This window comes from Microvirga sp. 17 mud 1-3, from assembly GCF_003151255.1.
In the GTDB taxonomy this organism is placed as follows: Bacteria; Pseudomonadota; Alphaproteobacteria; order Rhizobiales; family Beijerinckiaceae; genus Microvirga.
Genome location: NZ_CP029481.1, coordinates 1193087 through 1306251 on the forward strand (window position 1 = coordinate 1193087; position 113165 = coordinate 1306251).

Here is a 113165-nt window from a genome sequence, read left to right on the forward strand (position 1 = left end):
AGAACCAGTTCGAGACGAACCAGCTCCGTCAGAGCATCGATCGGCAGAGGACCTTCAGCAATCCGACCCCGCCTGCCGGGATCAGAACCTGCCCGCCGGGCTCCGTGGGGTGCTGAGCGCAGGGTAGCGCTGAGGCCGGCCTAAGGGTGGAAACAGCCGTCGGCGGCAGGTCAGTGGCAGGTGCCGGAGGCCAGCATCGGCTCGCGCAGGAAGGTGTCGGAGCGGCCGGGAATTCCCATGATACGGCCCAGGGCCTGGGGCCGGGCGAGGCGGGAATGGGTCGCCTTCATGATCGCCAGATTGGCCAGAATGTCGTCCGGGAAGGGCGTAACCTTGCGGGTTTCCATGTCCACGTGGAGGCTCAGGCCCTCGGATGTCGCCGACAGCCATCCCTCCGTCGCGTGGCGGAGTTCCATGTAGAAATGAAGGCGCTTCTCGTCGAAATCGATAAGCTGGAGCGTGACCCGGGCCGTGTCCTTGGCCCGCAATTCGCGGCGGTAGAGGGTATGGGTCTCGGCGGCGAAGAACGAGGCGTTGCGCTCCTCGACGTAATCCTGCCCCAGGCCGACGAGGCTGAAAGCCTCCTCCACGGCCCGGTCGAACAGGACGTGGAAGTAAGCCATGTTCATGTGCCCGTTATAATCGATCCATGCCGGCTGGACCCGCATGGTCGAGGACACGAACGGAGCGAAGAAGAATACCGGCGCGCGCTCGTCCATGATCAGTCCGCTCCTCCGATCCCGAACATGCCCATATTCCCTCCTCGTTTCGTAACGCTAACACATTTCCCACGACGATCCAGTGGCTTGCGACGTATTTCTCACGCGGAGTGTCGCCTTTGCGACGGTTCTGATAGTCATGGGACGAGTCAGCATCGCAATCGGACCTGAAGCATCGATGAACGCGCCCCACCCGTTCCTCCGTACGAAACCGGACCAAGCCGCCCTTGTTCCTCTGCTCGCCGAACTCACGGGCCGCCTCGGCGACCGGGTCGTTACCTCCGAGGCCGTGCGGCAGCAGCATGGCCATTCGCTGACCTGGGCTCCGAACCAGCCGCCGGACGCGGTGGTTTATCCGCAAACGACCGAGGAAGTCTCCGAGATCGTCAGGCTCTGCCTCCGATACAATGTCCCGCTCATTCCCTTCGGGGCGGGTACGTCCCTCGAGGGGCACATCAACGCGCCCTATGGGGGCGTGTGCATCGATATGAGCCTCATGAAGCGCATCATTGCGGTCCATGAAGAGGATCTCGACTGCGTGGTCGAGGCGGGCGTCACCCGCAAGGAGCTGAACGAGCACCTGCGGGACAAGGGGCTGTTCTTCCCCATCGATCCGGGTGCCGACGCCTCCATCGGCGGCATGGTGGCGACACGGGCCTCCGGCACCAACGCAGTCCGCTACGGCACCATGAAGGACGCAGTCCTGTCTCTCACGGTGGTCATGCCGGACGGCGAGGTGGTCCGGACCGCGAGCCGGGCCAAGAAGAGCTCTGCCGGCTACGACCTGACGCGCTTCTTCGTCGGTTCGGAGGGCACCCTCGGAATCGTTACCGAGATCACCCTGAAGCTGCATGGTATCCCCGAGGCGATTTCCGCCGGGATCTGCCCATTTCCCGATGTGAAGTCCGCGTGCGATGCGGTCATCATGACGATCCAATCGGGCATCCCGATCGCCCGCATCGAACTTCTCGACGAGCTTCAGGTGAGGGCTGTCAACGCCTATTCCAAGCTCACCCTGCCCGAGAGCCCGCTGCTTCTCCTCGAATTTCACGGCTCTACGGCCGGCGTGCAGGAGCAGGCGGAGCGTTTCGGCGACATCGCGACCGAGTTCGGCGGCGGCCCGTTCGAATGGGCCACGAAGCCTGAGGAGCGCTCGCGCCTGTGGCAGGCCCGGCATGATTCCTATTGGGCGGCGCGGGGCCTGCGGCCGGGAGCGCAGTCGGTCGCGACCGATGTGTGCGTGCCGATCTCGCGCCTGGCGGAGTGCGTGGACGAGACCAAGCGCGACATCGCCGAGAGCGGGCTTATCGCCCCCATCGTCGGCCATGTGGGAGACGGCAATTTCCACGTCCAGCCGCTCGTCAACATGGACGACCCGGCTGAGATAGAGGCCTGCGAGGCTTTCGTGGACCGGCTCGTGCGGCGGGCGCTCGCCATGGAGGGCACCTGCACGGGCGAGCACGGGGTCGGCCAGAAGAAGATCAAATACCTCCAGATCGAGCACGGACCCGCGGCGCTTGCTCTCATGCGTGCCTTGAAACAGGCGGTCGACCCGCACAACATATTGAATCCGGGAAAGATTGTTGCGTTTTGACAGTGGATGGAAACCGCGATCCGCTCCCGCTGTTTGGGCCCTTGAGGTAAAGATCCTGCGACGAAACGGAGAAAAGGCCGCCTCTTGCGCGACATCCTGACGATTATCGCATCGATCGTGATTCTCATTCTGGCGGTGGCCGTTGCCGCCCCTCCGTTCGTGGATTGGGAGGCGCACCGGGACTCCATCGATCACCTGATCTCGCGCGCCTCGGGAACTGAAGCTCATACGGAGGGCCGCATCGGCGTGCGCCTCCTGCCGTCGCCGCGCCTGCGCTTCGACCGCCTGCGGCTCGGCGGCAAGACGCCGGATTCTCCGTCCCTGACGGCGGATTTCGTCTGGGCCGAGATCGCGCTGACGCCGCTGCTGCGTGGCGAGATCCGCTTCACCGAGACCCGGATCGGCCGCGCCGACATCCGCGTCCCGGTGGCGCCGGACGGGAGTTGGCGCCTGCCGCAGGACCTGACCGCCGGCAGCGCCCGCAGTCGGGAATGGGCCATCGACAGCCTGAAGGTCGCCCAACTCCTGGTGACGACGCAGACGCCCACCACCGGCCGCACGGACCAGGCCTATGCGGAGAACGTTTCCATCGAGGGGCAGAAGCTCGTCGGGCCCTGGAGGGTCGAGGGCACCACGGCGGGAGTGCCGTTCCGGCTCGTGACGGGAGAGCTGACATCTGACAAGACCGTCCAGGTCCGGCTGTCCGGCGGTGGCGATATCTATCCGCGCTTCGACCTCGACGCGAAGCTCGCCCTGGAGGGGGAGGCGCCCGGAGAGGCGAGCCCGTCCCTTGCCGGCAAGGCCAAGATCCTCTTCGGTCCGCCGGCCCAGGTGGCGGCAGCGGGCATTCCGATCCCGATCGCCATCGAGACGGATTTCAAGGCCGGCGCCGGGCAGGTGGTTCTCGACCCCGTGAGCCTCGAAGCCGGGGAGGGGGGCGCCAGCCTGCGCATGGCAGGTCAGGGAAAGGTGCAGCTCAACGATCCCCGGATCTCCCTGAAGCTCGAAGGTCGCCGGCTCGACGCGGACAGCTTCATCCTGTCCTCCAACGGGCAGGACTTCAAAAGCCGCCTCGCGACATGGTCCATCCCGCATATCTCCATCCCGCTCGACCTCGACCTGAAGATCGACAGCATCGGCCTCGCGCAGGAGGAGCTCTCCAACGCGGTCATGCGCCTGTCCGTCGACCGGGGCCGCGCCAAGGTTGAGCGGATCGACTTCCAGGCGCCGGGCGACACCCGCGTCGCCATGGAAGGAACGGTCGGGCTCACCATCGAGGGCGGGGCGGACGGGAAGGTGGCGCTCGCGTCGAACCAGTCGGACCGGTTCGCCCGCTATCTCGACCGTCTGGGCCTTCGCTCGCCCTTCCTCAAGGCCCTCGACGGGCGGCCTCTCGAGATGTCCTCCGACGTCGCGTATTCCAACCCGGTCCTGTCCTTCAACAGGATGCGGGTGAAGACCGGCGACGCCGTCCTGACCGGCAACCTGCGCTACACGGCTCCGGAGGGAGACGGGCGCGGCAAGCTGGAAGCGCAGGTCGGAATCCAGAATCTCAACCTCGATCAATTGCCCCGCGTGTCGAGCGTGTTCGAGGCGACGCAGAACCTCGATGTCGGCTTCATCCTGGAAGCGCGCAACGTTCGTGCGGGCAACAGTCCCGAGGCCGGCCGGATCACGGCGCGCATCCTGTCCGACGGGCCCGCGCTCCTGGTCGAGTCCCTCGAAATTGCAGATCTCGCGAGCGCCAATGCCCGCGTCAGCGGACGCATCGCGCCGGACGGCTCGGGGCGCATTGCCGGAAAGGTTACGGCGCAGCGCGCAGCGCCGCTGGTGGACCTTCTCGGCAGCGTCTGGATCGGCGGCATTTCCAAGCTCGTGCCGTATTTCCTCCGGGAGGGCGACCTCAACCTCGACATCGTGACCGAGCGCGTAGCGCCGCCACCGAATTCGACGGAACTGCGCCTGCGCACCACCGCGAAGGGCACGGCAGCCGGCGGCACTTTCCTGGGGTCGGTGGATTCCCTCGACGGGCGCACCGAGAACCTGGACGTCACGCTCGTGACGGACAATACGGGACGATGGGTGAACCGCCCCGCCGCTCCGGCCCTGAAGCGGCCTTCGCAGGTGACCCTGCGCGGCACGCGGGTCGGCTCCGGGCAGTTCAACGTCACTGTGGCAGGCGACGTAGGCGGCGTGAGCATCACCACCAAACGCCCCTTCACCCTGAGCGCCGACGACGATGTGGTCGATAGCGGCGAGGCCGAGATTGCGGCCGGCGATATCGCGCCGTTCCTGCAACTGCTCGGCGACGGCTCAGGTGTCGCGTCTCCGGTGCCGACCCAGGCGCGGATCACCCTGGGGCGGGAGCGGGATGCCTCGCTCGTCACGGTCACCGGGCAGGTGGCCAACAGCAACGTTCAGGCGCGGCTCGCGGTGCGCTCCCGCTCAGACATCACCGGCGACGTCTCCCTCGACCGCCTGTCCCTGCCATGGCTCGTGACGACCATGGCCCTCAACACGCCTCCGAGCCCCGATGCCAACGCCCTCTGGTCGACCGCCCGCTTCGGCCAGAGCGCCCGCCTCGTCAGCGGCGGTCAGGTCGCCTTCAAGGTCGCCAGCCTGGACCTCGGGCGCGGCCTGCAGGCGACCCGTGCGGGCTTTACGGTCGAGGCGACGGCGGATGGTGTCTCGATCCGCAATCTCGACGCCATGCTCGGAACCGGAAAGCTCACCGGCTCCACCACGATCACCCGGCAGGGCGCCCTTGCGTCCGTGGTGGGCGATGGGACGATTGCGGATGTTCCGCTCTCGGCCCTCGCGGGAGCCACTCCCTTCGATGCGCGCGTCTCGGGCAGCCTGAAGTTCGGGACGGCGGCCGATACCATGGCCGGGCTGGTGTCCAATCTCGGCGGTGCCGGAGAGTGGCGGATCGTCAACCTGCGCATTCCGGACGTCGATCCTTCTGCCTTCGACCGGGCCCTCAAGCGCCTGCTCGCGGATGCGGACCCCTTGACCGAGGGCAGGGCCGAGATGGCGCTCGCGGCGGAACTGAGCCGCTCCGCACTCTCGGTCCCGGCCGTGACGACCTCCGCGGCCCTGGTCGCCGGGTCCCTGCGCCTGTCGCCCTTCGTGGTCCAGAACGCCGCTGCTTCCTGGCAGGGCGCCGTCACCTACGATCTCAAGTCCCTGGCCTTCGAAGCCCGTGGCACGCTGGCTGCCAGGACGGCGCCGCAGGGCTGGGTCGGCGCACCGCCCTCCATCGGGCTGACCTGGCGCGGCTCGCTGGCGGCGCCCGTGCGGGAAATCGACGCCGGACCGTTCCGCAACGGCCTTGCGGCCATCGTGCTGAAGCGCGAGCTGGAAAAGATCGAGGCGTTCGAGAAAGCGCAGGCTGAGCGGCAGCGCCAGATCCAGGCCCAGCAGGAGGCGGAGCGTCGGGCCAAAGCCGCGGCCGAGGAGGCTGCCCGCCAGGCGAAGGCCCGCGAGGAGGCGGATCGTGCCCGGATCGAGGCGGAGCGGATCCAGTCGCAGCAGCGGAGCGACCCGAACGCGGCCCTGCCGCCTCCGGACGATCAGGTGCCGTTCACCATGCCGCCCCTGACCCCGCCGCTGGAACTTGCCCCACCCCCGGCGATCAATTCCCGTCCGGGCGGCTGAGGCGCTCACGCAGGTCGTCGAGCACGAAGACCCGGATGGCCGAGGATAGGTTCTGCGCGCCGCGTTCCGCGTCGATCAGACCGATCAGGGCCTGGACCGAAGTCGAGCGGCGTGTCGCGATCTCGCGCAGGGCCTGCCAGAACGGCTCTTCCAGGGAAATGCTCGTGCGGTGTCCCGCAATGGAGACCGAGCGCTTGAGGATGCCGGCGCCCAGGGAAGCCATGTCAGGGCGTGTCCTCGTCGCGTTTGTGCCCGTCGAGGCGGCGCTCGGTGAGGGTCTTCTCCGCCTCGGTCTTGTCCCGTTCGGCCTTGGTGCGGCCGAACAGGACGCGATTTTCGGCGGCGCGGGCCTCCTTGTCGGCCCGCGCCTTGCGTTTGCGCGCCTGGCGCAGATTGACGATCTCGGCCATGGCGCGTCCGGTCCTTACTCGCCCGGCGACAACATGGTCTCGGGCCGCACCACGGCATCGAAATCGGCCTCGGAGACGCCCGCCTTCAGGGCTTCCTCCTTGAGAGTCGTGCCGTTCTTGTGCGCGGTCTTCGCGATCGCGGCCGCCTTGTCGTAGCCGATCTTCGGCGCAAGGGCCGTGACCAGCATCAGGGAGCGCTGCATCAGGTCCTTCAGGCGCTCGTGGTTCGGCTCGATGCCGACGACGCAGTTATCCGTGAAGCTGACGGCGCCGTCCGCCAGGAGGCGGATCGACTGCAGCACCGCGTAGGCGATCACGGGCTTGAACACGTTGAGCTCGAAATGGCCCTGGCTCGCCGCGAACGTCACGGTGGTCTGGTTGCCGGCTACCTGGGCGCAGAGCATCGTCAGGGCCTCGGCCTGGGTCGGATTGACCTTGCCGGGCATGATCGACGAGCCGGGCTCGTTCTCGGGCAGCGAGATCTCGCCGATGCCGGAGCGCGGGCCGGAGCCCATCAACCGGACGTCGTTGGCGATCTTGAACAGGCCCGCCGCGAGGCTCGACAGGGCGCCCTGGGTGAAGACGAGGGCGTCGTGCGAGGCCAGGGCCTCGAACTTGTTGGCCGCCGACGTGAAGGGCAGGGCGGTCAGCTCCATGACCTTCGCGGCGAAGCGGTCGGCGAATTCCGGATGGGCGTTGAGGCCGGTCCCGACGGCCGTGCCGCCCTGCGCGAGGGCGTAGATGCCCGGCAGGGTCGCCTCGATGCGCGCGATGCCGAGTTGCACCTGCATCGCATAGCCGGAGAACTCCTGGCCGAGGGTGACCGGGGTCGCGTCCTGCAGGTGGGTGCGGCCGATCTTCACGATGTCTTTGAAGGCCTTGGCCTTGTCGTCGAGGGCCTTGTGCAGGTGCTTGAGGGCCGGGAGAAGCCGGTCGTTGATCTCACGCGCAACCGCGATGTGCATGGCGGTCGGGAACGAATCGTTCGACGACTGGCCCATATTGACGTGGTCGTTCGGATGAACGGGCTTCTTCGAGCCGCGCTCGCCGCCGAGGCGCTCGATGGCGAGGTTCGAGAGAACCTCGTTCATGTTCATGTTGGACTGCGTGCCCGAGCCCGTCTGCCACACGACCAGCGGAAATTCGTCGTCGTACTTGCCCTGCACCACGTCGGCGGCGGCGCTCACGATGGCTTCGGCAAGGCGCGGGTCGAGCTTGCCGAGATCCTTGTTCACAAGGGCGGCGGCCTGCTTCACGATGGCCATCGCGTGAACGAGGGGGAGCGGCATGTGCTCACCGCCGATGCGGAAATTCTGAATCGAACGCTGCGTCTGGGCACCCCAGAGCTTGTCGGCGGGAACTTCGATGGGGCCGAAGGTATCGGTTTCGGTACGGGTTGAGGGCGACATCCTGACCTCTTTCGATGGGGGTTCGTGTTCTTATCTCAAGTTTTGCGGCCCGCAACAGCACACGGACCCTAAGGCATGTCAAATTCCATGAGCGAGACCGTCGAGACGCCGCTTTTCCGCCCGCCGGCGCCCCGGCCGCGGACCGAGCCCATGGGGCTGCTGGCCTTTCTGCTCGCGATCCGCCGGAATCCTCTCGCCACCTGGATGGACAAGCATTTCGAGGAGCCGGTGGTTTCCGGAGAGGGCGTCCTCGGGCGCATGACCGTGGTCAACGACCCGGCCGTGATCCGCCACGTTCTCGTCGACAACGCCGCCAATTACCGCAAGGACGACCTGCAGATCCGCATCCTGGCGCCCGGCCTCGGGCGCGGGTTGCTGACCGCCGAGGGGGAGGAGTGGCGCCTCCAGCGGCGGACCCTGGCGCCGCTCTTCAACCCGCGCACGGTCGCCGGGTTCTTCCCGGCCATGGTGGGGGCGGCGGACCGCCTCGTGCGGCGCTGGCAGCGCCGGCCGGACGGGCGGATCGTCGATGCCTCCCTGGAAATGACCCGCATCACCCTCGACGTGCTGGAGCGGACGATCTTCACCCAAGGGGTCGCCCGCGATCCGGATGCCCTGGCCCGGGCCATCACCCGCTATTTCGAAGGAATCGGCCGGGTGGACCCCATCGACATCTTCGGCTGGCCCGATTGGGTGCCCCGCATCGGGCGTCTCAGGGCGCGGCCGGCGGTCCGGTTCTTCGACGAGATGGTCGAGGAGCTGATCGGGGCCCGCAAGGCCCTGATCGCCCGGGGCGAACCCGCCCCCCGGGACATCCTGACCCTGCTCCTCGAAGCCGCCGACCCGGAAACGGGCCGGGGGCTGACCGACGAGGACGTGCGCGCCAACATCGTGACCTTCATCGGCGCCGGCCACGAGACCACGGCCAATGCCCTCTCCTGGTCCCTGTACCTGCTCTCGCAGGACCCGAAATCCCGGTTGCGGATCGAGGAGGAGGTGGACCGGGTGCTGGGCGAGGGCCCCTTCGAGGTCCGGCATCTCGAAAAACTCGTCTTCACCCGCGCGGTGATCGACGAGGCCCTGCGCCTCTATCCGCCCGCGCCCTTTCTCAGCCGTGCTGCCATGGCGGACGACCGGATCGGCGACCTGCACATCCCAGCCGGCTCGGTCGTCACGGTCGCGCCCTATGTCCTGCACCGGCACCGGACGCTCTGGCGCGATCCTGATGCCTTCGACCCCGAGCGCTTCCTGCCTGAGAACCGGGACAGGATCGACCGCTTCGCCTATCTGCCGTTCGGCGCAGGGCCGCGGGTCTGCATCGGGGCCAGCTTCGCGCTCCAGGAGGCGACCATTGTCCTCGCGAGCGTGGTGCGCGCCGTGCGGCTCGATCTGGCAAAGGGGCACGAAGTCCGGCCCCTGCATCGCATCACCTTGAGACCGGAGGGTGGCCTGCCCATGAGACTGACGCACCGAAAAAGCAAAAAGGCGGCCTGAGGCCGCCTTCGTAGCCAAAAGCGAGAGGTCAGTTCTTCTTGCGGAACGCGTCGAGGCTGACGACCTGGGCGGTGCCTTCGGGCTTCGCACCCTCGGCCTGAGCGGGCTCGCCCGCTTCCGCCTGAGGCGGTTCCTCAGCCGGGGCTGGGGGCTTCTTGGCCTTCGGCGCCTTCTCGGTGGTTCCGGCCTTGGGGCGCTTCAGCTCGACAGGCTGCGAATCGCCCGTGCGCTTCGGCGCGGGAGCCTCTTCCTCGATCTCGTCCTCCTCCTCGCCCTCAGTCGTGAACTTGAGGCCGAATTGCACGGAAGGATCGAAGAAGCCGGTCAGGGCTTCGAAGGGGATCAGCAGCCGCTCCGGCACACCCGAGAAGGACAGGCCGATCTCGAAGGTATGTTCGGTGACGTTGAGGTCCCAGAACTGGTGCTGGAGGACGATGGTCATCTCCTGCGGGTATTTCTCGCGCAGTCGGTTGGAGAGCCGTACGCCCGGAAAATCGGTGCGGAAGGAGATGTAGAAATGGTGCTCGCCGGGCAGCCCGTCTTTCCCGGCATCGATCAGGACCTTGCGCACCACGCTTTTCAGCGCGTCCTGCACAAGTAGATCGTAGCGGATCAGGTCTTTACCGGCCATGAGGGAGCCCTTGAGGAAGAGGAAGTGGAGGCTTCTGTTGCCAGGTGCCTCCGAACCCCGCCTAACGGTGCTACCCGTTAGGGCTTTGAATCGGCTTTAGAAGCTGCTTACGCAGCCACCGCAACCGGAGCATAGTTGTCGTTGGCAACTATTGAATCGGCCCGATAACGGCGGAACCATGCCGAGCGAAAGTCTACCCTTTACGCCCTCGTCGATCCTATTTCGCCCCCGCCGAAACCTAGGCTCAGCCTGGGTTTTGGTGGAGGCGCCGGGTACCGCCCCCGGGTCCGATGGGTTTATTTCGATAGCCGTTTATCGCCATAGCCGACCTCGCAGCCGGCACACCCAATATAAGAAAGCCGGGCGCATTTTGAAAGAGCGGGGGACAAGTTCCGTTGGGATGATTTGCGCTCTCGGAACCTCCCGGGCGGCTGGCCTATAAAGAGACGAGGAGCACTTCATGCAGGCGTATCACGATCTTCTCAGACGAATCCTGGACGAGGGCATTCGCAAGGACGACCGCACCGGCACCGGCACGCTGTCCGTCTTCGGGCACCAGATGCGTTTCGACCTCAGCCAGGGCTTCCCTCTGGTGACGACCAAGAAGCTGCACCTGCGCTCCATCGTTCACGAGCTGCTCTGGTTCCTGAAGGGCGACACCAATGTCCGCTACCTGCAGGAGAACGGTGTCACGATCTGGGACGAATGGGCGGACGAGAACGGCGATCTCGGCCCCGTCTACGGCAAGCAGTGGCGCTCCTGGGCGAAGCCTGACGGCGGCTCGGTCGACCAGATCCAATGGGTGCTGGACGAGATTCGGCGCAATCCCGATTCCCGCCGGCTCATCGTCTCGGCCTGGAACCCCGCCGAGCTCGACCAGATGGCGCTCGCGCCCTGCCATTGCTTGTTTCAGTTCTACGTGGCCGAGGGGCGGCTCTCCTGCCAGCTCTACCAGCGCTCCGCTGACGTGTTCCTGGGCGTGCCCTTCAACATCGCGTCCTACGCACTCCTGACCCACATGATGGCCCAGGCGACAGGCCTTCAGCCGGGAGATTTCGTCCATTCCTTCGGGGATGCGCATCTCTACATGAACCACCTGGAGCAGGCGCGCCTGCAATTGTCCCGGGAGCCTCGGCCCCTGCCGCACCTGCGCCTCAACCCGGCGGTGCGCTCCCTGTTCGACTTCACGTTCGACGACATCGCCATCGAGGATTACGATCCTCACCCGGCGATCAAGGCGCCCGTCGCGGTGTAGGCCATGGGCCGGCGCGAGATCATCGAGAGCGCCGTCCGGATCCTCGCGCCGCGCATCCCGCGGCACGAATTCGAGGCGGTGACCGATCACGCCCTCGGCAGCCGCGGCCTCCATACGGCGACGCCCGAAACTGCTGCCTGGCTGTCCCTCGTGGCCTATATCCGCCACCGCTTCACCGACTACGACGAGCTGCTCGAGGACGGCTACGACACGGACAGCGCCCGCTTCTTCGTTCTCGACCACATGAACGAGGTCCTGGAGGAGTGGGGCTCCCCACGCCGTATCAAGGCGGAGGACGAGAAGGCCGAAGACGGGACGGATTGAGGCTCGACAGGGCCGGCGGGCTTGGGCACAACCGTCCTATGACCATCACCGTGCCCTTCTCCCCCTCTCTCACCATCCGCAGGGCCGAGGCCCGCGATGCCTCCCTGGTCCTCTCGTTCATCCGTGAACTGGCCGAATATGAGCGCCTCGCCCATGAGGTCGACGCGACCGAGGCCGATATCGCGCAGGCCCTGTTCGGCCCGAATCCGCGCGTCTTCGCGGATATCGCCGAATGGGAGGGCGAGCCCGCCGGCTTCGCCCTGTGGTTCTATAATTTTTCGACCTTCCGCGGCCGGCATGGGATCTACCTGGAAGACCTCTTCGTGAGGCCAGCCTTCCGCTCCAAGGGCATCGGCAAGGTCCTGCTGAAGCACCTCGCCCGGATCTGCGTCGCCGAGAACCTGCCGCGCCTGGAATGGTGGGTTCTCGACTGGAACGAACCCGCCCTGCGCTTCTACCGCTCCATCGGAGCCGTCCCCATGGACGAATGGACCGTGCAGCGGGTGACCGGGGAGGCGCTGGAGCGGCTGGCGGAAGGGTCCTGATGGTCTGTTCGTTGAAACTCTATTCCCTTGCATGGAGCCTGTCAGGATTCTGCGGATCGGACAGGCGTCCTCCGATGGTCTCGAACCTTGCAACCGAGACCGTTTCGGGGGAGGAATGAGCCGCCTGGATCGAAACCCACTCTGCTCCCCGAAAGTCCCCATGACCCTGCCTCTCATCCTCGTGGTCGCCGTGGCCGATAACGGCGTTATCGGGCGCGACAACCGCCTTCTCTGGCGCCTGCGCACCGATCTGAAGCGCTTTCGGGAGCTGACCTGGGGCAAGCCGATGATCATGGGCCGCAAGACCTTCGAGTCCATCGGCAAGCCGCTGCCGGGACGTGCGACGATTGTCCTGACCCGGGAGCCGGGCTTTTCGGCAGAGGGCGTCCATGTGGCGCGTGGCTGGGACGAGGCTGTCGCCATGGGCCAGGAGATCGCCGTGCGCATGGGAGCCGATGCGGTTGCGGTCGCCGGCGGGGCCGAGATCTATGCGCTCGCCCTGCCGCATGTAGCGCGCATCCACCTGACGCAGGTCCATACGGCGCCGGAGGGCGACGCGATCTTCCCGGATTTCGACCGTTCTGCCTTCACGGAAACCCGGCGCAGCGAGCACCCGAAAGGGGCTGATGACGAGCACCCGTTTACCTTTATCGATTTCGAACGTCGATCACGATCCCGCCAAGGTTGACGAAAGCCGCCACAATCCCCAAGTCGCAGCCTTGACAGGCGGGAGAAAGACCACCCACAACCGCCTTGAGTTTCCATCGGCTCAAGCGGCCGGTCTTTTCAGAGTGAGGAAAGGCGACCATGCCTTGGAGTAACCAAAGCGGCGGCGGCCCCTGGGGCCAGCGCGGGGGATCGGGAGGCGGCAAGAGCCCCTGGGGCTCGGGCGGCTCATCCGGCAACGGAGCGCCTCCGGACCTGGAGGATATCCTGCGTCGTGGCCAGGATCGGCTGAAGGACATCATTCCGGGCGGCCCCATGGGCGGCAAGGGTCTGGTGGCCCTGCTGCTCGGCGCCATCGTCATCTGGCTGCTCACGGGCTTCTATACGGTCCGCCCGAACGAGGTCGGCATCAACATGCTCCTCGGCCGCTTCACCGGCACATCGGGCGAAGGCCTGCGCTATAACCTGCCTTATCCGCTCGGCCGGGTGATCAAGCCCAACGTCACCGAGCAGCAGCGCATCGAGGTGGGCTACCGCTCGACCCCGTCCGGCCAGGGACGCGCCCGGGACGTGCTCGAGGAGAGCCTGATGCTCACCGCCGACGAGAACATCGTCGACATCGATTTCGACGTGGTGTGGCAGGTCAATCCTGCCCGTCCGCAGGACTTCGTCTTCAACCTTCAGAATCCGGAAGGCACCATCAAGTCCGTGGGCGAGAGCGCCATGCGTGAGGTGATCGGTCGCCGCCAGATCCAGAACATCCTGACCACCGAGCAGGCCAGTGTCGCCCAGGAAGTGCGCCAGATCATGCAGACGACGCTCGACGCCTATGGGGCCGGCGTGCTCGTCAACGTGGTCCAGCTCCAGGCCGCCCAGCCTCCGGCCGAGGTCCGCCAGGCCTTCTTCGACGTGAACGCCGCCCAGCAGGATGCGGTGCGTGTCCAGAACGAGGCCGAGACCTTCGCCAGCCGCGTCGTCCCCGAAGCCCGAGGCGAGGCATCCCGGACCGTTCAGCAGGCCGAGGCCTATCGCGAGCAGGCCACGGCCGATGCCACCGGTCAGGCTGCGCGCTTCAGCCAGATCTACGCCGCCTATAAGCAGGCGCCCGCCATCAGCCGGGAGCGCATGTTCCTGGAGACCATGGAACGGGTGATGTCCGGGGTCGACAAGGTGATCATCGATCAGAACGGGCAGGGGGTCGTTCCCTATCTGCCGCTCACACAATTGCCGCGTCAGCCGGCCCCGCAGGGCCAGGGCGCAGCCTCGGGCCAGCAGGGAGCTACGCGATGAACAGTCCAGCCGTCCGGACGGGTCTCGTCATCCTTGTGGCGATCGTCGCCATCGCTCTCTACAGCTCGATCTTCATCGTTCAGCAGACCCAGTACGCCCTCGTGCTGCGCTTCGGCGCGGTGCAGTCGGCCCTGCGCGAGCCGGGACCCTATTTCAAGGTGCCGCTCATCGACACGGTCACATATTTCGACAAGCGCGTGCTGGACCTGGACCTTCCGGTCCAGACCCTTCTCTCCGCGGACCGGCAGAACCTGGAGGTCGACGCCTTCACGCGCTATCGGATCATCGATCCCCTGAAGTTCTATCAGGCGGTCGGCAGCATTCCGCTCGCCAACCAGCGGCTTCAGAGCTTCACCAACTCGGTGATGCGCAACGTGCTGGCCAGCGCCTCCCGCGACGCCATCGTCCGGACGGACCGCAGCAATCTCATGCAGCGCATTCAAGAAGACGTGAACCGTCAGGCCCAGAGCCTCGGCATCGAGATGATCGACGTGCGCCTGACCCGGGTGGACCTGCCGGCGGCCAACAGCCAGGCCGTCTACCAGCGCATGCGCACCGAGCGTGAGCGCGAGGCCGCGGACCTGCGCGCCAACGGCCAGCAGCTGGCGCAGACCATCCGCGCCAAGGCCGAACGCGAGGCGACGGTGATCCGCGCCGAGGCCAATCGTAAAGCTGAGGAATTGCGCGGACAGGGCGATGCGGATAGGAATCGGATTCTGGCCGAGGCATTCGGTCAGGACCCGGACTTCTTCGCCTTCTACAGGTCCCTGCAGGCATATGAAGCCGGACTCAAGTCAGGAGAGACGCGCCTCGTGCTGAGCCCGAATTCCGACTTCTTCCGTTACTTCAACGATCCGGCGGGCCGCCAGAGCGGAGCGCAGGCGCCCGCCCAGCCGGCCGCGCCGGCCGCGGCCCAATAAGGCGCCCATGCAGGATCTCGTCGCAGCCCTCGGCCTCGCTCTCGTGGTCGAGGGCATTTTATTTGCGGCGTTCCCGGACGGCATGCGCCGCGCCATGTACGAGGCGGCGCACAGCCCGAGCGACCGGATGCGCCTGGTCGGCATCCTTTCGGCCATCGGGGGCCTGGGGATCATCTGGCTCATCCGGCAGTTCGGATGAGGGCGTCAGCCCCGCTTCCGCCGCATTCGGCGCTTGAATGGCGATACAGAGGGACAATCTATATCCACGGCTCTCCAAGAGAGGAACTTCAATGATTCAAGCCATGAACGCGCTGGCACCGTCCGGGACGGGGCGGCTGTCCCGCCTGCTGGCGGCGTCCTGCTTCGCCGTCGCGCTTTCCGTTACGTCCGCGGTCCCGATGGCGGCACAGGCCCGTTCCGCACCGGAATCCTTCGCCGACCTTGCCGAAGAGGTCACGGGCGCCGTCGTCAACATTTCGGCCTCCACCACGGTCGAGGCCAAGAACCGCACCCTGCCGCAGCTGCCGCCGGGCACTCCCTTCGAGGATCTTTTCGAGGAGTTCTTCAACCGTCGCGGCCAGGGCAATGGGGACAGCCCCCTGCGCCAGCGCAAGTCCAACTCCCTGGGCTCCGGCTTCGTGATCGATCCTTCCGGAATCGTGGTGACCAACAACCACGTGATCGGCGATGCCAACGACATCAGCGTGATCTTCCCCGACGGAACGCGCCTCAAGGCCGAGATCGTCGGCAAGGACTCGAAGGTCGACCTCGCGGTCCTCAAAGTGAAGTCCGACAAGCCCCTCAAGGCGGTCAAGTTCGGAGATTCGGATAGCCTTCGGCCGGGCGACTGGGTGATGGCGATCGGCAATCCCTTCGGCCTCGGCGGGTCGGTCACGGCCGGCATCGTGTCGGCCCGCGGCCGCAACATCGATTCCGGCCCTTACGACAACTACATCCAGACCGATGCGGCCATCAACAAGGGCAATTCGGGCGGTCCGCTCTTCAACATGAACGGCGAGGTGGTCGGCATCAACACGGCCATCCTGTCGCCCACGGGCGGCTCCGTCGGCATCGGCTTCGCGGTTCCGGCCTCCACGGCCGCGCCGGTCATCGACCAGCTCCGGCAGTTTGGCGAGACCCGCCGCGGCTGGCTCGGGGTGCGCATCCAGAGCGTCGACGACGCCACCGCCGAGGCGCTGGGTCTCGGGGCCGCACGCGGCGCGCTCATCGCCGGCGTGGACGACAAGGGCCCGGCCAAGCCTGCCGGCCTCGACGTGGGTGACGTGATCGTCCGCTTCGACGGCAAGGACGTGAAGGATTCCCGCGATCTGCCGCGCATCGTCGCCTCCACGCCGGTCGGCAAGTCCGTCGATGTGGCGGTGATCCGCAAGGGCAAGGAGGAAAACAAGAAGGTGACCCTCGGCCGCCTGGAGGATGGGGAGAAGCAGGCCAACCTGCAGCAGCCCTCCACCGATACGCCGACCGCCACCAAGCAGGCGCTCGGGCTCGAAATGTCGGGCATCACGGATGATCTGCGCCGCCGCTACGGCCTCAAGGACGACCAGAAGGGCGTCGTGATCACCCGCGTCGACCCGAACTCGGCCGCCTCCGACAAGCGGATCCAGCCGGGCGAGGTGATCGTCGAGGTGGGCCAGGAGCCGGTTTCCACTCCGGCCGACGTGACGAAGCGGGTCGAGGCCATCAAGGGCCAGGGCCGCAAGTCCGTTCTGCTCCTCGTGGCCAACACACAGGGCGAGGTCCGCTTCGTGGCCCTGTCCATCGAGTAACGGAACGACCTTCTCGCAAACAAGAAAGGGCGGCCTCAGGCCGCCCTTTTTCGTGGGCTCTTTCCGATGAAGTTCGGGTGGTACAGGAAGCACCGCACAGCTCTCCTTCTCGACGGATCCCGAGTAACTAAGGGAAGTGCCTGCCTGCTCTCCTCCCCCTTGTGGGGATGAGCTGAAGGTGGGGGTGTGAGCGCCAGCCTGAATTCAATCCTGCGCCAACACCCCCACCCTAACCCTCCCCACAAGGGGGAGGGGATCACATGGTGCGTTGTCCCGGTTGAGCGAAATCTTGCCGCGCCTCTCCACGAGAGGAACGAGCGACACGGTCCTGTGCCCGTCGGTTCTACGCGCGAGGCATCAGTCCCGTTCTCAACCCGTACGCCCAGTCAGCCCGTCCATTCGCGTCCGCGCGGGCAGCGGCTTTCTCATGATCGTACGGGATGGCGATGAACTCCGCGTGGATCTGGCCATCCGGCTGCAGGTCGAGCATGACATAGCGGGCATGCGGCGTGCCGGATTCCGTCACGATGAGCGGTTCGGTCGATACCTCGACGGCCGGGCATCCGATGCTGCCCGGATTGAGGACGAGCGTGCCGTTCGGCAGACGCACCAGGTCCGGCCGGTGGCTGTGCCCGCAGAGGACCAACCGGGCCGTGACGTCGCCGAGACGGTCCGCAATGGCGGGCGTATGGCCGCGGACGAGGCGCCCGCCCTCGACGGCATCGATCAGGAAGGTATTGTCGTCCTGCGGCGTGCCGTGACAGGCGAGAATCTCCGGCGTGACCCAGGCCGTCGCCGGAAGGCTTCCCAGCCGCCCGATCTGATTCCCATTGAGAACGGCTTGTGCGAAGAGGTCCGACGGACCCATCTCATCCCCCGGAAGGGTCGCGAGCTGTCGTTCGTGGTTGCCGCGGATCGTGAGGGCGCCGTGCGCATCGAGGCGCTCCAGGGTCTCGCGAGGCCAGAGCGGACCGGACACGCAGTCGCCGAGGTCGACGACGTGGTCGGGCCTGCGCCGGTCGAGATCCGCCAGGACGGCGTCGAGCGCCAGGACGTTGCCGTGAATGTCGGACAGAACCGCAATCTTCATCGATGAGCCTCATGAAACGACGAATCCCCGGAGCGGGCCCGGGGATCCCATCGTCGCATGATGCCGGACGAAATGCGCTAAGGGATTGGGAGCGAGGTCGACCTCACTCCCAATCCCTTAGGTTTCTGCTTCCTTGAGCATCTTCCCACGCAAAACCGGTTCCCGCTTTTGCGTTCGATGCTCTAGGCGGCGAGTTCCGCCCGTACCTTGGCGCGGAACTCGTCGATGGAGACGAGCTTGCCGCCACGCTCCACGTTCCAGAAGGTCCAGCCGTTGCAAGCCGGAAGGCCCTGCACGAGGGCGCCGATCTTGTGGATCGAGCCGACGATGGCGCCGAGCGCCAGGGTGCCGTCCGCCCGCACGATCGCCTGGTAGCGGCGGCGCTCGTCCACCAGCGTCTCGCCGGCCTTCACATGGCCTCCCTCGATGAGGGACAGGAAAGGAACCCGTGCTTCCGTGCGCTTTTCGGGCGGGGCCGCAACCGCGACGTCGGACAGGGTCTCGGCCGCATCGATGCGTGCCTGCGCGGCCTTCGCGTAGACAGGGTCGCGCTCGAGCCCGATGAAACGGCGTCCGAGCTTCTTCGCGACGGCACCGGTCGTGCCCGTGCCGAAGAACGGGTCGAGCACCACGTCGCCGGGATTGGAAGAGGAAAGCAGCACGCGGGCGAGCAGCGCCTCCGGCTTCTGAGTGGGATGGACCTTGCGGCCGTCCTCATCCTTCAGACGCTCTTCGCCCGTGCAGAGCGGGATGAACCAGTCCGAGCGCATCTGGACGTCTTCGTTGCCGGCCTTCAGCGCATCGTAATGGAAGGTGTAGTTCTTCGCCCCCGCGCCCTTCGAGGCCCAGATCATGGTCTCGTGCGCGTTGGTGAAGCGACGGCCCTTGAAGTTCGGCATCGGGTTGGCCTTGCGCCAGACGATGTCGTTGAGGACCCAGAAATCCAGGTCCTGCAGCGCGGTGCCGACCCGGAAGATGTTGTGATAGGAGCCGATCACCCAGAGCGTCGCGTTCTTCTTCATGACGCGACGCACGCCGGCGAGCCAGGCGCGGGTGAAGGCATCGTAATCGGCAAAACTCGAGAACTTGTCCCAGTCGTCGTCGACGGCGTCGACGAGGCTGTGGTCGGGGCGCGTCAGCGCCTGCTCGAGCTGGAGATTGTAGGGCGGGTCCGCAAAGACCACGTCCACGCTCTCCGGCGGGAGCTTCTCCAGGTTGGCGATGCAGTCGCCAACGAGGATCTCGTCGATGGGAAGAGACGGCAGGACGGAGAGGGAGGCTTTGCGCCCCATCCGAGGCGCCGGCGCAGCCCGCCCGGTACGCGAGACATTAATCCGGGTGGCAGCGCCGGCGGCCCCGGTACGCGAGGTACCCATGGGTGATCACCGGTTACGCAACTGACAGTCCGGATCATGAGACGTTAGGGTAAAGACGAAGTTTCCAAACGCGAAAAAATACGTCCTATTTTAGGTCGGCAAATTCTGCCTATTCATTGAAATTGCTGAGGTTTTTAGGTTAATGGCCGTTAAGGCCGGCTACAGGTCGAGCAAACCCTGGCGCAGAGGCGCGAAACTCATGCGATGGAACGGGCAGGGACCCTCGCTCGTCAGCACGGAGAGGTGCTCCCGCGTGCTGTAGCCCGCATTCGTCGCGAATCCATAAGCCGGATAGCTGGCATGGAGACGAGCCATCAGCCGGTCGCGCACGACCTTGGCGACAATGGAAGCGGCCGCGATGGACGCAATGCTCGAATCACCTTTCACGACAGTCTCGACCGGGCAGGGAAGGCCCGGCGGGTCATTCCCGTCCACGAGGGCCATGTCGGGCGTGCAAGGCAATGCCGCGAGTGCCCGGCACATGGCGAGAAGCGAGGCCTGCCGGATATTGATGGTGTCGATCTCGGCATGGGAGACCGACGCGACCCCTACATGCGCCGAGGCAAGGATCGCCGGGAACAGGGCTTCGCGCTTCTGCGCCGTCAGCGCCTTCGAATCCGCCAGCCCGGCGGGCACGTTCTCCAGGTCGAGCACGACCGCGGCCGCGACCACAGGCCCTGCAAGCGGCCCGCGCCCGACCTCGTCGAGCCCGGCGATGCAGCGGAAGCCTGCCGCGCGGGCGGTCAGCTCCCGGTCGAGGCCGAGGCTTTGCTTCTGTGGAGTGCGAATCGCGGCGGTCATGGCGGGCATCAAAGCGGGAACGCCATGAATTTAACAGTCCATGGAATGTCGCGCCGGCTCCTCATGACTCTATCGGCACCGTGCTTCCGAATGCCAGGCTTTCCTCAAAACAGCGACAGCTGCGCCGATTCCTTCACGGGCGGGGTGAACAGGTCGGTGCGCAGCTTCCAGCTGCGCTGGTTGAGGCCGAGGCGTTCGGCGGCGGTTTCGAAGCGGCGGCCGATCATCCACGCATAGGGGCCGATGCCGGTCTGGCGCACGCCCCATTGGGAATCGTAATCCTTGCCGCCGCGCGCCTCCTGCAGCAGCGAGAAGACGTGGTTGAGCTTGTCCGGGTAGTGCTCCACGAGCCAGTCGCGCATGACGTCCTTCAGGTCGTGCGGCAGGCGCAGCAGCACGTAGCCCGCCTCCCGGGCGCCGGCGATGTGCGCCGCCTTCAGGATTTCCTCGATCTCGTGGTCGTTGATCGCCGGAATGATCGGCGCCACCAGAACGGTCACAGGAATGCCGGCCTCCGCCAGCTTGCGCACGGTGTCGAGCCGCTTGGCCGGCGAGGCGGCGCGGGGCTCCATGCGGCGGGCGAGGCGGGGATCGAAGGTCGTGATGGAAATCGCCACCTTGGCGAGCTGCCGGTCGGCCATGCGGGTCAGGATGTCGATGTCCCGTGTGACGAGGGCCGATTTGGTCACGATCCCGACCGGATGGTTCGTCCGGTCCAGCACCTCCAGGATGCCGCGCGTGATGCGGAAGCGCCGCTCGACCGGTTGGTAGGGATCGGTGTTCGAGCCGAGCGCGATCACACTTGGCGCATAGGAGGGCGCGCGCAGCTCCTTTTCCAGGAGTTCGGGTGCGCCGGGCTTGGCGAAGATCTTGGTCTCGAAATCGAGCCCCGAGGACAGCCCCTGGAAGCCGTGGGTGGGGCGCGCAAAGCAATAGGAACAGCCGTGCTCGCAGCCGCGATAGGGATTGATGGAGCGGTCGTAGCCGATGTCGGGCGAGTCGTTCCGCGTGATGATCGTGCGTGGCTTCTCGACGATCACCTCGGTGGGGAGGGGCGGGAGCTCCTCCTCCAGGTTCCAGCCGTCGTCGAAGGCCTCGCGCTTCGCGGGCTCGTAGCGTCCCGTCGGGTTCGACACGGAGCCGCGCCCGCGCCGCCGCTCGCCTTCGACCCGATAGGCGGGATCGTCCATCCGGCGCCGCGCGGCCTCGGCCGCCTCGATAGGCGAGCGCGCAACGGGCCGTGACAGGACGGGGTCGCGGGGAATTTCCCTGAAACGGATAGTCATGGCGGCCTCACGCGAATCCGGCATTGAGAGGGCCACAAGAATAAGAACAAAAAAGGAACAAAATCAAGTCGACTTAAGCGCGACCTGTTTCCCTCCCCTTGTGGGGAGGGCTAGGGTGGGGGTGTCGGCGCCACGATTTTAAAGTCCTGCGCTCACACCCCCACCTCCAGCTCCTCCCCACAAGGGGGAGGAGAGCAGGGATGTGCCTCCCGCGAAAACCCGAGATCCGAGGGGAAAAGGCCAGCACAGCACTTCCCAATCATCCCAGGCTCAGCTCAAGAATCCCGAACTGGCAAAGGGGCTGCTCGGCACGACGAGACGGAGGCGACGGCGCACTCGGAAAGCCCTATGCTCTTTCCATGATCACCGCTCTCATCCGCACCCGGCACGGGCCCGAGGCCCTTGCTGTCACGTTGAGCGCCCTCGTTCCCGCCGTGACCGCGGGGCTCGTGGGCGATGCCGTCGTTCTGGCCGAGGAACAGGACGAGGCGATTGCCCAGGTGGCGGAGGCCGCTGGAGCGGTCCTGGTCGTGGCGCAGCGCGATTCCTGGGCTGAGGGCGCGCGGGTGGCGCGGCGGGACTGGCTCCTGTGCCTCGATGCCGGGGATGTGCCGCAGGAGGGGTGGATCCGCGTGCTCGATCGCTTCCTCGGGGCTGGCCCGCCTTCCAGCGAATCAGGGCGCTTTCGGAGGCCTCAGGGTGTGGCGCATGCTCTCTTGAGGGCTCTCTCGGCGGTATTGCGGAGACGGACGGTGCAGGCCGGGGACCTCATCCATCGCAGCCTCCTGGCCGAGGGCGTGCGGTTTCCTGCGCCCGTCCGCCTGCCGGCGAGCGTGGAGCGCGATCCGGCTTTCGGCTGAGCCGGGCCTCAGCCCTGGAGCTTGCCCCGCTTCAGGTGCTCGTCGAGGCGAGGCATGATCTCGACGAAATTGCAGGGCCGGTAGCGGTAGTCGAGCTGCGTCGAGAGAATGCCGTCCCAGGCATCCTTGCAGGCGCCGGGCGAACCCGGCAGCACAAAAACGAAGGTCGTCCGGATGAGGCCCGCCGTAGCGCGGGACTGGATCGTGGAGGTGCCGATCTTATCGAAGCTGATGCGGTGGAAGATCGTCGAGAACCCGTCCATGCGCTTGTCGAAGAGCGGCTCGATCGCGTCCGGCGTCACGTCCCGGCCCGTAAAGCCAGTGCCACCCGTCGTAATGATCACGTCGATGGCCGGATCCTCGGCCCAACCTCGCACCTTCGCGCGGATCGCCTCCGCGTCGTCCGGAACGATGGCCCGGTCGCCGAGCCGGTGACCCGCCTTGGTCAGGCGTTCGGTCAGCGTGTTGCCCGACTTGTCGTCGTCAAGGGAGCGGGTGTCCGAGACGGTCAGGACCGCGATGGTGAGGGGAACGAAGGGGAGGGTCTCGTCGATGCCGGGCATGCGGATTCTCTCGCTGTGCCCCTTCGTCTACCGCTGTTGCGTGGCACGATCCAGCAAAACGCCGTCGTCTCCGTCATTCCGGGGCGAACCCCGGAATTGACGATGCCCTCTTTCTCGGATCGCTAGAGCATCGTGTGGACCCAGAGGGCCGCGTCAGCGAAAAGTGGACCCGGTTTTCCGCCCCGAACGATGCTCCAGCCCAGAGAAGAAGCATCGGACCCAAAAGTGGGTCCACTTTTGGGTCCGATGCTGTAGGGAAGTGCGTAGCCTTACAACTTGCTCGCCCGGAACGTGTCGCAAGCCTGGATCTGGCCGGTCTTGAGGCCGGTGGTCAGCCAGCGTACCCGCTGTTCGGAAGAGCCGTGGGTGAAGCTGTCGGGGACGACGCGGCCTTGCGACTGCTGCTGAAGGCGGTCATCGCCGATGGCCTGGGCGGCCGCGATCGCCTTTTCGATGTCGCCCTGCTCAAGGGAGTTCCAGCGCTCGTTGGAGTGGTGCGCCCAGACGCCCGCGAGGCAGTCGGCCATCAGCTCGACGCGGACCGAGAGCTGGTTGCGCTCCGTCGCCCCGACCTCCTGCTGCCGGGCCTGGACCCGGGGCAGGATGTCGAGCTGGTTCTCCACGTGGTGCCCGACCTCGTGGGCGATCACATACGCATAGGCGAAGTCGCCGCCGGCACGGAAGCGCTGCTGCATCTCCTGGAAGAAGGACAGGTCGAGATAGACCGTCTGATCGAGGGGGCAGTAGAAGGGGCCCATGGCCGATTGCGCGGCACCGCAGCCGGAGCGCGTGGCGCCCGAGAACAGCACCAGCTTGGGCTCCTTGTACTGGCGGTTGGCCTGCTGCGGCAGCACGGTTTTCCACACGTCTTCCGTGTTGCCCAGGATGGCGGCCGCGAAGCGGCCCATCTCGTCCTGCGGCGTGCCCTGCTTGCCCTGCTGCTGCTCGTAGCCGCCCTGGTTCGCGATCATCTCGGCGCCGCCGATGAGCAGGCGCGGATCGATGCCGAGCGCCCAGCCGATGATGCCGAGCACCACGATGGTGCCGATGCCGAGGCCGCCCGCACCGCCCGGAATGCCACGGCGGTCTTCCACGTTCGACGAGGTTCGAAATTCATCCCAGCGCATAGTCCACCTCAAGAGGCGTTGAGCGCCTCGTTCGAGCGATAAAGCTGGAGCGTAGTGACAGGTTCCCGTCGGAACGGGAAGGACCTGCCTATTCCGTTCCGTCGAGGGCTCGCCGCAGGGCCTGGAAATCCCGCCAGCCGAGCCGCTTCTGCAGGGGCTGGCGCAGCAGATAGGCCGGGTGCAGCGTCGGCAGCGCCCGGATCTCGCGCCCGTCCCCTGCCTTGTAGGTGAACCAACGCCCGCGGCTGCGCAAAATCCCGTCCTTCACGTCGAGGAGGTTCTGGGTGGCCGGGCCGCCGAGGCAAAGCAGGAAATCAGGTGCCGCGAGCTCGATCTGCCGCGCGATGAAGGGCTTGCAGATCGCCACTTCCTGCGGGGTTGGGGTGCGGTTGCCCGGCGGGCGCCAGGGCACGATATTCGCCACGTAGACGCTCGTGCGGTCGAGGCCGATGGTGGCGAGCATCCGGTCGAGGAGCTGGCCCGAGCGGCCCATGAAGGGCTTGCCGATGCGGTCCTCGTCCGCGCCGGGGGCCTCGCCCACCAGCATCACGCGGCCTTCCGGATTGCCGTCCGCGAAGGCGAGATTCTTGGCGCTGAATTTCAGGGCGCAGCCCTCGAATTCGGCGAGCAGCCCTTCCAGCTCCTCCAGGGACTTGGCATGGGCGGCCAGTTCGCGGGCCAGGTGGGCGGCATCATCCGGCGTTCCTGCCGCAGCCTTGGGCAAAGGGCGGGCGGGCGTTGCGGGCGGCGCAGCCGGGGATGCGGCTTGGCGCTGCGAAGGAGAGCGGGGCTCGGGCTGCCGGTCCGGCGCGGGAGCGGGCTCCGCGAAGCGATTGTGCGGGGTCTCGTCGAGGGCAAGGTCCACCCCCGCCTCGACATGGAAGTCGAGGAGTGCCTGCAGGGCCTCGCGATCGGGGGGCATGTCCGCCATGAGCTCTATGTAAGCGTCCCGCGAGGCGCGGACAACTCGCACCGCAGCACCGTGTCGCGGTTCTTCAGGCCATCAGGTCGAACAGGGTCGGCTCCTCGTCCCGGCGCGCACCCTCGATCTCCAGGAGCCGGCGCTTCGTGACGGCTCCGCCGGTGGCCGAGAAGCCGCCGAGCTTCCCGCCGGCTCCGACCACCCGATGGCAGGGAACGATGATCGCGAAGGGGTTGCGCCCGAGGGCTTGGCCGATGAGCCGGGGATTGTCGACCGAAAGTCGCGCCGCGATCTCTCCATAGGTCATGACCCGGCCGGGCAGGATGGTGCGGGCCACCTCGTAGACGCGCCGGTGAAGCTCCGGCACGCCCTCCATGTCGAGGGGAGCGCCCAACAGGTCGCGGGCCTCGCCTGCCAGAAGCGCGACCACGTCTGCGATGACATGGCGGATCGCTTCCGGTGGATCGGCCTCGGAAGCCTCGTGAAAGCGCCGGACAAGGCGGTCGCGGGTCTTCGCCGCATCGTCTTCCGGCAGCTGAAAAGCCGTGATTCCACGCTCGTTCCAGGCGATCCCGCAGGGGCCGACCGGCGTGTCGAAGATCGTGAGGAAGGTCTGGGCTGCCATGATCGTCGCTCCCGTTCCGGGCCGGGCGGCCCCCGAGGCCCGCATCGGCAACCGTCATCATGGGCGGATTCGAGGCGCCTTCAATCCATTTCCTGCCGTTTTCCGCGGTTCAGTTCTCGATCACCAGCGGCTCACCCGCGGCCAGATGTGCGGCCGAGAAAGACGGAGAGGCTTTCGGCGCCATTCCGATCCTTTTCGCGGGATTGAGAATGAATATGCGCAATCTTCTTCCAGCGCGGCCACAACGAGGGTAGGAGACCATGTGAACAAAGAGGCTTGAGAAACCCCGCTGTTAGTTCATATGTAAACTATCTGTCCGGGGTCGCGCGTATCAGGAGGAAGACCATGGCCGAGCTGCCCGCCCGTGAATCGATGGAGTTCGACGTCGTCGTCGTAGGGGCGGGCCCTGCGGGCCTGGCGGCTGCCATTCGCCTGAAGCAGGATGCTGCCGAGCGGGGCGCCGAGGTCTCCGTGGTCGTGGTCGAGAAGGGGTCCGAAGTGGGCGCCCACATTCTCTCAGGCGCCGTGATCGATCCCATCGGCCTCGATGCCCTCCTGCCGGAATGGCGCACCGATCCGGACCGTCCCCTCAAGACCGAGGTAACGGCCGACGAGTTCATGTATCTTGGCCACGCGGGCGGCGTGCGGCTGCCGAACGTGTTCATGCCCAAGCTCATGAACAACCACGGCAATTTCGTCGGGTCCCTCGGCAATGTCGCGCGCTATCTCGGCCGTAAGGCCGAGGAATTGGGCGTCGAGATCTATCCGGGCTTCCCGGCCTCCGAGGTTCTGGTGGAGGACGGCAAGGTGGTGGGCGTCGCCACCGGCGACATGGGCATCGGCCGTGACGGCCAGCCCAACGCCAATTTCACCCGCGGCATGGAGCTGCGGGCCAAGTACACGATCTTCGCCGAAGGCGCGCGCGGCTCCCTGACCAAGCAGATGGTGGACCGCTTCGGCCTCAATCAGGGCCGGGATCACCAGAAATACGGCCTCGGCATCAAGGAACTCTGGCAGGTTAGGCCGGAAAACTTCCAGCCGGGCCTCGTGCGGCACTCCATGGGCTGGCCCCTGCCCAACAATGCGGGCGGCGGCTCCTGGCTCTACCATTTCGACGACAACCTCGTGTCGGTCGGCTTCGTGGTGCACCTCAACTACAAGAACCCGACCCTCTCGCCCTTCGACGAGTTCCAGCGGTTCAAGACCCACCCGATGGTGCGGGATGTGTTCGAGGGCGCAAAGCGCATCGGCTACGGAGCGCGGGCCATCATGGAGGGCGGCTGGCAATCGGTGCCGCGCCTGTCCTTCCCGGGCGGCTGCCTGGTGGGCGATTCCGCCGGTTTCGTGAACGTGCCGCGCATCAAGGGCAGCCATAACGCTATCCTGTCGGGGATGCTCTGCGCCGATCATGTCTTCGATGCGCTCCAGGACGGGCGTGCCAACGACGAGGTTGCCTCCTATGAGGAGACCTGGCGCGCCTCGCCCATCGGCTATGACCTCAAGCGGGTGCGCAACGTGAAGCCGCTCTGGTCCCGCTACGGCACGGCCGCCGGCGTGGCGCTCGGCGGGCTCGACATGTGGCTCACCGAGATCTTCGGCTGGTCGCCCTTCGGCACTATGAAGCACGGCAAGCCCGACCATGAGAGCCTGCTGCCGCTCTCCCAGGTGAAGCCGATCGTCTATCCGAAGCCGGACGGGGTGCTGACCTTCGACCGGCTCTCCTCGGTGTTCCTGTCGAACACCAACCACGAGGAGGACCAGCCGCCCCACCTCCAGGTCAGGGACATGGGCCTGCAGAAAGCCTCGGAGCACGACGTCTATGGCGGCCCATCGCAGCGCTATTGCCCTGCCGGGGTCTACGAATGGGTCGAGGGGGAGGGCGGGGTCCGCTACCAGATCAACGCCCAGAACTGCGTCCACTGCAAGACCTGCGACATCAAGGACCCGAACCAGAACATCAACTGGGTCACGCCCGAAGGCGGCGGCGGGCCGAACTACGTCAATATGTAAGGCGCTGGCCGTTTTGCCGCGTGCTCACCGTCATTCCTGAGCGGCCTTCGGCCGGGCACGGAATGACGGACGAGCAGCCTGGGGACCATAAATCTCTTCTTCACGAGACCTTTACCAATGCGGGAGGCAATGTTCCCCTTGCGGCCACAGGAGGGAGACGCCATTCTCCGGCCTGATTTGACGCACATCTCTCCCGGGACCTTCTCCCGGGATGCGCGATGATTGGAGCAGCGCTGAGTGCCAACCCTTAACATGCTTTCGGCCCGCAGGGGCCTGTCCGCGCTTGTGTTTGCTGCTGCCGGCCTCCTGGCGGCGCCTGCCCTGGCAGTCAATACCGATCCGAGCGAGACCCTCGAGCCCGCCCAAAGCCTCGAGGGCAACTTCCTGGCCGCCTATGTGGCCGGCACCACCCACGATACGGCCGCGGCCACCACCTTCTTCCGGGAGGCGATCCTGGAGGATCCGCGCAACCAGGAGCTTCTGGAGCGCGCCTTCGTGGCCTTTCTGGCGAACGGCACCATGGGCGAGGCCTATGGCGCGGCTGAGCGCCTGGCCGCCAAGGACAGCTCGAATAGCCTCGCCCGCTTTGCGCTGGCCGTGCAGTCGCTCAAGGCCAAGAAATACGCCGATGCCCGCACCAAGCTCACGGTCCGCGGCCGGCCCGCTGACCTGACCGCGACCCTCCTCACGGCCTGGGCCTATGCGGGAGCCAAGAATGGCAAGCAGGCCCTTGCGACCGTGGACAAGCTCAAGAGCGAGCGCGCCTTCAACCAGTTCCGCGAATACCATGCGGCTCTCATCGCCGACGTGACGGGCAATCCGGCCGAGGCCGAGAAGCGCTTCAAGGCCGCCTATGAGGGCGAGCGCAACACCCTGCAGGTGGTGGACGCCTATGCGCGCTTCCTGGCGAAGCGGGGGCGCCGCGACGAGGCTTTCAACCTCTACAAGGCTTTCGACGACGTCGTTCCGCGCCATCCGGCCGTGCGGGCCGCCATGGCGACCCTGAAGGACGGCAAGCCCCTCGGCCCCCGGGTCACCACCGCTCAGGAGGGCGCCGCCGAGCTTCTCTATGGGCTGGGCGTCGTCGGCAACAGCCAGGGCGACGAGCTGACCGCGATCATCTACCTGCGCCTGGGCCTCGACCTCGATCCGAAACATTCCCTCGCGCTCGTGACACTCGGCGACATCTACGAGCGCCTGAAGCAGTACGACCAGGCGAATGCCGTCTTCGAGCGGGTGCCGAAGGACGCGCCCGTCCGCATCAGCGCCGACATCGCCATCGGCCAGAACTTCGAGCTTCTCGGCCGCAGCGCCGAGTCGGAGAGCTACCTCAAGGCACTGATGGAGAAGCATCCCGACGAAGTCGAGGTGCTCATGGCGCTCGGCAACGTGCAGCGCTCGCGCAAGCAGTTCGCGGAGGCCGCCGACGCCTACGACAAGGCCATCAAGCTCATCGGCACCCCGGAGCGCGGCCACTGGATCCTGTTCTTCTACCGCGGCACCTCCTATGAGCGCGCCAAGCAGTGGGACAAGGCCGAGGCCGACCTGAAGAGGGCGCTGGAGCTCGTTCCCGACACGTTGCCCCAGGGCAAGGCGCAGGTGCTCAATTACCTCGCCTATTCGTGGGTCGACCGGAACGAGAATATCGACGAGGCCTTCAAGATGCTCACCCGGGCGGTGGAGCTTGCCCCCCGCGACGGCATGATCATCGACTCGCTCGGCTGGGCCTATTACCGTATGGGCCGCTACGACGACGCGGTGCGCGAGCTGGAAAAAGCCGTGGAGCTGAAGGCCGGAGACCCGGTCATCAACGACCATCTGGGCGACGCCTATTGGAAGACCGGGCGCCAACTGGAAGCCCGGTTCCAGTGGAACCACGCCAAGGATTCCAATCCTGAGCATGAAGACCTGGTGAAGATCCTCCAGAAGATCGACAAGGGCCTCGACGAAGCCTCCGCCACGACACCGCCCCCGCGGCCGCCACGACCCCAGCCTCCGAGCCAGCAACGCCCGCCGCTGGGACCACCCCACCTGCCACACCGGGCGAAGGCGGCTAGCCCTCGCTTCACTCACCCCGAGCCCCGGGGTTCGCGAGAAGCGGCGCCCGGCCTCTTTCCATGGGCGCCGCTCTCGGGCATGGAGCGTTCATGCCTAACGTCCTCGCGACCCGCGCTCCCGCCAAGATCAACCTGACACTTCACGTCCTGGGACGCCGCGCCGACGGCTATCATGACCTGGAGAGTCTCGTTGCTTTCGCCGCGACGGGGGATGATCTCAGGCTCGCGCCCGGTGAGGAGCTCCGACTTACGGTTAGCGGCCCCACCGCAGCCCTTGCCGGAACCGGTGCCGATAACCTCGTCCTGAAGGCCGCACGGCTTCTGGCGGAGCGGATCGAGGGACTGCGGACCGGGTCATTCCACCTGACGAAGCGCCTGCCGGTCGCGGCTGGCATCGGCGGCGGATCGTCGGACGCGGCCGCGGCCCTGCGCCTCCTGGCGCGCCTGAACGGCCTCTCCCTGTCTCATCCGGCCCTGCGCGAGGCCGCACGGCTGACCGGCGCGGACGTGCCCGTCTGCCTGGAGCCGCGGGCCCGCATGATGCGCGGAGCCGGGGAGACGGTCGGCCCCGCTTTGCACCTGCCGCGCCTGTTCGCCGTGCTGGTCAATCCACGCGTGCCGGTCGAGACCCCTGCCGTATTCAGGGCTCTCGGCCTGACCCCCGATCAGCCGCTTCCCGGCGCGGCTCATCCGGATCTGGCTCAGGAGACAGGTCCATCCCTGCTCGCTGGCCTGACGGCGGCCCGCAACGATCTGGAGCCGCCGGCCTGTGGGCTCGAGCCCGTCATCCGCACGGCTCTGGAACAAGTCGCCGAAACGGAAGGTTGCCGCCTTGCCCGCATGTCCGGCTCAGGCGCCACGGTCTTCGGCCTCTACGACGACCGACCCACTGCCGAGGCGGCCGCCGCCGCGATCCTTAAGGAGCGACCGGATTGGTGGGTAGTAGCGACGAGCCTGCGGTGACAATTCTAAAGGAGCGTCGTTTCTGGATTGATCCTAGTCCCTGCTCGGTCTCGTCCTTATTCCTCCGCGACACTGCAAAAACACGGATGCCCGGCTTTACGCCGGGCATCATGAAGGTGTCAGTCCTGATCGAACGGAGGTTTGTGCTTCGCTGGGGGTAATCGCGAAAGATCAGATGATCAGGAAGTCCTTCTCGGTCATCGCAAGACCTTTCTTGAGAAGTGCGATCTGGACCGCTGCCCCGGAGCCATTTCCGTCCGCATCGTAGTAGAGCTTGCCGGTGCTCTTGTTATAGATGATCCGGTCATCCGCGTCGTGGGCCTCAGCGCCGATCCAGAAGGCTTTCTTGGTCAGTGACCCCTTCGAGCCCACAGCCTTGAAGACGCTTTTGGACAAGTGGATGGTGTCGTCCTTCACGGAGAAATCAGTGATGCGATCGACGTTCGTCTTGCTGGGCTTGGTGTCGAACACGAAGATGTCCTTGCCGGCACCTCCGGTCAGAACATCGGCTCCAATGCCGTCCTTGATCACATCCTTGCCTTGCCCGCCGAAAAGCCTGTCATTGCCTGCGCCGCCGACGAGGACATCGTTTCCGGCCCCGCCAGTGAGAAGATCATTGCCACCATTCCCGAAGAGGGTGTCATCGCCCGCGCCACCGGTAAGGGTGTCATTCCCCTCCGTGCCCTGGGATGTATCGTCTTCATCCTCTACTTGTATCGTAAAGGATCGGTCGAGGCTTAGGCCGTGCGAGTCCGTGACACGGACATGGACCGTATGGGAGGTCGCGGTCTCATAGTCGAGCTTGCCGCCGTCCTTCACCACCAGTTCGTCATCCATGATGGCGAAGCGCCCTCCGGCATCGTCGAGCAGGGTATAAGTCAGTACGTCACCATCCTGATCCTTGCCGATGAGCACACCGATGACCGTGCCGTCGTCACTGTTTTCCAACACGGCGTTGTCGGACAAGATCAGGTCAGTCGGCGCATGGTTGCTGGGCGGTACCGGGTTCTCGTCCACATCCTTCACGGAAATTGTGAAGGTCTTTGTGTCGGAGAAGCCTTGGCTGTCGGTCACGCGGACTTGCACCATGTGAGCGGAATTCGTCTCGTAGTCGAGGCGACTGCCGTCAGCGACGAGGATCCTGTTCCCCTCCATCCGGAAGCGACCATCGGCGTTATCGAGAAGCTGATAGGACAACGCATCCGCATCAACATCGTACGCCCGGATGATCCCGACGAGAGTGCCGCTTGCGGCGTTTTCGGCCACTCCGCCGCCTTCGAGAGTCTCGATGACCGGCGGGTGATTTTGTGGCGGGGTATCCGGAACGTCACGGACAAAAATCGTGAAGGTCGCTTCCTTGACGCCGCCACGGCCGTCGCTCACCTCAACCCGAACAGCGTGGTTCTGTGCTGCTTCGTAATCGAGCTTGGAGCTATCTGCCACGACCAGTCGATCGCCCTCGATCCTGAAGCGCCCCTCGGCATTGTCGAGCAGTTTGAAGGTGAGCCGGTCGCCGTCCGGATCGGCACCATGCAAGTGACCGATAAGAGTGCCAGACGAGGCGTTCTCCATGACCTGGACGCCATCGAGCATCAGCATGGTCGGATCATGGTTGTCCGAAGGCGGGTTCGGGTCTTCATTCACGTCGTTGACGCTGACGGTGAAAGCCTTGAGCACGACGGCTCCACGGCTGTCGGTCACGCGAACCAGAATGTCGTGGGACGTGGCCTTTTCATAGTCCAGTTTCGATGCATCGCCAACCACGAGGCGATTTTCGATCAGCCTGAAGCGACCATCGGCGTCATCGAGAAGCTCGACGATTGTCTGGTCATTGTCAGGATCGGATACAGAGAAGCTTCCGATATAGGTTCCGGACGGAGTGTTTTCGTCGACCGAGCCGTTCGTGAGAACCACCTGCGGCTCGTGGTTCTCGGGTGGCTGCTCCGGCATGTCTTTGATTTTGATATCGAAAGTCCGCTTCAGTGTCCCGCCGTGACCATCGGAGGCCTGGATCGTTATCGTTTGGATCGGATGCGTTTCAAAATCGAGAATGGCGCCCTGGCGGACGACGATCTGATCTCCAACGATCATGAACGGGCTGTCCTGATTGACGATCGTATAGGTGAGCGCATCCCCGTCCGGGTCCATGCCGAAGATCTTTCCGACATAGTAGCCACCCGGAGCGTTCTCGGGCACGTCTTCAGCCCAGACGAAAAGATCGGCAGGAGGCTGGTTGGGGGGCGGAGTGTCAGGAATGTCCGCAACGGAAAGCACGAAGACCTTCTCGATACTCGCGCCATGCGAGTCCGTAGCGCTGACTTTGATCGTGTGGAACGGATTCGCCTCGTAGTCGAGCTTTGAACCGTCATTGACGACCAGGACATTGCCCTCAAGCCGGAAGCGGCCATCGGCATCGTCGAGCAGGGAGAACTGCAGGGCATCACCATCCGGGTCCAGTGCCATCAGGGAGGCGATCACCGTGCCGTTCGCGGCGTTCTCTCCAACAACGTTGTTACTAAGGCTCAGGTCGACAGGCGCATGATTATCGTAGGGTGGCACATCCCCGTCGGCGCGATCCGTAACGCGCACCGTGAGGAGCTGCTCGGTCGTCACCCCGTACGAGTCCGTGACAGCAACTGTCACGACGTGAGACGTTGCGGTCTCATAGTCTAGCTTGCTGCCATCAGCCACGACAAGCATGTTGCCTTTTATTGCGAAGCGCCCGTCAGCATTGTCGACCAATCGATAGCTGATCGCATCGCCATCGGGATCGAGCGCCTTGACCCAGCCGACGATGACGTTCTTGTTCGAACCCTCCGGCACATAGTCGCCCTGGAGTCCGACGACGACTGGGGCGTGGTTTACGGGAGGTGGAGGCGGCGGAGGCGCCGGCACGTCCTCCAAGTCACGCAGGTAAAGCGTGACGACGTAATCCTGCGTTGCCCCTTGAGAGTCCGAGGCCCTGATCAGAACTTGGTAGGACTGGGCAACCTCGAAATCGAGATGCGCACCGTCCGCGACTTTAAGCATCCCATCTTCGATTTTGAAGCGCCCGCCTGCGTCGTAAACTAGCGAGACATCGGCGATACCGTCCTCGGCATCGAAACCGAAGACGGTACTGATCAGCGTGCCACCAGCGGCGTTCTCATCGACGAACACATTGCCAAGATATATATAAGGCGCGGAATTCGATGCCTTGTCCTGAGATTGCAAGTCTACCATGGTCCCCCCCATCTAGGCGGACCTTTATGCAATGTTATTGCAATATAGTCCAGGTTTATTTGCTTAATAGGCCTACAAATCCGTCTCTAAAAGCTCCTTTCCTGTATACCCCTGCGCATAGAGCAGGGCCGTCAGGTCTCCATGGTCGATGCGGGCGTGGGCGGCGGCCGCGACGGCGGGTTTGGCGTGGTAGGCTACTCCGAGGCCGGCTTCGCCCAGCATGGCGAGGTCGTTTGCGCCGTCGCCGACCGCCATGGTGTCCCCATGGGAAAGGCCGAGGCGGTCACGCAGTTCGACAAGGGTCGCGAGCTTCGCCTCGCGCCCAAGGATCGGCTCCTCGACCTGTCCGGCCAGCATCTCGCCCTCCACGATCAGGCGGTTGGAGCGGTGCTCGTGGAAGCCGATCTTCGCGGCGATCGGGCCCGTGAAGAGCGTGAAGCCACCGGAGACGAGGCACGTATAGGCGCCGTTCTTCCGCATGGTCCGCACCAGGGTGCTCCCGCCGGGCATCAGGCTGATGCGGTGCGCGATGATCTCGTCCACCACCTTGACGGGCAGGTTCTTGAGGAGCGAGACGCGCTCCCGCAGGGCCGGCTCGAAGGCGATCTCGCCGCGCATGGCGCGCTCGGTGATCTCGGAGACTTCGGCCTTCAGGCCGACGAAATCCGCCAGTTCATCGATGCATTCCTGCCCGATCATGGTGGAATCCATGTCGGCCAGGAACAGGCGCTTGCGCCGCCCCTCCAGGGGCTGGACGATCACGTCCACGGGCGCATCGCCGAGGGCGTCGCGAAGCGCGGCCTCGATGGCGGCGCGGGTCCGGCCGCCGGCCGGCAGGATGAGGTCGGCGGCGATTCCGCTTGCCAGGACGACCTGTTCCGTCTCTTGTCCCAGCGCCCCTGCGGCCGCCGTCAGGACCGCGCCGGTCACGGCCGGGCGGAGGGGATTGGCGACGAGCGTCGCGACGACGAGATCGGGGGAAGCAGCCATCGTGGAGACCGGATGTGAGTGACGTTCGGATCGGCGCGGTTCTCATTGCAGGGCCGACCGCATCAGGCAAGTCCGCTTTGGGAATTCGTCTCGCGCAGGCCCTCGACGGGGTCGTGGTGAATGCCGATTCCATGCAGGTCTACCGGGACCTGCGGGTGCTGACCGCCCGTCCGACGCCTGATGAGGAGGCGCTCGCCCCGCACCGGCTCTACGGCCACGTGGACGCCGCCATGAACTTCTCGGTCGGCCGCTACGTCGCGGACGCCACAGCCCTCCTCGAGGAGTTGAGGGGCCGGAAGCTTCCGATCTTCGTGGGCGGGACGGGACTCTACTTCAAAGCCCTGACCGAAGGCCTCTCGGACATCCCGCCCGTGCCGGAGGAGGTGCGGGAGGCGGTGCGCCGGGAGAGTGATGGGCTGGAGACCCCGGAGCTCCACCGCCTCCTCATGGAGCGCGACCCAGAGACGGGGCGGACCCTACGCCCCTCCGACCGCCTGCGGGTACAGCGGGCCCTCGAAATCTACGCCGCGACGGGCCGGCCGCTCGTGTCCTTCCACGGGGCGCGCCAGCCCGGCCCCCTGGCGTCGGTCCCGGTCGTAAAAATCTTCCTGGCGCCCGAGCGGGAGGAGCTGCGCCAGCGCATCGATGCCCGCTTCCTCGCCATGATGGAGGGCGGTGCCCTAGAGGAGGTGAGGGCGCTCGGAGAGCGAAACCTCGACCCCATGCTGCCTGCCATGCGGGCTCATGGAGTGCCGAGCCTGCTCGCTTACCTGCGCGGCGAGATCTCCCGCGAAGAGGCCATCGCCCGGGGGCAGGGGGACACCCGTCGCTACGCCAAGCGCCAGTTCACCTGGTTCCGGCACCAGTTGCCCGACTGGGCCTGGGTGGCGCCGGAGGAGGGATACGAGGCCGTCATGGGCGGCCTCAATGCCCCGGCGCGCCCGTCGCCATCTGGTAGAACGTGATCACGATCTCGAAGACGATCAGGAGGACGATGATCAGTTCGAGCCTCAGGGAGCGCTCGGTGTCGATGAGATCCGTGAGGGCCTGGGTGGTGTCGCCGATCACGTCGAGCTTGCCATGGAGGGAGCTCGCCCGCTCCTTCAGCTCGTATTCGTCCTCGAGGCGCGCATAGAGGCGCTCCAGATCCGGGCGGTCCCAGAGCACGTCCGGCTTCTCCTCCACGGCCACCCGGCCTGAGACCCTCTGGCGGACCAGGAGGGCGTTGCCCACGAGCTTGAGGATTTCCCGGCGCCCGCCGGGGCGCTTGCCTTTCTCGGCCAGGAACCGGGCGAAGGGCTCCATCACGTCGAAGACGGCCGACGCCTCCCGCTCGTCCCGGGACAGGGCGGCGCTCTTGGCGAGGGCGTCGGCGATCACGGCGAGCCGCTCGGTCGAGAGGTTTCGGACATAGATGGGCCCGCCCGGGGGGATCTGGTCGTCCTTGTCGGCCGAAATCTCGATAAGGGCCGTCTCCTCCTCGTGGCGGGCGAATTCGCCGATGATCCGCTGGCGCAGGCCGCGGATCACGTCGTCCTCCTCCAGGGGCGTGAGGCCCACGAGGACCGCGACGCCGAAGCGGAACAGGGCCACGAAGCCCTCCTGGCCGGCCCGGAACGCGAGGGGGGAGGTGGAGAGCACGTCGCTGCGCTCCAGCCCGGCCACATCGAGCCGGTCGCCGAGGAGCAGGGCGCGGGCGGTGATGCGCGGCCCGCGGGCGGAATTTTCGGTTGTGGAAACGGTATTGGTCATGACACAGTGCTGGCAGGTCCTGATCGTAAGAGCTAGGCCGTGAACCGGCAAATGCGAGACGCTTGACCGAGTGAAACGCATCGGATAGCGTCGACGCAACTTTCGAACCCAAGAGCTGCATTCATGCGCAAGCTTATTATCGTAGTACGAGCGCCATCGACGGAGCGGGGATAGTCCCGCAGGTCCGGCGATGGCGCACAGGCCCCCACTGGGGCCTTTTTTATTGCCCAGATTTCCCAAGACAGCGAAGAGACCAGACGGAGCGAGTGACATGAGCGAGACGATGACGGGAGCCGAAATGGTGATCCGCGCTCTCCAGGATCAGGGTGTCGAGCATATTTTCGGCTATCCCGGCGGAGCGGTCCTGCCGATCTACGACGCCCTCTTCCACCAGGAGAAGGTCCGTCACGTCCTCGTCCGCCACGAGCAGGGCGCGGTCCATGCGGCCGAAGGCTATGCCCGCTCCTCCGGCAAGCCCGGCGTGGTGCTGGTGACCTCCGGCCCCGGGGCCACGAACGCCGTGACGGGCCTTGCCGACGCCATGATGGACTCGATCCCCCTGGTCTGTATCACCGGCCAGGTCCCGACCCATCTCATCGGCTCCGACGCCTTCCAGGAATGCGACACGGTCGGCATCACGCGCCACTGCACGAAGCATAACTACCTGGTCAAATCTATCGAGGACCTGCCGCGGATCCTTCACGAGGCCTTCTACGTGGCCATGAACGGCCGGCCGGGCCCCGTCGTGATCGACCTGCCGAAGGACATCCAGTTCAAGACCGGCACCTATGTGCGCCCGGCCAACAACCAGCACAAGACCTACCATCCCACCGTCAAGGGCGACATGGAGCGCATCCGCGCTGCCATCGACCTGATGGCGAATGCCAAGCGTCCGATCTTCTACACGGGCGGCGGCGTCATCAATTCGGGCCCGCACGCCTCCGCGCTCCTGCGCGAGCTCGTGCACCTGACGGGCTTCCCGGTCACGTCGACCCTGATGGGACTCGGCGCCTATCCGGCCTCCGACCCGCAATTCCTCGGCATGGTCGGAATGCACGGCACCTACGAGTCGAACCTCGCGATGCACGAATGCGACGTGATGATCAACATCGGCGCGCGCTTCGACGACCGCATCACCGGGCGGCTCGATGCCTTCTCGCCGTTCTCCAAGCGCATCCACGTGGACATCGACCCGTCCTCCATCAACAAAAACGTGCGAGCCGATATTCCGATCATCGGCGATTGCGCGCATGTGCTCGAGGACATGTTGCGCCTGTGGCGGCAGAAGTCGCCGCAGGTGGACAAGGTCGCCCTCCAGGAATGGTGGGACAAGATCGGCGGCTGGCGGGAGCGCAACTGCCTCGCCTATCGGAATTCCACCGAGACCATCAAGCCGCAATACGCGATCCAGCGGCTCTACGAGCTCACCCGGGACCGTGAGACCTACGTCACCACGGAAGTGGGCCAGCACCAGATGTGGGCCGCGCAGTACTTCAAGTTCGAGGAGCCGAACCGCTGGATGACCTCGGGCGGCCACGGCACCATGGGCTACGGGCTGCCGGCCGCGGTCGGCGCGCAGCTTGCCCATCCGGACGCCCTCGTGATCGATATCGCGGGCGAAGCATCGATCCAGATGATGCTGCAGGAAATGTCGACGGCCCTACAGTACAATCTGCCGATCAAGGTCTTCATCCTCAACAACGAGTATATGGGCATGGTCCGGCAGTGGCAGGAGCTGCTGCACGGCGGGCGCTACTCCCACAGCTATTCGGAATCCCTGCCCGACTTCGTGAAGCTCGCCGAAGCCTATGGCGGCGTCGGCATCCGCTGCGACAAGCCGGCGGATCTCGACGAGGCGATCCTGAAGATGATCAACACGAACCGTCCGGTGATCTTCGACTGCATCGTCGACAAGACCGAGAACTGCTTCCCGATGATCCCGTCGGGCAAGGCGCATAACGAGATGCTGCTCAACGACTATCTCGGCGAGACCGGAACCGACATCGGCTCCGTCATCGACGAGAAGGGCAAGATGCTGGTGTAACGAAGACCGAAAGTCCCTCTCCCATCCGGGAGAGGGGGGAGAATTCTAGCGATGCCCACCCTCGTTATCGCCAACAAGTGCTATTCGTCCTGGTCGCTGCGTCCCTGGCTGTTGATGAAGCAGCTGGGGATTGCCTTCGACGAAATCACGATCCCGCTCGATCTGCCGGACACGAAGGAGAAGGTGCTCAAGCATTCTCCTGCCGGGAAGGTGCCGATCCTCATCGATGGCGATGTGACCGTGTGGGAGAGCATCAGCATTATGGAATATATAGGCGATGCCTTCGGGGCTCCTGTCTGGCCCGAGGATCGCAAGGCACGTGCCATGGCGCGCTCCGTCGCGGCAGAAATGCACGCCAGTTTCTTCGCTCTCCGTAATGCCTGCCCGATGAATCTCGGCAAGAAATACGCACGCAAGGATCGCGGCGAGGCCGTCGCGCGCGACGTCGCACGCTTCGCTGAGATCGTCTCCCAGTCCCGTGAGCAGTTCGGCGCTGGCGGTCCGTTCCTCTTCGGGGCCTTTTCGGCCGCGGACGCCATGTACGCTCCGCTCGCCACGCGCCTCGACACCTATTCGATCCCCCTCGATGGAACGACGAAGGCTTACGTCGATGCCGTTCTCTCCCTTCCGGCCTTCCGGGAATGGCGCGAGGCGGGGTTGAAGGAAAGCTGGATCGTCGACGCCGACGAGGTCGACGAGGAGCCCATCGCCAATTACCGAAATGCCGCCTGAAACGAGAACAGGTCCCGGAAGCCAAGAGCCATGAGTCAGATGAGCACCCACTATCCCGGCGCCACCCGCGTCGAACCCGTCACCCGCCACACGCTCGCGATTATCGTCGACAACGAGCCGGGTGTCCTGGCCCGCATCGCCGGCATGTTCTCGGGGCGCGGCTACAATATCGAGAGCCTCACGGTCACGGAGACCGAACACGAGGCTCATATCTCGCGCATCACCATCGTGACGACCGGGACAGACAGCATCATCGAGCAGATCAAGAGCCAGCTCTCGCGGCTCGTTCCCGTCCACCGCGTGGTGGACCTGACCATGACGGGCGACGCGGTGGAGCGGGAGCTTTGCCTCGTGAAGGTCGTCGGCAAGGGTGACCACCGGGTCGAGGCCATGCGCCTCGCCTCTGCGTTCGGCGCTCGCACCATGGACGCGACCCTGACGTCGTTTGTCTACGAGCTCACAGGCACCACCGAAGAGGTGGAGCGCTTCATCAAATTGATGACCGCCGTCGGTCTCGTGGAGGTATCCCGCACCGGCGTGGCCGCCATGGCGCGCGGCGCCGAAAGCATGTAGGCCCTGTGCCCGTGTCGTCCTTTCGCGAGAGCTATCTCGGCCGTCTTCGGGAGGAGGTGGGTGACCGCCTTCTGCTCATGCCCGGCTGCCGCATCGTCGTCGAAGGTGAGGACGGCCGGGTGCTGCTGCAGCGCCGTTCCGATTTCGGCATCTGGGGTATCCCCGGCGGAGTGCCTGAGGAGGGGGAGGACATCCTGGATGCAATCGTCCGGGAGACGCATGAGGAGACCGGGCTTACAGTCCGGAAGCCCCACGCCTTCGGCTATGCCAGTCATCCGGATTTCGAGACCATTCGCTATCCGAACGGGCATGTCTGCCAGTATTTCTCGCTCATGTTCTGCGCGACCTCCTTCGAGGGTACGCTTGGCGGGAGCGACGGCGAGAGCCTGGAGCTCGGCTGGTTCGCGCCCGACGATCTTCCGTCCATGCTGCCGAACATGCGCCGGAGCGTGGAAGCCTATGGGCGCTTCAAGGCCAGCGGCGAGTTTCAGATGATATGAGCGCGCTCCCGCTATCCCCTGAAGTCGTTCTCTTCGAGAAAGGCGGCCTCCTCGGGCGTGGTCTCGCGCCCCAGGATGACATTCCGGTGCGGGAAGCGGCCGAAGCGGGCGACGATGTCCCGATGGTGGCGCGCCCACTTGATCGAATCCGCCTCGCCCAGGTCCTCGTTGAAGGCGACCGAGCGATCCTGGTGCCGAAGGGATTCGGAATGCATGAACGGGAGATAGAAGAACCGGCGCAAGGCAGGCTCCACGCGCTTATCGTAGCCCCGCTCAATGGCGCGGTCGGCGACGAGGAGGGCGGCCGGGTCGGTCTTATAGACGTCGCGGGTGCCCCGGAACATGTTGCGGGGGAACTGGTCGAGCAGGAGAACGACCGCGAGCGCGCCGTCGGGGGTCAGCTCCCATTCGTTCAGGTCGCCGCGGGCGGCGGCCCTGTAGGTAGCCATGAAACGGTCGCGACAGGCCTGATCGAAGGCCTCGTCTTTCGTGAACCATTTGTCGGGTCCGGCCTCGCGCCAGAAGGCGAGAACCTGTTCGGGAGAAGCGAGCTGATCCATGCGCCTGATTGTCCACGAATGGCGCCGGAATTCAATCCGGCAGGAGAGCCGGCCGCCGAAACCGCCGCTCCGCCCGTGAAGGGAAGGACGGAGAGCGGAATGCAGGCGACGTCGATTCGCTGCATGGTGGCCGCCGGACATGAGGGTAAGTTATGGCTTTGACCCGGGAGCCGGGCGAGGTCATGAGACCGGGAGGAGAAACGAAGTAATCTTTACGAGAACGACCGCAGAACGAACGAAAATAGCGGCTTCATCGCTTCCTTTTGTAACAAAAGGTCGATAAGAAGCCGCATCCCGCCAGGCCCCTGAAGGTATGGGGCGCATTACGCAATACGAACGTTGAAGGAAGAAGGCAGCCATGCGCGTTTATTACGATCGCGATGCCGACATCAATCTGATCAAGGGCAAGAAGGTCGCCATCGTCGGCTACGGCAGCCAGGGCCATGCCCATGCGCTGAACCTGCGCGACTCGGGCGTGAAAGACATCGCCGTGGCGCTCCGCAAGGGCTCGGCCTCCGCGGCCAAGGCCGAGAAGGAAGGCCTGAAGGTCATGGAAGTGGCCGAGGCGGCCAAGTGGGCCGACGTGGTCATGATGCTGACCCCCGACGAGCTCCAGGCGGACATCTACCGGGACGAGCTTCACGGCAACATGAAGAACGGCGCGGCGCTCCTCTTCGCGCACGGCCTCAACGTCCACTTCAACCTCATCGAGCCGCGTAAGGACCTCGACGTGCTCATGGTGGCGCCAAAGGGCCCCGGCCACACGGTGCGCTCGGAATATCTGCGCGGCGGCGGCGTGCCGACCCTCATCGCGATCCACCAGGACGCCACGGGCAATGCCCATGACCTCGGCCTCTCCTATGCGTCCGCCAATGGCGGCGGCCGGGCCGGCATCATCGAGACCACCTTCAAGGAAGAATGCGAGACCGACCTGTTCGGCGAGCAGGCGGTGCTTTGCGGCGGTCTTGTGGAGCTCATCAAGGCCGGCTTCGAAACCCTGGTCGAGGCGGGCTACGCCCCCGAGATGGCCTATTTCGAGTGCCTGCACGAAGTGAAGCTGATCGTCGACCTCATCTACGAGGGCGGCATCGCCAACATGAACTACTCGATCTCCAACACGGCGGAATACGGCGAGTACGTCACCGGCCCGCGCATCATCACGCCCGACACCAAGGCCGAGATGAAGCGTGTCCTGACGGACATTCAGAGCGGCAAGTTTACCCGCGACTGGATGCTCGAGAACAAGGTCAACCAGACCTCGTTCAAGGCCACCCGCGCCCGCAATGCCGAGCACCAGATCGAGGAAGTCGGCGCGCGTCTCCGCGATATGATGCCCTGGATCAAGTCGAAGGCTCTCGTCGACAAGACCCGGAACTGATCGCCTCGGGTCCGTTGAGCTGGGGAGGCGGGTTCGCCTCTCCAACAGCGACACGGAAACTATACGAAAGCGCCCCGGCCTGTCCGGGGCGTTTGCATGTCTGGCTGTCGAAATGTGCCGCGGGCAATAAAAAAGGGGCGGTTGATCCGCCCCTGTTGTTATTGCAGCCCCCACGAGAGGTTCGGTTCAGGCCATGTGATGCAGAAGCAGGACGATGGCGCTGACAAGACACAGCACATGACCCAGCACGCGGTACCGGGGCATGCAGAATTTGAAGATCCCATAGCAAACCGCCAGGGCGAGCAGGAGACCCCAGATACTTTCGGCCATGCGGCCGACGCCCTCTTGTCCGGCTGAGGGATCGGGAATGCTCCAGGTCTCGAAAATCCAAAGCGCCGCGAACGCGATGCCGCCGACCCACCACCCGAGATGCCGCCACGAGGGCGGCAGCCCAGGGAGTGCCCCCCGAGGAGCCCCGGTCACGGACCGGAGTGCGTCATCGTCGTCGTACCAATCGTACGTATCTGACGGGCTCTGTTTCATGACATTGCTTTGCGTTAAGGCAATGATGTCCAGTAACAGACGAAAGCGCGTCTGCCACCTGCCGAAACAGAGAGGGAGGGGCCGAAAAATGCCCTAAGGGAGGGGATAAAAAGGCTATTGGTCGTTGCTTTTCGTGTTGTCGGCCTTGTTGTTGCTCTGCTTGCCCGGATCGAGGCGTTTCTTGGTCGTGCCGCCGGAACCCCGGGTCATGTCACCCGGATGTTGCTTGCTCTTCGCGGAATCGTCTCCGCTCATCTTTCCGTTACCCATGAGAACCTCCTCAAATGATGGGGGTCAATGACGGGCCTGGAGGAGGGTTCCGCCCGAAGGGCAGGGGTCAGAAGAACCTTTGTGCCAGTCCGGCGCCCGGAGCGAGGAGGAGAAAGCCCCAGACGAGGGCCGAGGCCAGGTTGGCGGACTGGAAGAGAACGGCCGGCATCAGGAAGATGCCGGAAATCAGAGGCACCACGGCCCGGGCGGGCCCGAAGAAGCGCCCGAGGAAGACCGCCCAGGGGCCGAACCGATCGAAGAACCGCTCTCCGCGTGCAACAAGGTCGGGCTTTCGAGACAGGGGCCAGATGCCGTAGGCGGCCGTCTTGTAGCGGCGCCCGATCGCGTAGGAAATCCAGTTGCCGAGGAAAGCACCCGTCACGGCGCCCGACCAGGCCTGCCAGAAAGGGATCTCGGCTGCGGCGATCATAAAACCCACGGCCACGATGATGGTGGTGGCCGGCAGCAGCAGGGACACGAAGGCGAGCGATTCGCCGAAGGTCAGGAGGCCGACGACCAGGGGCGCGAGCTCCCGATGGTCACGGATGAAGGCGAGAACGATTTGGGTTATTCCGTCCAGGTTCATGAAGCCTTTCCTAAGCCGCTTCCGGGATCCGCTGTCCGAGATGCGACGTTTCCGTGATCATTTCCATCACAGCCCGCGATTTGATGCGGGGAGAACGATGCGCTAACCGGAGGCGATCAGTGGGGCAAGAGCCATGAACGTTCTTTCGATCCAATCCCATGTCGCCTACGGCCATGTGGGCAATGCATCCGCGGTCTTCCCGATGCAGCGCCTCGGGGTCGAGGTCTGGCCCATCCACACGGTGCAGTTCTCCAACCATACGGGCTACGGCTCCTGGAAGGGTCGCGTCTTCGACGGCATGGCCATCGAGGAGCTTCTCGACGGCATCGCGGATCGCGGCGTCCTGTCCCGCTGCGACGGCGTTCTCTCGGGCTATATGGGCTCGTCCGATATCGGGACCGCGATCCTCTCGGCCGTCGCGCGGGTGCGCACCCTCAACCCGGACGCCCTCTATTGCTGCGATCCGGTCATCGGCGATGTGGGGCGGGGGATCTTCGTGCGGCCAGGCATTCCGGAATTCATGCGCGAGCAGGCGATCCCGGCCGCCGACATCATCACGCCGAATCAGTTCGAGCTGGATTTTCTCTCCGGGGTGACGACCGAGACCCTCGCATCCGTGAAGGAGGCCATTGCGGCCGTTCACCTCCTCGGGCCCAGGGTCGTGCTCTCCACGTCGATCCTGGTGCAAGAGACGCCGGAGGATTCCGTGGATCTCGTCGCCGGGGAGGGTGGGCGCTTCTGGCGCGTGCGCACGCCCCGGCTGTCCCTGAGCGTCAACGGGGCGGGCGATGCGATTGCGGCCCTGTTCTTCGTCCATTATGCCCGCACGCGCTCGGCCGCGAAGGCGCTGGAGGAGGCCTCAGCCTCGGTTTTCGGCCTTCTCAAACGGACCGAGGAGGCGGGCTCCCGCGAGATCCTGACCATCGCGGCGCAGGAAGAATTCGTAACCCCTACCTACCGTTTTCCGGCCGAGGAGATCTGACCGATGGCTCGTCGCTTCGTCACCCTGGACGTCTTCACGCGTCAGCTCCTTGCGGGCAACCCGCTCGCCGTCGTGCTCGACGCGCAGGGGCTCGACGACGGCGCGATGCAGGCCATCGCCCGGGAGTTCAACCTGTCCGAGACGGTCTTCGTCCTGCCGCCCGGCGATCCGCGCCAGCGGGCTGACATCCGCATCTTCACGCCGGCGCGGGAACTGCCCTTCGCGGGCCATCCCACGGTCGGCACGGCCGTCCTCCTCGCGCTCCTCGATCAGGAGGGCCAGCCCGGAGCGGTCGCGTTCGGCCTCAAGGAGAAGGTCGGCATCGTCCCCTGCGCGATCGAGATCGAAAGCGAGACTGAGGGACGGGCCCGGTTCAAGCTTCCGCGCCTGCCCTTCGCCTGGGGCGACGGCAAGGAGACGAGCGACTGCGCCTGGGCGCTCGGCCTCGACCCGACCGAGATCGGGTTCGAGCGCCACGTGCCGAGCCGCCACTCGGCGGGGGTTGCCTACGATCTCGTTCCGGTCGCGTCCCTCGATGCGCTCGCCCGCGCGAAGCCGCACGGCGAGGCCTTCGACCGGGCCTTCGGGGACAGCGACCATCCGGCTGCCTATGTCTATGCGCGCATGCCCGATGCGGAGGGCCTGCGCTTCCGGGCCCGGATGTTCGGTCCTGGAATGGGCGTTTCGGAGGATCCGGCGACCGGATCTGCGGCTGCGGCCTTCGCCGGGGCGCTGATGCAGTGTGAGCCCCTGGGCGACGGGGAGCATAACGTCGTGATTGAGCAGGGCGTCGAAATGGGGCGCCCGAGCGAGATCGCGCTCCAGCTCATCATCGCGAAGGGCGCGCTGGTCTCGGCGGAGATCGGCGGCCACGCGGTCCTCGTGAGCCGCGGCGAAATCCTCGCATGAAGCGCGAACTCACCATCACCCGCGTGGCACGGGTCGAGGCCGCGGCCAAGCCCTTCACATGGCGCTGGGCGGAGGAGAACCGGGAGGCCATCGCCGAGAACTGGCAGCGGCGCATTGCCGCCAAGCCCAAGATGTTCAACGGCCGGGTGCTGATGCTGAGCGACGTCTCGGTCACGCCGGAACTGGGCCGCAACACCTATTTCGAGACCGACTATGCCAATCTCGTCGCCTGGATCGACATGGGCCATCCGGACCCGACCGTAGCGAACGGCTTTGCCATGGCGGCCCTGCGCGGGGCGGACGGGGCCTTCATCTGCGGCGTCATGAGCCACGACACGGTGAACGGGGGGCGCGTCTATTTCCCGGCCGGGACGCCGGACCGCTCAGACATGCGGGCCGACGGCACCGTCGATCTTGCCACGAGCCTGACCCGGGAGCTCGCGGAAGAGACGGGCCTCACGGAAACGGACTACGGCATATCGGACGAATGGATCGTCATCGAGCGCTGGCCGGCCGTCGCCCTGATGCGCTACGCCACTTTACGCGTCCCGGCGGCGGAGGGCGCAGAGAGGATCCGCGCCACCATCGCCGCGCAGGATCAGGCGGAGCTCAGCGACGTGCGCATCATCCGCGGGGTAGAGGACATCGACCCGAAGACGATGCCTCTCTACCTGCAATCCTTCTTCCGCTGGAGTTTCTCGGCTGATCCGGCCCTCAGCGATAGCCGTACCGGGCTTTGGTCGCGTTGACCATGCGGATCGCCTCCGCGTCGCGGCCGGCCGCACAGGCGCCGCTCGCCTGATCCATTTCCCGCTCGACCCGGTTGTAGACCGACTGGTTCACATGGCCCATGGCCAGGTCGTTCCCCATGACGGCACGGTAGCGGTCGATCTCGCCCTTACAGCCGGCGCCGTCGGGCATGCGGAAGCTCGACGGGGTCACGTTGACCGAACCGGCGGACGGGACGGGCGCGGCAGTCTGGTTGCAGGCGGCAAGCGGCAGTGCCGCCAGGCCGGCAAGCCAGGCGGAACGGATGACACTCTTCATCAAAACGAACTCCCCTTGTGATTGGCCTTAAGGCTCCGCGTCCAATCTAGAGCATTGCGTCGGAAAGGGGATTCTCTCTGCCCATTCCGGCGTGGATACCGCCGCCCTTCCGGGACCGTTCCTCCGTCATTCCGGGGCGCCGCAGGCGAGCCCGGAACCCATAACCACCAGCGTGTCAGAATGAAGAGTTGCGAGAACCGCTGCGCTTTGTTCTGCACCGTCAGCGGTTATGGGTTCCGGGCCCGGCCAAAGGCCGTCCCGGAATGACAAGGGTGGCGCCCTGAAGGACGAGGCGCCAAGCGGGACGGATTCGTGCGCGGAAGCCCCAAGGAAGGTTTCGTTTGTTTCAACCGCTTGCCATCGGCAGCGAGCACCGCTACAAACGGCACGTCCGCGACGACGCGGATTCAGGAGGAATGGGTCGCCATGTCCATGGGCCCCCACATCGCCGGAACGAAGGGTGCCGCTCTCGCGGCCGGTTCCGCGCGCCTCCTTGGTCTCCTTCTCCTTAGTCGCCCCTGAGGGTCGGCTGGGCGCTGTCGCCTGGGCTCTCAGGGGTTCGTGATGAGGAACCAACCTAGAGCGCCGTGCCGCTCGCCCCGAGAAGGATGAATGTGATGACCGTTTCCCCCGCCGCCGGCTCCTCCAAGGACCGCGTTCTGATTTTCGACACCACCCTGCGCGACGGCGAGCAATGCCCCGGCGCCACCATGACGCTGGAAGAGAAGCTGGAAATGGCCGAGCTGCTCGACTCCATGGGCGTCGACATCATCGAGGCCGGCTTCCCCATCGCGTCGAACGGCGATTTCGAGGCCGTGTCGCTGATCGCCAAGCAGGTGAAGCGCGCGACCGTGGCGGGCCTCGCCCGCGCCATCTCGGCCGATATCGCTCGGGCCGGGGAGGCGGTACGCCACGCGGTCCGGCCGCGCATCCACACCTTCGTATCCACCTCGCCGATCCACCTGGCGCACCAGATGCGCAAGACCGAGGAAGAGGTTCTGGAGATCATCACCACGACGGTCGGCCAGGCCCGCAACCTGGTCGAGGATGTGGAATGGTCCGCCATGGACGCCACGCGCACCTCCATCGAGTATCTGTGCCGCTGCGTCGAGGCCGCGATCCGCGCCGGCGCCACCACCATCAACCTGCCCGATACAGTGGGCTATGCGACGCCCGACGAATACCGCGCCATGTTCCGCGCGGTGCGCGAGCGCGTGCCCAATGCCGACAAGGCGATCTTCTCGGCCCATTGCCACAACGACCTGGGCCTGGCGGTCGCGAACTCGCTGGCGGCGCTGGAGGGCGGCGTCCGCCAGATCGAGTGCACCATCAACGGCATCGGCGAGCGAGCCGGCAATGCGGCGCTGGAAGAGATCGTCATGGCGATCAAGACCCGCGGCGACGTGCTGCCCTACGAGACGGGGATCGAGTCCGCCATGCTGACCCGGGCCTCGAAGCTCGCCTCCGCCGCGACCTCGTTCCCGGTCCAGTACAACAAGGCCATCGTGGGCCGGAACGCCTTCGCGCACGAGAGCGGCATCCACCAGGACGGCATGCTCAAGCACGCCCAGACCTACGAGATCATGACGCCGGAGAGCGTCGGCGTCACCAAGACCAACCTTGTCATGGGCAAGCATTCCGGCCGCGCGGCTTTCCGCAACAAGCTGGAGGAGCTGGGCTACAAGCTCTCCGACAACCAGTTCCAGGACGCCTTCGAGCGCTTCAAGGATCTGGCCGACCGGAAGAAGCACGTTTACGACGAGGATATCGAGGCGCTGGTCGACCAGAAGATCGCGATGGCGCATGACCGCATCAAGCTGGTCTCCCTCTCGATCGTCGCCGGCACCCGTGGGCCGCAGCGCGCCACCATGAAGCTCCAGGTCGACGACCGCATCGTCACCGAGGAGCAGGAGGGCAACGGTCCGGTAGACGCCACCTTCAACGCCATCAAGGCTCTCGTGCCCCATGAGGCCGTGCTGGAGCTCTATCAGGTCCATGCGGTGACCGAGGGCACGGACGCGCAGGCCGAGGTCTCGGTGCGCCTCTCGGCGGATGACCGGAGCGTCACCTCCCGGGCCGCCGATCCGGACACGCTCGTGGCGTCGGCCCAAGCCTATCTCGGTGCCCTCAACAAGCTGATGAGCCGCGGCGCCCGTCTGCACGCCCAGGCGGCTGAGTAACGCCTCTCCCGTCTGCTTCGATCCGAGCTGCCTCCTGGCAGGAGGCAGCTCGGATTTGCATGCCCGTCGCGTCTACAGCATCGGACCCAAAAGTGGACCCACTTTTGGGTCCGATGCTTCTTCTCTGGGCTGGAGCATCGTTCGGGGCGGAAAACCGGGTCCACTTTTCGCTGACGCGGCCCTCTGGGTCCGCACGATGCTCTAGCGAAAAACCTGTCGCGGCCATGATCGTATCGCGTCCGCCCGGGTTTGTGGCCGGATCGAGGCCCCCATTTTCCGGCCACGCTGAATGGCTTGTGCCGATTCTGTCAGCTTGACGGCACAAGCCATGCACTTAGTGCAGCCCTTTCATGAGGCATGCTGCATTGCAAAAGGGCGCTTTGCAGCCGATATGAGCAGTGGCTGATTTCAACGCGGCACCGCTTCTTCCTCCCAGCGCTGCCGTGTCGGCCGTTCCCTCTGGAAGGTTTTGACAATTTGTCGGACCTCACTTTAGCCGGGCTTCGTGCCCGGCTTTTTTTTGCCCGCATGCCGGGAGGCGGCTCTCACTCCGCCTTCAGCTCATCCTCCTTGAGGATCCGCCGCAGGACCTTGCCGACATTGGATTTCGGCAGCGTCTCGCGAAACTCGATGCGGCGCGGCACTTTGTAGGCGGTCAGGTTCTCGCGGGCGAACTTTCGCAACTCCTCGGCCGTGAGCGAGGGGTCTTTACGCACCACGTAGGCAACAACGACTTCGCCGGAATGCTCGTCGGGCAGGCCGATGACGGCCGCTTCCATGACGCCGGGATGATGCGCGAGGGTATCCTCCACCTCGTTCGGATAGACGTTGAAGCCAGAGACAAGGATCATGTCCTTCATCCGGTCGACGATCTTCACCTGCCCGTCGGGCTGGAGAACGGCGACGTCGCCGGTGCGGAAGTAGCCGTCGGGCGTCATGACCTTCGCGGTCTCATCCGGCCGCTTCCAGTAGCCGGCCATGACCTGAGGACCCTTCACGCAAAGCTCGCCCCGCTCGCCGAACGGAACCGGCACGCCGTCCGTGGAGCGGATGGAGACGAGAGTGGACGGAACCGGATAGCCGATGGTGCCGGTGAATTCCTCGATGTCGAGCCGGTTGACGCAGACCACCGGGGACGTTTCCGACAGGCCGTAGCCTTCCACGATGGGCCGGCCCGACACCTCTTTCCACTTCTTGGCGACCGCCGCCTGGGTCGCCATGCCGCCGGCGACGGCGAAGACCAGCTGCGAGAAATCGACCTTTTCGATTCCCGGCGCATGAGCCAGGGCGTTGTAGAGCGTGTTGACGCCCGACATGAGCGTGATCCGCCGCGACTGCAGCGTCTTCACGAAGCCCGCAATGTCGCGCGGATTGGTGATGAGCAGCTGACACCCGCCGATCCGCGTCACCAGCATGGTGCAGACCGTCAGGCCGAAGATATGATAGAGCGGCAGGGCCGCCACCATCACGTGGTCATCACGCTCGCCGAAGAACGGGCGCATCCACGCCTCGCATTGCAGCACATTGGCCACGACGTTGCGATGGAGCAGCACGGCGCCCTTCGCGACGCCCGTGGTGCCGCCTGTATATTGCAGGAAGGCGTTGTCGTCGGGCGTGACGGCAACCGGCTCGAACCGTCGTGCGCGCCCTTCCGAGAGGACCGACTTGAAAGCGACGGCTTTCGGAAGCGAGAACGGCTTCACGCCCTTCTTCACGTAGCGCGAGACGAAGTTGACGATCGTTCCCTTGAGGCCGAGCAGGTCGCCCGGCGTGACGAGCACGATGCGCTCGATATGCACATGCGACAGCGCTTCCTGCACGGTCGATCCGAAATTCTCGAGCACGAACAGGAACCGGGCGCCCGCGTCCTCAGCCTGATGGGCGAATTCCCTGGCGGTGTAGAGAGGGTTGACGTTCACAACCGTGCCGCCGGCCATGAGGATTCCGAAGAGCACGGCCGGGTAGGCCATGACGTTCGGCATCATGATGGCGACCCGGTCGCCCTTGCGCAGACCCTGTCCCTGCAGCCAGGAAGCCACCGCCTCGGCGGCGCTGCCGAGCTCCGCATAGGTCATCCGCTTGCCAAAGCTGTCCGCCGCATATCGCGAGCCGTACTGGGCGACAGCGTCGCGGAACATATTGACCAGAGAGCCGACCTTCGCCTCGTCGATGGTCGCGGGAACGTTCGGCGGATAGGATTTCAGCCAGGGCATGGCGGTGGCTGCATCGGCACCTGCCGGGGCGGGCGCCGGGGTCGTGGCGTTCATTTATTTTCCTCCGCATGGTGCGGTTGCTTCGTGGGAGATGGCGTCTCCCTCCTGGGGCTTACCTTGGCGTGAGCGGCGGTCTTTGTCGATGGGCCCCGCCTTCCGTCGCAAGGCCAGACAGGCGTTGACAGAATGCGCTGCCGACGGCCACGTTCGGCAACGCACCAGATAGGGGGCGGTATCCGTATGACCATCCCGATGGAGCTTCAGCACGCGTCGGAGGATTTCGAGCGCTTCCTGCGCGATGCGAAGGAGCAGTCCGGCCTTGCGACCCGCAACCAGGTCTTCACGATGGTGCAGGGCGTCCTCCAGACCTTCCGCCGCCGTCTCGACGTGAGGGAGGCCCTGGCCTTCGCCGATGTGCTCCCGCCCATCCTGCGGGCGATCTTCGTGAGCGACTGGGATCTCGACGAGCCGAAGCGTCCGTTCGAGGATAGGGTCATCATGACCCGCGAGGTCCAGGCCCTGCGTCGGGACCACAATTTCTCGCCCGACACGGCGATCCGGGACGTGGCGGTGGCCTTGCGGAAGAATGTCGACGGCCCGGCCTTCGAGCGAGCCCTTGCGGCCCTTCCGACGGAGGCGTCCGAATTCTGGTGCGTCTGACGGATGGCCAGCGCGAGGCCGGCCATCCGCGTCTCGCGGCTAATGCGTCTTCTGCATGACGAGCTCGGCCGGGCGCCCGCTGAGCTCCGCCATGTGATCGAACCGGGTCGAGAAGGTGCCGACGCCCGCTGTGGCGGAGCGGAGCTCCACGATGAGGTCCCCGATCTCGGCTTCGGGGATCGTCGCGCTGATCACGTCCCAGCCCGACCAGCCGGGCCTTGCGTCGTAGCCAAGGATCTGACCCCGGCGGGACGTGACGAGGCCCGTCGCCTTGGACAGTGCCTCGCTCGGGATCGCGATCTCCACCGACAGCACGGGCTCCAACAGCACGGGCTTCGCCTTCGGCAAGGCCTCCGCCAAGGCGAGCTTCGCGGCGGCCTGGAAGGCGGCGTCGGAGGAATCGACCGTATGGTACGAGCCGTCCGTCAGCGTCACGGCGAGATCCACCACCGGGAAGCCGAGGGGGCCGCACCGGACGGCGTCGCGCGCGCCCGTTTCCACAGAGGGGATGTATTGGCGCGGCACCACGCCGCCGGTGATCTTGTCCTGGAAGGCGAAGCCCTCACCGCGGGGAAGCGGCCGGATCTCGATCATCACGTCGCCGAACTGGCCATGGCCGCCGGTCTGCTTGCGGTGCCGGCCCCGTGCCGCTGCGGGCGCGCGGATCGTCTCGCAATAGGAGATCCGGGGCCTGGACGTCTCGACGCCGACCTGGAACCGGGATGCGAGCTTCTCGACCGCGACCCGCAGATGCATCTCGCCCTGGCCGAGGAGCCGGATCTCCCCGATCTCGGGGCGGCTGTCGACGACGAGGGAGGGATCCTCCTCGGCGATCTTGGCGAGGGCGCCGGTGAGGCGCACGTCGTCCTTGCGGTCCTTCACCCGGATCGCGAGGGCGTAGACGGGCTCCGGCGGTGCGGTGGACAGGATCGCGTCCGGACGGGTCTTGCCAGTGCTGAAGCAATCCGCCGTCGCCAGATCCTCCAGCCGCCCGAAGCCGAGCGTCTCGCCGACCGAGGCCGTGTCCTTTCGGGTCGAGGCCGTCCCCACGAGGGTCAGGAGGCTGCCGATGCGGGCCTCGCCGCCCCGGGAGCCGATCACCGTGTCGCCCTCATGGAATTCGCCGCGCAGCACCCGGGCGACGGACAGTTTCCCGCCCTGACCGAGATGGAGGGTCTTCATGATCTGGGCGAGGGGCGCTCCCTCGTCGGGTACGCCGAGTCGGGCGCGGGTCTGTTCGAGGCCGGGAGCTTCGTGGCGCAGGGCCTTGAGGAGGCGCGTCACCCCGTTGCCGCGCTCGGCCGAGCCGATGAAGGCCGGCACCACATGCTGGTCTCTCAGCTCCCGGGCCAAATCGTCGAACACCCGGTCCCGCGGGGGCTCGATCTCGGAGATCAGGTCCTCCATCAGAGCGTCGTCGTAATCCGCCAGACGCTCCAGCATGGCGAAGCGCGCCTCGCGCTCGCGCGGAGCCTCGCCGCCCGGCATGTCGACCACCTCGCTCGGGGCGTGCTCGCGGTAGATGAAGGCGCGCTCGAGGGCGAGGTCGATGAAGCCGACCGCAATGCCGTCCTTCCAGATCGGGATCTGGCGCAGCAGCAGGGGCGTGCGAGAAGCCCGCTGGAGCAGCGCGAGGGTCTCGCGGATCCGCCGGGTCGCGGTGTCGATCTTGTTGATGAACAAGAAACGCGGAATGTCCGCTTCCTCGAGCTCGCGCAGGATGACTTCGAGGGCTGGAATCTTGCGCTCGTCCGCCTCGCAGACGACGATCGCCGCATCGCAGGCCGGGACGACATTACGCATTTCGTGCAGGAACTCGGTGGAGCCGGGGCAATCCACGAAGGTCATGGTCTCGCCGAGGAAGGTCGCGGTCGCGACGTTGGGCTCGACGCTCATGGCGTGGGCGCGGGCCTCCGGGCTCGCATCGCCGACGCTGTCACCATTGGTTACCTGGCCCGATCGCCCGATCGTGCCGGTTCGCTCCAGGATCGCTTCGAGGAGAGTTGTCTTGCCGCTCTGGAACGGGCCGACGATGGCGATGCATCGCGGGCCCTTCGATCCTCTGCCGTTGGGTGCCATGAGAGTCTCCTTCCTGCCCCCATCAGCGCGCTCTTGCCGGCCGCGTCGGGAAGGATGCTCTGCCTGTCCGTCGCCATTGGCAAGGACTTTTCCGGAAAGCGGCCGAAGTGAGCCATTCCAGGAACGGCAACGGCCGGGCTTGAAACCCGGCCGAGGGAAGGGGGATGGAGACGGATTATCGCGCCGAGCGGAGCTCCAGGTCGCCGACCCCGAGGGCGAAGTTCAGGCCGGTCTGGCCGCTGACCGACACGGGCTGAAGCGCGATGGAGCGGTTGGACCCGCCGACCAGGACATTGGCGCCGAGACCGGCGCCGACGGTGGCCTCGGCGGTCGCGCCCACATAGCTGCCTGCCAGGGAGCCGCGCACTGGCCGGCCTTGAGCGAAGACTGCCCAGGTGATGACCCCGCGCCCGGTGGCGCCCACGTCCAGGCCGAACTTGCGAATGACGCCCACATAGTGCTCTGCCGGCCCGCGGCGGGGGCGGAACGTGCAGGCGGTGCTCTTCTGAGATGTCAGGATCAGGCCGATCCCGCCCGACACGTTACAGGTCAGGACCCCGGCCCGGACCCGGCTCTGGGCCTGTGCCTCCCCGATGCCGGTCGAGGCGACCAGCACCAGGGCTGCGGCGAGTGAGGCGGTGCGAAGCATGACGGATCTCCCGGAAGAGCTTGGCTATATCAGGCGATCAACGGTCCAGGCGGAACGATGTTCCATCCGCTCAGGAGGATATCCCGGGGGATGATGCTCCACGGTGCCGCCGTTAGCTGATCAGCTGCCGCCGCAGCCAGAGCACGTAGTTGCGGGCGATCTCGATCGCGCGGCCCGGCTCGTCCGGGTCGACGATGCTCCGGTTGACCTGAAGGACCGCGAGCTGAGGGTGCCGGGCCAGGATCTCGCCCTTCGGGCCCAGGGCGAGTGCCTCGCCGTCGAGGGAATCCGTTCCGCCTCCGCCACCGCCCCCGCCGTTCCGCCAATGCTCGCCCCCGCCACCGGGGGAGGGGGTCAGGAAGAGGCCGGTCAGGCGGACCACGAGACGGGGTCCACGCGGGTCGATGCGATCCGCGAAGGAGATGCGGAGCTGGTCGAGAGCCGCCGCCGCGATGAGATCCGCGAAGGGGCCAAGCTGCTTCGCCCGCAGAACGCTCACATCCACGGCAAAGGAGGAGAAATATTGCGGGAAGGGCTGGGTAGACCTGAAGAGTTGGGCCCGGGCGGGCGCCGTGGCACTGCCCAGGGCCATTCCGGCCAGTCCGATCAGAAGGGAACGGCGGGAGAGGGGGAGCATGGAGGCGTTTCCCGTTTCACACTCCCCTTCATATGGGTCAGCCGAACCGGACGCCCACGACCTCGTAGGATTTTCCGCCGCCGGGGGTCGTGACCTCCACGGTGTCGCCCACGGTCTTGCCCATGAGGGCGCGGGCAATGGGGGACGAGATCGAGACCCGGCCCGAGCGCACGTCGGCCTCCGGATCGCCGACGATCTGATACGTCTTTTCCTCTTCCGTATCCTCGTCCACCAGCTTCACCGTGGCGCCGAACTTGATCCGGTCGCCCGAGAGCTTGGCGATGTCAATGACTTCCGCTCGGGAAATCAGGCTCTCCAGCTCCAGAATCCGGCCCTCGTTGAGGGATTGGGCCTCCTTGGCGGCATGGTATTCGGCGTTCTCCGACAGATCGCCCAGCGCGCGGGCCTCCGCAATCGCCTGGATGATCCGGGGGCGTTCGACCTGCTGCCGGTGCTTGAGCTCTTCCTCGAGCGCCGCAAAACCCTTGATCGTCAGAGGGACCTTGTCCATCATTCGTCTCGTCTAAAAAGAGGTGCGAGGCCGCCGTTGCCGACGCCCTCGCTCATCAACGAAAACTTCCGTGAAGCTTCGCAGTTCAGATTGTCGCCCGGGCGTCAGGCGAAGTAATCCTGGAGTGCCCGGACCTCGAGATCGCCGCCGAGATAGGCTTTGATGCCCTCGGCCGCCGCGATCGCTCCTGCAAGAGTGGTGTAGTAGGGCACCTTATGCAAGAGGGCAGCCTGTCGGAGGCTGCGGGAATCCGAGAGAGCGCCGGCCCCCTCGGTGGTGTTGAAGACCAGCTGGATATCGCCGTTCTTGATGGCGTCCACCACGTGCGGACGGCCCTCCAGCACCTTGTTGATCCGCGTCGCCTTGACGCCGTTTTCCTCAAGGAATTTCTGGGTGCCGCCGGTCGCAACCACCTGGAAACCGATCTCCTGGAGCATCAGGACCGTCGGCAGGATGCGCGACTTGTCCGAGTCGCGCACCGACACGAACACGGTCCCGGTCTTCGGAACCTGGCTGCCTGCGCCGAGCTGGCTCTTGGCAAAGGCCACACCGAAGCCCCGGTCGAGGCCGATGACCTCGCCGGTGGAGCGCATCTCGGGCCCCAGCAGCACGTCCACGCCCGGGAAGCGCGCGAACGGGAACACCGCTTCCTTGACGCCGATATGGGGCAGTTCCTTCGGGGTGAGCCCGAACGTGTCCAGGCTCTCGCCGGCCATGATCCGGGCCGCGATCTTGGCGATGGGCTCGCCGATGACCTTGGCCACGAAGGGCACCGTCCGCGAGGCGCGCGGGTTGACCTCCAGCACGTAGATCTCGCCGTCCTTGATGGCGTATTGCACGTTCATCAGGCCGCCCACGTCGAGGGCGAGCGCCAGGGCCTTGGTCTGGCGCTCCAGCTCGGCGATGATCTCAGGCGCGAGCGAACGAGGCGGCAGGGAGCAGGCGGAATCGCCCGAATGGATGCCCGCCTCCTCGATGTGCTCCATGATGCCGGCGATGAAGGTATCCCGGCCGTCGCAGAGGCAGTCTACGTCCACCTCGATGGCATCCGACAGATAGCGGTCGAAGAGGAGCGGGTTCTTGCCCAGGACCGTGTTGATCTGCCCGGTCTTGTCGTTGGGGTAGCGCGCCTTGATGTCGGACGGGATCAGGCTCGGCAGGGTGCCCAGCAGATAATCCTCGAACTGCGCCTCGTCGCGGATGATCGCCATGGCGCGGCCGCCGAGCACGTAGGACGGGCGCACCACGAAGGGCAGGCCGAGATCGGCCGCGATCAGCCGGCTCTGCTCCACCGAATAGGCGATGCCGTTCTTGGGTTGCTTGAGGTGGAGCTTGTCGAGCAGGCGCTTGAACCGGTCCCGGTCCTCCGCGAGGTCGATGGCGTCCGGCGAGGTGCCGAGGATCGGCACGTCCGCCTCCTCCAGGGCGCGGGCGAGCTTCAGGGGCGTCTGGCCGCCGAACTGGACGATGACCCCGTGGAGCGTGCCCTTCTGGCGCTCGGTCTCGATGATCTCGAGCACGTCCTCTTGGGTCAGGGGCTCGAAATAGAGCCGGTCGGACGTGTCGTAGTCGGTCGAGACCGTCTCCGGGTTGCAGTTGACCATGATGGTCTCATAGCCCGCGTCCTTGAGGGCGAAGCAGGCATGGCAGCAGCAATAATCGAACTCGATGCCCTGGCCGATCCGGTTCGGGCCGCCGCCGAGGATGATGACCTTCTTCCGGTCCGAGGGGTTGGCCTCGTCGGCCGGCTGGCCCGCGAAGGGCGCCGCATAGGTCGAGTACATGTAGGCGGTGGGCGAGGCGAATTCGGCCGCGCAGGTATCGATGCGCTTGAAGACCGGGCGCACGGCGAGCGAGCGGCGCAAGGTCCGCACCTCGGCCTCGGACTTTCCGGCGAGCACCGCGAGGCGGGCATCCGAGAAGCCCATGGCCTTGAGGTGGCGGAAGGCGCCGGGGGTCTGCGGCAGGCCGTGGGCCTTCACCTTGGCTTCCAGATCCACGATGGCCTGGAGCTGCTCCAGGAACCAGCGGTCGATCTTGCAGCTCTCGTACACTTCGTCGTGGCTGACCCCGAGGCGCAGGGCCTGGGCGACCTTGAGGAGCCGGTCCGGCGTCGGGGTGCCGAGCGCCGCCTTGATGGCGTTCTTGTCGTCGCCCTTGCCGAGCCCCTCGATCTCGATCTCGTCGAGGCCCGTGAGGCCGGTCTCTAGCGACCGCAGCGCCTTCTGGAGGGATTCGGGCAGGGTGCGGCCGATAGCCATGGCCTCGCCCACCGACTTCATGGCGGTGGTGAGCGTCGGCTCGGCACCGGGGAATTTCTCGAAGGCGAAGCGTGGGATCTTGGTGACCACGTAGTCGATGGTCGGCTCGAAGGAGGCCGGGGTCACGCCGCCCGTGATGTCGTTGGCGATCTCGTCCATCGTGTAGCCGACCGCGAGCTTGGCCGCCACCTTGGCGATGGGGAAGCCCGTGGCCTTGGAGGCCAGCGCCGAGGAGCGCGACACGCGCGGGTTCATCTCGATCACGATCATGCGGCCGTTCTGCGGGTTGACCGCGAACTGCACGTTCGACCCGCCGGTCTCGACGCCGATCTCGCGCAGGACCGCCAGCGAGGCGTCGCGCATGATCTGGTATTCCTTGTCAGTCAGCGTGAGGGCAGGGGCGACCGTGATGGAATCGCCCGTATGGACACCCATCGGGTCGATGTTCTCGATGGAGCAGACGATGATGCAGTTATCCGCCTTGTCGCGGACGACCTCCATCTCGTACTCCTTCCAGCCGAGCACGCTCTCCTCGATCAGAACTTCGTTGGTGGGCGAGGCATCGAGGCCGCGCTCCACGATGTCGAGGAATTCATCCCGGTTATAGGCGATGCCGCCGCCCGTGCCGCCCATGGTGAAGGAGGGGCGGATGATGGCCGGCAGGCCGACCTCGGCCAGCGCGAGGAGCGCTTCGCCCATGGCGTGCTCCTGGTAGCGCTTGCGCCGGTCGTTCTCGGCAGCATTCCACTTGAGCTCATAGGCCGCGACCATCCGCTTCTTATCGCCCGGATGGATGTCGAGGGCCTCAAGGCGCGCGAGCTCGGCCAGATAGGCGTCCCGGTCGGCCTTCTTGAGGGCGGAGGCGTTGGCGAGGCGCGATTTCGGGGTGTCGAGGCCGATTTTGGTCATGGCCTCGCGGAAGAGCTGGCGGTCCTCCGCCTTGTCGATGGCCTCGGCCGTGGCGCCGATCATCTCGACGCCGAACTTGTCGAGCACGCCCATCTTCTTGAGCGAGAGGGCACAGTTCAGCGCGGTCTGGCCGCCCATGGTCGGCAGCAGGGCGTCGGGGCGCTCCTTCTCGATGATCTTGGCGACGATCTCGGGGGTGATCGGCTCCACATAGGTGGCGTCTGCCAGGTCCGGATCGGTCATGATCGTCGCCGGGTTCGAGTTCACCAGGACGATTCGGTAGCCTTCCTCCTTCAGGGCCTTGCAGGCCTGTGTCCCCGAGTAATCGAACTCACAGGCCTGCCCGATGATGATCGGGCCGGCGCCGATGATGAGGATGGAGGAGATGTCTGTCCGTTTCGGCATTGGGCCACCCAGGCGTATCCAGCCGCGCGGCCGTAAGGTACGGCGCTTCGAGCGCAGCTGGCATGGTGTCGGATTGAAGGTTGAGAGAGGCTCTTACACGGCCTTCCCCCGTAAAGAAAGGGGCAAGGTCAAGGAACGAACAGGAGTCGCTGTGCTGCCTTCCGCCTCTCTCCGGCAGGAAGAGGGGGATGGGCCACCGAGGGATCGCCCACGACAGAGGCGTGGCGCGACGGAATTCCCTTCCCACCGCAAGTCGGGTGTTCCCGACTTGCGGTGGGGAGCGGATCTCGGGAACACCCGAGATCCGCGGGAGGAGAGTAGCGCCGCACGTCCCGGGAATGACCGGGGTGACATTGTCGGGCGTGACCCGGCGACCGGGAGACGGTAAGGGGAGGGGGTGAAAACCTTGTCCGTTCATCGCCTTGCCCGCCAGTTCGTCGCCTTCTTCGGCGTCGGCGTGGCGGCGGCCGTCGTGCATTACGGGCTCCTGATCGGCCTGGTAGAGGGCCTTGGAAGCCATCCGGTGCCGGCGACGCTCGCCGGCTACATCGCCGGCGGGCTCGTGTCATACGTCCTCAACCGGAAACACACCTACGAGAGCAGCCGCCCCCACCGGGAGGCCACCTGGCGCTTCGCCCTGGTGGCCCTCGTGGGCTTCCTGCTGACCTGGGGCTTCATGTATCTCTTCACGGTCCGGCTGGGCGCCCCCTATCTGGCCGCCCAGCTCGTCACCACCGGCATCGTCATGCTCTGGAGCTTCCTGGCCCACAAGGCGTGGACGTTTGCGTGAAAGCCCTTCCAGGCAGGCATATCGTCAGATGACCATGAAGTCGTGATAGGTCATCTTGAGGCCCTTCTTCAGCGTGGCAATCTCGACTGCCTTGTGACTGCCCGAGCCATCGGAATCATAGAAAAGCACGCCCTTCTTGTTGTCGTAGATCAGGTAATCGTTCTTGTCCTTGGCCTTGGAGCCGAGGGTGAAGAAGCCCTTGTTGAGCTTACCCGGCTTTGTCTCCGTGCCCTTGCCGAGCTTGGCCATGTACTTATTGTCGAGCCAGATCGTGTCGTCCTTCACGGAAAAGTCCGTGATCTTGTCCATATTGGCCTTGCTGGGCTTGGTGTTGAACACGAAAATGTCCTTGCCCGCCCCGCCGGTCAGCACATCCTTGCCCAACCCGCCATAGAGCTGATCCTCATTTGCACCTCCATTCAATAAATCATTTCCAGAATTCCCCAATAGCTTATCATTTCCAATGCCTCCCATAAGCTTGTCGGAAGAATTATATCCGAATATAAACTCACCAATTACGTCTGTTACTTCCAAAATGATTGATGTTTTGCTATATCCGCCACGGCCGTCGCGAGCTGATATTTCGATCATATACGAGGATTGCTGCTCAAAATCTAACCGACCATTGAGAATAAGTCGGTCACCCTCGATGCGGAATAAGCCACCGTAGTTGTCGGTGAGGCTAAAGCTCAGTTTGTCGCTATCCGAGTCAGCAGCACTGATAGTACCGATTACGGACCCGGGAAAGGTAGACTCATTTATCCTATGGTTGGAAAGAGACGGTGAAGTAGGTGTATGATTCCCGCTAGGTGGAACATCGCCGCTTTGTGGTCCATTTATGGCTTCAATAACTATTGAGACGTTGCTTGTTTGTCCTCCCTTATCTACTACCCAAACATTGACTTCATCGTTGTAAATAGAATTCGGACCGCGAACAATCTCTACATGCTGCAGAATATAGTCGGCAGCTTCTGGAGGTGCATCGTTATTGAATCCAAAGAATAGATTTGAATGTGCGCGGTCATAGGATAGCTCTGAAAAATTTCCTATTTCCTTTCCATCCCAGTAAATCTGATATCCATCGGAATTACCTTTTATAAATTCCATGCGATCGCTGGGTAGAAATCGAAGCTTGTCAATTTGACTAGATGTTTGAACACGAATCTGTCTGATAGTGCCTTGGTCATCCGATACATGAGCGTTGTTTCCGGAATCAAGGTACGCTGTTTGATTTGGGGGGACGAGCTTGTGCTCGTCGGAAAAATTGGAAAGAACAGGAGCTGGATTTATCGTTTCGATCCCAGTGTCATCTATAACTTTGTCGTAACCTGACAGATGCGCCTTAGTCCGGTTCTCTTGGGTAAGTGTTCCAAAATAACGTAAAGTATCCGACTTGTTAGAAAATGCATCTGTGTAAGCAAATGAAGATGGATTGTTAGTATAAACCGTTACGCCTGGAGACGTTTTTATTGGCCACGTCTCTACAATTGTCTTCCCTCGTAGATCAATAGTATCACCAGTGACTTGAAGATATGTATACCAAGTTCCATGAAATGAGGAAATACTATCAAATTGGCTGCTCGTCAGGATGACATTGGCACTGCTTTGTGCCGTAATCGTTGGGTAGCCGCTGAGCGTTGCCTTAGTGAAATCAAAATATGATCCGCTGCCTCCTAGGAGATTAAGAGTTTCAGTGCCGTTGCCAATGAAAGTGTTTCCCGGCACTTGATCGGCTGTTATTGTTTTCGTCGCCATTGCTGTCCCTGTGCGCCACTATGTAAAAGTGGGGAACCAAATTATTTCATTCTTTATAACATAACAATATGCAGTAGGAGACGGGTTTTGGTATCTCTCATTGCTGCGATCAATTATTCGCGGTTGAAGCTATGCTGGCCAGCAGCTGACGCAATCCGCGCCACGAACGTCATGCGTGCCGGGTTGTGCCCGAGATTGCGCTCCGCCCGGTCGGTGCGGAAGCCCGCCTCGCTCAGGATCTCGATCATCTCGGCCTCGCCGTAATGCGACAGGCCGATCTCGTCGCGGATCTTCCGGTAGTCCGAGAGGGCCGTACGGGCGAGGCCGCGCAGGGCGGCGGTCAGGAACCCTCCCTGCCAGGCGAAGGAGAGGAGCGCCTTCGCGTCGGTGGCGGGGCTCACATCCGGAGGAATCACGTCGGCAAGCACCAGCCGTCCCGTGTCCTTGAGCTTGCCGCGCCAGAGCCGCAGCAGCGCGCGCAGGTCGTCCAGGGAGAGGTATTGCAGGAGCGAATTGACCACGATCAGGTCGAGGGAGGCATCCTCTACGTCGGGAAGATCCTCGGGGGCCAGAATCGTCACCTTCGGGTTGGCACCAAGCCGCTCCCGGAGCCTGTCGCGCACCAGCGGGGCGCCGTCGCACAGGAAGAGGTGGCCGCAGCGGGCCGCGACCCGGTCTGCGAACAGGGCCTCGCCGCAGCCATGATCCAGCACCCGCGCCTCGGGCGAGGTGATCAGGCCGATGATCTCATTGGCCACGAGCCGATAATGCAGGAGCTTATGGCGCTCGCTGGCATAGATCGGCGTGTCCTGGTTCCAGTAATCCCGCCAGTTCATGACGGGAGTCCTAGAGCATCGGCCCGAAAAGTGGAATGGACTTTCGGAATCGGGGCGTCAGCGGCTCTCGGTCCACAGCTTCGTCAGCGGACCGTCGGCTCCGTCCACCGGGTCCATGTCCGGCAGTGGCACCTGGGCGATGCGCCGGCGGGCCTCGGCGGCCGCGTTCGGATCGCCGCGAAGGGTGTCGTAGTCGTTGCCGTTCGGGTAGGCGCCGACGACGAGGAGCCCATCGCCGCCATCGATCAGCGCATGACCGACCCCGGCCGGGATAACCACCACGTCTCCGGCCGTGAGGGCGACGATCTCCCCGCTCTCGCCGCCAAAGCGGACGCGTGCGGAGCCTGCTGCGATGCCCAGCACCTCATGGGAGGTGGAATGGTAATGATGGTAGTCGAAGATGCCGTTGCGCCAGGAATTGGTCCAGCCGTTCCGGCGGAAGGTGGTCTCGAAGGCTTTGGCCGGATTGTCCGCGGAGGGCGAAATGGCGCCCCGCCGCACGATCAGCGGCAGGGCGTTGTTGGGGATGATGCCGTCATCCGCGAAGACGAAGGTCTCCGTCCCAAGCGGCGCGTTGTAGGCGTGAGGGGCGCCGTATCCTTTCGCTTCGGTCATCGCGGCAATCTCCGTGTCCGTCTGTCTCGTTCAGTCGGAAGGCAGAACGCCGGATGTGCCGAAAGGTTTGATGCCCCTTATCGCCAGGGGACTCAGCCCTTCAGCGGCAGGGAGACCTCGGTGAGGAGCTCGGAGGCCGGAACGTCGCGGGGATTGTTGAGATAGGTCTCGAAGACCGGCTGATCGCCGACCTCCTCGCAGCTCTGCGGAAGCCACTCGCGGTAGAGCTGGCGATAGACCTCATCCAGCCCCGTATAGGGCCCCTTGTAGAGAATGGTCGCGATCCGCCCGGCCGGGATATGGCGCAGGGTCATGCCGTCGGAGAGCGGCATGTCCGGCTCGACCTCGAGGCCGGCCTCGGAGCGGAGTTCCGCCTCCGGCACGCTCCCCGGGTCATCGTAATAGAGGCCGATCATCCGGCGCGGGGTGCTGAAGAGGCCCCGTGCGCCGCCCCATGCGGCCAGTCGGTCGAAGCATCGCCCGATATCGTGATAGTTGCCGCGATGAGGGTAGGTCGCGAGATGAACGCCGTCGAAATCCTTCACTGTGACAGGCAGCATGATGTCGTCTCCGTTTTCGGTTGGGCGAAACGGAGTGAACCGTGCCCGGAACGCGCCCGGGGGCTCGCCATGGCCGTTACCGAAGGCCCGCGTGAAGGCCTCGACGGAGCCATAGCCCGCCCGCCGGGCGATCCGCTCGATGGGATAGGCCGAGCGGGCCAGTTCCCCGGCAGCCCGGTGCAGCCGCAGCCGGCGGACGGTATCGGCAACCGTCTCGCCCGCAATCGAGCGGTAGATGCGATGGAAATGATAGGGCGAGAAGCAGGCGATGCCTGAAAGCCGCTCTAAGGACAGATCCCCGTCCAGGTTGTCGGCGATATGGTCGATGACCAGGGCCACCCGGCGGCCGTAATCGAGTCGCGTCTTGTGTTTTGTCTGCAGCATGGATCACTCCGAGACCCGACCTTACGGGCCTCGAATTGATCACGGTTGCGGATTTGACGCGAGTGGGCGGGTCTTCAGAGGCCGAGCGAGAGGGCCGTCACGGCCCGGTCGATGGCGAGGTAGAACACCACGAACGCGAGGGCGCCCGCGATGGCGAACTCGATCATCTGGTTCTTGAAGATCCGCATCTGCCGGAAGATCTCGCGCCCGGACACGGACATCAGCCAGGCGATCGTCAGAACAGCCGGAAAGACGAAGAGGAACGACCAGGTGCTCTCCACCTGACCCGCATAGGACGGATCGATCAGCGGACGGATGTTGCGGACCCAGGGAGCATAGAAGGACGCGTAAAGCGAGGTGAGCCACGCCAGGCCGACCGCAACCCCCAGGTGGAACGTGAACAGGCTGTGCAGGCGTCCGAATTCGCCTGTCTTTTCGTCAATGGTCATCGGAGAAACCCCCAAATCACGATTCGTATGGTCAATGTTTTTTGGTTTTCGACCGGTTAACGTGATTTGGGGAACTTGCGCAATACACGTGTTGTCACATGCATTGTCGCGGAGACATCCTTCTTCCGGCCAAGCTTCGACGCCGGGCCGGAAGAAAATAGTCTTTAAGCTTGGCGTTTCGCCTTCTCGTCTTCGATCATCTTCACGAAGCGGTCGAAGAGATAGTGGCTGTCCTGCGGGCCCGGGGAGGCTTCCGGGTGGTACTGCACCGAGAAGGCCGGCCGGTCGGTCAGCGCAATGCCGCAATTGGAGCCGTCGAAGAGCGACACGTGGGTCTCGACCGCGTTCTGCGGCAGGGTCTCGGGATCAACCGCGAAGCCGTGGTTCATGGAGGTGATCTCCACCTTGCCGGTGGTCCTGTCCTTGACCGGATGGTTCGCGCCGTGATGGCCCTGGTGCATCTTCTTGGTCTTGCCGCCGACCGCGAGGCTCAGCATCTGGTGACCGAGGCAGATGCCGAAGGTCGGGATCTTCTCGTCCAGCACCTTCTTGATCACCGGAACCGCATATTCGCCCGTGGCGGCCGGATCGCCCGGACCGTTGGACAGGAACACCCCGTCGGGCTTGAGCGCCAGGATGTCGTCGGCCGAGGCGGTGGCGGGCACGACCGTGACCTTGCAGCCTGCGCGGGCGAGGAGGCGCAGGATGTTGCGCTTCACGCCATAATCGATGGCGACCACGTGATGCTTGGTCTCGGCCTGCTTGCCGTAGCCCTGGCCGAGGGTCCAGGTGCTCTCGTCCCAGTCGAAGCGCTGGGCGCCGGTGACCAGGGGGACGAGGTCGAGCCCGTCCATGGACGGCAGGGCGGCTGCGCGGGCCTTAAGGGCGTCGAGGTCGAAGCGGCCCTCGGGGTCGTGCGCGATCACCGCGTTGGGCATGCCCTTCTCGCGGATGAGGGCGGTGAGCGCCCGGGTGTCGATGCCCGTGAGGCCGACGATGCCACGGGCCTTGAGCCAGCCGTCCAGGTGGCGGGAGGCCCGCCAGTTCGACGGATCGGTGACTGCGGCTGCCATGATGGCGCCGCGCACACCCGACGAGGAGGCGGCGTTCACGCTCTCGATGTCCTCGTCGTTGGCGCCGACATTGCCGATATGCGGGAACGTGAAGGTGATGATCTGGCCGGCATAGGACGGGTCGGTCAGGATTTCCTGGTAGCCCGTCATGGCCGTGTTAAAGCAGACCTCGCCCGTGGCCTCGCCGATGGCGCCGATGCCGAAGCCTTCCAGGACGGTGCCGTCCTGAAGCACGAGAACAGCCGTGGCGCGCGGCTCCGTCCAGCCACCCGAGGAGGACCCGGTGGTGTCTTTGTCTTGCAGCATCGTCATGATCTCTTGTAAGTCCCAGCCCAACGGGTCGCGTTCGAGCAGGCGTGCCTGTGACGCCCTGGGCCCAATCCCGGTGACTTAAGGGGCCGTTCGCGCCACGTCAACGCTCGGACGCTTAAAACGCAAGGAGAGGCGCATGCTGCGCGAACGTTTCACCGCCGACATGAAGGAAGCCATGAAGGCCGGCGACAAGCCCAGGCTCGGCGCCATCCGGCTGATCCAGGCGGCCCTCAAGGACAAGGACATCGAGGCCCGCGGCGCCGGCAAGGGCCAGGCCACGGACGAGGAGATCCTGGCCCTGCTCCAGAAGATGATCAAGCAGCGCCAGGAATCCATCACCATGTACGAGCAGGGCGGACGGGCGGAGCTCGCCGCCCAGGAGAAGGCGGAGGCCGAGGTCATCTCCTCCTACCTGCCCAAGCAGATGGACGAGGCGGAGGTGAAGGCCGCCATCGAGGCCGCCATTGCCGAGACCGGGGCCGCCTCCATGAAGGACATGGGCAAGGTGGTCGGCCTCCTGCGCGGCAAATATGCCGGCCGCATGGATTTCGCCAAGGCGAGCGGTCTCGTGAAGGAGATGCTGCCCAAGGGTTAAGCCCTTGGGCTGGGGCCCCTCTGGTCAGGCCGCCTTCCCGGCGGCCGCGCCCAGCTCTGCGAGAAGGTCCCGGGTCGTCGTCACCCGGGCGAACTCGAAGCCGAGCGTCGCCACATGGACCCGGTGGACGGTTTGGGCGGGAATCGTGCCGCCCGCGCCGTCCGGCAATTCGAAGCAGTCGCAGGCATCCTCGACCAGCACCATCTCGTATTCGAGATTGGCGCCGACCCGCACGGTGGTCGAGACGCACATGTCGGTCGAGATCCCGAAGACCACGATTGTGCGGATCCCGAGGCGCTTGAGCCGGAGGTCGAGATCGGTGCCGATGAAGGCCGAGTTGACGCTCTTGGAAATCAGCGCCTCGCCGGAGCGCGGCTCGAAGCCCGGGCGGAAGGCATTGCCCGGCTGACCCGGCGCCAGGGTCGAGCCCGGCTCCACGGAATCGTGCCTCACATGGAGGACCGGCAGACCCCTGGTCCGCCAGGCTTCCAGCAGGGCGAGGCCGTTGGCGTCGAGATCGTTGTTCCAGCGGCGGGGCCAGGAGGGTTGGTCGAAGGCCTGCTGCATATCCACAGGCAGGAGGGCGGCGTTGGCGAGGGTCATCGGGGTCTCCTTGGTCCGTCATTTCTGGCACGACATGGTGCCGGTTTCACTCGACAAGATGACGGTCCGGCCGGCTAAATGCCGGTCACGACCTTCCCGCACAGGCTGATCCGTCATGCTCGACGACAAAGACAAGATTCTGATCGCGGCCTTGCGGAAGAACGCCCGGGAGAGCCTCGTGGGCCTTGCCCGCAGCGTCGGGCTCTCGCGCAGCGCCACCCAGGAACGGATGCGCCGCCTGGAGCGGGAGGGGGTCATCCGGGGCTACACGGTGGAGCTCGCAGCCGAGCAGGACCCAGCCGTGCGGGCCATGATCGCCGTCACGTTCCAGCCCGGCTTCCGCTGCAAGCACGTGGTCCCGCACCTCGCCGGAATCCCCGAGATCGTCGCCTGTCATTCCCTGACCGGCTCCATCGACATGATGGTGATGGTGGCCTGCGGCTCTAACGCGGCCCTCGACCACGTCCGCGATACGGTTGCGGCCACCGAAGGCGTCGCGACGGCCACGACTCATCTCGTGCTGGGGACGCCGCTGGCGCGGTCGTGACAGGCGTTGCAACGGACAGGCGCGATATCCTCTCCGCTGCGCTTCTCCCTCTCCCGTGTGGGAGAGGGGCAGGGGTGAGGGAGGGCCCTCTCCAGAGAAGGCGAGCCCCGACCCGCCGCACTGCCTCTTCACCCCTAGAACTTGGAGTGCGCGGGAGGCGCCGAAGTGCCCTCTCCCCCCCTTGTGGGGGAGAGTTGGAGAGGGGGTGAGCGCCACGTTCTGAAAGTCCTGCGCCGACACCCCCACCCTGGCCCTCCCCACAAGGGGGAGGGGATCGCGGCGCGCTTGCCTCGCCTGTTCTTCTTTGGTTCTTGACAGGGCGGTCAAGCTAAGCTATATCCTTGCGCATCTGCTCCCGCCGAGGGGCGCGCTCGCGAGGCGTCGCCGAATGCGGGGAGCGGAACGGTCCTGTGGTCCCACCCGACGCAAGGTGGGGCCCAGGTGGCCCCGGCAGAGCCGGAGGTCCGGGCTGGCCCGGCGCCGCGTGCGGTTCTCACCGCAACGCCGCGTCCGGGCAGTACGTGGACCTTCCGCGGCCGGTCCGCCGAAACAAACCGTGCGCGCTGACGCTTCGGCTCACCGCATTATTCATCATTCCCTCAGAGCCGGAGCGATCCTCTCGTCCCCCTCGATCCTGCATTCTCCTCCGGGCCTCACCGCCCGGAGGACGCAGCGGCATGCCGTCATGGCGCCATCGTCATTCCCAAACCGCTCCCCGTCATTCCGGGACAGCGCGAAGCGTTGGGCCCGGAACCCATAACCATTGAGCTTTCCAAGAATGGCGCAGTGGTTCTCACAGCTCCCTATTCTGCACCCTCAGCGGCTATGGGTTCCGGGCTCGGCTCTACGAGCCGCCCCGGAATGACGGGAGTGTCATGGTCTGACAGGGGCATGGCTCGACAGAATTCCTTCCCCCTTGCGGGGAGAGTGAGGGACGTTGGAGAGGGCAGGGTAGCGCCTCCCGCGTCTCTCCTCTCCAATCATGTCACTGGCTCAAGGTGCGGCGAAGCTGTGGATTGCGGGCACAGGGCGGCTTGGGCATTCGGTTTCTGTCTCGGTTGCCGCCGCCCTAGTTTATCCAGGTTGTTTGGAGATATCGCTGACCTTGCGTTACCCGCCCCAGATCCTCGAGGAGATCCGCGCCCGGCTGCCGGTTTCGGCCGTCGTGGGCAAGCGCGTGCGCCTCAAGAAGGCCGGGCGGGAATGGAAGGGGCTGTCCCCGTTCAACGCCGAGAAGACGCCCTCGTTCTACGTGAACGACCAGAAGCAGTTCTACCATTGCTTCTCGTCCGGCAAGCACGGGGACATCTTCACGTTCCTGATGGAGACCGAGGGGCTGTCCTTCCCGGAGGCCGTGGAACGGCTCGCCGCGGAAGCCGGTGTGGCGCTGCCGAAGCTCTCCCGCGAGGACCGGGCCGAGGAAGTCAAACGCAACACCCTCTACGACGTCATGGAGATGGCCGCGGAGTTCTTCATGGCGTCCCTCCAGGGCCGGTTCGGCCTGAAGGCGCGCGATTATCTGGCCGGTCGTTCCCTGGGCCGCGAGATCCAGGAGCGCTTCCGGATCGGCTATGCGCCGCCGGAGCGCTACGCCCTGCGGGACCATCTGGCCGGGAAGGGCGTGCCCCTGGAGATGATGGAGGAGGCGGGCCTCCTCTATTCCGGCGAGGATGTGAAGGTCCCTTATGACCGGTTCCGGGACCGGGTCATGTTCCCGATCTGTGACCTGCGCGGGCGGGTCATCGCCTTCGGCGGCCGGGCCATGAGCGCGGAGGTCTCGGCGAAGTACCTCAACTCGCCGGATACGCCGCTCTTCAACAAGGGGCGCCTTCTCTACAATTTCCACCTTGCCCGCAAGCCCGCCCACGACCGTGGGACCGTGATCGTCGCGGAAGGCTATGTGGACGTGATCGCGCTGAGCACGGCGGGCTTCCCCAATGCGGTCGCGCCCTTAGGGACGGCCCTGACCGAGGACCAGCTCGCCCTGCTCTGGCGCATGGCGGACGAGCCGATCCTGTGCTTCGACGGCGACAAGGCCGGGCGCCGGGCGGCCTACCGCGCCCTCGACATCGCCCTGCCCAATCTCAGTGCCGGCAAGTCCCTGCGCTTCGCGCTCCTGCCGGAAGGGCAGGATCCGGACGATCTCGTGCGCTCGGGCGGCCCGGCCGCCATGGAGCGGGTGCTCGCCTCCGCACGGCCTCTCATCGACATCCTCTGGGCGCGGGAGGTGGAGGTCGGTCCCCTCGATACGCCGGAGCGGCGGGCCGCGCTGGAGCAGCGCCTGCGCGAATCGCTGTCACTGATTCGCGACGAAACCCTCCGGCGCTATTACCGGGAGGACGTCGAAAGCCGTCTTTCCACGCAGAATCCGGAGCCGCGGCCAGGTCGGTTCAGCCGCCAGGGCGGAGATTTCCGGCGGGGCCGCCGGGGCCCTGCGCCGATCACGCCGAGCGCCAGGCTGAGCATCAGCCCGCTGCTCGCCCGCAGCGCCCTTTTCACGGGCGGCTCCGGCGAGACGCCCCGCGACGCGATGATCCTGTGCACCTTCCTGGCCCATCCGGAGATGCTCCACAGTCACGCGGAAACCCTTGCGGAGCTTGAGTTTGAGGGGAGGGGTGCGCAGGATCTCCGGCGGTTTCTCATCGACGACGCGGCCCATGGCGAGCCCTCGGATCCCGACGTGATGCGCGCCCGCCTGGAGCGGGCGGGGCTTGCGGATGTGGCGGAACGTCTTACATCTCTGGTACGCCCCGGGGACCGCTGGGTCCTTGATCCGCATGCCGATTTCCTGCGACTCGAAGACGCATTGCGGCAGGCAATCACCTTGCATCGCCGCGCACGCACGTTACATAGCGAGCTTCGGGCTGCGGAGCGCGCACTCGCCGAAGACGACAACGAGGCCAATCTCGCCTGGCTGCGAGAGGTCCAAAACCAGCTGTCTTCCGTCGAGGGTGCCGAGGCCGATCTAGACGACGGAGTTGTCCACCGCGACCACTGATGCCCGGCGGGCATGGGCGGACGGACGAGCGGGGAGAATGGTTAACGGTTAGTCAAGCGACTTGCTGTTTTATTGTTTGGAATGAATTTCGGGTGGTGAGGCCTTCGAGCTTCGCTGCCCATTCGCGCATCGCCGATCCGGCTTGGGGGCCGGTGGGGCGCCGGAGTAGTGCAAAGCATGGCAACGAAGGCAACCGAACGGGACGAAGCCGAGACCGCAGCGCCTGAGCAGCAGAGCGACGGGCCTCTTCTCGATCTGACCGATGCCGCCGTTCGGCGGATGATCAAGCTCGCCAAGAAGCGCGGCTACGTAACCTATGACGAGCTGAACGAGGTCCTGCCCTCCGAGGAGTTCTCGTCCGAGCAGATCGAGGACGTGCTCGGCCAGCTGTCCGAGATGGGCATCAACGTGGTCGAGTCGGAGGAGGCCGAGGAAGGCGAGAAGGCTGAGGCCGAGGACGAGGAGGCCGATGGCGGCGACCTCGTCGAGGCCACCCAGACTCGCGCCGTCGCGGTCCGCGAGACCACGGCCAAGGAGCCGACCGACCGGACCGACGACCCGGTGCGCATGTATCTGCGCGAGATGGGCTCGGTGGAGCTTCTCTCCCGCGAGGGCGAGATCGCCATCGCCAAGCGCATCGAGGCCGGGCGCGAGGCCATGATCGCAGGGCTCTGCGAGAGCCCGCTGACCTTCCAGGCCATCATCATCTGGCGCGACGAGCTCGTCGAGGGCCGGGTGCTCCTGCGCGACATCATCGACCTCGAAGCCACCTATGCGGGCCCCGACGGAAAGGGTGCGCCGCGGGAGGCGATCGGCGACGGCGAGGAGGAGCCCGCCGCCGAGGAGGGCGAGGGCGCCACTCCGCCGGAAGGCGAGATGGACGACGACGACCTGGAGAACAACGTGTCTCTCTCGGCCATGGAAGCCGAGCTGAAGCCGCGTGTCCTCGAAACCTTCGATTCCATCGCGGACAACTACAAGAAGCTGCGGCGGCTCCAGGTGGAGCATGTCGAGCAGCGCATGCAGAACAAGCAGCTGACGCCGGCCCAGGAGCGCAAGTACCGGGAGCTGAAGGCCGACATCGTCGCGTCCGTGAAGTCCCTGTCGCTCAACAACAACCGCATCGAGGCCCTGGTCGAGCAGCTCTACGACATCAACAAGCGGCTCATCTCCCATGAGGGCCGCCTGATGCGCGTGGCCGAGAGCCACGGCGTCGCCCGCGAGGAGTTCCTCCGGCACTACCAGGGCTGGGAGCTCGATCCGAAATGGGTCCTGCGCGTCTCCAAGCTCGGCGGCAAGGGCTGGAAGGACTTCGTGGCCCGCGGCAAGGACCAGATCCACGAGCTGCGCGAGAAGATCCACAACCTCGCGTCCGAGACCGGCCTGGAGATCCAGGAATTCCGGCGCATCGTCATGATGGTGCAGAAGGGCGAGCGCGAGGCCCGGCAGGCCAAGAAGGAGATGATCGAGGCGAACCTGCGTCTCGTGATCTCCATCGCCAAGAAGTACACGAACCGCGGCCTCCAGTTCCTGGACCTGATCCAGGAGGGCAATATCGGCCTCATGAAGGCGGTCGATAAGTTCGAGTACCGGCGCGGCTACAAGTTCTCGACCTATGCCACCTGGTGGATCCGGCAGGCGATCACCCGCTCGATCGCCGATCAGGCCCGCACGATCCGCATTCCGGTGCACATGATCGAGACGATCAACAAGATCGTCCGCACCTCGCGCCAGATGCTGCACGAGATCGGCCGCGAGCCGACCCCGGAGGAGCTGGCCGAGAAGCTCGCCATGCCGCTCGAGAAGGTCCGCAAGGTCCTCAAGATCGCCAAGGAGCCGATCTCCCTCGAAACGCCCATCGGCGACGAGGAGGATTCGCACCTCGGCGACTTCATCGAGGACAAGAACGCGATCCTGCCCATCGACGCAGCGATCCAGAGCAATCTTCGTGAGACAACGACGCGAGTCCTCGCGTCGTTGACCCCGCGCGAGGAACGCGTGCTGCGCATGCGCTTCGGTATCGGCATGAACACCGACCACACCCTTGAGGAGGTCGGACAGCAGTTCTCGGTGACCCGCGAGCGTATCCGCCAGATCGAGGCCAAGGCGCTCCGCAAGCTCAAGCACCCGTCCCGCAGCCGGAAGCTCAGGAGCTTCCTGGACAACTGACCGGACTTCCCAAGGCGCCCCATCCGGGCGCCTTGTTTTTTTGGCCGCTGGGTCGCCTCTTATCCCACGCGCAGGAAATGGGTCACGGCGCCGGCCGTGATGGCGGCTGCGCCTGCGGCGGCGACGAGCCAGCCGGTTTTTGGCGTTCCGAGCACAAAGGTCATGCCGGTCTTCACCACCGTGTTGGTCGCGACCGCCAGCGCGATCCCGATTGCGGCCGCCGCAAGGGGGAGGGACGTCTGCGAAAGGCGGGCGAACGAGAGGGTAACCGCGTCCACGTCGGCGATTCCCGAGAGGATGGCGAGGAGGTTAAGGCCCGCGCCGCCGAACTTCTCGCCCAGGATCTTGGCGAAGAGGCTGATGAGGGCGATCAGGCCCGCAAGGCGCAGCGCCGTTCCGAGTTCGAAGGGATTCTGGATTTTCAGGTCCGGAGAGCTTCCATCCCGGCCGGCATGCCAGAGCAGCAGGGCTCCGGCGAGGAGCAGCACGAGCCCGCCCGCCCCGAGCGGCCAGGCGAGGGGTGCGAGGAGCGGCACGTTCACGGCGCCCGCCACGGCAATCACCCGCACGACCATCACGGCGCTCGAAAGGAGGATGCCGCCCGCGAGGATCCGGCTCGCGCCGGGCTGCTCCCGGGATAGGCGCGCGAGGGTCACGGTGGTCGCGGTCGAGGAGGCGAGGCCGCCTGCAAGCGCCGCCAGCGCGACGCCGTGGCGGCTCCCCAGAATCCTGACGGCTACGTAGCCCACGAACGAAAGGGCCGCGATGACGATGGCGAGCAGCCAGATCTCCGCCGGGTTGATCGCGTCATAAGGATCGACCGTGCGGTTCGGCAGCAGCGGCAGGAGCAGGAACGTCATGGCGAGGAGGATCAGCACCGCGCGGATCTCCACCCAAGTCAGCCGCCTCAGCCAGGAATGGAGCGGCTGCTTGAGGGCCAGGATGATCGTCGCGGTCACGGCCACGGCGACTGCGATGCGGATGTCGCCGAGGATCGAATAGGCTCCGAGCGCGAAGGCGAGGAGCGCCGCCACCGTGCCGGTCGCGCTGACATTGCCCTCTGCGGAGGCCTCGAGCCACGCGAAGGCCGTGAAGGCGATCGCGAAGGCGAGGAACGCGAGGCTCAGGAAGACCGGACCGAGCCCGTTGCTCAGGATGGCACAGAGCGCCCCGAGGAGGGTCGCGAGCATGTAGGTGCGAAGGCCTGCCGCGCGCTCGCCCTCCGCTTCGTCCCGCTGCTTCCAGCCGCGCTCGAGCCCGATGAGCATTCCGATGGCGAGCGCGACGGCGAGACGTTCGAGCAAGGGGTCCAGGGTCATGAAGTCAGTCCTCGGCGGAAGGCGGGGCCTTTGTAAGCCGCCTTCCGGTTTCCACCTAGAGCGTTTCAGGCCCGTGCGTCCGTCAGCACACTGGCGAGGGTAGCGGCATCTTTCCGCCGGGAGGAGGAGCGGCGCCAGGCGAGGCCGATGGTGCGCACCGGCTCCGGCTCCGTGAAGCGCACGAGCTGGACGCGGTCCGTGCCTTCCGTCGCTGCCGCCATCTCGGGCAGGAGGGTGATGCCGTAGCCGTTGGCCACGAGGTGCATGACGGTCGAGAGGCTGGAGGCGCCAAAAGCCTGGGACGTGTCGGGCGAGAGGGCGCTGCACACGCTGAGCGCTTGGTCGCGCAGGCAGTGGCCTTCCTCCAGCAGCAGCACGTGCTCCGACGCGAGGGCCTCGGGCGTGATGCGCTCGTTTGCGCTCCTCCCAGCCCGGGCCTGCCGCGCCACCAGGAAACGGTCCTCGAAGGCCGCCAGGGTGTCGAGTTCCGGGCGGTCGAGCGGGAGGGCGGCGACGATCAGATCGAGTTCGCCGCGCACGAGTTCGTCCACGAGGGCTGCGGTCTGGGTCTCGCGGACGCGCAGGTCGAGTTCCGGATGGTGCTCGTGGAGCAGGGGGAGGGCCTTCGGCAGCAGGTAGGGGGCGATGGACGGGATGATGCCGAGCCTCAGCATGCCGACAAGGGGTGGCTTCTCCCGGCGGGCATAATCCTCCAGGTCAGCGACCGCGGCCAGAATTGCGGAGGCGTGCCGGACGATCTCCCGGCCCTCGGAGGTCAGTTCCACGGCGTTGCGCCGCCGTTCCACCAGATGAAGGCCCAGGGACTGCTCCAGTTCCTGGATCTGCATGGACAGGGCCGGCTGGGTCACGTGGCAGAGGGTGGCCGCGCGGCCGAAATGGTGCGTCTCGGCAACGGCCGCGAGATAGCGGAGCTGGCGCAGGGTGATCATGACGATAAGTTAAACTGATCGAGGCGGTCAGACAATCGAATTGGACTTATGGTTAAGCCTCGCCGATGGTGCACCCAATCCAGGAGGACCACCATGACGAAACCGACCATGACCACCACGGCCGGCGCTCCCATCGCCGACAACCAGAATTCCATGTCGGCCGGCCCGCGCGGGCCGCTGCTGCTGCAGGATTACCAGCTTGTCGAGAAGCTGGCGCATCAGAACCGGGAGCGCATTCCTGAGCGTGTGGTTCATGCGAAGGGCTCGGGCGCCTACGGCACCTTCACGGTGACGCAGGACGTCACGAAGTACACGAAGGCGAAGCTATTCTCCGAGGTAGGCAAGCAGACGGAAATCTTCCTGCGCTTCTCCACCGTGGCGGGCGAGCGCGGCGCGGCGGATGCCGAGCGCGACGTGCGCGGCTTCTCGGTGAAGTTCTACACGGAGGAGGGCAACTGGGACGTGGTCGGCAACAATACGCCGGTCTTCTTCGTCCGCGACCCGCTGAAATTCCCCGACTTCATCCGCACGCAGAAGCGCCATCCGGCCACCAACCTGCGCAGCGCCACCGCCATGTGGGATTTCTGGAGCCTCTCGCCCGAGAGCCTCCACCAAGTCACCATCCTGTTCTCGGACCGGGGCCTGCCGCAGGGCTACCGCTTCATGCACGGCTTCGGCTCGCACACCTATTCGTTCCTCAACGATGCGGGCGAGCGCTTCTGGGTGAAGTTCCACTTCAAGTCGATGCAAGGCATTCGTAACTGGACCAACCGGGAGGCGGAAGCCGTTATCGCCAAGGACCGCGAGAGCGCCCAACGTGACCTCTACGAGGCCATCGAGCAGGGCGATTATCCGCGCTGGCGGGTCTGCGTGCAGATCATGCCGGAAACGGATGCCGAGAAGACCTCCTACAACCCCTTTGACCTCACCAAGGTGTGGCCGCATGCGGAATACCCGCTGCACGAGGTCGGCATCCTGGAGCTGAACCGCAACGCCAGGCATTACTTCGCCGAGGTGGAGCAATCCTCCTTCTCACCGTCGAACATCGTGCCGGGCATCGGCTTCTCGCCCGACAAGATGCTCCAGGGCCGCATCTTCGCCTATGCGGATGCGCATCGCTATCGGGTCGGCACCCATTATGAGGCCCTGCCCGTGAACCGCCCGCGCTGCCCGGTCCATCATTATCATGCCGACGGCAGCATGCTGTTCGAGGTGCCCGAGCGGGGCGACGCTTACTACGAGCCGAACTCCTTCGGCGGCCCGACACAGGATGCCCGCGCCGCCGAGCCCCCGCTGAAGATCTCGGGCGATGCAGACCGCTACGACCACCGGATCGGCAACGACGATTACAGCCAGCCCGGAGCCCTTTTCCGGCTGATGAGCGATGACCAGAAGGCCCAGCTCATGGACAACATCGCCGAGGCGATGCAGGGCGTGCCCGTCGAGATCGTGAAGCGCCAGGTGCTCCACTTCTACCTCGCCGACAAGGCCTATGGCCTCGGTGTTGCCGCCCGGATGGGCCTGTCGCCGAGCGAGGCGATTCCTCAGGCCGCGGAATAGGCTTAAGCCCCCCAGCCTTGACCGCGGGGCCGCCCGGTTCGCCGGGCGGCCTTTTTGTTTTCGGCCATGCAGAGACGTCATTACGCCCCCGCGTTGGCGGGAATTGCATATGATAACGTGATTTGCCAAATATTCACGATCAAATCTGCTTAATGAAAGCAAAATACATGATTAAAACGTGGTTTAGCCGGCCGCTCTGGCAGCGGGTCGCGGTCGGCTTCGCGCTCGGCATTCTGGCTGGCGTGCTTTTCGGCGAGAAGGCTGCCGTCTGGTTCAAGCCGCTCGGCGACATCTACCTGAACCTCGTGCGGATGATCGTGATCCCGCTCGTGTTCTTCACCATCGTGTCCAGCGTCGCGAAGCTGGCCGAGGCTGGGAACGTGGCGCGGCTCGGAGCCCGCACCCTGTTCTGGTTCATGGCGACCTCCGCGGTCGCGGTTCTGGTCGGCTTCGCGTTCGGCCACCTGATCGATCCAGGCCTCGGCCTGTCGAACCTGCCGCTCGGCGAGGTGAAGGCGCGGACGATCCCGTCTCCGCTCGAGGTGCTCATCGGCATCGTGCCGACGAACCCCATCAAGGCCATGGCGGACACGAACGTGCTGCAGGTGCTCTTCTTCGCCGGGATCGTCGGCGCTGCGCTGGTCTCCCTCGGCGAGAAGACAGCAGGCCTCAGGGCGCTCGCCGACCAGGGCGCCGCTCTTGTGTTCCGCATCACCCGCTGGGTCCTGCAGCTGACGCCCATCGGCACCTTCGGCCTCATCGCCTGGGTGGTGGGGCGCTACGGCCTGTCGTCCCTGCTGCCCCTCGGCAAGTTCATCGCGGCCATGTACATCGCCTGCCTGTTCCACATCATCGTGGTCTATGGCGGTCTCCTGAAGCTGCACGGCCTCAAGGTCGGGCGCTTCTTCCGCGGCGCACTGCCGGCCCAGCAGATGGCCTTCGCGACCTCGTCGAGCCTGGCGACCCTGCCCATGTCCCTGCGGGTGGCGGTGGAGCGTCTCGGCGTGCCGCAGAGCTATGCGAGCTTCGCGGTGCCGCTCGGCGCCAATGTGAAGATGGACGGCTGCGGCGCGATCTATCCGGCCATCGCGTCGATCTTCATCGCGCAGTATTTCGGCCTCGACCTCTCGCTGACGCAATACGTGCTGATCGGTCTTACGGCGGTGCTCGGCTCCCTCGGCACGGCCGGCGTTCCGGGCACCAGCATCGTGATGCTGACGCTGACGCTGAGCACCGCGGGCCTGCCCCTGGAGGGGATCGGCTACATCGTGGCCATCGACCGGGTGATCGACATGATGCGCACGGCGACCAATGTGACCGGCCAGATCCTCGTGCCGGTGCTGGTCGCCAAGGAGGAGGGCATCCTGGATCTCGCGGTCTATAACGGCCGCGAAGAGGCCCGTGCCGGGTCCCCCGAGGCGGTTCTCGCGCCTGCCGAGTGATCTTGATCCGGCCGGAGCGAACCCTGCTCCGGCCGGTTTTCCCGTCGGGAGATGCAACCGCAGCCGAGCCTGACCGTTCTGCTCTGGACGGAGCAGGGCGAGCATGGCGTCGCAGACCTCATCGAAGAAAGTCATCTACGCGGCGCTGATCGGCAATTTCCTGATCGCCGTCACCAAGTTCGTGGCGGCCGCCTGGACCGGAAGCTCCGCCATGCTGAGCGAAGGCGTCCATTCCCTCGTCGATACCGGCAATGAGCTCCTGCTCCTCTATGGCCTCCACCGTTCCAAGAAGCCACCCGACAAGGCGCATCCCCTCGGCCATGGGCGGGAGCTCTATTTCTGGACCTTCATCGTCGCGCTTCTGATCTTCTCTCTCGGCGCGGGCGTCTCGATCTATGAAGGCATCGTCCATCTCCGGCATCCGGAGCCTATGGAGAACCCGCTCGTCGCCTATGTGGTGCTGGGCCTGTCTCTCCTCTTCGAGGGCGGGTCCTGGTGGATCGCCCTCAAGGAATTTCGCAAGGCCAAGGGGCGGCTCGGCTATTTCCGCGCCGTGCGGGAGAGCAAGGATCCCACGACCTTCACGGTCCTGTTCGAGGACACGGCTGCCCTGGCCGGCCTCCTGATCGCCCTCGCGGGCGTGGCTGCGGCCCAATATTTCGAGATGCCGGAGCTCGACGGCATGGCCTCCCTCGGCATCGGCGTGGTGCTTGCCGTCACGGCCCTCGTCCTGGCGCGCGAGACGAAGGGGCTGCTCATCGGGGAGGCTGCCAACAAGCGCCTGGAAGGCTCGGTCCTGGCCATCGCGCAGGCCGACCCAGCCGTGGAGCGGGCGAACGGCGTCGTGACCGTGCACCTTGCGCCGAACCAGGTGGTCGCGGCGCTCAGCGCCGAGTTCTCCGACGAGCTGCGCACGCCCGACATCGAAGCCTGCGTCACCCGCGTGGAGACGAAGATCCGGCAGGCACATCCCGAGATCACCACGCTCTTCATCAAGCCCCAGAGCGCAGGCACCTATCACCGCCATCATCCGGCGACCGAGGCAGCAATCCGGCATCCGGCGGACGCGTCGTCGCATTAACGGATGCGTGACCGCCGGCCGCTATTGAAAGCGTGCATTGTTCTCCCATCATACCCAGCCTGGATCAAAGGAGCGCGCATGGCCGAACGGGTCATCAAGGACGACCAGCCTCGCGTCTATTTCAACTGCAACAAGTGTCCGGCCTTCTGCTGCTCGATCTACGAGCGCGTCGCCGTGTCGAAGCAGGATATCGCGCGCCTGGCGAAGCATTTCGGCGTGACTTTCGCCGAGGCGCAGAAACGCTACACGACCGATTATGACGGAGAGCGCGTCCTCAAGCGCGTGAAGGACGTCATCTTCGAACGCACCTGCACATTCCTCGACCAGAAGACCCGCGGCTGCACGATCTACCATGCGCGGCCGGGGGTCTGCCGCTCCTATCCAGGGCGCTCGCGCTGCGCCTATTACGACCTGCTGCGCTTCGAGCGCGTTCAGCAGGGGGACGAGAGCGTGGTTCCGCTGGTCAAGATTTCGTTCCGGGACGTGGACGAGGAGGTCGTGGACGGCGCCGACGAGCCCGAGCCGATCTACGAGTGGGACGAGCGGGAGGATTAGGCGCTCGCATCAGGGCCGGGCGGCGTTCTCCCGTTGCGGCTTCACGACTACGGTCGCGGTCATCCCGGCGCTCAGGCGGATCGTGTCCGGCACCTTGTCGAGGTCGATGCGCACGGGGATGCGCTGCGCCAGGCGCACCCAGCTGAAGGTCGGGTTCACGTTGGCGATGAGCCCTCCGGTGCCCGACACGGTCTCCCGGTCCGCGATGGCCCGCGCGATGCTTTCTACGCGTCCGGCGATCTCTTCCGGAAAGCCGAGGAGGCGCACCTCGGCCGGGTCGCCCTCGCGCAGGTTGCGCAGCTTCGTCTCCTCGAAATAGCCGACCACGTAGAACGAGTCGCTGTCGACCAGCGCGAGGGAAGCCTTACCGGCCACGGCATAGTCGCCCGCATGGACCTGGAGATTGGTGACGTAGCCGTTCACTGGCGACCGCACGGTGGTGCGGTCGAAATTGAGGCGGGCGGTATTGAGAGCGGCCAGCGCCTCGTCATAGGCCGACTCCGCAAGGGCGACCGCCGTTGCGGCCTGCTCGCGCGCCTCCACGGTAATGGCCGCGCTGGAGAGGCGCGTGCGCCGTTCCAGCTCACGGCGGCGCTGCTCCTGTTCCTGCTCCCGGGCCTCTACGGTGGCCTCCGCCTGCGCGAGGGCGAAGCGGTAGCGCTCCGGATCGATGACGAACAGCACGTCGCCTTTCTTGACCGCCTGGTTGTCCTTCACCCGCATGTCGGCCACGGTGCCGGAAACCTCCGGCGCAATCAGGATCACGTTGGCCCGCACGCGCGCGTCGCGGGTCCAGGGCGATTCCACATAAAGGCGCCAGGCGAAGAACCCGCCCGTGATCGCCAGGGCGACCACGAAGGCGGTGACGACGACCCGAAAGGTGCGAGACGCAAGCACGGTTCAACGATCCCAATGGAAGACGGCCGCGATGCAGCCCGACAGGATGAGGACATAAAGCGCCGTGTTGAACAGCGCCGGATGCCAGACGAAGCGGTCCGCCCCGAGCCAGGCGAGGATCCGTTTCAGGACGAGCCAGAGAAGCGCCGCCGCGGCCGCATAGGCGAAGAGGGGCGGCACGAAGATGCCGAACAGGTCAATTTCCTTGATCATGCACTCTCCTGCTGGGCGAGGACGGCATGGAGCGCGTAGGGTTCTGAAATGCCGAAGAAATCTCCGTGACGGTCCATGGCGCTGCCGATGGCCATCAGGGCCGTCAGGGCATCGGCGGTCGCGGACGAGCGATGAGTCGTGAGAATGGCGATGGCGGGACGAAGGTCCGGGGGCGTCGGATTCTGACGCCCGTTCTTCAGGTGGCGGAAATGCCGGGCGAGATCCGCCAAGGCCGCGTCCAGCGCACGGGAAGCCGGTGCCGGCAGGGCCGTGCGGACGGCGCGCAGGGTCAGGAGATTGAAGCCGATGCGTAGCGACGTGAGCGCGCCGCGCATGAGGCCCTGTTGCTCCGGCCGCGCGATGTCCACGCGGGAGAACAGGGCGTTGATCCGGTCGAACATCCGGCTCGCGAAACGGCTGCGGTCGGCGCTCACCTCTCCGGAGGCGAGTGCCTGGAGGTCCCTCATGATCCCGCGACGGATGCGCCGGACGGCCCACTCGACACCCAGCGGCCGCAGGAGCCGGAACATCAGGATGCCGACCACGATCCCACCGAGGAGGCCGAGGGTGGAGTTGAGGAAATTGGCGAAATCCGTCTGCGTGGTGCTGTTGGTCAGGCTGAGGAAGGCCACGAGATTCAGGCCGAGGGGCGTTACCTGGGTGCCGATGCGCGGAAGCGCCAGCAGGATGCCGAAGGGCAGATAGAAGGGCAGCAGCACCATGACCAGGGACGTGAAGCCGTCGATTGCCGGAAGGACCGCCAGGAGATAGATGGCCGCCGCCACAGCAGAGAGCAGGGTCATGCGCAGGAAATTCCCGGCAGCCGTCGCCGGGTCGTCCAGGGAGGCCAGGATGCTGCAAATAACCCCGCTGAAGATCACCGCCGAGCTGCCGTTGCTCCAGCCGGACAGGATCCAGAAGGCTGAGGTCGTCAGCACGGCCGTCACCGAGATCCCACCGGCCACCAGGGCGAGGGTGACGTCCCGGTAGCGGGCCGTGGAGGGAGCTGCCTCGCCGAGTCGTATGGGTCGGCCGTCGAAGAGGCTTTGCCGCAGGGCCAGGATGTGCCGCCAGGTTTCGAGCGCGTCGCGCAGGCGCAGCAGGATGTTGCGCACCAAAATGGTTTCGGGGTCGCGGATCAGGTCGTCGAGGGAGGGGACCGCCTCGGAAATCCTGTTCTCCAGGTCCCGGATCGTCCTTTCCAGGGCAGGGTCCGCAATCAGCACCTCCTCTCGACCGAAAATGCCCTCTGCGGCTTCGAGGAAGGGCTGGAGCCGGTCCAGCTTCTCGGGCGCTTCGCGCTGCAGCAGCACCAGCCGGTCGTGAATGGACACCAGCAGGGCCAGCAAAGCGAGAAGGCGCCCTTGCAGGTGCCGAGCCACGTCCCCGGCCGCCCGCACGGTGGGCGTATCGAAGGCCGAGAAGATCCGCAGGGCGTTGAGGGCGATCACGTCGGCGATGAGCTTGCGCTGATCGGAGAGAAAACGATCTGGGTCGGTTCCGCCGCGCATCATGTCGGCGACCCAGCGCGCGCAGGCGTTCAGGGTCGCGTCGACGGAGGATTTCAGGGCCTCTCCGGCCGAGCGGGGAAAGACGAGCTGGCTCACGAGCGTCGCGCAGCCGATCCCCAGCACGATCTCAATGCAGCGGCCCACTGCGTAGTCGAAGGCCGTCTCGGGCGCCAGGGCGGCCGGGATGCCGATGATCGCGGCCGTGTAGCCGGACAGGACGGCCCCGTAGGAGGCCGGGGCGTCGCGCAGGAGCACGGACGTGAAGGTGCAGGTCCCGATCCACAGGGCGAGAAGGACCAGGAAGAGCGGCGGCGCCTGGGCGACGAGCCCCACCAGGAGGAGCGCGATTGCGGCCCCGACAATCGTCCCGGCGACCCGGAAGAGGGATTTCGCCGCCACCATCCCGGCAATGGGCTGGGAGACCACGAAGGCGGTCAGCATGGCCCAGCTCGGCTGGGTCAGGTTGAGGCGGAAGGCGATCCACAGGGCGAGCATCGCGGCGCCGAAGGTCTTGATCGAGAATATCGCTTCTCGCCAACTCGGCTGCGGCATGGGCGGCGGAACTCTTGCTCGGGTCTGTCGGGCAGGCCGTCTCCGGCCGGGCGATGGCCAAGCGGCCGGCTGGAAGGCGGTCCCGGATCGTTCTATCTAGAGGAGCAGGGCCTGAATCCCAGGCCGGCGCCGGCAGGAGTTCCAGAGGCGTGGTGGAGCGGCCGGGAATGTCCGCTCGTCAATGCAGCCTTGCGTTGAGAAAAGGAGAGGGCGCGGCCGTTTTGGTTTATAGCCCTGTCCCTTAAAGATGATGATTGGGGCCGTGCGTCCGCCGAGCCTCTCACGAAACGCCCGAGAAACGCTCAAGAACGCCATGGATACCAAGTCGACCATCGCCTCCGCCGCCGCTCCTGCCCGTCCTGCGGTGGAAGGAGTGGCCGTACCGATCCTGGCGGCCATCAGCTTCTCGCATTTCCTCAACGACCTGATTCAGTCGCTCATTCCGGCGATCTACCCGCTCCTGAAGGAGAGCTATGCGCTCGACTTCGCGCAGATCGGCCTCATCACCCTCACGTTCCAGCTCACCGCATCGCTGCTCCAGCCCCTGGTCGGCTTCTACACGGACAAGCGGCCGATGCCGTTCTCCCTCGTGGTGGGCATGGGCTTCACGCTCGTCGGCCTGCTCACGCTCTCGCGTGCCTCCTCCTATCCGCTCCTGCTCCTCGCGGCCGGGCTGGTCGGCATGGGCTCCTCTGTGTTCCACCCGGAATCCTCCCGCGTCGCCCGCATGGCCTCCGGCGGGCGGCACGGCCTAGCGCAATCGGTTTTCCAGGTGGGCGGTAATGCCGGAACGGCCATCGGGCCGCTCCTGGCGGCCTTCATCGTCGTGCCCCTGGGCCAGCCAAGCATCGCCTGGTTTTCGGCGGTCGCCCTGTTGGCCATGATCGTCCTGTCCCAGGTCGGCCGGTGGTACGGGACTAAGCTCGCAGCCCTGCGGTCCAAGCCCCGCGCCGCGGCGGTCAGGTCCACGCATTCGCGGAAACGGATCTTCTGGTCGATCACCATCCTGATGCTGCTCGTCTTCTCGAAGAACTTCTACACGGCGAGCATCACCAGCTATTTCACCTTCTATCTAATCTCGAAGTTCCAGCTTTCTGTGCAGGATGCGCAGCTGCACCTGTTCATCTTCCTCGGCGCGGTGGCGGCCGGCACGGTGCTGGGCGGGCCCATCGGGGACCGGATCGGGCGCAAATACGTGATCTGGTTCTCGATCCTGGGCGTCCTGCCCTTCACCCTGGCCTTGCCCTACGCCAACCTGTTCTGGACCGGGGTTCTCAGCGTCATCATCGGCCTGATCCTGGCCTCCGCCTTCTCGGCGATCCTGGTCTATGCCACGGAGCTGGTGCCCGGCCGGGTCGGGATGATCGCCGGCCTGTTCTTCGGGCTCTCGTTCGGCATGGGCGGCCTCGGCGCCGCGGTGCTGGGCGAGCTGGCGGACTGGACCGGTATCGAGACCGTCTATCGCGTCTGCTCGTTCCTGCCGGCCATCGGGCTCCTCACGGTCTTCCTGCCGCACGAGCGGCCGGGGCGACACGCCTGAGGGCCGGCCCGGCGCCTCAGCGCCAGGCGTAGTTGAAGCTGACGCTGATGCGCTCGCTCTCGGCCTCGTTCACGGGGACTTCGTGCCGCAGCCAGCTCTCCCAGAGCAGGACCGTGCCGGGCTTCGGCGCCATATAGGCGAACTGGCGGTTCTCCGGCTTGGCCTTGGCCTTGCGGGGCGGCGCCGCCATCATGAACCCAAGGCGCGGATCCTCAAGCTTGAGGGCGCTCGCCCCGTCCGGGATCGTCACGTAATAGGTGCCGCTCACCACCGAATGGGGGTGGATATGGGAGGTGTGCACGCCGCCCGGTGGCAGGATGTTGATCCAGAGGCTGTCGAGCTCGAGCTTGCGGCCTTTCAGGTCGAATTCCAGCTCCTTGGCGAAGGCCGCCACATGGCTGTCGAGCTTCTTGAGCAGGTCGCCGAAGACCGGGACGCGCCAGGGCAGGTCGTCGAGCGAGGCGTAGGACGTATAGCCCGGATAGCCGTTCTTCTCGCACCAGCGCTGCCCGGCCTCGTCGTCCTCCGCGATGGACCAGCAGGCGCCCTCCAGCTCCGTGTTGAGGCGCTCGGACTTGGGCCCGGTGAGTTCCGCGCGGTAGATTTTGGTGACGAAAAGCGTATCGATGGTGAACATGGCACGGCTCTAGTTGCGGCGGGCGAGAGTGTCAAAACGAAAGCGTTCCGGCAAGCGGCGGCGGGGCGCTTTCCCGAGCGATGCTTCCCCCGCTTGCAGGTCCGCCCACGCGCTCCCACCTTGGCGATATGATGCTCATGTCCTCGCAACCCGGCCTTCTCGACGACCCCCTGACCCTGGCGCGCAGCCTGGACCCGGAGACCCTTTCGCGGGTCATCTCCTTGCGCGACTGGCTCGTGACCGGGGCGGCCCGGATGGAGGACCCGAGCGATATCCTCAATGCTTTCATCGAGCACCTGCGCGAACTCGGCCTGCCCATCGACAGGGCGGCCTCGGCCATCGAGGCGCTGCACTCGGAATATGCCGGGATCGGCCGCTTCTGGACCAAGGACGAGGGCACCGTGGTGCGCTATCTCCCGCACGGGGAGCGGCGCGAGACGGTCTACGGCTCAAGCCCCTTCGCTTATGTCAACAAGACGGGCGAGTGGCTGCTGCTCGACCTGGAGAAGACGCCCGAGGATCGCTTCCCGATCCTGCCCGAGCTGAAGGAGGCCGGATACCGCCATTATCTCACGGTCCCGCTGCGCTTCAGCAGCGGCGCCGAGAACGCAATCTCCTTCGCGACCCGTTCGCCGGGAGGGTTCAATGAAACGGCCCTGCGGATCCTGCGCCTCGTCATGCCGTCCTTCGCGCTGGTGGTGGAGCTGAGGACGACGGGCAACCGCCTCGACGAGGTTCTGCGCATCTATGTGGGCGATGAGCCCCACAAGGCCATCCTGTCGGGCGCGATCCTGCGCGGGCAGGTGACGCGGATCCGCTCGGCCATCCTGTTCGCCGATATGCGGGACTACACGCAGATTTCCTCGACGCTCAGCCCCGAGCACGCGGTGGAGCTTCTCAACAATTACTTCGACTGCCTCGTCCCGCCCATCGAGGACGAGGGCGGGGAGGTGCTGAAATATCTGGGGGACGGCCTCCTGGCCATCGTCCGCGACCGGGGCGACGACACGGGCGGCGCGCCCCAATCGGCCCTTTCGGCCGCCACGAAGGCGCTCCGGCGCATCCAGGCCGCCAACAGCGAGGGGCGCTTTCCGGTGCCCATCAATATCGGCATCGCGCTCCACCACGGGGACGCCGCCTACGGCAATGTGGGCTCGGGCCGACGCCTTGACTTCACGGTGATCGGCCGCGACGTGAACATGGCCAGCCGGATCGCCGAGCTGAACAAGCAGCTGGGCGAGCCGCTCCTCATGTCCAAGCCCTTCGTGGAACACCTCTGGGGCAACCCGACCCCCCTCGGCGCCCATGCGCTTGAAGGCTTCGACGAGAAGATCGAGGTGTTCAGGCCCTAAAGGCCGCTGGGGCATGGGCCGGGAAGGCGGGGTCAGCCGACTTGGCGCAAGACCGTTGCGGAGCGACCGCTTTTGCCGCTAAAAGCCCCTGACCCTTCCCTGAAGGGCCTGTAGCTCAATGGTTAGAGCCGGCCGCTCATAACGGTCTGGTTGCAGGTTCGAGTCCTGCCAGGCCCACCACTTTCCATGGCCCGGGGGCTTTTTCTTTAGTTTCTAACCGTTTAGCAGGCGCTGTGCCGTTGAACATGAGTGGTCAAGTGGTCGCTTCCGCCAACCTCATGAGGGCCGCAGGAATGTGTGGCCTGTAGCGCGCAGTCGCCATTGAGGGGATGCCCTGGATCTCCTCGCGGAGCTGACCGGAATAAAGATGTGGCCCTGCAACTCATGCGCAAGCTGCTGGACCGGCCTGAATTGCGTCTCAGCTTAGGTTCCAATGATAAAGGCCCGCGGGATACCCTTGTGCTCGTTTAATTATAGCACATAACAGGCTATCCGGCCGGGCGCGGGGAAGTCCTGGGTACGGTTAGATGCCCGAAGCAAGCGCGGGAAAAACGATGGCCGTTTCGGTCTGTGATGGGCGGCAGCTCCAGATCGTTGTTGAATCGAGTACCTTTTTCCCAGTCTCGTACGGGAGTGCCTAAATCAGGAGCTGCCCTATGCTGAAGCTGACGGTGAGTTGGGACGAGAACGGTCCCTTGTTGAAGACCGCAGAGGTTGAAAGCCCCCTATCGGGCCAGCGCTGGACCGCTCAGGTGAGCAACTGACGGCGGATGAAAAACGGGAATTGCTATCGGTCGCTCAGGTCCTGGCACGGCGAATTGCCGATCTGGCGGCGGAGGATACCTTCTTCAGCAACCCGCGCTAGCGGAAGTGGCTTTTTGCGATCTGAGCGGCATTTCAGGCTCAGAATTTTCGGATCGGCAAAGGCGCGTGGGCAGGCGTGATGACTGAGGCTGACGCGATATCTCCGCGTTCAGTCACGCGCAGAAGCGGTGAGCATCCGATAGATCAAGCTCCCGCAAGCTTCTGTTGCAGATAGCCAATTGCGCCGTTCAAGGTGATGAGCTTCGGATAGTCAAGCTCAGGGACGTTGACCCCGAGACGTTGGTGCAGGGCTGCGACCAGATTCAGGAAATCCATCGAGTCGATGTCGCATTCCTCTCGCAGATCGCCGTTCGGATTGATCGCCGCCACGTCGACGTCAGGGGCAATGCGCCTCAGTTCGTGTTGAATGATGGTGCGGATGTCGAGGTCTGTCATAGGCTTTCCGGCTGCTGGAGAAGGCGCTCGATCTCGCAGAGGAGCAATGCACCGCGATGGCCATCGCTCACCCGATGGTCGGCCGCGAGCGTCATCGTCACGACTGGCCGGGGCATGATGGCGCCGTCATGGATCCAGGGACGCTCTATGACCTTGCCGAACCCGACGATGGCGACCTGCGGCGGATAGATGACACCGAAGAGGGTCTCGACCCCTCGCTCACCGAGGCTGGATACCGTAATCGTCGGGTCTGCAATCTCGGAGCTGCGAAACCGCCCTGAGCGCACGCGCCCGACGAGATCGCGCATTCCTGCCATGAGCTGGTCAAGCGGGAGGGTATTGGCATCGTGGATCGCAGGGGCGACAAGTCCGCCGCCCCGGATCGTAACGGCAAAGCCGACATGGACCGGGCTGCTGGGGCGGAAGGTCTGGTCCATGAAGAACCCGTTGAACTCGGGAAAGTGGCCGACCGCAAGGGCCGTAGCTTTGACGAACAGGGCGCCCAGGAGGAGACGCTGCTCCGGAGAGCGTTCGGCATTGACGTGGGCGACCCACGCCAGTGCTGCTCCCGCATCGGTCACATGCGAGAGATAATAGTGCGGGATCTCGCGTTTCGACCGGGCCATGGCTGCTGCAATGGCGCTGCGCATCTGCGCAATGCTGGAGGCCGCCTGCGGCTGAGCCTCCGCCCGAGCGCCTGTTGGCTGCGCAGCCTCGACATCGGCCAGAAGCACTGCTCCAGCAGGGCCGCTTCCTTTGATCCGGGAGAGATCGATGCCTTTCAGGCTCGCCAGCCGCCGGGCGGCGGGGGAGGCAAAAACGCGACCGAGAGCGCTGGCACCCGGAACGATGGCCGGAGGGGGCGTGAGGGGAGCTGCTGCCATCTCGCGGATTGCAGGTAGAGGCGGCCCTGGCTGCGCGGCCTCAACGGGGCTGGGACCAGCACCTGCAACTCCGGCCTCGTGGATCAGTGCGAGAGGCGTACCTACAGGCACGGTGGCGCCAGTCTCGACCAAGAGCCTTTCGAGGGTGCCCTCCTGGAATACCTCGATTTCGATGGCTCCTTTCTGCGTTTCTACGACTGCGATGATGTCGCCCCGCTTCACGGCCGTGCCGGGCTTGACCAACCACTCGACGAGCGTTCCCGCCTCCATGTCGGCACCGAGCGACGGCATCAGGAACTCGCTCATAGCGCCTCCATCAGGACTTGCCGCGCACCGCCGCCCGTGCAGCCGCAACAATCTTCGCAGCCTGCGGGATGGAAGCCTCCTCGAGATGGCGCGGATAGGGGATTGGCACCTCCTCGCTGCATATCCGGGCAATGGGTGCATCAAGCTCCCAAAAGGCCTGTTCCACAATGCGCATGCCGATCTCTGCGGCCAGGCTCCCACTGCGCCACCCTTCGTCGACGATGACCGCGCGGCGGGTCTTGGAAACTGATGCGATAAGGGTGCGGTCATCGAGAGGGCGAAGGGAGCGAAGATCGAGGACCTCCGCGTCAATGCCATCCTTGGCCAGGATCTCGGCGGCGTCCAGAGTTTTCCAAAGCGATCCGCCATACGTGATGAGGGAAATGTCACGCCCGGCTCGTCGAATGACGGCCTTGTCGATATCGACCGGTCCTGCATCTGCCGCCATCAGCCCTTTTTGATTGTAGAGCATGATGTTCTCAAAAATGAGAACCGGGTCGGGCTCCTGGAGCGCGGTCCATAGCATGCCGCGGGCGTCCTCGACGGTCGCCGGAGCGAGCACCCGGATTCCAGGGATGTGGGCATACCAGCCTTCAAGGCTGTGCGAATGCTGAGCCGCAAGCTGGCGTCCGGCGCCGGTTGCCATGCGAATGACGACGGGCACGCCGAACTGATTGCCTGACATATGCCGGATCGTTGCCGCCGTGTTGAGAATCTGGTCGAGAGCGAGCATGCTGAAGTTGCAGGTCATGAGCTCGACCACCGGACGCAGGCCAGCCATGGCGGCTCCGATGCCGATGCCCGTGAAACCGGATTCAGACAAGGGTGTATCGCGGATGCGCTCGGGACCGAACTCCGCAAGGAGCCCTTTGCTGACCGCATAGCAGCCGCCATAATGGGCCACATCCTCTCCCATCAGGAAGACACGCTCGTCGCGCTGCAGGGCATCGCGGATCGCCTCGCGGACAGCCTCGCGATAGGTCGTCTCGACAGAAGGTTTGTCTGTTGCAGGCGCGCGCTCAGGAGGGGAGGGGCGGTCAGGAGCATAGACATAACGGGTGAGGTTCTCGACGGGCTCCCAGGTGCCCGCCTCGGCGACAGCGACCGCGGCGTCGATCTCGGCAGCGACCTCATTCTCAATTCGGTTCAGGTCTTCGGGGTGTGCCAGCCCGTTCTGCTCGAGCCAGCCCTGGAAGCGGACGATCGGGCCCTTTTTGCGCCAGGCCTCAACCTCATCCTTGCTACGGTAGAGCTGAGCGTCGAACATCGAATGGGCACGGAAGCGATAGGTGCGGCATTCGAGAAAGTACGGCTGTCCCGTCGCACGGACTGTATAGATGGCGCGCCGGGCGGCCGCTTCGACGGCAACTACGTCCATACCGTCCACCGCTTCCGACGCGATCCTGTAGCTTTGCGCCTTGCGGTGAATGTCGGTCTCCGCCTCTGAGATCTCCAGGGCGGTTCCCATGGCGTAGAGATTGTTCTCGCATACGAACAGAACCGGCACGTTCCAGAGAGCCGCCAGATTGAGGCTCTCATGAAACTCACCCTCGGCGACGGCGCCCTCCCCAAAGAAGCAGACGGTCACATGGTCCAGGTGATGTATCTTGTCTGCCAGGGCGAGGCCCACGGCGAGGGGGAGCCCGCCGCCCACGATGGCATTGCCTCCATAGAAGTTAGTGTCACGGTGGAACAGATGCATGGAGCCGCCGCGGCCGCCGCTGCAGCCCTCCCGTTTGCCGTACATTTCCGCCAGGGCTGCTGCCATAGGGACGCCGCGGACCAGGGCGTGACCATGCTCGCGATAGGTGGCGACGACGCGGTCCCGCTTTTCGAGGACGGGGATGATGCCGACCGCGACGGCCTCCTCGCCATCGTAAAGGTGCAGAAAGCCCCGGATCTTCTCCTGCGTATAGAGCTCGGCGCACTTGTCCTCGAACCGGCGAATCCGGACCATCTGCTTGAGCAGTTCGAGCTCATGGGTGCGGGAAAGTCGCGGCTTCGAGATCACGTCCGTTATCGCTCCTCGCTCTCAAGGGTGGAAGTGTCGCCTTCCGGCAGGCCGAGCTCGCGCGCCTTCAGCAGGCGGCGCATGATTTTGCCGCTGCGGGTCTTCGGCAGGTTCTGTCGAAAGGCAATTTCTTTGGGGGCGACTGCCGGGCCAAGCTTCTTGCGGGCATGGCCGAGAAGGTCCATGCGGAGCTCCTCGCTTGTCGCAAACCCCGCCTTGAGGGCGACAAAGGCCTTCACGGTTTCACCGGCGACAGGATCCGGAATGCCAATCACGCCGACCTCTGCGACCGCCGGATGTTCCATCAGGGCACTCTCGACTTCGAACGGTCCGATCAGATGGCCGGCGCTCTTGATCATGTCATCGGCCCGCCCGACGAACCAATAGTAGCCGTCCGCCCCGCGCATCGCGAGATCGCCGGAGAGATACCAGTCGTCCACGAAGCATTTGCGGTAGCGCTCCTCCTCATGGAGATAGGCCCGCATCATCGAGGGCCAGCCAGGTCGCAAAGCCAGTTCGCCGACCGTTGACGGAGCGGAGATTTCGCGGATATGCCCGTCCCGCTTCTCAACAATGCCCGCCGCCACACCGGGAAGGGGTTTGCCCATGGAGCCGGGATGGACATCCATCGCCTGGTAGTTAGCGATCATGATGCCGCCGGTCTCCGTCTGCCACCAGTTGTCATGGAAAGGCTTCCCGAAAGTTTGCGCGGACCAGACGACAGCCTCCGGATTGAGAGGCTCGCCGACGCTGGCCATGTACCGGAGATGGGAGAGATCGAAGCGCCGCGCGAACTCGCTTCCGACCTTCATGAGCATGCGGATCGCCGTCGGTGCTGTATACCAGACGCTGACTTTCTGATCCTGCAGGATTCGGTACCACCGTTCGGCATCGAACTCGGCCTGATCCACGATCATTGTCGTACCGTTCGTCAGCGGTGAGATGATGCCGTAGGACGTGCCGGTGACCCAGCCAGGGTCGGCCGTGCACCAGAAAATGTCGTCGGTATGGAGATCGAGCGCGAATTGTCCGGTAATGTGATGGGCGATCACGGCCGCATGCACGTGCACGGCCCCCTTAGGCCGGCCAGTTGTGCCGCTGGTGAAGTGAAGGAGGGCCATATCCTCTGGCGCCGTGCGCTCGATGTTGAAGTGATCGGAGGCCCTGTTCATCAGTCCTGCGAGGCCATGAATCCCAAGGGTCCCTGTATCACCCCCGTCGATGAGGATGACATGACGGAGGCTGTCGAGGTGGCTGTGCCACGGTGCAATTTTGCGGCGATAGAAATGGTCGGTGGTAACGAGCAGCTTCGCTTCGCCGATGCTCATGCGAGCTTTGATGGGCTCGGGCCCGAAGGCGGAAAAGAGGGGGCAAAAAACCGCCCCAGCCTTCAGGGATCCCAGAGCCGCGACATACAGTTCGGGAACACGCCCCAGGAGGCAGTAAACGCGGTCGCCCTTGGCGATATCGAGAGAACGAAGAATGTTGGCGAATCTGCTGGTCAGCCGCTGCAGATCGCCGTAGGTGAAGTTACGGATAGTATCATCCTGGCCGATCCAGCGAAGGGCGATTTTGTCGCCCAGGCCATGTGCGACGTGTCGGTCGACCGCTTCATAGGCGATGTTCAGTCCGCCACCGGGCAAACCGTCGAGAAGCGCGCGCGCCTGGTCCCACGAGAAGTCAGCGACCGCGCGATCATAGTCGCGCAGGTTTGAGAGAGCGATTTCTTCGGGACGCTTTCGAATAGAATCCCAGGGCATTCCGCCTCCGCAGGTGCGCAACTTTGCAAAATTCTCGCAAAAGCTGCGGCCGATCATTGAGAATGGTCAATGATGGGATGCCTGTAGGACTTCACCATGCGTCCGCCACCCGACCGGGACTGCGGTTCATAACCTTGGCCGGTCTTAGAAAAGGCGTACCCAGTGGGTCGAAACGGGCAATCTAGCCGCGTCGGCAGTCGGTGCCCGACATGAGTGAACAGCCGAGACATGCTCGCGTAGGTTCGTTCTATCATCTCGCAGACGTCTCACTCGAGGGACGCTCCTGCTGCGGGCTCGCGTGTTTCGCCGCCCGCGCCGATGATTTGAGCCGGTGGACGACCGCGGCCGAAGCTACCCCTTCCGTTTATTGTCTCGGAAAGTGTTACGCTGGACCCAGTACGGCGAGCCAGGATCTCCGTCCGCACATTGCCGTCTGCACCAGCCGGACCGTGCTCCTCGGCAATGTCATCAAGGGTGGTCTGCGCAACTTTGCGGCCTATTGCGGCGCGGGAGGAGGAACCGCGTGGGCGAAGGCCCAGATGATGGCGCCGGCTGAGCTGGTGGGTCTCATTGAAAAATCCGGGCTGCGTGGGCGTGGCGGTGCCGGCTTTCCATCTGGCCGCAAATGGCAAGCGGTAGCGTCGCATGCGAGTGTCCTGAAATACCTGGTGGTCAACGCCGATGAAGGCGACCCTGGCGCATTTTCCGACCGCTTCCTGCTTGAGGATGATCCGTTCCGTATGATCGAAGCCGCGATGATCGCGGCACGTGCGGTTGGAGCAACGCAAGGCTACGTCTACCTGCGCAAGGAATACCCGGATGCGGCGGGAATTCTGCGCGACGCTCTTCAGCAAGCCAAGAGCGCGGGTTGGCTGGGAGCCGGGTTTGACATGGCATTGGTGGTGGGCGAGGGGAGCTACGTCTGTGGCGAAGAAACCGCAATGCTGAACGCGCTCGAAGGGCGTCGACCGGAGGTGCGCGTACGGCCGCCGCAAATTTCAGAGCGCGGCTTGTACGGTGCACCGACCCTTGTGCACAACGTCGAGACGCTCTGCGCCGTACCATGGATCGTCGAACAGGGTGCGGATGCATATGCGGCTCTCGGCTTTTCCAAAAGCCGGGGCACCAAGCTGTTGTCGCTCAACTCTCTCTTTCGTCGGCCTGGCCTGTATGAGGTTGAATTCGGCATTTCACTTGCCGATCTCTGTGAGAACCTTGGCGGGGGGCTGCGCCGGGGGAAGCTGAAAGGACTCATGATCGGTGGTCCGCTTGCCGGCATCGTCCCGCCCGATCTTCTGGACACAAGGCTCGGCTATGAAGAACTGCAGGCCATCGGCTGTGCGGTTGGGCATGGCGGGATCATTGCGTTTGCCGACGACACGCCCCTGGCCGCCATCATGAGCGAAGTGTTTCGTTTCGGCGCATATGAATCGTGCGGCAAGTGTACCCCGTGCCGGCAAGGCACGCCTGTTCTCGCCGAGGCCTTCAAGAGTTTGGCGCAGGGCCGGAGGATTAACCGCCAAGACTATGCTGCACTGATCGACGTGCTTGCTGCTACCAGTCTGTGCGGCCACGGGCGAGGATTGGCTGAGTTCGCCTCCGCGGTCGAACGGCATTATGGCGAGGAGTTGGCGTCGTGCTTCGCCTGATCATCAATGGCATGCCTCATCGCGTTGCGCCGGGAACGCTCCTGATCGACGCCCTCCGATTGGCGGGAGCGCCCGTGCCGCAGGTGTGCCACGATGCGCGCATTGCCCCTTCGGGTGGCTGTCGATTGTGTGTGGTCGAAATCGAGGGTCAGCAAAGGCCGATTGCGAGTTGCACCACCATTGCGGAGGAAGGCATGCAGGTCCGCTCCCATACGGCGGCCCTGCAATCCTTCCGAAAAACCAATCTCGAATTGCTGGCTGAGCATTACCCGCCCGATGCCGTCGCGGCCAGACCGGACCTGCCCTTTCATCGCCTCCTGAATGAATTCGGCGTGACTGCGGGCGGATCGGTCGTGACCGGCACCCTCTTCCAGGATGATACCCATCCTTATATCGGCGTCGCGATGGAACGCTGTATCCGTTGCGATCGCTGCATTCGCATCTGTGATGAACTTCAGGGGCAATTCGTATGGGAGGCGATTGGACGCGGCAGCGCCACCTATGTGGCGCCGGGCCGGGGCAAGACGATGCTGGAGGGCGGATGCGTCAGCTGTGGGGCCTGCGTCGATACCTGTCCAAGCGGCGCGTTGTTTGACAAGCGTAGCCCGACACAGCCGTCCAGCTGGACACGTAGCACGTGCGCCTATTGCGGCGTTGGGTGTCAAATGGAAGTCGGCGCATCAGCGGGGCTGGTCGTGGCCGTCAGGCCGGCCGACAGCCCCGTGAATCGGGGCCACCTCTGCGTGAAAGGGCGTTATGCTTTTGAGTTTAACCAGGCGGATGATCGAATATCCACGCCTATGATCCGGCGCGACGGCGCCTGGGAGGCTAAGACGTGGGACGTTGCGTTCGAACACGTGGCGACCGAGCTCCTGCGCATCCGCACGATGCACGGTGCCGACGCGATTGGAGTGCTAGGGTCGGCGCGCGCCAGCAACGAGGAAAATTATCTGACTCAGAAGTTCGCCCGAGTGATCCTGGGAACCAACAACGTAGATTGCTGTGCGCGCGTCTGCCATACGCCGAGTGCCAAGGCGCTGAAAACCATGCTCGGCACCGGCGCATCCACCAATAGCTTCGACGATATTGAACGCGCGCGAACCATCCTTATCTGTGGCGCCAATCCGACGGAAAATCATCCGGTCGTCGGTGCGCGAATCAAACAGGCGGCGCTACATGGCGCCAAACTGATCGTCATTGATCCCCGTCGTACCGAGCTCGCCGCCTTGGCGGATCTGCACCTTGCGGTCCGCCCGGGCTGCAACGTGCCGCTGATCAATGCAATCGCGGCGGCCCTGATCGAGGAGAACCTGGTCGATCAGAGATTCCTGGCCGAAAGGGTCACCGGTTATGAGTCATTTGTAACTTTCATCCAGGCCTATAGGCCCGAGCAAGTCGCACCTGAGTGCAGAGTCGCAGCCGAGGACATCCGCGCAGCGGCGCGTCTGTATTCCGAGTGCAGACCGTCGATGTGCTTTCATGGACTGGGCATAACCGAACATTTGCAGGGTACTGAGGGTGTCGAGGCGCTCATCAATCTTGCCCTCCTGACGGGGAATCTGGGCAGGCCCGGAACCGGCATCAATCCTCTGCGCGGACAGAACAACGTCCAGGGCGCAGCTCTCATGGGGTGCGATCCGGCGTCACTGACCGGCGTGCAGTCACTCAAGGAGGCCGGCCCGCGCTTCGAGGCCGTTTGGGGAGCGCACTTGCCGAAAACCCACGGCCTTGACTTGCTCCAGATGATGGATGAGGCCTGCTCAGGCCGACTTAAGGCCTTGTGGGTCATCGGTTATGACATTTACCTGACGCTCGCCGATGCGGCCCGGAGCCGCGCCGCATTGGCCAATCTTGACCTGCTGATCATCCAGGACCTGTTTCTGAATCAGACCGCACACGAGTTCGGCACTGTTTTCCTGCCTGCCGCTTCGGCGTTCGAAAAGGACGGGACGTTCATGAATGCGGAACGCCGTGTGCAGCGGATAAGGGCTGCTGTCGCGCCCCCGGGGGAGGCGCTGCCCGATTGGGTGATCATCCAGCAACTGGCAGGCCGTCTGGGCCACGCTGACGGCTTCGAGTTTGCACATCCGCAGGCGATCTGGGACGAGGTGCGTACAGTCTGGCCTGATGTGGCCGGCCTGACTTACGATCGCCTCGAGAACGAGGCGCCTCATTGGCCGTGTCCAAACGAGCAGCATCCCGGCACGCCTGTCTTGCATCAGACGAGCTTTTCGGCCGAAAAGACCGCCAAGCTGGTGCCGGTTCCATACATACCGACCTCGGAAAGCGCGGATGCGGACTATCCTTTCCTCCTCACTTCCGGCCGCCGGCTTTATGCGTTCAATGCTGGTACGATGACCAGCCGGACGCCGAACAGCCTGTTGCAGCCGACGGATGTTTTGGACATGGCGCCGGCTGACGCCCTGAGGTTCGGCTTAGCCGATGGTGAATCGGTCATTGTTCGCAGCCGCTACGGGGCTGCCACTCTGCCTTTGTGCGTGAATGATGCTGTGGCGCCAGGCGAATTATTCGTGACGTTCCATTGCCCCGAGTTGTTCGTGAACAATCTGACCTCATCGGTGCGCGACCGACTGGTGCATACGCCAGAATATAAGATGACGGCCGTTCGCGTCGAAAAGGCAACGCGAATATGACCTGAGGGCCGGATCAAAGGAGACGTTCAGGAAACAATCATAAGTGCTGACCGACCGTCCAGAAATGCCGGTCCCAAATGGCTCGCCTTCTCAGGCCGCTTTGATGGAAGCCGCTTTCCCAACTTGGTGCAGGGCCGGAAACTCGTCTGCCGTGATCGTTTCCTTCTGCAGCAGGAGAGCTGCTCCGGCCTCGAGATCCGCCATGCGCAGGGCAAGAATGTCACAGGCCTTCCTAAAGGCCAGATCGATGATCTCGCGGCTTGTGACATCGATCTCTCGGATCGTCTGCTCTGATGCATTGGGCCGGTCGATTGAGCCAACTCCCAGAAATGGCTGCGCTGGCGGCAGATAGGTGCGCTGACCAGTGACGTCCGCCATGCCATGCCGTGTCACCATCTCCAGAGCAATCTCCGTCGCGCGCTGCAGGTCATCCGCTGCTCCGGTCGAGACGTCGTCGTCGAAGACGAGGGATTCGGCCGCCCGCCCGCCCATGAGGACCGCAATCCTGTTGCGCAGATCACTCTCCGCCAGGAGGAAGCGATCCTCGGTCGGACGCTGGATCGTATAGCCGAGCGCTCCGACGCCGCGGGGGATGATCGACACCTTGAGCACGGGATCGACTCCCGACAGGCTCGCGGCCACCAACGCGTGGCCCATCTCGTGGTAGGCTACGCGCCGCCTCTCCTCATGGCTGAGAACCCGGCTCTTCTTTTCGAGACCTGCCACGATCCGCTCGATGGCGGCCGTGAAGTCCGCGACCGTGACGTCCTCGGCCTTGCGGCGGGTCGCAATGATGGCCGCTTCATTGACGAGGTTGGCCAGATCCGCGCCCGTGAACCCCGTCGTCAAGCCCGCGATGTCATCAAGATTGACGCCGGAAGCGAGACGGATCTTGCGTACGTGGACTTTCAGGATTTCGATACGTCCCTTCCGATCCGGCCTGTCCAGGAGAACCTGGCGGTCGAAGCGGCCCGGCCGTAGGAGGGCAGGGTCGAGTACTTCCGGCCGGTTCGTCGCGGCGAGAAGGATGACGCCGCTGCTCGGATCAAAGCCGTCCAGCTCCGCAAGGAGCTGGTTGAGCGTCTGCTCCTTCTCGTCGTATCCACCGGCGATCGGAGCCGCAGCCCGGCTACGGCCGAGGGCATCGAGCTCATCGATGAAAATAATGCAGGGGGCGGCCTTGCGTGCCTGCTCGAACAGGTCCCGCACCCGTGCGGCGCCGACGCCCACGAACAGCTCGACAAATTCGGATCCGGAGATCGAAAAGAACGCGACGCCCGCCTCACCGGCAACGGCGCGCGCCAGTAACGTCTTGCCGGTTCCGGGCGGCCCCACCAGAAGGATGCCTTTCGGCACACGCGCGCCCAGGCGGCCATAAGATTGCGGGTTCTTGAGGAACTGCACGATCTCCTGGAGTTCGAACTTGGCCTCATCGGCCCCTGCAACGTCTGCGAAGGTGACCTTGGTGTCGGTCTCGACATAGACCTTGGCCTTTGATTTCCCGATCGCCATGAGCCCGCCAAGGCCCTGGCGCTCCGCCATGCTGCGGAACAGGAACGCCCAGAGCAGGTAGAAGATCAGGAGCGGCAAGATCCATGACAGAATTGTCGCAAGGATTCCTCCCGATGGCGCGCCCGAGACGGTGACGCCCTTGGCAGCGAGTTTCTCCGCGAGCGTCGGATCAACCCGGGTCGTCGCTATTTGAGTGCGCCCGCCTGACAAAGGCTCCTTCAGAACACCCGTGATCGTGTCCTGACCGACAGTGACCTGAGCGACCTTACCGTCGGAGACGAGTTGCTCGAACTGGCTGTATGGAATGGTCTCCACCTGCTGGGCGCTCGTCCAGAGCTGCTGGATGAGCATAACCCCGAGGAAGGCCGCGATGATGTACCAGATGGTCCATTGCTGCTTGCGTGCGTCTGCGTCCATTGCGCTTCCCATCACGAGCGTGAAAGCCCGCCATGCGTCTTGATCGGCGCTGGCATCGATCCTTCGGTCCGGCGGCATCCAAAAGCATGTCCCTCCGACGGTCTCCGGAACTGGAGGCCCTGGGGGCGCATCCCTTCGAGGACCCGGCTGATGGTCAGGGCGGCCAAGGCCTCTTCCTCGACGACCTCGAGAACGGTCTCGGTTGTCTTCGGCTCAGCGCAATCCATGCTTGCCGAGAAGCCTGACAGTGCTGGCCTGCGGGCCCTTGTCGCCCATCTCCTCGGCGAAGGTCACCCGCACCCCCGGCCTCAGATCCGCGAAAGCGTCGTCGATCACGCTGTTCCGGTGGAAATAGATCTCACGCCCATCACCCGCTTCGAGAAAGCCGTATCCCTCCTCAGGCTGCACCCATTTCACAGTTCCGATCGGCTGGGATTCGTGGGCTTTGATTTCGCCCTGCATGTGCCGCATTGCGTCCTGAAGCTGTCGCCGGGCACGATTGAAGGCATCGTTGATCGCAAAGGCCGGGTCGGAGAATCGTTCGTCCTCAGGCGGTGTGTGCTCGACGGCGACCTCACGCCCATCTGGCAGAACCAGGTGGATGTTGAGCTCATACTGCCCGCCGGTCCGATGGCCCCGGCCGGGCCCTTTCATCACGACACGGCCAGCGGTGAGCCGGTCGCAGAACTTTTCGAGACCGGTCATCTTCTGCTCGATCAGGGTGCGTTGCTGCTCCGTCGGCTCGAAGCCTTGGAAATCGATCTGAGCAGGGACATGCATGATGGCGCTCCTCTTTGCCAGGGCGGAAAAACTTGGCCAAGGCGGAAAAACTTGCTGACAGCGTGGATCTCCCTGCCTTCCCTGCATTGAGGAATGTCAAGAACCGTCGCCCCGTCACGTTGTCGGGGCCGCAGTTTCCGGCGAGAAGGACGATGATGGTCGGGATCTGAGCTGCGAAGCACAACGGCAGATGCTTGAGGTGTCGGGCCTTCTCGAATGCCGATTCCCGTTGATTTTTCTCAACAAGCCGCACTGCGTATGCAGTAGATTTTCCCTCTGGCTTCATGAGCCGGCGGGGCGCTTCTTGGGCTTCGCTGCAATCGTGAAGGAGAGTTTCAGATGAGGACTATTATCAACCAGACGCAAGATAGAGCCATGAATGTGGGTAATCTCGTTCTTGGTGCCATTCTGTTCCTGTCGCCCTGGCTCCTAAGCTTCCGCACTGAAGGCTATGCAGCCTGGAACGCCTGGATGACCGGCGGCATCATCGCCATCGTCGGCTTGGTGGCGGCCCTGCAGGTCTATGACTGGGAGGAATGGGTGAGCCTGCTTGCCGGCCTATGGGCAATCGTGTCCCCTTGGCTTCTCGGGTTCTCAGGGTTGACCTCTGCCATGTGGACCCATGTCGCGGTCGGCCTGATCGTGGCAGTGCTGGCGGGAGGCGAGCTTTGGCGGCTTTATGGATCGTCAGAGGCTCGATCCGTCTGATTCGATCTGCCGCCCATTTGGGTCGTGCCTATTTCGCTCGCCGCAGTCCCCTGATGGCAGATTGGAAGCAGGAGCCGGTGCTATTTTGCGTCCAGGCCTCCCGGCGATGATTGTTGAGGCGCTCGGTCTCGAGAGACACTTCTCCAGACCGATCTTCACGAAGGTGTACAAGCGGCCATAGGCCAATGCGCCGAAGCTTTTTTCGCAGAGAGGTGGCTCGCTCATCAGCAGAAGGAGGGAGATGACGTCTCCTGGATGTCGCATCCGCATTCAACCGCTGCATCCGGGCGAACGACAGGGACCCGGCTGGATTCGATTGGGGCACTCAGCCATGAGCAAGACCACCAGGGCCCCTCCGGAGAATATCCTCGTCAGCCAGACGGGGGACGACACCGACGCCGCCTTTCAGAAGAGTGAGGTCGCGGGCCGTGTCATCGACATCGTGAGCCAGCTCGTCAGCGAGGTGCACTCCTCGTTTGGGTCTGCCCGGGCGGTAGCGTTGCAGAGCAACCTCGATCGCGACCTTGCGCTGGACAGCTTGGCGCGAACGGAGCTGTTGCTGCGCCTGAACCGGGCGTTCAAGGTACGGTTGCCGAACAAGCTTCTCGGCGAGGCCGAGACCCCGGCCGACCTGGTCGCCGCGATCATCCGTGCAGCCCCTCGTTCCAGAGCCGCTCCGGAGCCCGGTGGCGCTCTCGCTCCTCCTCAACCGCCGGTCGCCGAACCCGCCGAGGCTTCAACCCTTCTTGAGGCTCTGGCCTTCCATGTCCGCGCACATCCCGAACGGATCCATATCTATCTCCGACAGGAAGACGGCACGGAAGAGCCGATTACCTACACGCAGCTCGACCGCGAGGCTCGGGCCGTGGCTGCCGGCCTTTTGGCACGAGGCTTGAGCCCAGGCGACCGCGTCGGGATCATGCTGCCGACCGAGCGTTCCTTCTTTGTCACTTTCTTCGGGATACTTTGCGCCGGCGGCGTTCCGGTTCCGATCTACCCACCCTTCCGACGGGCCATGCTGGAGGATCACCTGCGCCGGCAGGCGGGCATTCTTCGCAATGCCGAAGCTTCCATCCTCATCACGAACGAGGAGATCCACGCGGCCGCAGGGCTTCTTCTCGGGCTCGTATCGAGCCTCAATCGTGTCACCACGGTTCAAGAGCTCAGGCGGGCTGCTCCTCTTCCGGCTCCGCTGCCGGCCACGGCCGACACGACGGCCCTAATCCAGTACACGTCCGGAAGCACTGGCGATCCGAAAGGGGTCGTGCTCTCCCATACCAACCTTCTGGCCAACATCCGAGCCATCGGCGATGCGCTGGGAGCCTCTTCGTCCGACGTGGTGGTGAGCTGGCTCCCCCTCTATCATGACATGGGGCTGATCGGTTGCTGGCTTGGCAGCCTCTACTACGGGGCGCTTGCCGTCCTCATGCCGCCGCTGTCGTTTCTGGCCGATCCCATGGTGTGGCTGTGGACGGTTCACCGGCATCGGGCCACGATCACGGCAGGCCCCAACTTCGCCTTCGAATTGTGCCTCAAGGTGGCTCCGGACAGTGCTCTCGACAACCTGGACCTCCGCTCCCTCAGGGCTGTCATGAACGGGGCAGAGCCGGTGAGTCCGAGCACGATTCGGCGCTTTGAGGAACATTTCACTCCCTACGGATTCCGACCCGACGCGATGGTGCCGGTCTATGGCCTTGCGGAAAGCTCCGTCGGTCTCGCCTTTCCGCCCAGGGGACGTGCACCGATCGTGGACCGCGTCGGTCGTCAGACGCTCACGCGCAACGGCGTCGCCCGTCCGGCAGCCCCAGAGGATGCGACGGCGCTCGAATTCGTTGCCTGCGGACAGCCTCTGCCCAAGCATCAGATCCGCATCGTCGACGAGGATGGGCGTGAACTCCCGGAGCGGCACGAGGGCCGCCTTCAGTTCAAGGGTCCGTCGGCCACGGCGGGGTATTTCCGCAACCCAGAAAAGACACAGGCTCTCTTCGACGGAAACTGGCTCGAAAGTGGGGATCGGGCCTACATCGCCGGCGGCGACATCTACATTACAGGCCGCATCAAGGACATGATCAAGCGCGCCGGGCGCAACATCTATCCGCAGGAGCTCGAGGATCGCGTCGGCAGTCTAGACGGCGTCCGCAAGGGCTGCGTTGCGGTCTTCGCAAGCCCGGATCCGCGCACGGGCACCGAACGGCTTGTCGTCATGGCCGAAACCCGCCTGACCGACCCAAGCCAGCTTGATACCCTGCGCCTCGCCATTATCGACGCCTCACAAAGCATTCTCGATCTCCCGCCGGACGATATCATTTTTGTGCCACCGCATACGGTCCCCAAAACCTCAAGCGGCAAGATCCGCCGCTCGGCGGCCCGCGCTCTCTACGAGACCGGCGGAGCTGGTGGAGGACTTCATCACCCCTCCCTACAGGTCGCCCGTCTGCTCGTTGCCAGCGCCCTGCCGCGGCTGCACCGCGCGCGGAGGGCGCTCGGCAGCTGGGCTTATGCCGCATGGTGGTGGCTCCTGTTGGGCACGGTGGCATTCGTCCTGTGGCCAACCGTTGTGCTGCTGCCGCGACGCTCGTGGCGGTGGAGCGCCTTGGGTACCGGCGCGCGCCTGTTCTTTCGCCTGAGCGGTATTCCGCTTTCCATCGAGGCCGCAGCTCCGCTGCCAAGTCGAGCATTCGTTCTAATCGCCAATCACTCAAGCTATCTCGATGGCGCCGTCCTGTCGGCCGCTATCCCGGGTGGCCTTACCTTCGTGGCGAAGCAGGAACTTGCGGAGCAAATTCTTGCAGGGCCGTTCCTGCGCCGCCTTGGCACGGTGTTCGTCCGCCGGACGGACCCGGCGGGAGGCGTCGCCGATACAGGACACGCCCTGGAGGCAGTCTGCGCGGGCGGACGCCTCGCCTGGTTCCCCGAGGGGACGTTCACCCGTATGCCCGGATTGCTCGCCTTTCATCTCGGAGCGTTTGAGATTGCCTCCCAGGCAAGTGCGCCTATCGTCCCAGTCGTCATTCGTGGGACGCGGTCCATCCTGCGCTCGGATCAGTGGCTTCCGAGACGTGGGGCCATCGCGGTTTACATTGGAGAGCCGATCGATCCGGCCGGACAGGACTTTACCGCGGCAATCCGGCTGCGCGATACTGCCCGCGCTCAGATACTGGCACGGCTCGGCGAGCCCGATTTGGCGCGGGAGCGCGTCGATCTGCGTGAGAGTATTCCTTGAGTTCGTCCATGAGGAAGGGCGCATGGATTGGGACTGCGCGTCACCCTGTTGCGAGGAGAAACTCTGATTCACGTTAGCGAATAGCGCCGAGGACCGACACCTCATGAAGAGGCTCGTTCCAGCGCGCTTTTCGCCTGCAAAGAAATTTCTTGAGGTGCCTCCGGGAGCGCAGCCGGCACGGGATCACCTCTATTTCGGGGCAATCGAGCAGAAGATCGGCGGCTGAGCCTCTGTCATGCATGGGACATGAACGGCATGGGCACGAACCGGAGGTGTTTGCAGTGCAAGCAAAGCGGAGAAGGATGGTGCAACTGCTCCTGGCGCTTGCTGCAAGCTTGGGTTTACCCGGCGCGATCAGCGGGACCAGACCAGCCCTGGCCCGCGGGAAGCAGCGTTCCGGCAATACCCTCACCATTTTCCTGTGTGGGGACGTCATGCTTGGGCGCGGCATTGACCAGGTGCTGCCATTCCCAAGCGATCCGAAGCTTCACGAAGTTTACGCGGATTCTGCCCTTGGCTACGTTCGGCTTGCCGAGGAGGCGCATGGCCCGATCCCGAGGCCGGTTGGTTTCGAGGATCTATGGGGCGCGGCATTGGATGCATGGCGGCGGGTTGCTCCGGATCTAAGCCTCGTCAATCTTGAGACCACCGTCACGCGCAGTGAGGCCTATGAGCCCAAAGGCATCAATTATCGCATGAGCCCAGAGAATGCCGGCTCTCTCCTCACCGCCGGGATCGATTGCTGCGGTCTCGCCAACAACCATGTTCTGGATTGGGGCAGGCCGGGCCTGATCGAAACAATGCAGGTTCTCAGGCGCCTGGGCATATCCATTGCCGGAGCGGGCCAGAACCTGGCTGAAGCGATGGCCCCTGCAATTTTGGATGTTTCCGGCATAGGGCGCGTCGTCGTCTTCTGCTATGCCATGACCACAAGCGGGACACCGCCGGGCTGGGCCGCAACGTCGACGCGGCCCGGCGTGAACCTTCTGCCGGATCTGTCCGATAAGATGGTCGAGCAGATCGCCCAGCAGGTGAGGGCGGTCAGGCGAGAGGGGGATGTGGTCATCGCCTCGATCCACTGGGGATCCAACTGGGGCTATGCAATCCCGGATGAGCACAGGCGGTTCGCTCACGCCCTGATCGACCGGGCCGGAGTTTCAATCCTGCATGGCCACTCCTCGCATCACCCGATTGCTATCGAGCGTTACCGCAACCGGCTGATCCTTTACGGCTGCGGCGACTTCCTCAACGACTATGAAGGCATTGCCGGCTACGAGGAGTTCCGGGGCGACCTCAGCCTGATGTATTTTGTGACCGTTAATGCGGTCACGGGCGCTCTCATCGGCCTCGAGATGACGCCGCTCCAGATCCGGCGGTTCCGCCTGAACCACGCGACGCGCGAGGATGCGGAGTGGCTGCAACATAGGCTCGACCTTGAGTGCAGACGCTTCGGCGGCAAGATTACCCTTGGTCCGGATGATCGCTTGATCCTATCCTGAGCCGGATAGGCAACTTTCTCGCAGCGGGTTCCGTCTCGCGCGTACACCGAGTCCGGGGGCGTTCAGATCGCGCGGTGTCCGACAACCGTGATTGCCCGGGAGCATCACCCCTTGCAATCCCTAAAGGATAACTGGCAGTCTTAGCTGGATGATGTGTTGATTTCCTTCGCCATCGCGGACGGAGAGGCTCTCGATCCCTGTGCGACCCTCCTGAACATAAAGCTCGACGGGCGTTTGAATCAGGTGATCGAGGCCTTCAAGGGCCACCTCAAGCACGTTGTCCTTCGGATCATAGGCCAGTCCCCATAATCTGATCCACTCTGCCTGAACCTGGCTGCCCAACTTCGGAGAGACGATCTTGACCTCTGCCCGTCTGCCATCCAGGCCAGCCGAGAATTTATCGAGATAGAGGCGCCAATCGGCCTCGTTGATCTTTTTTGTTGTCATGACAATGTCCCTCCTCCGCCATGGCACTGTGCAGACTTTTGCGAGTGTCTCAGGTTGCCGGGTAACCGACGGTTTGCGCCGCAATCACGCGTTGCTCGGAACGTAGGCCCATTCTAAGGGCGAGCGCCCTGCGGTCGATCAGGCCGCGCACCACCGTTGCAAGACCCGCGGACGCACAGAAGAGATAGACGTTCTGTGCGATGAAGCCTGTATCGAGCGCCGCGTAAAAGCGCTGCTCGTCCCGATCGGCGCTTCCCTGCATGCGAGTGAGATCCGCAACATAGATCAGATTGACGGGGGCCGACCAGACGAATTCCTGTTGGCCCGTGAGGGCGCGGATGTCGTCACGGAGGACCCAGTCGAGCTGCGAATGGTGGGGATCGAACAGATAGAGCCCGCGCGCAAGCGCGACATAAACGTCGATTTCCTGCCAGTTTCGGGCCGAGGGAGCTGTGCGATAGTCGTCGCGTCTGTTGATGCCGCATGCTGCCCAGAGCAGATCCGACAGGATCAGGGGATCGAGTTGCTGAAGAGCGAATTCCCGGGACGATTTGCGCGCGGCGAGAGCCTCCATGAGCGGCCGCCCGCCCAGCTTGGTCGGTAAGGGCAGCCCAATGGGTTCGCCAATGATGGCCGGTGCCGGATTGAGACTGGTCATGGGAACATCCTCATCGAGGGGCACTAGATCTCATTCTGCGCCATAGGGTGTTCCAGTTATTCTCGCCCGCATTGACTTATGTCAGCTGCCTAAGCCGCTATCGGACAAATTTCACGATGGCGCCTCGGGTGATAGTCGATCCACCCGTTTCGCACCTTGTCAAAAGCGTGATCAGGTACCTCGCGGATGTGTTTGAAGGATATATCGAGCGGAACAAGGATCGTCTTAGAGAACCCGTTATCGGCATACCGCCGACCGATGGCGTCAGCATTCAGGTTCGGTCCGGCGCGGAGGGAGTGTCTGGCGCTGTACATGACGGTGAGATTGACTTTCATCAACACGGCCGCATGAGGCGACTATTACGGTCGCCAACAAGTGGCGTCTGAACCCTCCCACGCGGCCCACGAGGTTCTCATGAGCACAACCGGTCTCGACGTCTTCGACAGAACGTTGCATGTGACGAACTCTTGGCTCGATGAGATCATGGCCGAGCTTGGCCCGGACCGCCATCTCGCATGGCATGTCCTGTCAGCGGTTCTTCATGCCGTGCGGGATCGGCTCCCGCCGGAGCTCGCCGTGCATCTTGGGGCACAATTGCCGCTCCTTGTGCGGGGCGCCTACTATGATCAATGGCATTTCATATCTGAGCCCGACCGGGACCGATCCCTGGAGCATTTCCTCGATCGCGTCGGGCAGGGACTGAAGAACATCAGGCCGGTCAACCGAGCCGAGGCGGTCCAAGTCGTCTTCCGTGTCTTGAACCAATACCTGGATGAGGGACAGATTGCCAAGGTTTGGGACTCGCTTCCCCACGAGGTTCGGGCTCTTTGGCCCTTAGCCAGTCACTGAGCCTGGGAGGTGTTCCCAAGGTTTATAATGAGGACTCGGACATGCCATAAGGTTCTCTCCATGGAGGGTCGCTCGACGCAATCCTCAGGTGCGGGCTTGTCCACAACCCCGGCGCAACAGAACGCCCTGGGCCTGGCACTTGGGCGGATCGCTGTTGCTGCCGGCAAACCTGTGCTCGACCTCTTTCGGACAGGAACCTCGGTGAGGACCAAGAGCGATGCGTCGCCGGTGACCGAAGCGGATCTGGCCGCCGAGAGGATGATCCTTGAAGGGCTCCGCAATTTGCTGCCCAGGATGCCGGTCATCTCGGAGGAGCAGCCGGAAACCCATCAGCTCGCACCCGACGAAGCCTTCGTGCTGGTTGATCCACTGGACGGAACCAGGGAGTTCATAGCGAAGCGGGATGAATTCACGATCAATATCGCGGTGATCGCGAAGGGACGACCCATTGCGGGCGCCATCTATGCCCCCGCTCTCGGGACGCTCTGGTATTCTGGTGCAGAAAGCTTCAGGCTCGACGTCGCTCCCGGGACCGAGATCGGGCAGGAAATCCGGGCGCAGCCCGTCAAGGTTCGCTCTCCTCTTCCGGGCGGGCTCTTTGCACTGGTCAGTCGCTCCCACAGGGATCCGGCCACGGAGGATTTCCTCGCGCGGCTCTCTCTGCTTGATCGGCAGCCTATGGGCTCGTCGCTGAAGTTCTGCCGAATCGCTGAGGGGAGCGCCGACCTTTACGTGCGCCTGGGTCCAACGCACGAATGGGATACGGCAGCTGGCGACGCGATCCTGTCGAGCGCCGGGGGGCAGGTCGTCGACCGAAGTGGAGTGCGATTGAGGTATGGCAAGGCAGAACTAGGCTTTCGTCACGCAGGCTTCATCGCCTCCGGTGGCCTCAGGATGTCCCGGGATAAGGATTCCGCACTGTCGATGCCCTGATGCTGGAGAATGTCGGCCTTGATGGTGTCAGGCTTCTGTGAGGCATCGAGGTTGACCCAATCTATCTCTCCACAATGGCGCGCAGCCTGTATGCGGACAATATCTGCTGTCGCATCGGACGGATCCTCCCGGCGGGCCGCCACGCGCGATGTCAGAACTTCTATCGGTGCCCGGAGCCAGTAGCCTGTGAAGGGAATGCGCCATCCAGCAGCATGTTGCTCAAGCTTCTTGCGTTCCTGGGGACGATCAAAGACCGCATCGGCAATGACTGCGGAGCCTGCGCGCAACGCACGTTCGGCCTCCTGTCGCAAGTTGGCATAAACCTGTTCGGAAATCTCCGGCCGATAGGCACTCTCCGGCAGCCGGGATTGGGCCGGCACGCCATGCAGGTGTTTTCGGATGCGATCGCTGTTGAGGATGCGTGCCCCGGGGGCTTGTCCCAGGTAAGGAGCCACAAGAGAGGCAATGGTTGACTTGCCGGTTCCGCTCAATCCTCCAATGGCCAAAAGGGTGGGCGGCGCGGGATTCAGCAGAGCATCGGCGAGATCGAAATACTGCAGGGCCTCGGAAAGCACGCTGGCCCTCACATTCGGGGCTGCAGCGTGCTCAGCCTGGGCGGCTGTGACGTGGGCACGGACCGTCGCCCGAATGGCCATGAAGTACGGGATAAGACCGAGCCCGTCGGTTTCGTCAGCCTCATCGAGATATCGGTTCAGCAGGGTGTTTGCCAGTTCCTGTTGCTTCCGGTGCCACAGATCCATCAGTAGAAAGGCCAGATCATACAGCACGTCGATGGTCGCAAGGTTCTCGTCGAATTCGAGGCAGTCGAACAGGGTAGGGGCGCCACGCCACAGGCAGATGTTGCGGAGAATGAGGTCTCCATGGCAGCGACGAATCTTGCCTGACTGGCGGCGTCGTTCGAGCTCTTCCGAATGGGTTTCGAGGGCCTGCCGGAATTTTTGGGAGAGCGTGGCGGCGACTTCGTCCGGAACGAGCATGGTGGCGCGGAGCGAACGCTCGTTGATCTCAAGGACGTCCGCAACGCCCTTGACCCCTCCATGCTTCAGGCTGATGGCCGCCTCTTGGTGAAAGATCGCAATGCGGTGTGCAAGGTCTGCCATAATCGCAGGCGTGAGAGAGTTTCTCTGGGCCATGCGGTCGAACAGACATTCCTGGTCGAACCGGTGCATTTCCACTAGGGTATCGACCAATGGTCCCGTGCCATCCAGCACCAGCCGACCATCCGCCTCGCGCGTGATGGTGCGGACATTCATGTAGAGTTCCGGGGCCGTGCGGCGGTTGAGGGTAAGCTCCTTCAGGCAGGCTGTATGCCTTTGCTGCGCCGTGGAATAGTCGAGATAGGGAAAGCGAACCGCCCGCTTCAGTTTGTAGGCCCTGTCCCCTGCCAGGAAGATAATCGAGGCATGGGTCGTCATGACCTCCACAGGCGAGCGCGCTCCAAAGAGCCTCTTCAGGAACGCAATGGTTTCGACTTGCTTATCGATGGGCACCGCTGCCGCTCTGCGTCATGGGAAAAGATCCCGGGTGCCGGGCCCTGTCGCTCAGAGTCTGAGCGAAAACGTCCGACACGTCGAGAATCGTAAGCCGATCGGAAAGGGCGGCCACGAACTCAGGTGTCTGAGGAATTGTATTCGCCAGGAGTACCGTGTCGATTGCCGGCTGGGTCAGGTTGGCAAGTGCGGCCGGCCCGCCGACGCCATGCGTAGCCGCGACGATCACCCGCTTTGCGCCATGCTCACGGCATTGTCCTGCGACCCGCGCCATCGTCGTGCCTGTGCTGATCAGGTCGTCCAGAATGACCGCCGTACAGCCGGAGACGTCTCCTGCGAAGAGATCGCCCGAAACCCGGCCCATGCTGCGCTGCTTGTCGGCGAGACCCTTGGAAACCGGGCGGCCAAGGTGCTCTTCCAGCACCTGGCGGAACAGTTCGGCCCGCTTGGCCCCCCCGATATCGGGCGATACGACAGCAAGCGAGGTGTTGCCGGCTATGGCGGCAACATGGCGGCTGAAGGCAAGGTAGGCGTCGAGGTGGGTCGTGTTGCAGCGGAATGCATTCTGAAATGCGGCGAGGTTATGGACCTCCATGGTCACGAGCCAATCGGCTCCGACCGCCTCAAACAGCTGGCCGATGTAGCGCGTCGTGATGGGATCGTAGGGTTTGGTCTGCCGATCCTTGCGGGCATAGCAGAGATAGGGAGCGACAACTGTAACGCGAGCGGCACCCGCATCCTTCAGTGCCCCCACGAAGAAGAGCAGGCGGCAGAGCCTGTCGTTGACGCTCTGACTGGAGCTGCCATGAAGACCGGCGATTACCTGGACATCTCTGCGGCGCACGTCGACGAGAGGTCTGGTCTTATGTTCCCCGTCTTCGAAATCACGCTCCTCATGGGGCTGAAGCGACTGGCCCATGTGGTGAGCGATGCGTTCTCCAAGATCAGTCGCTGACTTCAATGCGAACAGCAGCGGTTGGTTGTCGGCTGGTTGGGCAGGGAGCGGAGTCCATGCACTCGCCAGCCTTTCGGCATGTATCGGCCGAAGCGCTAAGCCGCCGAAGAGGCCATCCACGGCTTTTCCATCTCCTGAAAGAGGTGCAAGAACGATTTCCACCCTGACCCGATGGTGATCGGCTGCATATGCCTCGAACTCCGCCAGGACCGGCTCGGCGCACCGCTGCACAAGCCCAGAAAGCCGTCGAAGCCTGACAGCCCCACGTCGCCGCGGTGCTTTGGCCAGAACGACGACGCCGTGATCACACGCCCCCATCAGGTTCTCGAATGCGGCTCCTCCGAACATCAGGACCGGCGCATTTGCTTGGGGATCTAGTTGGAGGATGAACCCGTTCCCGGCTGCTTCGCCAAGGTCGGGTACGGCAACCTCCTGAAGCTTCGGTGCGACACGGCCACTGCGCTTATCTTTCCAATAGTCAAACAGCCAAGAGAGAGCTTCGTCCTTCGGTTGGGGGGCAAAATCCAACCGCTCGAAGAGTCTTCGAAGGGTCGGATCTGTCGTTGCGAAGGTCGTCATAGCGCATCCAGTCTGGAGGGGTACTCATCTCGGCGAGCAGCCAAGTTTGACCGGTCTCCCAGCCGTTCCGCTCGAGGGGAGCTCCTCGGCATTATTGTTGCTGGAAGCTAGCCGCCTCTGCATACCAATACATTGACAATGGTCATGGAAAACCGGCGGCTGGCTGAGACGTTGATCTCATGCGACAATGCCACGACAATTCCGTCCGGTGCGACATATGTTCAACGGCACCTGCGCAAACGCACCGACACTTGCGGCGAAGGTTCACTTCCTCGGCAAGTCATCGTCCTATCCTTATCGGCCCGATCAAGTTGTCGCGAAGGAGACCCACATGTCATGGGTGTTCCTCGCAGGCGAGAGGGTGTTCAAGCTGAAGAAGCCTGTTCGCTATCCCTATCTTGATTTTTCGACCCTGGAGGCTCGCGAGCGATATTGCCGTGAAGAGACACGATTGAACCGTCGGCTTGCGCCCGGAATCTATCAGGGCGTTGTCCCTCTGACCTGTTCGTCCACGGGAGTGATGGCCCTAGGAGGGGAAGGGGAGATTGTAGATTGGCTCGTCGAGATGCAGCGCCTGCCCGCCGATTGCATGCTTGACGTCCGCCTGAAGGAAGGACGCGTGGGCCAGGAGGAAGTTGGCCGACTTGCCCAGGTTCTGGCGAACTTTTACCGGCACGCCGAGCACCCCTCCGTCGATCCGGATATGCTCTTCCGGCACTTTACCCAGGAAATAGCCGAGAACCGGACCGTACTTCTGCGCCCTGATCTGTGGCCGGACGTATCCAAGGCGTCGGCGCTTCTCGATCAGCTTGATGCGGCGCTCGGGAAGATCCGCCCTCGTTTGCGAGAGAGGTCCCAATCGGGCTGCATCGTCGATGGTCACGGCGATCTGCGACCGGAGCATATCTGCCTGGCAAATCCCATCGTGATCTTCGATTGTCTCGAGTTTAACCGGGATTTGCGGCTGGTCGATCCCTATGACGAACTGGCATTTCTGGCCATGGAGTGCGCTCACCTGAACGCAGCATGGTTCGGCCGCGCTCTGATCGAGCGCGTGGCAGAGCTCATGGGAGACACCATTCCGCATGACCTTCTCGGCACCTATACGGCTCTCCATGCGGTTCTCCGAGCCCGACTTTCACTGGCGCATCTTCTGGATCCTTCTCCGCGAGAACCTCAGAAGTGGCGCCCGCAGGCAAGGCAGTATCTGGATTTGGCGGAGCGCGCGCTTGTATCGCTGTCGTGAAGGCAGAAATTCGGCTTAAGGGCAATGGTATATAGGATCTATTCCAGCTTTGACGAAGCCATGAGCTTCTGACGAACATCCTGCTCGTAGTCCTGAAGATTGTCACTGACGCTGATCGGGTAAGGAGAGGTCGATGCTTTGACCATGCGGAGGCCTCCAGGCAGTTGCTCGATCGAGCGTCGAGCGTGTTCCCGGATCTCGGCCAAGGCGGGAGCCGGCGCGACGCGCCGCCCGCTCAGCATCACCGGCTGCAGGAGCGGAGAGCCGTCCCGATGCTCGGAACCACGAGCAATCACGTCGCCTTCGGCCAAACCATTCCGCATTGCACGGAAGATCTGCTTGCGGCCCGGCAGGGTACGCTTGCCTGGCGAGAGCTTCATTCGACCAACGCCGGCATATTCCACCAGTTTATAAGCTATATCGAGGGCAGGGGCATCCTCTGAAACGCTCATGCTCGTTCCAACCCCGAAGGCATCGATTGGGGCTTCGGCCATGAGGAGCTCGGTGATCCTGTATTCGTCAAGCCCGCCGCTGGCAAAGATCTGGAGATCCTGCAGTCCCGCTGCATCAAGGATCGATCTCGTCCCCTTGGCCAGCGTCGCCAGATCGCCCGAGTCCAGCCGCACGCCTTGAATACGGCAGTTTGGTCCGAGTTCCTTGGCAAGCTCGACGACCCGCCGGACCCCTTCCAGCGTGTCGTAGGTGTCGACGAGCAGGGTGGTTCCTGGGAATACCCTGGCGAAATCCCGGAAGGCTTCAGCCTCGGACGCACAGGCCTGAACGAAGCTATGGGCCATCGTCCCCGCAACGGGGATTCCCCATCGCTGCCCGGCTGCGAGGTTCGAGGTTGCGGCAGCGCCTGCAATAAAGAATGCCCTTGCGCCTTTGACGGCTGCATCCAGTCCCTGTGCACGCCGTGCACCGAAATCGACGACAGGCCGCCCCTGGGCTGCTTCAACGATCCGGGCCGCCTTGGAGGCCAGGATGGTCTGGAGGCCGATCTGGTTCAGGGCCATGGTCTCGATGATTTGCGCCTGGCTGATGGGTGCGGCGATT

97 protein-coding genes, 1 tRNA gene and 1 other RNA gene (2 of these 99 running past the window's edge) are annotated in these 113165 nt (G+C 64.5%); 47 read left to right on the forward strand and 52 right to left on the reverse strand.

Annotation, left to right across the window (positions count from 1 at the left end; translation table 11 throughout):
* A protein-coding gene (locus C4E04_RS05605; RefSeq protein ID WP_109595754.1) for a hypothetical protein crosses the window boundary here: on the forward strand, positions 1-116 show its 3' portion. Its footprint begins 166 nt before the window's first position; the window shows 116 of its 282 coding nt (coding positions 167-282); its start codon lies beyond the left edge, outside the window; its stop codon occupies positions 114-116.
* Between the two features lie 54 nt (positions 117-170).
* On the opposite strand, the gene C4E04_RS05610 is transcribed toward C4E04_RS05605, so the two are convergent.
* The gene (locus C4E04_RS05610) at positions 171-719 is read right to left on the reverse strand and encodes a thioesterase family protein (protein ID WP_174219252.1); all 549 of its coding nucleotides are present in this window, start codon (positions 717-719) and stop codon (positions 171-173) included.
* 178 nt (positions 720-897) lie between these two features.
* Here C4E04_RS05610 and C4E04_RS05615 point away from each other — a divergent pair, with 178 nt between their 5' ends.
* Positions 898-2313 carry an FAD-binding oxidoreductase gene (locus C4E04_RS05615; RefSeq protein WP_109595758.1) on the forward strand — a complete coding sequence of 472 codons (1416 nt, stop codon included), beginning with the start codon at positions 898-900 and terminating at the stop codon, positions 2311-2313.
* Between the two features lie 84 nt (positions 2314-2397).
* Positions 2398-5970 (forward strand): AsmA family protein, encoded by a 3573-nt coding sequence (locus C4E04_RS05620; protein ID WP_109595760.1) that lies wholly within the window; start codon positions 2398-2400, stop codon positions 5968-5970.
* On the opposite strand, the gene C4E04_RS05625 is transcribed toward C4E04_RS05620, so the two are convergent.
* The 3 genes from C4E04_RS05625 to fumC are packed head-to-tail and all read right to left on the reverse strand — an operon-like array spanning position 5948 to position 7789.
* Entirely contained in the window at positions 5948-6184 is a 237-nt protein-coding gene (locus C4E04_RS05625) for a ribbon-helix-helix domain-containing protein (RefSeq protein WP_245416296.1), read from the reverse strand. The two genes, C4E04_RS05620 and C4E04_RS05625, sit on opposite strands and share 23 nt — an antisense overlap.
* 10 nt (positions 6185-6194) lie before the next feature.
* Positions 6195-6380: a DUF4169 family protein gene (locus tag C4E04_RS05630; protein WP_109595764.1), complete on the reverse strand. Its 186-nt coding sequence runs from the start codon at positions 6378-6380 to the stop codon at positions 6195-6197.
* A 14-nt stretch (positions 6381-6394) separates the two neighbouring features.
* On the reverse strand, positions 6395-7789 hold the full coding sequence (gene fumC / locus C4E04_RS05635) for a class II fumarate hydratase (protein ID WP_109595766.1): 1395 nt from the start codon (positions 7787-7789) through the stop codon (positions 6395-6397).
* A gap of 75 nt (positions 7790-7864) precedes the next feature.
* On the opposite strand from fumC, the gene C4E04_RS05640 reads away from it, so the two are divergent.
* Positions 7865-9283, forward strand: coding sequence for a cytochrome P450 (locus C4E04_RS05640; protein WP_245416244.1), 1419 nt, complete (start codon positions 7865-7867; stop codon positions 9281-9283).
* A gap of 28 nt (positions 9284-9311) precedes the next feature.
* Here C4E04_RS05640 and C4E04_RS05645 read toward each other — a convergent pair whose 3' ends face one another.
* Together C4E04_RS05645 and ssrA are read right to left on the reverse strand one after the other, a co-directional pair.
* Complete coding sequence (locus C4E04_RS05645) at positions 9312-9914, reverse strand: SspB family protein (protein WP_109600813.1); 603 nt, start codon at positions 9912-9914, stop codon at positions 9312-9314.
* Between the two features lie 23 nt (positions 9915-9937).
* Positions 9938-10294, reverse strand: a transfer-messenger RNA (tmRNA) gene (gene ssrA / locus C4E04_RS05650).
* Between the two features lie 80 nt (positions 10295-10374).
* Here ssrA and C4E04_RS05655 point away from each other — a divergent pair.
* The 8 genes from C4E04_RS05655 to C4E04_RS05690 all read left to right on the forward strand — a co-directional run bounded on the left by C4E04_RS05655 (position 10375) and on the right by C4E04_RS05690 (position 16701).
* Positions 10375-11169, forward strand: coding sequence for a thymidylate synthase (locus C4E04_RS05655; RefSeq protein WP_109595768.1), 795 nt, complete (start codon positions 10375-10377; stop codon positions 11167-11169).
* A 3-nt stretch (positions 11170-11172) separates the two neighbouring features.
* Positions 11173-11493: a DUF2293 domain-containing protein gene (locus tag C4E04_RS05660; RefSeq protein ID WP_109595770.1), complete on the forward strand. Its 321-nt coding sequence runs from the start codon at positions 11173-11175 to the stop codon at positions 11491-11493.
* A gap of 38 nt (positions 11494-11531) precedes the next feature.
* Positions 11532-12038: a GNAT family N-acetyltransferase gene (locus C4E04_RS05665; protein ID WP_109595772.1), complete on the forward strand. Its 507-nt coding sequence runs from the start codon at positions 11532-11534 to the stop codon at positions 12036-12038.
* Between the two features lie 160 nt (positions 12039-12198).
* A complete protein-coding gene (locus tag C4E04_RS05670; RefSeq protein WP_109595774.1) occupies positions 12199-12726 on the forward strand; it encodes a dihydrofolate reductase in 528 nt (175 codons plus the stop codon).
* Positions 12727-12845: 119 nt separating this feature from the next.
* A complete protein-coding gene (hflK, locus tag C4E04_RS05675; RefSeq protein ID WP_109595776.1) occupies positions 12846-13994 on the forward strand; it encodes an FtsH protease activity modulator HflK in 1149 nt (382 codons plus the stop codon).
* Positions 13991-14914 carry a protease modulator HflC gene (gene hflC, locus C4E04_RS05680; protein WP_109595778.1) on the forward strand — a complete coding sequence of 308 codons (924 nt, stop codon included), beginning with the start codon at positions 13991-13993 and terminating at the stop codon, positions 14912-14914. The genes hflK and hflC overlap by 4 nt, the downstream gene beginning before the upstream one ends.
* Positions 14915-14921: 7 nt before the next feature.
* Positions 14922-15113, forward strand: a complete 192-nt coding sequence (locus tag C4E04_RS05685; RefSeq protein WP_109595780.1) for a DUF2065 domain-containing protein — start codon at positions 14922-14924, stop codon at positions 15111-15113.
* A 91-nt stretch (positions 15114-15204) separates the two neighbouring features.
* Positions 15205-16701 (forward strand): DegQ family serine endoprotease, encoded by a 1497-nt coding sequence (locus C4E04_RS05690; protein WP_109595782.1) that lies wholly within the window; start codon positions 15205-15207, stop codon positions 16699-16701.
* A 343-nt stretch (positions 16702-17044) separates the two neighbouring features.
* On the opposite strand, the gene C4E04_RS05695 is transcribed toward C4E04_RS05690, so the two are convergent.
* The 4 genes from C4E04_RS05695 to C4E04_RS05710 form a co-directional block, all read right to left on the reverse strand.
* Positions 17045-17791, reverse strand: a complete 747-nt coding sequence (locus tag C4E04_RS05695) for a metallophosphoesterase (RefSeq protein ID WP_109595784.1) — start codon at positions 17789-17791, stop codon at positions 17045-17047.
* Between the two features lie 182 nt (positions 17792-17973).
* Entirely contained in the window at positions 17974-19167 is a 1194-nt protein-coding gene (locus C4E04_RS05700) for a site-specific DNA-methyltransferase (RefSeq protein WP_109595787.1), read from the reverse strand.
* Positions 19168-19326: 159 nt separating this feature from the next.
* Positions 19327-19968 carry a ribonuclease HII gene (locus tag C4E04_RS05705; protein WP_245416245.1) on the reverse strand — a complete coding sequence of 214 codons (642 nt, stop codon included), beginning with the start codon at positions 19966-19968 and terminating at the stop codon, positions 19327-19329.
* A 104-nt stretch (positions 19969-20072) separates the two neighbouring features.
* Positions 20073-21254, reverse strand: coding sequence for a PA0069 family radical SAM protein (locus C4E04_RS05710; protein ID WP_109595791.1), 1182 nt, complete (start codon positions 21252-21254; stop codon positions 20073-20075).
* 359 nt (positions 21255-21613) lie between these two features.
* Here C4E04_RS05710 and C4E04_RS05715 point away from each other — a divergent pair, with 359 nt between their 5' ends.
* Positions 21614-22114, forward strand: a complete 501-nt coding sequence (locus C4E04_RS05715) for a hypothetical protein (RefSeq protein ID WP_109595793.1) — start codon at positions 21614-21616, stop codon at positions 22112-22114.
* Between the two features lie 8 nt (positions 22115-22122).
* On the opposite strand, the gene moaB is transcribed toward C4E04_RS05715, so the two are convergent.
* From moaB to C4E04_RS05735, 4 genes are all read right to left on the reverse strand, one after another.
* Positions 22123-22677 (reverse strand): molybdenum cofactor biosynthesis protein B, encoded by a 555-nt coding sequence (moaB, locus tag C4E04_RS05720; RefSeq protein ID WP_109595795.1) that lies wholly within the window; start codon positions 22675-22677, stop codon positions 22123-22125.
* Positions 22678-22946: 269 nt separating this feature from the next.
* The gene (locus C4E04_RS05725) at positions 22947-23804 is read right to left on the reverse strand and encodes a neutral zinc metallopeptidase (RefSeq protein WP_109595797.1); all 858 of its coding nucleotides are present in this window, start codon (positions 23802-23804) and stop codon (positions 22947-22949) included.
* A gap of 88 nt (positions 23805-23892) precedes the next feature.
* On the reverse strand, positions 23893-24735 hold the full coding sequence (locus C4E04_RS05730) for a uracil-DNA glycosylase (RefSeq protein WP_109595799.1): 843 nt from the start codon (positions 24733-24735) through the stop codon (positions 23893-23895).
* Between the two features lie 64 nt (positions 24736-24799).
* Positions 24800-25351, reverse strand: a complete 552-nt coding sequence (locus C4E04_RS05735; protein WP_109600815.1) for a methylated-DNA--[protein]-cysteine S-methyltransferase — start codon at positions 25349-25351, stop codon at positions 24800-24802.
* Between the two features lie 345 nt (positions 25352-25696).
* On the opposite strand from C4E04_RS05735, the gene C4E04_RS05740 reads away from it, so the two are divergent.
* The 3 genes from C4E04_RS05740 to C4E04_RS05750 all read left to right on the forward strand — a co-directional run bounded on the left by C4E04_RS05740 (position 25697) and on the right by C4E04_RS05750 (position 30381).
* Positions 25697-27361 (forward strand): electron transfer flavoprotein-ubiquinone oxidoreductase, encoded by a 1665-nt coding sequence (locus C4E04_RS05740; protein ID WP_109595801.1) that lies wholly within the window; start codon positions 25697-25699, stop codon positions 27359-27361.
* Between the two features lie 252 nt (positions 27362-27613).
* Positions 27614-29554, forward strand: coding sequence for a tetratricopeptide repeat protein (locus C4E04_RS05745; protein WP_109595803.1), 1941 nt, complete (start codon positions 27614-27616; stop codon positions 29552-29554).
* Entirely contained in the window at positions 29509-30381 is an 873-nt protein-coding gene (locus C4E04_RS05750; protein ID WP_109595805.1) for a 4-(cytidine 5'-diphospho)-2-C-methyl-D-erythritol kinase, read from the forward strand. Before C4E04_RS05745 ends, C4E04_RS05750 begins: the two co-directional genes overlap by 46 nt.
* 171 nt (positions 30382-30552) lie before the next feature.
* On the opposite strand, the gene C4E04_RS21325 is transcribed toward C4E04_RS05750, so the two are convergent.
* Together C4E04_RS21325 and serB are read right to left on the reverse strand one after the other, a co-directional pair.
* Positions 30553-33603 carry a cadherin domain-containing protein gene (locus C4E04_RS21325; protein ID WP_162559294.1) on the reverse strand — a complete coding sequence of 1017 codons (3051 nt, stop codon included), beginning with the start codon at positions 33601-33603 and terminating at the stop codon, positions 30553-30555.
* Between the two features lie 72 nt (positions 33604-33675).
* Positions 33676-34593: a phosphoserine phosphatase SerB gene (serB, locus tag C4E04_RS05760; RefSeq protein ID WP_109595809.1), complete on the reverse strand. Its 918-nt coding sequence runs from the start codon at positions 34591-34593 to the stop codon at positions 33676-33678.
* A gap of 14 nt (positions 34594-34607) precedes the next feature.
* On the opposite strand from serB, the gene miaA reads away from it, so the two are divergent.
* On the forward strand, positions 34608-35558 hold the full coding sequence (gene miaA / locus C4E04_RS05765) for a tRNA (adenosine(37)-N6)-dimethylallyltransferase MiaA (RefSeq protein WP_109595811.1): 951 nt from the start codon (positions 34608-34610) through the stop codon (positions 35556-35558).
* Here miaA and C4E04_RS05770 read toward each other — a convergent pair.
* A complete protein-coding gene (locus C4E04_RS05770) occupies positions 35518-36345 on the reverse strand; it encodes an RMD1 family protein (RefSeq protein WP_109595813.1) in 828 nt (275 codons plus the stop codon). The two genes, miaA and C4E04_RS05770, sit on opposite strands and share 41 nt — an antisense overlap.
* Before the next feature lie 271 nt (positions 36346-36616).
* Here C4E04_RS05770 and C4E04_RS05775 point away from each other — a divergent pair, with 271 nt between their 5' ends.
* Genes C4E04_RS05775 through C4E04_RS05790 form a run of 4 tightly spaced genes read left to right on the forward strand, consistent with a single transcriptional unit; the run spans position 36617 to position 40194 of the window.
* Complete coding sequence (locus C4E04_RS05775; protein ID WP_109595815.1) at positions 36617-38389, forward strand: acetolactate synthase 3 large subunit; 1773 nt, start codon at positions 36617-36619, stop codon at positions 38387-38389.
* A 51-nt stretch (positions 38390-38440) separates the two neighbouring features.
* Positions 38441-39121: a glutathione S-transferase family protein gene (locus C4E04_RS05780; RefSeq protein ID WP_109595817.1), complete on the forward strand. Its 681-nt coding sequence runs from the start codon at positions 38441-38443 to the stop codon at positions 39119-39121.
* 30 nt (positions 39122-39151) lie between these two features.
* Positions 39152-39694: an acetolactate synthase small subunit gene (gene ilvN, locus C4E04_RS05785; protein WP_109595819.1), complete on the forward strand. Its 543-nt coding sequence runs from the start codon at positions 39152-39154 to the stop codon at positions 39692-39694.
* Between the two features lie 11 nt (positions 39695-39705).
* On the forward strand, positions 39706-40194 hold the full coding sequence (locus tag C4E04_RS05790) for an NUDIX domain-containing protein (RefSeq protein ID WP_162559295.1): 489 nt from the start codon (positions 39706-39708) through the stop codon (positions 40192-40194).
* An 11-nt stretch (positions 40195-40205) separates the two neighbouring features.
* Here the strand turns inward: C4E04_RS05790 and C4E04_RS05795 are convergent, their stop codons facing one another.
* Positions 40206-40754 (reverse strand): DUF924 family protein, encoded by a 549-nt coding sequence (locus C4E04_RS05795; RefSeq protein WP_109595823.1) that lies wholly within the window; start codon positions 40752-40754, stop codon positions 40206-40208.
* A gap of 358 nt (positions 40755-41112) precedes the next feature.
* Between C4E04_RS05795 and ilvC the strand changes: the two genes are divergently transcribed.
* Entirely contained in the window at positions 41113-42132 is a 1020-nt protein-coding gene (ilvC, locus tag C4E04_RS05800) for a ketol-acid reductoisomerase (protein ID WP_109595825.1), read from the forward strand.
* 186 nt (positions 42133-42318) lie between these two features.
* Here the strand turns inward: ilvC and C4E04_RS05805 are convergent, their stop codons facing one another.
* From C4E04_RS05805 to C4E04_RS05810, 3 genes are all read right to left on the reverse strand, one after another.
* A complete protein-coding gene (locus tag C4E04_RS05805; protein ID WP_109595827.1) occupies positions 42319-42675 on the reverse strand; it encodes a hypothetical protein in 357 nt (118 codons plus the stop codon).
* A gap of 114 nt (positions 42676-42789) precedes the next feature.
* Positions 42790-42945: a hypothetical protein gene (locus C4E04_RS20820; protein WP_162559296.1), complete on the reverse strand. Its 156-nt coding sequence runs from the start codon at positions 42943-42945 to the stop codon at positions 42790-42792.
* 67 nt (positions 42946-43012) lie between these two features.
* Positions 43013-43531, reverse strand: a complete 519-nt coding sequence (locus tag C4E04_RS05810; protein ID WP_109595829.1) for a DedA family protein — start codon at positions 43529-43531, stop codon at positions 43013-43015.
* A gap of 133 nt (positions 43532-43664) precedes the next feature.
* Between C4E04_RS05810 and pdxY the strand changes: the two genes are divergently transcribed.
* Genes pdxY through C4E04_RS05825 form a run of 3 tightly spaced genes read left to right on the forward strand, consistent with a single transcriptional unit; the run spans position 43665 to position 46171 of the window.
* Complete coding sequence (pdxY, locus tag C4E04_RS05815; protein ID WP_109595831.1) at positions 43665-44513, forward strand: pyridoxal kinase PdxY; 849 nt, start codon at positions 43665-43667, stop codon at positions 44511-44513.
* Positions 44514-44516: 3 nt separating this feature from the next.
* Positions 44517-45422, forward strand: a complete 906-nt coding sequence (locus tag C4E04_RS05820; RefSeq protein ID WP_109595833.1) for a PhzF family phenazine biosynthesis protein — start codon at positions 44517-44519, stop codon at positions 45420-45422.
* Positions 45419-46171 (forward strand): NUDIX hydrolase, encoded by a 753-nt coding sequence (locus C4E04_RS05825; protein WP_109595835.1) that lies wholly within the window; start codon positions 45419-45421, stop codon positions 46169-46171. The genes C4E04_RS05820 and C4E04_RS05825 overlap by 4 nt, the downstream gene beginning before the upstream one ends.
* On the opposite strand, the gene C4E04_RS05830 is transcribed toward C4E04_RS05825, so the two are convergent.
* Positions 46137-46469: a hypothetical protein gene (locus C4E04_RS05830; RefSeq protein ID WP_109595837.1), complete on the reverse strand. Its 333-nt coding sequence runs from the start codon at positions 46467-46469 to the stop codon at positions 46137-46139. The genes C4E04_RS05825 and C4E04_RS05830 overlap by 35 nt on opposite strands.
* A 617-nt stretch (positions 46470-47086) precedes the next feature.
* Here C4E04_RS05830 and C4E04_RS05835 point away from each other — a divergent pair.
* A complete protein-coding gene (locus tag C4E04_RS05835) occupies positions 47087-48649 on the forward strand; it encodes a 2-isopropylmalate synthase (RefSeq protein WP_109600817.1) in 1563 nt (520 codons plus the stop codon).
* Between the two features lie 545 nt (positions 48650-49194).
* Here the strand turns inward: C4E04_RS05835 and C4E04_RS05840 are convergent.
* Positions 49195-50916 (reverse strand): AMP-binding protein, encoded by a 1722-nt coding sequence (locus tag C4E04_RS05840; RefSeq protein WP_109595839.1) that lies wholly within the window; start codon positions 50914-50916, stop codon positions 49195-49197.
* A gap of 186 nt (positions 50917-51102) precedes the next feature.
* Here C4E04_RS05840 and C4E04_RS05845 point away from each other — a divergent pair, with 186 nt between their 5' ends.
* Positions 51103-51522, forward strand: a complete 420-nt coding sequence (locus tag C4E04_RS05845; RefSeq protein ID WP_109595841.1) for a DUF2267 domain-containing protein — start codon at positions 51103-51105, stop codon at positions 51520-51522.
* Positions 51523-51561: 39 nt separating this feature from the next.
* Here C4E04_RS05845 and C4E04_RS05850 read toward each other — a convergent pair whose 3' ends face one another.
* The 5 genes from C4E04_RS05850 to carB form a co-directional block, all read right to left on the reverse strand.
* Positions 51562-53601: an elongation factor G gene (locus C4E04_RS05850; protein WP_109595843.1), complete on the reverse strand. Its 2040-nt coding sequence runs from the start codon at positions 53599-53601 to the stop codon at positions 51562-51564.
* A 175-nt stretch (positions 53602-53776) separates the two neighbouring features.
* Positions 53777-54250 (reverse strand): DUF992 domain-containing protein, encoded by a 474-nt coding sequence (locus tag C4E04_RS05855; RefSeq protein ID WP_109595845.1) that lies wholly within the window; start codon positions 54248-54250, stop codon positions 53777-53779.
* Between the two features lie 112 nt (positions 54251-54362).
* Positions 54363-54887: a hypothetical protein gene (locus tag C4E04_RS05860; protein WP_109595847.1), complete on the reverse strand. Its 525-nt coding sequence runs from the start codon at positions 54885-54887 to the stop codon at positions 54363-54365.
* A gap of 37 nt (positions 54888-54924) precedes the next feature.
* Positions 54925-55398 carry a transcription elongation factor GreA gene (gene greA, locus C4E04_RS05865; RefSeq protein ID WP_109595849.1) on the reverse strand — a complete coding sequence of 158 codons (474 nt, stop codon included), beginning with the start codon at positions 55396-55398 and terminating at the stop codon, positions 54925-54927.
* 104 nt (positions 55399-55502) lie between these two features.
* A complete protein-coding gene (gene carB / locus C4E04_RS05870; RefSeq protein ID WP_109595851.1) occupies positions 55503-58973 on the reverse strand; it encodes a carbamoyl-phosphate synthase large subunit in 3471 nt (1156 codons plus the stop codon).
* Between the two features lie 397 nt (positions 58974-59370).
* On the opposite strand from carB, the gene C4E04_RS05875 reads away from it, so the two are divergent.
* The gene (locus C4E04_RS05875; RefSeq protein WP_245416247.1) at positions 59371-59763 is read left to right on the forward strand and encodes a GtrA family protein; all 393 of its coding nucleotides are present in this window, start codon (positions 59371-59373) and stop codon (positions 59761-59763) included.
* A gap of 24 nt (positions 59764-59787) precedes the next feature.
* Here the strand turns inward: C4E04_RS05875 and C4E04_RS21615 are convergent, their stop codons facing one another.
* The 6 genes from C4E04_RS21615 to carA all read right to left on the reverse strand — a co-directional run bounded on the left by C4E04_RS21615 (position 59788) and on the right by carA (position 65741).
* Positions 59788-61518 carry a cadherin domain-containing protein gene (locus tag C4E04_RS21615; protein ID WP_109595853.1) on the reverse strand — a complete coding sequence of 577 codons (1731 nt, stop codon included), beginning with the start codon at positions 61516-61518 and terminating at the stop codon, positions 59788-59790.
* Between the two features lie 113 nt (positions 61519-61631).
* The gene (locus C4E04_RS05885) at positions 61632-62354 is read right to left on the reverse strand and encodes a class I SAM-dependent methyltransferase (RefSeq protein ID WP_109595855.1); all 723 of its coding nucleotides are present in this window, start codon (positions 62352-62354) and stop codon (positions 61632-61634) included.
* Between the two features lie 57 nt (positions 62355-62411).
* Positions 62412-62969 (reverse strand): cupin domain-containing protein, encoded by a 558-nt coding sequence (locus tag C4E04_RS05890; protein ID WP_109595857.1) that lies wholly within the window; start codon positions 62967-62969, stop codon positions 62412-62414.
* Between the two features lie 92 nt (positions 62970-63061).
* Positions 63062-63913: a GyrI-like domain-containing protein gene (locus C4E04_RS05895; RefSeq protein WP_109595859.1), complete on the reverse strand. Its 852-nt coding sequence runs from the start codon at positions 63911-63913 to the stop codon at positions 63062-63064.
* A gap of 74 nt (positions 63914-63987) precedes the next feature.
* Positions 63988-64362 carry a hypothetical protein gene (locus tag C4E04_RS05900; RefSeq protein WP_109595861.1) on the reverse strand — a complete coding sequence of 125 codons (375 nt, stop codon included), beginning with the start codon at positions 64360-64362 and terminating at the stop codon, positions 63988-63990.
* Between the two features lie 164 nt (positions 64363-64526).
* Positions 64527-65741 carry a glutamine-hydrolyzing carbamoyl-phosphate synthase small subunit gene (gene carA / locus C4E04_RS05905; RefSeq protein WP_109600821.1) on the reverse strand — a complete coding sequence of 405 codons (1215 nt, stop codon included), beginning with the start codon at positions 65739-65741 and terminating at the stop codon, positions 64527-64529.
* A gap of 142 nt (positions 65742-65883) precedes the next feature.
* Between carA and C4E04_RS05910 the strand changes: the two genes are divergently transcribed.
* A complete protein-coding gene (locus C4E04_RS05910) occupies positions 65884-66342 on the forward strand; it encodes a GatB/YqeY domain-containing protein (protein ID WP_109595863.1) in 459 nt (152 codons plus the stop codon).
* A 24-nt stretch (positions 66343-66366) separates the two neighbouring features.
* Here the strand turns inward: C4E04_RS05910 and C4E04_RS05915 are convergent, their stop codons facing one another.
* Complete coding sequence (locus C4E04_RS05915; RefSeq protein WP_109595866.1) at positions 66367-66945, reverse strand: cysteine hydrolase family protein; 579 nt, start codon at positions 66943-66945, stop codon at positions 66367-66369.
* A 115-nt stretch (positions 66946-67060) separates the two neighbouring features.
* Here C4E04_RS05915 and C4E04_RS05920 point away from each other — a divergent pair, with 115 nt between their 5' ends.
* From C4E04_RS05920 to rpoD, 3 genes are all read left to right on the forward strand, one after another.
* Positions 67061-67492, forward strand: coding sequence for an Lrp/AsnC family transcriptional regulator (locus C4E04_RS05920; protein WP_109595867.1), 432 nt, complete (start codon positions 67061-67063; stop codon positions 67490-67492).
* Between the two features lie 1105 nt (positions 67493-68597).
* On the forward strand, positions 68598-70490 hold the full coding sequence (gene dnaG / locus C4E04_RS05925; protein WP_109595870.1) for a DNA primase: 1893 nt from the start codon (positions 68598-68600) through the stop codon (positions 70488-70490).
* Positions 70491-70667: 177 nt separating this feature from the next.
* The gene (rpoD, locus tag C4E04_RS05930; protein ID WP_109595872.1) at positions 70668-72659 is read left to right on the forward strand and encodes an RNA polymerase sigma factor RpoD; all 1992 of its coding nucleotides are present in this window, start codon (positions 70668-70670) and stop codon (positions 72657-72659) included.
* Between the two features lie 59 nt (positions 72660-72718).
* On the opposite strand, the gene C4E04_RS05935 is transcribed toward rpoD, so the two are convergent.
* Both C4E04_RS05935 and C4E04_RS05940 read right to left on the reverse strand, forming a co-directional pair.
* Positions 72719-73978 (reverse strand): MgtC/SapB family protein, encoded by a 1260-nt coding sequence (locus tag C4E04_RS05935; protein WP_109595874.1) that lies wholly within the window; start codon positions 73976-73978, stop codon positions 72719-72721.
* Between the two features lie 65 nt (positions 73979-74043).
* A complete protein-coding gene (locus C4E04_RS05940) occupies positions 74044-74928 on the reverse strand; it encodes a hydrogen peroxide-inducible genes activator (RefSeq protein WP_109595876.1) in 885 nt (294 codons plus the stop codon).
* 93 nt (positions 74929-75021) lie between these two features.
* Between C4E04_RS05940 and C4E04_RS05945 the strand changes: the two genes are divergently transcribed.
* The 4 genes from C4E04_RS05945 to C4E04_RS05960 all read left to right on the forward strand — a co-directional run bounded on the left by C4E04_RS05945 (position 75022) and on the right by C4E04_RS05960 (position 79566).
* On the forward strand, positions 75022-76488 hold the full coding sequence (locus C4E04_RS05945) for a catalase (RefSeq protein WP_109595878.1): 1467 nt from the start codon (positions 75022-75024) through the stop codon (positions 76486-76488).
* A gap of 167 nt (positions 76489-76655) precedes the next feature.
* Complete coding sequence (locus C4E04_RS05950) at positions 76656-77930, forward strand: dicarboxylate/amino acid:cation symporter (RefSeq protein WP_109595883.1); 1275 nt, start codon at positions 76656-76658, stop codon at positions 77928-77930.
* A gap of 103 nt (positions 77931-78033) precedes the next feature.
* Positions 78034-79011 (forward strand): cation diffusion facilitator family transporter, encoded by a 978-nt coding sequence (locus tag C4E04_RS05955; RefSeq protein WP_109595886.1) that lies wholly within the window; start codon positions 78034-78036, stop codon positions 79009-79011.
* 78 nt (positions 79012-79089) lie between these two features.
* Positions 79090-79566: a YkgJ family cysteine cluster protein gene (locus C4E04_RS05960; protein WP_109595888.1), complete on the forward strand. Its 477-nt coding sequence runs from the start codon at positions 79090-79092 to the stop codon at positions 79564-79566.
* A gap of 9 nt (positions 79567-79575) precedes the next feature.
* On the opposite strand, the gene C4E04_RS05965 is transcribed toward C4E04_RS05960, so the two are convergent.
* The 3 genes from C4E04_RS05965 to C4E04_RS05975 are packed head-to-tail and all read right to left on the reverse strand — an operon-like array spanning position 79576 to position 82739.
* Entirely contained in the window at positions 79576-80463 is an 888-nt protein-coding gene (locus C4E04_RS05965; protein ID WP_109595890.1) for an efflux RND transporter periplasmic adaptor subunit, read from the reverse strand.
* 3 nt (positions 80464-80466) lie between these two features.
* Positions 80467-80676: a DUF1656 domain-containing protein gene (locus tag C4E04_RS05970; RefSeq protein WP_109595892.1), complete on the reverse strand. Its 210-nt coding sequence runs from the start codon at positions 80674-80676 to the stop codon at positions 80467-80469.
* On the reverse strand, positions 80673-82739 hold the full coding sequence (locus tag C4E04_RS05975; RefSeq protein WP_109595894.1) for an FUSC family protein: 2067 nt from the start codon (positions 82737-82739) through the stop codon (positions 80673-80675). Before C4E04_RS05975 ends, C4E04_RS05970 begins: the two co-directional genes overlap by 4 nt.
* A gap of 331 nt (positions 82740-83070) precedes the next feature.
* Here C4E04_RS05975 and C4E04_RS05980 point away from each other — a divergent pair, with 331 nt between their 5' ends.
* Entirely contained in the window at positions 83071-84279 is a 1209-nt protein-coding gene (locus tag C4E04_RS05980; RefSeq protein ID WP_371682053.1) for an MFS transporter, read from the forward strand.
* Positions 84280-84295: 16 nt separating this feature from the next.
* On the opposite strand, the gene C4E04_RS05985 is transcribed toward C4E04_RS05980, so the two are convergent.
* On the reverse strand, positions 84296-84916 hold the full coding sequence (locus C4E04_RS05985; RefSeq protein ID WP_109595896.1) for a TIGR02466 family protein: 621 nt from the start codon (positions 84914-84916) through the stop codon (positions 84296-84298).
* Positions 84917-85053: 137 nt separating this feature from the next.
* On the opposite strand from C4E04_RS05985, the gene C4E04_RS05990 reads away from it, so the two are divergent.
* Both C4E04_RS05990 and C4E04_RS05995 read left to right on the forward strand, forming a co-directional pair.
* Positions 85054-86268, forward strand: coding sequence for an adenylate/guanylate cyclase domain-containing protein (locus C4E04_RS05990; protein WP_245416248.1), 1215 nt, complete (start codon positions 85054-85056; stop codon positions 86266-86268).
* 104 nt (positions 86269-86372) lie between these two features.
* Positions 86373-86448 (forward strand) — tRNA-Ile (locus C4E04_RS05995).
* 828 nt (positions 86449-87276) lie between these two features.
* Here the strand turns inward: C4E04_RS05995 and C4E04_RS06000 are convergent.
* The 4 genes from C4E04_RS06000 to acsA are packed head-to-tail and all read right to left on the reverse strand — an operon-like array spanning position 87277 to position 92489.
* The gene (locus C4E04_RS06000; RefSeq protein WP_109595899.1) at positions 87277-87528 is read right to left on the reverse strand and encodes an acyl carrier protein; all 252 of its coding nucleotides are present in this window, start codon (positions 87526-87528) and stop codon (positions 87277-87279) included.
* A complete protein-coding gene (locus C4E04_RS06005) occupies positions 87525-88718 on the reverse strand; it encodes a dihydrolipoamide acetyltransferase family protein (RefSeq protein WP_109595901.1) in 1194 nt (397 codons plus the stop codon). Before C4E04_RS06005 ends, C4E04_RS06000 begins: the two co-directional genes overlap by 4 nt.
* Positions 88719-88728: 10 nt before the next feature.
* Entirely contained in the window at positions 88729-90729 is a 2001-nt protein-coding gene (pdhA, locus tag C4E04_RS21340) for a pyruvate dehydrogenase (acetyl-transferring) E1 component subunit alpha (protein WP_245416249.1), read from the reverse strand.
* Between the two features lie 5 nt (positions 90730-90734).
* Positions 90735-92489, reverse strand: coding sequence for an acetate--CoA ligase (gene acsA, locus C4E04_RS06015; protein WP_109595903.1), 1755 nt, complete (start codon positions 92487-92489; stop codon positions 90735-90737).
* A 449-nt stretch (positions 92490-92938) separates the two neighbouring features.
* Here acsA and C4E04_RS06020 point away from each other — a divergent pair, with 449 nt between their 5' ends.
* Together C4E04_RS06020 and fdhF are read left to right on the forward strand one after the other, a co-directional pair.
* Complete coding sequence (locus C4E04_RS06020) at positions 92939-94138, forward strand: NADH-quinone oxidoreductase subunit F (RefSeq protein ID WP_210204601.1); 1200 nt, start codon at positions 92939-92941, stop codon at positions 94136-94138.
* On the forward strand, positions 94126-96792 hold the full coding sequence (fdhF, locus tag C4E04_RS06025) for a formate dehydrogenase subunit alpha (RefSeq protein ID WP_109595905.1): 2667 nt from the start codon (positions 94126-94128) through the stop codon (positions 96790-96792). The genes C4E04_RS06020 and fdhF overlap by 13 nt, the downstream gene beginning before the upstream one ends.
* Before the next feature lie 90 nt (positions 96793-96882).
* On the opposite strand, the gene ftsH is transcribed toward fdhF, so the two are convergent.
* A complete protein-coding gene (ftsH, locus tag C4E04_RS06030; protein ID WP_109600831.1) occupies positions 96883-98721 on the reverse strand; it encodes an ATP-dependent zinc metalloprotease FtsH in 1839 nt (612 codons plus the stop codon).
* 213 nt (positions 98722-98934) lie between these two features.
* The gene (locus C4E04_RS06035) at positions 98935-99501 is read right to left on the reverse strand and encodes a cold shock domain-containing protein (protein ID WP_109595907.1); all 567 of its coding nucleotides are present in this window, start codon (positions 99499-99501) and stop codon (positions 98935-98937) included.
* A gap of 339 nt (positions 99502-99840) precedes the next feature.
* Between C4E04_RS06035 and C4E04_RS06040 the strand changes: the two genes are divergently transcribed.
* From C4E04_RS06040 to C4E04_RS06050, 3 genes are all read left to right on the forward strand, one after another.
* Positions 99841-100209 carry an SPW repeat protein gene (locus C4E04_RS06040; protein ID WP_109595909.1) on the forward strand — a complete coding sequence of 123 codons (369 nt, stop codon included), beginning with the start codon at positions 99841-99843 and terminating at the stop codon, positions 100207-100209.
* A gap of 331 nt (positions 100210-100540) precedes the next feature.
* Positions 100541-103432, forward strand: coding sequence for an AMP-binding protein (locus C4E04_RS06045; RefSeq protein WP_109595911.1), 2892 nt, complete (start codon positions 100541-100543; stop codon positions 103430-103432).
* Between the two features lie 302 nt (positions 103433-103734).
* Positions 103735-104931: a CapA family protein gene (locus C4E04_RS06050; protein ID WP_109595914.1), complete on the forward strand. Its 1197-nt coding sequence runs from the start codon at positions 103735-103737 to the stop codon at positions 104929-104931.
* Positions 104932-105051: 120 nt separating this feature from the next.
* Here C4E04_RS06050 and C4E04_RS06055 read toward each other — a convergent pair whose 3' ends face one another.
* Positions 105052-105378 carry a DUF5335 family protein gene (locus tag C4E04_RS06055; RefSeq protein WP_109595916.1) on the reverse strand — a complete coding sequence of 109 codons (327 nt, stop codon included), beginning with the start codon at positions 105376-105378 and terminating at the stop codon, positions 105052-105054.
* Positions 105379-105427: 49 nt separating this feature from the next.
* Entirely contained in the window at positions 105428-106036 is a 609-nt protein-coding gene (locus C4E04_RS06060) for a SagB/ThcOx family dehydrogenase (RefSeq protein ID WP_109600833.1), read from the reverse strand.
* Positions 106037-106450: 414 nt separating this feature from the next.
* On the opposite strand from C4E04_RS06060, the gene C4E04_RS06065 reads away from it, so the two are divergent.
* Both C4E04_RS06065 and cysQ read left to right on the forward strand, forming a co-directional pair.
* On the forward strand, positions 106451-106885 hold the full coding sequence (locus tag C4E04_RS06065) for a DUF2267 domain-containing protein (protein WP_109595918.1): 435 nt from the start codon (positions 106451-106453) through the stop codon (positions 106883-106885).
* Between the two features lie 96 nt (positions 106886-106981).
* Complete coding sequence (gene cysQ / locus C4E04_RS06070; protein WP_245416250.1) at positions 106982-107818, forward strand: 3'(2'),5'-bisphosphate nucleotidase CysQ; 837 nt, start codon at positions 106982-106984, stop codon at positions 107816-107818.
* Here cysQ and C4E04_RS06075 read toward each other — a convergent pair.
* Together C4E04_RS06075 and prs are read right to left on the reverse strand one after the other, a co-directional pair.
* Positions 107746-109254, reverse strand: coding sequence for a bifunctional aminoglycoside phosphotransferase/ATP-binding protein (locus C4E04_RS06075; RefSeq protein WP_245416251.1), 1509 nt, complete (start codon positions 109252-109254; stop codon positions 107746-107748). The genes cysQ and C4E04_RS06075 overlap by 73 nt on opposite strands.
* Before the next feature lie 61 nt (positions 109255-109315).
* Positions 109316-110863: a ribose-phosphate diphosphokinase gene (gene prs / locus C4E04_RS06080; protein WP_109595922.1), complete on the reverse strand. Its 1548-nt coding sequence runs from the start codon at positions 110861-110863 to the stop codon at positions 109316-109318.
* A 331-nt stretch (positions 110864-111194) separates the two neighbouring features.
* Between prs and C4E04_RS06085 the strand changes: the two genes are divergently transcribed.
* The gene (locus C4E04_RS06085; RefSeq protein WP_109600837.1) at positions 111195-112109 is read left to right on the forward strand and encodes a hypothetical protein; all 915 of its coding nucleotides are present in this window, start codon (positions 111195-111197) and stop codon (positions 112107-112109) included.
* A 38-nt stretch (positions 112110-112147) separates the two neighbouring features.
* Here C4E04_RS06085 and C4E04_RS06090 read toward each other — a convergent pair whose 3' ends face one another.
* Positions 112148-113165: the 3' portion of a nicotinate phosphoribosyltransferase gene (locus C4E04_RS06090; protein ID WP_109595924.1), read on the reverse strand. 356 nt of this gene lie beyond the right edge of the window; the window shows 1018 of its 1374 coding nt (coding positions 357-1374); its start codon lies off the right edge, out of view — the gene reads right to left on this strand; the stop codon is at positions 112148-112150.

What these genes read in the sequence shown, in the direction of transcription:
- hflC (WP_109595778.1), top strand. Translation starts at nt 13,991, where the DNA reads ATGAACAGTCCAGCCGTCCGGACGGGTCTCGTCATCCTTGTGGCGATC.
- C4E04_RS05890 (WP_109595857.1), bottom strand. Translation starts at nt 62,969, where the DNA reads ATGACCGAAGCGAAAGGATACGGCGCCCCTCACGCCTACAACGCGCCG.
- moaB (WP_109595795.1), bottom strand. Translation starts at nt 22,677, where the DNA reads ATGCCCGGCATCGACGAGACCCTCCCCTTCGTTCCCCTCACCATCGCG.
- C4E04_RS05885 (WP_109595855.1), bottom strand. Translation starts at nt 62,354, where the DNA reads ATGAACTGGCGGGATTACTGGAACCAGGACACGCCGATCTATGCCAGC.
- C4E04_RS06060 (WP_109600833.1), bottom strand. Translation starts at nt 106,036, where the DNA reads ATGACCAGTCTCAATCCGGCACCGGCCATCATTGGCGAACCCATTGGG.
- acsA (WP_109595903.1), bottom strand. Translation starts at nt 92,489, where the DNA reads ATGCCCTGGGATTCTATTCGAAAGCGTCCCGAAGAAATCGCTCTCTCA.
- C4E04_RS05915 (WP_109595866.1), bottom strand. Translation starts at nt 66,945, where the DNA reads ATGACCCTCGCCAACGCCGCCCTCCTGCCTGTGGATATGCAGCAGGCC.
- C4E04_RS05615 (WP_109595758.1), top strand. Translation starts at nt 898, where the DNA reads ATGAACGCGCCCCACCCGTTCCTCCGTACGAAACCGGACCAAGCCGCC.
- C4E04_RS05830 (WP_109595837.1), bottom strand. Translation starts at nt 46,469, where the DNA reads ATGAAGAGTGTCATCCGTTCCGCCTGGCTTGCCGGCCTGGCGGCACTG.
- C4E04_RS06045 (WP_109595911.1), top strand. Translation starts at nt 100,541, where the DNA reads ATGAGCAAGACCACCAGGGCCCCTCCGGAGAATATCCTCGTCAGCCAG.
- C4E04_RS05715 (WP_109595793.1), top strand. Translation starts at nt 21,614, where the DNA reads ATGATCACCGCTCTCATCCGCACCCGGCACGGGCCCGAGGCCCTTGCT.
- C4E04_RS05685 (WP_109595780.1), top strand. Translation starts at nt 14,922, where the DNA reads ATGCAGGATCTCGTCGCAGCCCTCGGCCTCGCTCTCGTGGTCGAGGGC.
- C4E04_RS06055 (WP_109595916.1), bottom strand. Translation starts at nt 105,378, where the DNA reads ATGACAACAAAAAAGATCAACGAGGCCGATTGGCGCCTCTATCTCGAT.
- C4E04_RS06065 (WP_109595918.1), top strand. Translation starts at nt 106,451, where the DNA reads ATGAGCACAACCGGTCTCGACGTCTTCGACAGAACGTTGCATGTGACG.
- C4E04_RS20820 (WP_162559296.1), bottom strand. Translation starts at nt 42,945, where the DNA reads ATGGGTAACGGAAAGATGAGCGGAGACGATTCCGCGAAGAGCAAGCAA.
- C4E04_RS05640 (WP_245416244.1), top strand. Translation starts at nt 7,865, where the DNA reads ATGTCAAATTCCATGAGCGAGACCGTCGAGACGCCGCTTTTCCGCCCG.
- ilvC (WP_109595825.1), top strand. Translation starts at nt 41,113, where the DNA reads ATGCGCGTTTATTACGATCGCGATGCCGACATCAATCTGATCAAGGGC.
- C4E04_RS06005 (WP_109595901.1), bottom strand. Translation starts at nt 88,718, where the DNA reads ATGAGCGAGTTCCTGATGCCGTCGCTCGGTGCCGACATGGAGGCGGGA.
- C4E04_RS06050 (WP_109595914.1), top strand. Translation starts at nt 103,735, where the DNA reads ATGGTGCAACTGCTCCTGGCGCTTGCTGCAAGCTTGGGTTTACCCGGC.
- C4E04_RS05960 (WP_109595888.1), top strand. Translation starts at nt 79,090, where the DNA reads ATGGCCGAACGGGTCATCAAGGACGACCAGCCTCGCGTCTATTTCAAC.
- C4E04_RS05810 (WP_109595829.1), bottom strand. Translation starts at nt 43,531, where the DNA reads ATGAACCTGGACGGAATAACCCAAATCGTTCTCGCCTTCATCCGTGAC.
- C4E04_RS05990 (WP_245416248.1), top strand. Translation starts at nt 85,054, where the DNA reads ATGTCCTCGCAACCCGGCCTTCTCGACGACCCCCTGACCCTGGCGCGC.
- C4E04_RS05710 (WP_109595791.1), bottom strand. Translation starts at nt 21,254, where the DNA reads ATGACTATCCGTTTCAGGGAAATTCCCCGCGACCCCGTCCTGTCACGG.
- C4E04_RS05840 (WP_109595839.1), bottom strand. Translation starts at nt 50,916, where the DNA reads ATGAACGCCACGACCCCGGCGCCCGCCCCGGCAGGTGCCGATGCAGCC.
- C4E04_RS05895 (WP_109595859.1), bottom strand. Translation starts at nt 63,913, where the DNA reads ATGCTGCAGACAAAACACAAGACGCGACTCGATTACGGCCGCCGGGTG.
- C4E04_RS05730 (WP_109595799.1), bottom strand. Translation starts at nt 24,735, where the DNA reads ATGGCGGACATGCCCCCCGATCGCGAGGCCCTGCAGGCACTCCTCGAC.
- C4E04_RS05725 (WP_109595797.1), bottom strand. Translation starts at nt 23,804, where the DNA reads ATGCGCTGGGATGAATTTCGAACCTCGTCGAACGTGGAAGACCGCCGT.
- C4E04_RS05750 (WP_109595805.1), top strand. Translation starts at nt 29,509, where the DNA reads ATGCCTAACGTCCTCGCGACCCGCGCTCCCGCCAAGATCAACCTGACA.
- C4E04_RS05655 (WP_109595768.1), top strand. Translation starts at nt 10,375, where the DNA reads ATGCAGGCGTATCACGATCTTCTCAGACGAATCCTGGACGAGGGCATT.
- C4E04_RS05705 (WP_245416245.1), bottom strand. Translation starts at nt 19,968, where the DNA reads ATGACCGCCGCGATTCGCACTCCACAGAAGCAAAGCCTCGGCCTCGAC.
- C4E04_RS21325 (WP_162559294.1), bottom strand. Translation starts at nt 33,603, where the DNA reads ATGGTAGACTTGCAATCTCAGGACAAGGCATCGAATTCCGCGCCTTAT.
- C4E04_RS05920 (WP_109595867.1), top strand. Translation starts at nt 67,061, where the DNA reads ATGCTCGACGACAAAGACAAGATTCTGATCGCGGCCTTGCGGAAGAAC.
- C4E04_RS05850 (WP_109595843.1), bottom strand. Translation starts at nt 53,601, where the DNA reads ATGGCACCCAACGGCAGAGGATCGAAGGGCCCGCGATGCATCGCCATC.
- C4E04_RS05860 (WP_109595847.1), bottom strand. Translation starts at nt 54,887, where the DNA reads ATGCTCCCCCTCTCCCGCCGTTCCCTTCTGATCGGACTGGCCGGAATG.
- C4E04_RS05970 (WP_109595892.1), bottom strand. Translation starts at nt 80,676, where the DNA reads ATGATCAAGGAAATTGACCTGTTCGGCATCTTCGTGCCGCCCCTCTTC.
- C4E04_RS05695 (WP_109595784.1), bottom strand. Translation starts at nt 17,791, where the DNA reads ATGAAGATTGCGGTTCTGTCCGACATTCACGGCAACGTCCTGGCGCTC.
- C4E04_RS05935 (WP_109595874.1), bottom strand. Translation starts at nt 73,978, where the DNA reads ATGACCCTGGACCCCTTGCTCGAACGTCTCGCCGTCGCGCTCGCCATC.
- pdxY (WP_109595831.1), top strand. Translation starts at nt 43,665, where the DNA reads ATGAACGTTCTTTCGATCCAATCCCATGTCGCCTACGGCCATGTGGGC.
- C4E04_RS05845 (WP_109595841.1), top strand. Translation starts at nt 51,103, where the DNA reads ATGACCATCCCGATGGAGCTTCAGCACGCGTCGGAGGATTTCGAGCGC.
- C4E04_RS05780 (WP_109595817.1), top strand. Translation starts at nt 38,441, where the DNA reads ATGCCCACCCTCGTTATCGCCAACAAGTGCTATTCGTCCTGGTCGCTG.
- C4E04_RS05955 (WP_109595886.1), top strand. Translation starts at nt 78,034, where the DNA reads ATGGCGTCGCAGACCTCATCGAAGAAAGTCATCTACGCGGCGCTGATC.
- C4E04_RS21615 (WP_109595853.1), bottom strand. Translation starts at nt 61,518, where the DNA reads ATGGCGACGAAAACAATAACAGCCGATCAAGTGCCGGGAAACACTTTC.
- C4E04_RS06000 (WP_109595899.1), bottom strand. Translation starts at nt 87,528, where the DNA reads ATGACAGACCTCGACATCCGCACCATCATTCAACACGAACTGAGGCGC.
- C4E04_RS05735 (WP_109600815.1), bottom strand. Translation starts at nt 25,351, where the DNA reads ATGGCAGCCCAGACCTTCCTCACGATCTTCGACACGCCGGTCGGCCCC.
- C4E04_RS05950 (WP_109595883.1), top strand. Translation starts at nt 76,656, where the DNA reads ATGATTAAAACGTGGTTTAGCCGGCCGCTCTGGCAGCGGGTCGCGGTC.
- rpoD (WP_109595872.1), top strand. Translation starts at nt 70,668, where the DNA reads ATGGCAACGAAGGCAACCGAACGGGACGAAGCCGAGACCGCAGCGCCT.
- C4E04_RS05610 (WP_174219252.1), bottom strand. Translation starts at nt 719, where the DNA reads ATGGACGAGCGCGCGCCGGTATTCTTCTTCGCTCCGTTCGTGTCCTCG.
- C4E04_RS05645 (WP_109600813.1), bottom strand. Translation starts at nt 9,914, where the DNA reads ATGGCCGGTAAAGACCTGATCCGCTACGATCTACTTGTGCAGGACGCG.
- C4E04_RS05825 (WP_109595835.1), top strand. Translation starts at nt 45,419, where the DNA reads ATGAAGCGCGAACTCACCATCACCCGCGTGGCACGGGTCGAGGCCGCG.
- C4E04_RS06075 (WP_245416251.1), bottom strand. Translation starts at nt 109,254, where the DNA reads ATGACGACCCATGCCTCGATTATCTTCCTGGCAGGGGACAGGGCCTAC.
- C4E04_RS05910 (WP_109595863.1), top strand. Translation starts at nt 65,884, where the DNA reads ATGCTGCGCGAACGTTTCACCGCCGACATGAAGGAAGCCATGAAGGCC.
- C4E04_RS05745 (WP_109595803.1), top strand. Translation starts at nt 27,614, where the DNA reads ATGCTTTCGGCCCGCAGGGGCCTGTCCGCGCTTGTGTTTGCTGCTGCC.
- C4E04_RS05835 (WP_109600817.1), top strand. Translation starts at nt 47,087, where the DNA reads ATGACCGTTTCCCCCGCCGCCGGCTCCTCCAAGGACCGCGTTCTGATT.
- prs (WP_109595922.1), bottom strand. Translation starts at nt 110,863, where the DNA reads ATGACGACCTTCGCAACGACAGATCCGACCCTTCGAAGACTCTTCGAG.
- C4E04_RS05975 (WP_109595894.1), bottom strand. Translation starts at nt 82,739, where the DNA reads ATGCCGCAGCCGAGTTGGCGAGAAGCGATATTCTCGATCAAGACCTTC.
- ftsH (WP_109600831.1), bottom strand. Translation starts at nt 98,721, where the DNA reads ATGGACGCAGACGCACGCAAGCAGCAATGGACCATCTGGTACATCATC.
- C4E04_RS05795 (WP_109595823.1), bottom strand. Translation starts at nt 40,754, where the DNA reads ATGGATCAGCTCGCTTCTCCCGAACAGGTTCTCGCCTTCTGGCGCGAG.
- C4E04_RS06035 (WP_109595907.1), bottom strand. Translation starts at nt 99,501, where the DNA reads ATGCATGTCCCTGCTCAGATCGATTTCCAAGGCTTCGAGCCGACGGAG.
- C4E04_RS05660 (WP_109595770.1), top strand. Translation starts at nt 11,173, where the DNA reads ATGGGCCGGCGCGAGATCATCGAGAGCGCCGTCCGGATCCTCGCGCCG.
- C4E04_RS05740 (WP_109595801.1), top strand. Translation starts at nt 25,697, where the DNA reads ATGGCCGAGCTGCCCGCCCGTGAATCGATGGAGTTCGACGTCGTCGTC.
- C4E04_RS06085 (WP_109600837.1), top strand. Translation starts at nt 111,195, where the DNA reads ATGTCATGGGTGTTCCTCGCAGGCGAGAGGGTGTTCAAGCTGAAGAAG.
- serB (WP_109595809.1), bottom strand. Translation starts at nt 34,593, where the DNA reads ATGGCTGCTTCCCCCGATCTCGTCGTCGCGACGCTCGTCGCCAATCCC.
- C4E04_RS05630 (WP_109595764.1), bottom strand. Translation starts at nt 6,380, where the DNA reads ATGGCCGAGATCGTCAATCTGCGCCAGGCGCGCAAACGCAAGGCGCGG.
- C4E04_RS05945 (WP_109595878.1), top strand. Translation starts at nt 75,022, where the DNA reads ATGACGAAACCGACCATGACCACCACGGCCGGCGCTCCCATCGCCGAC.
- C4E04_RS06040 (WP_109595909.1), top strand. Translation starts at nt 99,841, where the DNA reads ATGAGGACTATTATCAACCAGACGCAAGATAGAGCCATGAATGTGGGT.
- C4E04_RS05805 (WP_109595827.1), bottom strand. Translation starts at nt 42,675, where the DNA reads ATGAAACAGAGCCCGTCAGATACGTACGATTGGTACGACGACGATGAC.
- greA (WP_109595849.1), bottom strand. Translation starts at nt 55,398, where the DNA reads ATGGACAAGGTCCCTCTGACGATCAAGGGTTTTGCGGCGCTCGAGGAA.
- C4E04_RS05690 (WP_109595782.1), top strand. Translation starts at nt 15,205, where the DNA reads ATGATTCAAGCCATGAACGCGCTGGCACCGTCCGGGACGGGGCGGCTG.
- C4E04_RS05770 (WP_109595813.1), bottom strand. Translation starts at nt 36,345, where the DNA reads ATGACCAATACCGTTTCCACAACCGAAAATTCCGCCCGCGGGCCGCGC.
- C4E04_RS05985 (WP_109595896.1), bottom strand. Translation starts at nt 84,916, where the DNA reads ATGTTCACCATCGATACGCTTTTCGTCACCAAAATCTACCGCGCGGAA.
- hflK (WP_109595776.1), top strand. Translation starts at nt 12,846, where the DNA reads ATGCCTTGGAGTAACCAAAGCGGCGGCGGCCCCTGGGGCCAGCGCGGG.
- C4E04_RS05700 (WP_109595787.1), bottom strand. Translation starts at nt 19,167, where the DNA reads ATGGGTACCTCGCGTACCGGGGCCGCCGGCGCTGCCACCCGGATTAAT.
- fumC (WP_109595766.1), bottom strand. Translation starts at nt 7,789, where the DNA reads ATGTCGCCCTCAACCCGTACCGAAACCGATACCTTCGGCCCCATCGAA.
- C4E04_RS05665 (WP_109595772.1), top strand. Translation starts at nt 11,532, where the DNA reads ATGACCATCACCGTGCCCTTCTCCCCCTCTCTCACCATCCGCAGGGCC.
- C4E04_RS05940 (WP_109595876.1), bottom strand. Translation starts at nt 74,928, where the DNA reads ATGATCACCCTGCGCCAGCTCCGCTATCTCGCGGCCGTTGCCGAGACG.
- C4E04_RS05855 (WP_109595845.1), bottom strand. Translation starts at nt 54,250, where the DNA reads ATGCTTCGCACCGCCTCACTCGCCGCAGCCCTGGTGCTGGTCGCCTCG.
- C4E04_RS05670 (WP_109595774.1), top strand. Translation starts at nt 12,199, where the DNA reads ATGACCCTGCCTCTCATCCTCGTGGTCGCCGTGGCCGATAACGGCGTT.
- C4E04_RS05775 (WP_109595815.1), top strand. Translation starts at nt 36,617, where the DNA reads ATGAGCGAGACGATGACGGGAGCCGAAATGGTGATCCGCGCTCTCCAG.
- C4E04_RS05820 (WP_109595833.1), top strand. Translation starts at nt 44,517, where the DNA reads ATGGCTCGTCGCTTCGTCACCCTGGACGTCTTCACGCGTCAGCTCCTT.
- C4E04_RS05900 (WP_109595861.1), bottom strand. Translation starts at nt 64,362, where the DNA reads ATGACCATTGACGAAAAGACAGGCGAATTCGGACGCCTGCACAGCCTG.
- carB (WP_109595851.1), bottom strand. Translation starts at nt 58,973, where the DNA reads ATGCCGAAACGGACAGACATCTCCTCCATCCTCATCATCGGCGCCGGC.
- ilvN (WP_109595819.1), top strand. Translation starts at nt 39,152, where the DNA reads ATGAGTCAGATGAGCACCCACTATCCCGGCGCCACCCGCGTCGAACCC.
- carA (WP_109600821.1), bottom strand. Translation starts at nt 65,741, where the DNA reads ATGCTGCAAGACAAAGACACCACCGGGTCCTCCTCGGGTGGCTGGACG.